This is a genomic window from Sutterella massiliensis (assembly GCF_016899755.1).
GTDB lineage: Bacteria > Pseudomonadota > Gammaproteobacteria > Burkholderiales > Burkholderiaceae_F > Sutterella > Sutterella massiliensis.
Genome location: NZ_JACJJC010000004.1, coordinates 57,672 through 173,014, shown reverse-complemented (window position 1 = coordinate 173,014; position 115,343 = coordinate 57,672). Strand labels below are relative to the sequence as shown.

Annotated in this window: 93 protein-coding genes (2 of these 93 cut by a window edge); 50 read left to right on the top strand and 43 right to left on the bottom strand. The window is 60.7% G+C overall.

The features are described 5' to 3' along the window. On the top strand, window positions 1-244 hold the end of the coding sequence (locus H6A60_RS04185) for a trimeric intracellular cation channel family protein (RefSeq protein ID WP_205102155.1). The gene continues 389 nt to the left of window position 1, outside the view; only the last 244 of its 633 coding nucleotides appear in the window; the start codon falls outside the window, past its left edge; its stop codon occupies window positions 242-244. A gap of 116 nt (window positions 245-360) precedes the next feature. Here the strand turns inward: H6A60_RS04185 and H6A60_RS04180 are convergent, their stop codons facing one another. Then, complete coding sequence (locus tag H6A60_RS04180) at window positions 361-816, bottom strand: hypothetical protein (protein WP_205102154.1); 456 nt, start codon at window positions 814-816, stop codon at window positions 361-363. 506 nt (window positions 817-1,322) lie between these two features. On the opposite strand from H6A60_RS04180, the gene H6A60_RS04175 reads away from it, so the two are divergent. Then, window positions 1,323-3,437 carry an acetate--CoA ligase family protein gene (locus H6A60_RS04175; protein ID WP_205102153.1) on the top strand — a complete coding sequence of 705 codons (2,115 nt, stop codon included), beginning with the start codon at window positions 1,323-1,325 and terminating at the stop codon, window positions 3,435-3,437. Between the two features lie 150 nt (window positions 3,438-3,587). Continuing rightward, window positions 3,588-4,214, top strand: coding sequence for a hypothetical protein (locus H6A60_RS04170; protein ID WP_205102152.1), 627 nt, complete (start codon window positions 3,588-3,590; stop codon window positions 4,212-4,214). 113 nt (window positions 4,215-4,327) lie between these two features. Here H6A60_RS04170 and H6A60_RS04165 read toward each other — a convergent pair whose 3' ends face one another. Continuing rightward, window positions 4,328-5,542 (bottom strand): amino acid aminotransferase, encoded by a 1,215-nt coding sequence (locus H6A60_RS04165; RefSeq protein ID WP_338054834.1) that lies wholly within the window; start codon window positions 5,540-5,542, stop codon window positions 4,328-4,330. Window positions 5,543-5,980: 438 nt separating this feature from the next. On the opposite strand from H6A60_RS04165, the gene H6A60_RS04160 reads away from it, so the two are divergent. From H6A60_RS04160 to H6A60_RS04140, 5 genes are all read left to right on the top strand, one after another. Then, window positions 5,981-8,152: a TonB-dependent siderophore receptor gene (locus H6A60_RS04160; protein ID WP_205102151.1), complete on the top strand. Its 2,172-nt coding sequence runs from the start codon at window positions 5,981-5,983 to the stop codon at window positions 8,150-8,152. Between the two features lie 157 nt (window positions 8,153-8,309). Then, the gene (locus H6A60_RS04155; RefSeq protein WP_205102150.1) at window positions 8,310-9,101 is read left to right on the top strand and encodes an ABC transporter ATP-binding protein; all 792 of its coding nucleotides are present in this window, start codon (window positions 8,310-8,312) and stop codon (window positions 9,099-9,101) included. Then, complete coding sequence (locus tag H6A60_RS04150) at window positions 9,098-10,123, top strand: iron-siderophore ABC transporter substrate-binding protein (protein ID WP_205102149.1); 1,026 nt, start codon at window positions 9,098-9,100, stop codon at window positions 10,121-10,123. The genes H6A60_RS04155 and H6A60_RS04150 overlap by 4 nt, the downstream gene beginning before the upstream one ends. Next, on the top strand, window positions 10,120-12,216 hold the full coding sequence (fhuB, locus tag H6A60_RS04145) for a Fe(3+)-hydroxamate ABC transporter permease FhuB (RefSeq protein ID WP_205102148.1): 2,097 nt from the start codon (window positions 10,120-10,122) through the stop codon (window positions 12,214-12,216). Before H6A60_RS04150 ends, fhuB begins: the two co-directional genes overlap by 4 nt. Then, on the top strand, window positions 12,213-13,589 hold the full coding sequence (locus tag H6A60_RS04140) for an MATE family efflux transporter (RefSeq protein WP_205102147.1): 1,377 nt from the start codon (window positions 12,213-12,215) through the stop codon (window positions 13,587-13,589). Before fhuB ends, H6A60_RS04140 begins: the two co-directional genes overlap by 4 nt. A 77-nt stretch (window positions 13,590-13,666) precedes the next feature. Here H6A60_RS04140 and H6A60_RS04135 read toward each other — a convergent pair whose 3' ends face one another. Then, entirely contained in the window at window positions 13,667-15,229 is a 1,563-nt protein-coding gene (locus H6A60_RS04135) for a glutathione ABC transporter substrate-binding protein (RefSeq protein WP_239477570.1), read from the bottom strand. Between the two features lie 988 nt (window positions 15,230-16,217). Here H6A60_RS04135 and H6A60_RS04130 point away from each other — a divergent pair. From H6A60_RS04130 to H6A60_RS04100, 7 genes are all read left to right on the top strand, one after another. Further along, entirely contained in the window at window positions 16,218-18,119 is a 1,902-nt protein-coding gene (locus tag H6A60_RS04130) for a sensor histidine kinase (RefSeq protein WP_205102145.1), read from the top strand. Between the two features lie 557 nt (window positions 18,120-18,676). Next, a complete protein-coding gene (locus H6A60_RS04125) occupies window positions 18,677-21,088 on the top strand; it encodes an AAA family ATPase (protein ID WP_205102144.1) in 2,412 nt (803 codons plus the stop codon). A 150-nt stretch (window positions 21,089-21,238) separates the two neighbouring features. Beyond that, on the top strand, window positions 21,239-22,084 hold the full coding sequence (locus H6A60_RS04120) for a response regulator transcription factor (RefSeq protein ID WP_239477569.1): 846 nt from the start codon (window positions 21,239-21,241) through the stop codon (window positions 22,082-22,084). Continuing rightward, the gene (locus H6A60_RS04115; protein ID WP_205102143.1) at window positions 22,081-23,700 is read left to right on the top strand and encodes an FAD-dependent oxidoreductase; all 1,620 of its coding nucleotides are present in this window, start codon (window positions 22,081-22,083) and stop codon (window positions 23,698-23,700) included. Before H6A60_RS04120 ends, H6A60_RS04115 begins: the two co-directional genes overlap by 4 nt. A gap of 171 nt (window positions 23,701-23,871) precedes the next feature. Further along, window positions 23,872-25,665, top strand: a complete 1,794-nt coding sequence (locus tag H6A60_RS04110; protein WP_205102142.1) for an FAD-dependent oxidoreductase — start codon at window positions 23,872-23,874, stop codon at window positions 25,663-25,665. Window positions 25,666-26,110: 445 nt separating this feature from the next. Beyond that, window positions 26,111-28,519, top strand: a complete 2,409-nt coding sequence (locus H6A60_RS04105) for a DMSO/selenate family reductase complex A subunit (RefSeq protein ID WP_205102141.1) — start codon at window positions 26,111-26,113, stop codon at window positions 28,517-28,519. A gap of 26 nt (window positions 28,520-28,545) precedes the next feature. Next, a complete protein-coding gene (locus H6A60_RS04100; protein WP_205102140.1) occupies window positions 28,546-29,118 on the top strand; it encodes a DMSO/selenate family reductase complex B subunit in 573 nt (190 codons plus the stop codon). Window positions 29,119-29,276: 158 nt separating this feature from the next. On the opposite strand, the gene H6A60_RS04095 is transcribed toward H6A60_RS04100, so the two are convergent. Further along, entirely contained in the window at window positions 29,277-30,485 is a 1,209-nt protein-coding gene (locus H6A60_RS04095; protein WP_205102139.1) for an MFS transporter, read from the bottom strand. A gap of 401 nt (window positions 30,486-30,886) precedes the next feature. Here H6A60_RS04095 and H6A60_RS04090 point away from each other — a divergent pair, with 401 nt between their 5' ends. Further along, window positions 30,887-31,780 carry a universal stress protein gene (locus tag H6A60_RS04090; protein WP_205102138.1) on the top strand — a complete coding sequence of 298 codons (894 nt, stop codon included), beginning with the start codon at window positions 30,887-30,889 and terminating at the stop codon, window positions 31,778-31,780. 105 nt (window positions 31,781-31,885) lie between these two features. Continuing rightward, a complete protein-coding gene (locus H6A60_RS04085; RefSeq protein WP_205102137.1) occupies window positions 31,886-32,782 on the top strand; it encodes a universal stress protein in 897 nt (298 codons plus the stop codon). 295 nt (window positions 32,783-33,077) lie between these two features. On the opposite strand, the gene H6A60_RS04080 is transcribed toward H6A60_RS04085, so the two are convergent. The 3 genes from H6A60_RS04080 to H6A60_RS04070 all read right to left on the bottom strand — a co-directional run bounded on the left by H6A60_RS04080 (window position 33,078) and on the right by H6A60_RS04070 (window position 35,488). Continuing rightward, window positions 33,078-33,974 (bottom strand): DMT family transporter, encoded by an 897-nt coding sequence (locus H6A60_RS04080; protein WP_205102136.1) that lies wholly within the window; start codon window positions 33,972-33,974, stop codon window positions 33,078-33,080. A gap of 376 nt (window positions 33,975-34,350) precedes the next feature. Continuing rightward, entirely contained in the window at window positions 34,351-34,821 is a 471-nt protein-coding gene (locus H6A60_RS04075) for a YjiG family protein (protein WP_205102135.1), read from the bottom strand. Beyond that, a complete protein-coding gene (locus tag H6A60_RS04070) occupies window positions 34,814-35,488 on the bottom strand; it encodes a nucleoside recognition domain-containing protein (protein ID WP_205102134.1) in 675 nt (224 codons plus the stop codon). The genes H6A60_RS04075 and H6A60_RS04070 overlap by 8 nt, the downstream gene beginning before the upstream one ends. 552 nt (window positions 35,489-36,040) lie before the next feature. Here H6A60_RS04070 and H6A60_RS04065 point away from each other — a divergent pair. Both H6A60_RS04065 and H6A60_RS04060 read left to right on the top strand, forming a co-directional pair. Then, window positions 36,041-38,296, top strand: a complete 2,256-nt coding sequence (locus H6A60_RS04065) for an inorganic phosphate transporter (RefSeq protein ID WP_205102133.1) — start codon at window positions 36,041-36,043, stop codon at window positions 38,294-38,296. Window positions 38,297-38,645: 349 nt separating this feature from the next. After that, window positions 38,646-40,217, top strand: a complete 1,572-nt coding sequence (locus H6A60_RS04060; RefSeq protein WP_205102132.1) for an FAD-dependent oxidoreductase — start codon at window positions 38,646-38,648, stop codon at window positions 40,215-40,217. Window positions 40,218-40,467: 250 nt separating this feature from the next. Here H6A60_RS04060 and H6A60_RS04055 read toward each other — a convergent pair whose 3' ends face one another. From H6A60_RS04055 to H6A60_RS04040, 4 genes are read right to left on the bottom strand one after another with little or no spacing between them, the layout of a single operon-like run. Continuing rightward, window positions 40,468-41,643: an ABC transporter substrate-binding protein gene (locus H6A60_RS04055; RefSeq protein WP_239477568.1), complete on the bottom strand. Its 1,176-nt coding sequence runs from the start codon at window positions 41,641-41,643 to the stop codon at window positions 40,468-40,470. Window positions 41,644-41,703: 60 nt separating this feature from the next. Then, window positions 41,704-43,020 (bottom strand): nitrogenase component 1, encoded by a 1,317-nt coding sequence (locus H6A60_RS04050; protein ID WP_205102131.1) that lies wholly within the window; start codon window positions 43,018-43,020, stop codon window positions 41,704-41,706. Between the two features lie 12 nt (window positions 43,021-43,032). Continuing rightward, a complete protein-coding gene (locus H6A60_RS04045) occupies window positions 43,033-44,466 on the bottom strand; it encodes a nitrogenase component 1 (RefSeq protein ID WP_205102130.1) in 1,434 nt (477 codons plus the stop codon). A 24-nt stretch (window positions 44,467-44,490) separates the two neighbouring features. Continuing rightward, window positions 44,491-45,399, bottom strand: coding sequence for a nucleotide-binding protein (locus H6A60_RS04040; RefSeq protein ID WP_205102129.1), 909 nt, complete (start codon window positions 45,397-45,399; stop codon window positions 44,491-44,493). Window positions 45,400-45,736: 337 nt separating this feature from the next. On the opposite strand from H6A60_RS04040, the gene H6A60_RS04035 reads away from it, so the two are divergent. From H6A60_RS04035 to H6A60_RS04025, 3 genes are all read left to right on the top strand, one after another. Then, window positions 45,737-46,003 (top strand): hypothetical protein, encoded by a 267-nt coding sequence (locus tag H6A60_RS04035; RefSeq protein ID WP_205102128.1) that lies wholly within the window; start codon window positions 45,737-45,739, stop codon window positions 46,001-46,003. Between the two features lie 214 nt (window positions 46,004-46,217). Further along, window positions 46,218-48,221, top strand: a complete 2,004-nt coding sequence (locus H6A60_RS04030) for a DUF2075 domain-containing protein (RefSeq protein WP_205102127.1) — start codon at window positions 46,218-46,220, stop codon at window positions 48,219-48,221. A 149-nt stretch (window positions 48,222-48,370) separates the two neighbouring features. Further along, entirely contained in the window at window positions 48,371-48,592 is a 222-nt protein-coding gene (locus H6A60_RS04025) for a KH domain-containing protein (RefSeq protein ID WP_205102126.1), read from the top strand. Here the strand turns inward: H6A60_RS04025 and H6A60_RS04020 are convergent. The 7 genes from H6A60_RS04020 to H6A60_RS03990 all read right to left on the bottom strand — a co-directional run bounded on the left by H6A60_RS04020 (window position 48,567) and on the right by H6A60_RS03990 (window position 59,334). Next, window positions 48,567-49,235 (bottom strand): hypothetical protein, encoded by a 669-nt coding sequence (locus tag H6A60_RS04020; RefSeq protein WP_205102125.1) that lies wholly within the window; start codon window positions 49,233-49,235, stop codon window positions 48,567-48,569. The two genes, H6A60_RS04025 and H6A60_RS04020, sit on opposite strands and share 26 nt — an antisense overlap. A gap of 21 nt (window positions 49,236-49,256) precedes the next feature. Beyond that, on the bottom strand, window positions 49,257-51,680 hold the full coding sequence (gene traD / locus H6A60_RS04015; RefSeq protein WP_205102124.1) for a conjugative transfer system coupling protein TraD: 2,424 nt from the start codon (window positions 51,678-51,680) through the stop codon (window positions 49,257-49,259). A gap of 41 nt (window positions 51,681-51,721) precedes the next feature. Beyond that, window positions 51,722-54,247, bottom strand: coding sequence for a TraI domain-containing protein (locus H6A60_RS04010; RefSeq protein WP_205102123.1), 2,526 nt, complete (start codon window positions 54,245-54,247; stop codon window positions 51,722-51,724). Window positions 54,248-54,486: 239 nt separating this feature from the next. Then, window positions 54,487-55,278 carry a hypothetical protein gene (locus tag H6A60_RS04005; protein ID WP_205102122.1) on the bottom strand — a complete coding sequence of 264 codons (792 nt, stop codon included), beginning with the start codon at window positions 55,276-55,278 and terminating at the stop codon, window positions 54,487-54,489. A gap of 1,142 nt (window positions 55,279-56,420) precedes the next feature. Beyond that, complete coding sequence (locus tag H6A60_RS04000) at window positions 56,421-56,816, bottom strand: YgjV family protein (protein WP_205102121.1); 396 nt, start codon at window positions 56,814-56,816, stop codon at window positions 56,421-56,423. A gap of 56 nt (window positions 56,817-56,872) precedes the next feature. Continuing rightward, window positions 56,873-57,412, bottom strand: coding sequence for an IclR family transcriptional regulator domain-containing protein (locus H6A60_RS03995; protein ID WP_439145076.1), 540 nt, complete (start codon window positions 57,410-57,412; stop codon window positions 56,873-56,875). Window positions 57,413-57,546: 134 nt separating this feature from the next. After that, window positions 57,547-59,334: a M28 family metallopeptidase gene (locus H6A60_RS03990; RefSeq protein WP_205102119.1), complete on the bottom strand. Its 1,788-nt coding sequence runs from the start codon at window positions 59,332-59,334 to the stop codon at window positions 57,547-57,549. A 406-nt stretch (window positions 59,335-59,740) separates the two neighbouring features. Between H6A60_RS03990 and H6A60_RS03985 the strand changes: the two genes are divergently transcribed. The 3 genes from H6A60_RS03985 to H6A60_RS03975 all read left to right on the top strand — a co-directional run bounded on the left by H6A60_RS03985 (window position 59,741) and on the right by H6A60_RS03975 (window position 62,393). After that, the gene (locus H6A60_RS03985) at window positions 59,741-60,010 is read left to right on the top strand and encodes a hypothetical protein (RefSeq protein WP_205102118.1); all 270 of its coding nucleotides are present in this window, start codon (window positions 59,741-59,743) and stop codon (window positions 60,008-60,010) included. After that, entirely contained in the window at window positions 60,007-61,509 is a 1,503-nt protein-coding gene (locus H6A60_RS03980; protein WP_205102117.1) for a sodium:solute symporter family protein, read from the top strand. The genes H6A60_RS03985 and H6A60_RS03980 overlap by 4 nt, the downstream gene beginning before the upstream one ends. Window positions 61,510-61,613: 104 nt before the next feature. Continuing rightward, window positions 61,614-62,393, top strand: a complete 780-nt coding sequence (locus tag H6A60_RS03975) for a creatininase family protein (RefSeq protein ID WP_205102116.1) — start codon at window positions 61,614-61,616, stop codon at window positions 62,391-62,393. Window positions 62,394-62,496: 103 nt separating this feature from the next. Here H6A60_RS03975 and H6A60_RS03970 read toward each other — a convergent pair whose 3' ends face one another. Beyond that, a complete protein-coding gene (locus H6A60_RS03970) occupies window positions 62,497-63,216 on the bottom strand; it encodes an NYN domain-containing protein (RefSeq protein ID WP_205102115.1) in 720 nt (239 codons plus the stop codon). A 265-nt stretch (window positions 63,217-63,481) separates the two neighbouring features. Between H6A60_RS03970 and H6A60_RS03965 the strand changes: the two genes are divergently transcribed. Then, window positions 63,482-64,924 (top strand): FAD-dependent oxidoreductase, encoded by a 1,443-nt coding sequence (locus H6A60_RS03965; protein ID WP_205102114.1) that lies wholly within the window; start codon window positions 63,482-63,484, stop codon window positions 64,922-64,924. Window positions 64,925-65,072: 148 nt separating this feature from the next. On the opposite strand, the gene H6A60_RS03960 is transcribed toward H6A60_RS03965, so the two are convergent. Further along, a complete protein-coding gene (locus H6A60_RS03960; protein ID WP_205102113.1) occupies window positions 65,073-66,050 on the bottom strand; it encodes a helix-turn-helix domain-containing protein in 978 nt (325 codons plus the stop codon). A gap of 470 nt (window positions 66,051-66,520) precedes the next feature. Here H6A60_RS03960 and H6A60_RS03955 point away from each other — a divergent pair, with 470 nt between their 5' ends. From H6A60_RS03955 to H6A60_RS03920, 8 genes are all read left to right on the top strand, one after another. After that, window positions 66,521-67,471: a DUF1177 domain-containing protein gene (locus H6A60_RS03955; RefSeq protein ID WP_205102112.1), complete on the top strand. Its 951-nt coding sequence runs from the start codon at window positions 66,521-66,523 to the stop codon at window positions 67,469-67,471. Window positions 67,472-67,524: 53 nt separating this feature from the next. After that, a complete protein-coding gene (locus tag H6A60_RS03950) occupies window positions 67,525-68,199 on the top strand; it encodes an aspartate/glutamate racemase family protein (RefSeq protein ID WP_205102111.1) in 675 nt (224 codons plus the stop codon). An 83-nt stretch (window positions 68,200-68,282) separates the two neighbouring features. Continuing rightward, window positions 68,283-69,221, top strand: coding sequence for a DUF1177 domain-containing protein (locus tag H6A60_RS03945; protein ID WP_205102110.1), 939 nt, complete (start codon window positions 68,283-68,285; stop codon window positions 69,219-69,221). A gap of 117 nt (window positions 69,222-69,338) precedes the next feature. After that, window positions 69,339-70,967, top strand: coding sequence for an OPT/YSL family transporter (locus H6A60_RS03940; RefSeq protein WP_205102109.1), 1,629 nt, complete (start codon window positions 69,339-69,341; stop codon window positions 70,965-70,967). A 121-nt stretch (window positions 70,968-71,088) separates the two neighbouring features. Then, on the top strand, window positions 71,089-71,775 hold the full coding sequence (locus H6A60_RS03935) for an AroM family protein (protein WP_205102108.1): 687 nt from the start codon (window positions 71,089-71,091) through the stop codon (window positions 71,773-71,775). Between the two features lie 733 nt (window positions 71,776-72,508). Continuing rightward, window positions 72,509-73,543 carry an ABC transporter substrate-binding protein gene (locus tag H6A60_RS03930; RefSeq protein WP_205102107.1) on the top strand — a complete coding sequence of 345 codons (1,035 nt, stop codon included), beginning with the start codon at window positions 72,509-72,511 and terminating at the stop codon, window positions 73,541-73,543. Window positions 73,544-73,625: 82 nt separating this feature from the next. Beyond that, window positions 73,626-74,453 carry an ABC transporter ATP-binding protein gene (locus H6A60_RS03925; protein ID WP_205102106.1) on the top strand — a complete coding sequence of 276 codons (828 nt, stop codon included), beginning with the start codon at window positions 73,626-73,628 and terminating at the stop codon, window positions 74,451-74,453. Window positions 74,454-74,511: 58 nt separating this feature from the next. Further along, on the top strand, window positions 74,512-75,420 hold the full coding sequence (locus H6A60_RS03920) for an ABC transporter permease (RefSeq protein ID WP_439145075.1): 909 nt from the start codon (window positions 74,512-74,514) through the stop codon (window positions 75,418-75,420). A gap of 93 nt (window positions 75,421-75,513) precedes the next feature. On the opposite strand, the gene H6A60_RS03915 is transcribed toward H6A60_RS03920, so the two are convergent. The 4 genes from H6A60_RS03915 to H6A60_RS03900 all read right to left on the bottom strand — a co-directional run bounded on the left by H6A60_RS03915 (window position 75,514) and on the right by H6A60_RS03900 (window position 79,741). Continuing rightward, on the bottom strand, window positions 75,514-76,332 hold the full coding sequence (locus H6A60_RS03915; protein ID WP_205102105.1) for a ZIP family metal transporter: 819 nt from the start codon (window positions 76,330-76,332) through the stop codon (window positions 75,514-75,516). 446 nt (window positions 76,333-76,778) lie between these two features. Continuing rightward, entirely contained in the window at window positions 76,779-78,278 is a 1,500-nt protein-coding gene (locus H6A60_RS03910) for an FAD-dependent oxidoreductase (protein ID WP_205102104.1), read from the bottom strand. Window positions 78,279-78,515: 237 nt separating this feature from the next. After that, complete coding sequence (locus H6A60_RS03905; RefSeq protein WP_205102103.1) at window positions 78,516-78,773, bottom strand: hypothetical protein; 258 nt, start codon at window positions 78,771-78,773, stop codon at window positions 78,516-78,518. A gap of 80 nt (window positions 78,774-78,853) precedes the next feature. Beyond that, window positions 78,854-79,741: a DUF3261 domain-containing protein gene (locus H6A60_RS03900; protein WP_205102102.1), complete on the bottom strand. Its 888-nt coding sequence runs from the start codon at window positions 79,739-79,741 to the stop codon at window positions 78,854-78,856. Window positions 79,742-79,765: 24 nt separating this feature from the next. On the opposite strand from H6A60_RS03900, the gene H6A60_RS03895 reads away from it, so the two are divergent. Beyond that, window positions 79,766-80,071: a hypothetical protein gene (locus H6A60_RS03895; RefSeq protein ID WP_205102101.1), complete on the top strand. Its 306-nt coding sequence runs from the start codon at window positions 79,766-79,768 to the stop codon at window positions 80,069-80,071. A gap of 244 nt (window positions 80,072-80,315) precedes the next feature. On the opposite strand, the gene H6A60_RS03890 is transcribed toward H6A60_RS03895, so the two are convergent. Continuing rightward, window positions 80,316-80,774 (bottom strand): hypothetical protein, encoded by a 459-nt coding sequence (locus H6A60_RS03890; RefSeq protein ID WP_205102100.1) that lies wholly within the window; start codon window positions 80,772-80,774, stop codon window positions 80,316-80,318. A 131-nt stretch (window positions 80,775-80,905) separates the two neighbouring features. Between H6A60_RS03890 and H6A60_RS03885 the strand changes: the two genes are divergently transcribed. Both H6A60_RS03885 and H6A60_RS03880 read left to right on the top strand, forming a co-directional pair. After that, window positions 80,906-83,152 carry a molybdopterin-containing oxidoreductase family protein gene (locus H6A60_RS03885; protein WP_205102099.1) on the top strand — a complete coding sequence of 749 codons (2,247 nt, stop codon included), beginning with the start codon at window positions 80,906-80,908 and terminating at the stop codon, window positions 83,150-83,152. 12 nt (window positions 83,153-83,164) lie between these two features. Then, window positions 83,165-83,806 carry a 4Fe-4S dicluster domain-containing protein gene (locus tag H6A60_RS03880; RefSeq protein WP_205102098.1) on the top strand — a complete coding sequence of 214 codons (642 nt, stop codon included), beginning with the start codon at window positions 83,165-83,167 and terminating at the stop codon, window positions 83,804-83,806. Between the two features lie 172 nt (window positions 83,807-83,978). On the opposite strand, the gene H6A60_RS03875 is transcribed toward H6A60_RS03880, so the two are convergent. Then, the gene (locus H6A60_RS03875; RefSeq protein WP_205102097.1) at window positions 83,979-84,692 is read right to left on the bottom strand and encodes a TorD/DmsD family molecular chaperone; all 714 of its coding nucleotides are present in this window, start codon (window positions 84,690-84,692) and stop codon (window positions 83,979-83,981) included. A 61-nt stretch (window positions 84,693-84,753) separates the two neighbouring features. Beyond that, on the bottom strand, window positions 84,754-85,173 hold the full coding sequence (locus H6A60_RS03870) for an META domain-containing protein (protein WP_205102096.1): 420 nt from the start codon (window positions 85,171-85,173) through the stop codon (window positions 84,754-84,756). Between the two features lie 681 nt (window positions 85,174-85,854). Between H6A60_RS03870 and H6A60_RS03865 the strand changes: the two genes are divergently transcribed. After that, a complete protein-coding gene (locus H6A60_RS03865) occupies window positions 85,855-86,520 on the top strand; it encodes a response regulator transcription factor (RefSeq protein ID WP_205102095.1) in 666 nt (221 codons plus the stop codon). A gap of 33 nt (window positions 86,521-86,553) precedes the next feature. Here H6A60_RS03865 and H6A60_RS03860 read toward each other — a convergent pair whose 3' ends face one another. The 7 genes from H6A60_RS03860 to H6A60_RS03830 form a co-directional block, all read right to left on the bottom strand. Continuing rightward, window positions 86,554-86,835, bottom strand: coding sequence for a rubredoxin (locus tag H6A60_RS03860; protein ID WP_205102094.1), 282 nt, complete (start codon window positions 86,833-86,835; stop codon window positions 86,554-86,556). Further along, a complete protein-coding gene (locus tag H6A60_RS03855; RefSeq protein WP_205102093.1) occupies window positions 86,832-87,737 on the bottom strand; it encodes a hydrogenase expression/formation C-terminal domain-containing protein in 906 nt (301 codons plus the stop codon). The genes H6A60_RS03860 and H6A60_RS03855 overlap by 4 nt, the downstream gene beginning before the upstream one ends. Window positions 87,738-87,805: 68 nt before the next feature. Then, window positions 87,806-88,261, bottom strand: coding sequence for a thioredoxin domain-containing protein (locus H6A60_RS03850; protein WP_205102092.1), 456 nt, complete (start codon window positions 88,259-88,261; stop codon window positions 87,806-87,808). A gap of 40 nt (window positions 88,262-88,301) precedes the next feature. Further along, complete coding sequence (locus tag H6A60_RS13860) at window positions 88,302-88,616, bottom strand: HypC/HybG/HupF family hydrogenase formation chaperone (RefSeq protein WP_205102091.1); 315 nt, start codon at window positions 88,614-88,616, stop codon at window positions 88,302-88,304. 119 nt (window positions 88,617-88,735) lie between these two features. After that, entirely contained in the window at window positions 88,736-89,434 is a 699-nt protein-coding gene (locus H6A60_RS03840) for a HyaD/HybD family hydrogenase maturation endopeptidase (protein ID WP_205102090.1), read from the bottom strand. Continuing rightward, the gene (locus H6A60_RS03835) at window positions 89,404-89,559 is read right to left on the bottom strand and encodes a hypothetical protein (RefSeq protein WP_205102089.1); all 156 of its coding nucleotides are present in this window, start codon (window positions 89,557-89,559) and stop codon (window positions 89,404-89,406) included. The genes H6A60_RS03840 and H6A60_RS03835 overlap by 31 nt, the downstream gene beginning before the upstream one ends. Before the next feature lie 246 nt (window positions 89,560-89,805). Beyond that, entirely contained in the window at window positions 89,806-91,008 is a 1,203-nt protein-coding gene (locus H6A60_RS03830; protein WP_205102088.1) for a M20 metallopeptidase family protein, read from the bottom strand. Between the two features lie 313 nt (window positions 91,009-91,321). Between H6A60_RS03830 and H6A60_RS03825 the strand changes: the two genes are divergently transcribed. The 4 genes from H6A60_RS03825 to H6A60_RS03810 all read left to right on the top strand — a co-directional run bounded on the left by H6A60_RS03825 (window position 91,322) and on the right by H6A60_RS03810 (window position 96,661). After that, entirely contained in the window at window positions 91,322-92,668 is a 1,347-nt protein-coding gene (locus H6A60_RS03825) for a ferredoxin reductase family protein (protein ID WP_205102087.1), read from the top strand. 205 nt (window positions 92,669-92,873) lie between these two features. Continuing rightward, window positions 92,874-93,779 (top strand): 1,4-dihydroxy-2-naphthoyl-CoA synthase, encoded by a 906-nt coding sequence (gene menB / locus H6A60_RS03820; protein ID WP_205102086.1) that lies wholly within the window; start codon window positions 92,874-92,876, stop codon window positions 93,777-93,779. A 111-nt stretch (window positions 93,780-93,890) separates the two neighbouring features. Then, window positions 93,891-95,054 (top strand): AMP-binding protein, encoded by a 1,164-nt coding sequence (locus H6A60_RS03815; RefSeq protein WP_205102085.1) that lies wholly within the window; start codon window positions 93,891-93,893, stop codon window positions 95,052-95,054. Between the two features lie 233 nt (window positions 95,055-95,287). Next, a complete protein-coding gene (locus tag H6A60_RS03810; protein ID WP_205102084.1) occupies window positions 95,288-96,661 on the top strand; it encodes a shikimate kinase in 1,374 nt (457 codons plus the stop codon). Window positions 96,662-96,745: 84 nt separating this feature from the next. Here H6A60_RS03810 and H6A60_RS03805 read toward each other — a convergent pair whose 3' ends face one another. Further along, window positions 96,746-97,714 (bottom strand): DMT family transporter, encoded by a 969-nt coding sequence (locus tag H6A60_RS03805; RefSeq protein WP_205102083.1) that lies wholly within the window; start codon window positions 97,712-97,714, stop codon window positions 96,746-96,748. Between the two features lie 353 nt (window positions 97,715-98,067). Between H6A60_RS03805 and H6A60_RS03800 the strand changes: the two genes are divergently transcribed. Together H6A60_RS03800 and H6A60_RS03795 are read left to right on the top strand one after the other, a co-directional pair. Further along, the gene (locus tag H6A60_RS03800; RefSeq protein ID WP_205102082.1) at window positions 98,068-98,664 is read left to right on the top strand and encodes a flavodoxin; all 597 of its coding nucleotides are present in this window, start codon (window positions 98,068-98,070) and stop codon (window positions 98,662-98,664) included. 54 nt (window positions 98,665-98,718) lie between these two features. Beyond that, window positions 98,719-99,507, top strand: coding sequence for a carboxymuconolactone decarboxylase family protein (locus H6A60_RS03795; RefSeq protein WP_205102081.1), 789 nt, complete (start codon window positions 98,719-98,721; stop codon window positions 99,505-99,507). Window positions 99,508-99,690: 183 nt separating this feature from the next. Here H6A60_RS03795 and rarD read toward each other — a convergent pair whose 3' ends face one another. Both rarD and H6A60_RS03785 read right to left on the bottom strand, forming a co-directional pair. Beyond that, on the bottom strand, window positions 99,691-100,665 hold the full coding sequence (gene rarD / locus H6A60_RS03790) for an EamA family transporter RarD (protein WP_205102080.1): 975 nt from the start codon (window positions 100,663-100,665) through the stop codon (window positions 99,691-99,693). Window positions 100,666-100,869: 204 nt separating this feature from the next. Continuing rightward, window positions 100,870-101,298 (bottom strand): cyclophilin-like fold protein, encoded by a 429-nt coding sequence (locus tag H6A60_RS03785; RefSeq protein ID WP_239477567.1) that lies wholly within the window; start codon window positions 101,296-101,298, stop codon window positions 100,870-100,872. A 192-nt stretch (window positions 101,299-101,490) separates the two neighbouring features. Between H6A60_RS03785 and H6A60_RS03780 the strand changes: the two genes are divergently transcribed. After that, window positions 101,491-102,375 (top strand): LysR family transcriptional regulator, encoded by an 885-nt coding sequence (locus H6A60_RS03780; protein ID WP_205102079.1) that lies wholly within the window; start codon window positions 101,491-101,493, stop codon window positions 102,373-102,375. 159 nt (window positions 102,376-102,534) lie between these two features. Here H6A60_RS03780 and H6A60_RS03775 read toward each other — a convergent pair whose 3' ends face one another. Beyond that, complete coding sequence (locus tag H6A60_RS03775; protein ID WP_205102078.1) at window positions 102,535-103,320, bottom strand: transporter substrate-binding domain-containing protein; 786 nt, start codon at window positions 103,318-103,320, stop codon at window positions 102,535-102,537. Window positions 103,321-103,529: 209 nt separating this feature from the next. Continuing rightward, complete coding sequence (locus H6A60_RS03770) at window positions 103,530-104,441, bottom strand: LexA family protein (RefSeq protein WP_205102077.1); 912 nt, start codon at window positions 104,439-104,441, stop codon at window positions 103,530-103,532. 274 nt (window positions 104,442-104,715) lie between these two features. On the opposite strand from H6A60_RS03770, the gene H6A60_RS03765 reads away from it, so the two are divergent. Then, window positions 104,716-106,080, top strand: coding sequence for a M20 metallopeptidase family protein (locus H6A60_RS03765; RefSeq protein ID WP_205102076.1), 1,365 nt, complete (start codon window positions 104,716-104,718; stop codon window positions 106,078-106,080). A gap of 245 nt (window positions 106,081-106,325) precedes the next feature. Then, window positions 106,326-107,546, top strand: a complete 1,221-nt coding sequence (tyrA, locus tag H6A60_RS03760) for a bifunctional chorismate mutase/prephenate dehydrogenase (protein ID WP_239477566.1) — start codon at window positions 106,326-106,328, stop codon at window positions 107,544-107,546. 155 nt (window positions 107,547-107,701) lie between these two features. Here tyrA and H6A60_RS03755 read toward each other — a convergent pair whose 3' ends face one another. Then, the gene (locus tag H6A60_RS03755; protein WP_205102075.1) at window positions 107,702-109,852 is read right to left on the bottom strand and encodes an autotransporter outer membrane beta-barrel domain-containing protein; all 2,151 of its coding nucleotides are present in this window, start codon (window positions 109,850-109,852) and stop codon (window positions 107,702-107,704) included. A gap of 263 nt (window positions 109,853-110,115) precedes the next feature. On the opposite strand from H6A60_RS03755, the gene H6A60_RS03750 reads away from it, so the two are divergent. Genes H6A60_RS03750 through H6A60_RS03740 form a run of 3 tightly spaced genes read left to right on the top strand, consistent with a single transcriptional unit; the run spans window position 110,116 to window position 112,491 of the window. Further along, window positions 110,116-110,967 (top strand): transporter substrate-binding domain-containing protein, encoded by an 852-nt coding sequence (locus tag H6A60_RS03750; RefSeq protein ID WP_239477565.1) that lies wholly within the window; start codon window positions 110,116-110,118, stop codon window positions 110,965-110,967. Between the two features lie 23 nt (window positions 110,968-110,990). Continuing rightward, complete coding sequence (locus H6A60_RS03745) at window positions 110,991-111,767, top strand: amino acid ABC transporter permease (RefSeq protein ID WP_239477564.1); 777 nt, start codon at window positions 110,991-110,993, stop codon at window positions 111,765-111,767. Beyond that, a complete protein-coding gene (locus H6A60_RS03740) occupies window positions 111,757-112,491 on the top strand; it encodes an amino acid ABC transporter ATP-binding protein (protein WP_205102073.1) in 735 nt (244 codons plus the stop codon). The genes H6A60_RS03745 and H6A60_RS03740 overlap by 11 nt, the downstream gene beginning before the upstream one ends. A gap of 401 nt (window positions 112,492-112,892) precedes the next feature. Here H6A60_RS03740 and H6A60_RS03735 read toward each other — a convergent pair whose 3' ends face one another. From H6A60_RS03735 to cysS, 3 genes are all read right to left on the bottom strand, one after another. Beyond that, window positions 112,893-113,333 (bottom strand): MarR family winged helix-turn-helix transcriptional regulator, encoded by a 441-nt coding sequence (locus H6A60_RS03735; protein WP_205102072.1) that lies wholly within the window; start codon window positions 113,331-113,333, stop codon window positions 112,893-112,895. A gap of 220 nt (window positions 113,334-113,553) precedes the next feature. Continuing rightward, window positions 113,554-114,579: an acetyl-CoA carboxylase carboxyltransferase subunit alpha gene (locus H6A60_RS03730; RefSeq protein WP_205102071.1), complete on the bottom strand. Its 1,026-nt coding sequence runs from the start codon at window positions 114,577-114,579 to the stop codon at window positions 113,554-113,556. A 60-nt stretch (window positions 114,580-114,639) separates the two neighbouring features. Continuing rightward, window positions 114,640-115,343, bottom strand: the 3' portion of a protein-coding gene (gene cysS / locus H6A60_RS03725) for a cysteine--tRNA ligase (protein ID WP_205102070.1). 703 nt of this gene lie beyond the right edge of the window; only the last 704 of its 1,407 coding nucleotides appear in the window; its start codon lies beyond the right edge, outside the window; it ends in the stop codon at window positions 114,640-114,642.

Sequence of the window (115,343 nt, the reverse complement as noted above, 5' to 3'; positions counted from 1 at the left end):
CGCGACGGGCGTCTTCGGCGGCATGGTCCGAGACGTCTTTACAGGCAAGGTCCCCGCCGTTGTTTCCGACACCAATCCTTACGCAAGTCTCGCCTTTGTCGGCTGCTGGGTGTTCTATTTCATGAGCTACAGCTTCGGCGTCGACCCCATGGTGAGCGGTCCGCTCTGCGTACTCGGCATCATTGCCGTTCGAATGGCGTGCTACCTCGGACTGCCCCTTCGCATCAAGTACTTTTCCGAGTAAACGGTCGTCCAACCTAACGCCAACAACAGACTCTCGGCCAATCAACAAAAGCCGCAGGCTCTTTTTGAGAATGCCTGCGGCTTTTCAGTCCGATCTCTACACCGAATCAACGAACATCAGTTGCGGCGATCATCCCGGCGATCGCGCCGATCATCGCGCCTGTCGTCCCGGCGATCGCGTCTTTCGTCACGTTTGTCGTCGCGCCGATCGTCCCGTCTGTTGTCACGGCGGTCATCACGCCTATCGTCTCGGCGATCGTTGCGCCGATCGTTGTTCCGCGGTTTGCGGCCGCGCTGCTTGCGCCAATCGCGTCCGGCCTTCTCTTCGTTGTAGCGCCAGCGAAGCTCCTTTTGCCACTCGTCGCGCGTGTAGCGCTTGCCGTCTTCACGGTCGTAGTAGTACTTCCCGTCCCAACGGCCTTCGTCCCGGTTCTTCTCGAACCACTCGCGCTCCTTTCTGTCGCGAATGCCCTGGAGGATCCCGCTGAAAATATCGCCCTCGGCAGCATACGATGCGGCGGGAAGAACAGCGAGCGCGGCAGCGGCGACCAGGAACGTTCTGCGGTTGGTCATGGTTATCCTCCTTTTCTTCGCAGATGGCGAAGAAGTTTCTCTCATTGCGGCAACCTCTCCGAGGCAACCGTCCTCAATAGGAACGGCACCTCAAGATCACCTTCATCAAGACCCATATTAGGCGCTCAAAAACGCTTAAGCGATCATCAAAACGGATCTTTTCTCAACTTTGCCTTTCTTTTCGATTCCGTTCGGACGATTTGCTTTTCTTACTTCCTTCCCTCCGACACGCGAAGCACGCCAATTCGTCCGGTTCAAGGCGTTCCTTTGTCCAGCAGAGCAGGATTGCCGCCGCAGCGAGCATCGGCACCCGGCTCCAATACGCACAAATCCTGCCGTGCGCCACCCCCAAAATGCCTTCGCCTGTGCTAGCTTTCTTCGAATCCGTCTTGAACCCGCATTGAAGCCGCTGCCGCATTGAAGTGCTCGCGAATTCTCACAGCAAGATCCCTCGAGCTTTCAATTGGCCGGCGCTCGGCCCCAACCCATTCAAAGGAGTTTTTCCGATGTCCTTTGCGAGCATCATGAAGCCCAAATCCGTCGCCGTGATCGGCGCCTCCACCCGCGCGCATACGATCGGCTCGGACCTGATGAAGCGTCTCGTCGAGTACGGCTTCAAAGGCAGCATCTACCCCGTCAACCCCAAGGGCGGCGAAATGCTCGGCCTCAAGGTGATCCCGACCGTTGACGAACTGCCCGACGGCGTGGACCTCGCCGTCGTGATCGTCAACGCCCAGCGCGTGCTCGACACGGTCGACGCCTGTGCGCGCCGCGGCATCAAGGGGCTCGTCGTGATCTCCGCGGGCTTCAAGGAAACGGGAGCGGAAGGCCGCGCGCTTGAAGAAGCGCTCCTAGAGCGCGTTCGCAGCCACGGCATGCGCATGGTGGGCCCGAACTGCCTCGGCGTCGTCAACACGCACCCCGACGTGCGTCTCGATGCGTGCTTTGCGGAAAGCCTCCCCGAGCGCGGCGACATCGGCTTCGTCTCGCAGTCGGGCGCCCTCGGCGGCGGCATTCTCAATATTCTGAAGGACCTCAACCTCGGCTTCGCGCAGTTCGTCTCGATCGGCAACCAGGCCGACATCAATGCGGAAACGGCACTCGAAAACTGGGAAAACGACGACGATGTGAAGCAGATCCTGCTTTACATGGAATCGATCGCCAATCCGGCGAACTTCCGCAAGCTCGCCGAACGCATCTCGAAGAAAAAGCCGATTCTTGCTTTGAAGGCGGGCCGCAGCGCCGCCGGCGCGAGCGCGGCGAGTTCGCACACGGGTTCGCTTGCCGGCGCCGACCGCGCCGCCGACGCGCTTTTGAAGCAGTCGGGCGTCATTCGCGAGCTCGGTCTTCGCGAACTTTTCTCGACCGCCAAGGTCTTCTCGAACTGCCCGATTCCGAAAGGCAACCGCGTCGCGATCGTAACGAACTCGGGCGGCCCCGGCATCATGGCAACCGACGCCGTCGTCTCGCACGGCATGGAAATCGCGCAGCTCACGGACGAAACGAAGGCAAAGCTCAAGAGCTTCCTCCCTGCCGCCGCTTCGGTGAAGAACCCCGTCGACATGATCGCTTCGGCGCCGATCGAGCACTACCGCCAGACGGTTGAAACGGTGCTCGCCGACCCGAGCGTCGACATGGTCATGGTGATCTACCTGCCCTTCCTCGGGCTCGCCGACACGGATGTGGCCGACGCGCTCATGGAAATCAAGGCCGCGCACCCCGAGAAGCCCATCGTCGGCGTCTTTATGACGACGAGCCGCTTTTTTGTGGAACTCGCCGACCGTCACGTTTCGGTGCCCTTCTACATGTATGCCGAAGAAGCGGTCGACGCGCTTGCGCGTCTTGACATGCAGCGCCGCTGGATCGAGCGCCCCGTGGGGCAGATTCCCGAACTCGCCGTTGACGCCGAACGCGCCCGCACGATCTTCAAGGCCGCCGCAGCCGAAGACCGCAAGGAACTCACGACGCGCGAATCGCTCGAAGTGCTCGACGCCTACGGCGTTCGCATCTGCCGCAGCGGCATGGCGAAGACCGTCGACGAAGCCGTCGAAATAGCCGAACGCATCGGCTTCCCCGTTGTCATGAAGATGACCTCAAAGACCACCTCCCACAAGACGGACGTGGGCGGCGTTCGTGTCGGAATCCGCTCGGCCGAAGCGCTTCGACGCGAATATGCCGACCTCGTTGAAAAGCTTGAAGCAAAGGGGCTTCTTGACGGTCTTGAAGGCGTCCTCATCCAGGAAATGGTCGAAGGCAAGCGCGAAATGGTCTGCGGCATCGCTTCGGATCCCCAGTACGGTCCCATGGTGATGTTCGGCCTCGGCGGTGTCTTCGTCGAAGTGCTGAAGGATGTCGTCTTCCGCCTTGCGCCTTTGACTGACGTCGACGCGGCCGAAATGGTGCGCAGCGTCAAGGCTTTCAAACTCCTTCAGGGTGCTCGCGGCACAACGCCCGCGCAGATCGACCGCGTGGAAGAGACGCTCTTGCGCATCTCTCGGCTTGTCAGCGATTTCCCGGCCGTGAAGGAACTCGACATCAATCCGCTCATGATTTCGGAAAAGTCGGGTGAACCGATCGCGGTCGACGGCCGTATCGAAATCGACGCCGCCAAGCTCTCGTAAGCCTTGGCCCGGACCTGTTCCGGATCGACGGCTCACATCAGCCGCGATCCGGCGCAGAGCCCGCACTGCCCGCCGTCAGAAGCCGTCGGCGGGCATTTTCATGAGCGCAAAGCGCGCCACTATCTGCCGACTCTCTCAAGGTTTCCCGTCATGTTTGATCCCGAACGCTTCCAGCTCTACGACGCCGAGCGCAGGCTCATGCTTGCCGTTATGCCGCTTACGCGCGAAGAGGCGCTTGCCCAGATACCGGGCGAGTTTGTCGTAGGCGATCGACTCCTCGCCAAGCGTCTCGGCGTCGAAGCCGTGCCGGAAGACGTCATGAACGCGCGGTTCAGCGAATTCGCGGCCGAGCCCGAAGAAAAAATTCTTCGCCTCTGGATGAATGCTTCGGAAAATGCCGACAGCTGCGACATTTTTGTGTCGCCCTTTGACGCGCTCCCAGATGCGGGCGGTGCACCCGACTGGAGCCTCAAAAGCTGCGGTTTTTTCTTGGGCGACATCGCCGTGTTCTCAGAATGGATCGCCACGATTTACGGCGTAGAAACACCCGAAGAGCTTCGCCGCGTCACTTCGCGTTTTCTCTCGCGCGACCTCGAGCGCATGGTGCGTGCCGTGAAGCTCTTTGATCTCGCTGAAAACAAAGAAATTGCCTGCTGGCCGATCCTGCATGACAACCCGCTTCGCGCTTTCAGCGCCGCGAGCGAAAGCTACCCCGAGATTCGTTACGACGATGACGATTTCGACATACACCTGAAGCCCGAAGCGCTCGGCAGCTGACATCGGCGTATAAAAATCCCGCTTCCTTCGGACGATGTCCTCGAAAAGCGGGATTTTTTTTCTCCGAACGGCCGGCCGTTACGACACGTTCGAAAGCACGCCTTTTGTTGAGATTAACCGCGCGCCTTCAAGACAGTAGCCATCGCCTTAGCGACGTAGCCCACGTTGCGATGATTGAGGCCTGCGACGCAGATGCGGCCGTTGCGAACGCCGTAGACGGCAAACTCTTCGCGCAGACGGTCCATCTCTTCGGGCGTGAGACCCGTGAAGGAGAACATGCCCTTCTGCTTGGTCGCAAACGACAGATCCGCGCCTTCGGCTTCACCGGCTTCGGCAAGCGCACGGCGCATTTCGCAGATGCGGTCGTGCATTTCGACAACGTCCTTGAACCAGCGCTTCTTGAGTTCGGGGTCGCCGAGCACTTCGGCAACAACGTTTGCGCCGTGAGCGGGCGGGTTCGAGTACTCGGCGCGCACGAGCGCCTTCAGAATCGAAGTCGCCACCTCGGCTTCGCGCTTGTCGCCGCAGACGACATGGAGCGCACCGACGCGTTCGCCGTAGAGCGCGAAATTCTTCGAGCAGGACGTGGCCGCCATGAAACGGATGCCGCTCTCGGCAAAGAGGCGCATCGCAAAGGCATCTTCCTCAAGGCCGTCGCCAAAGCCCTGATAAGCCATATCAAGCAGCGGCAACAGATCGCGCGCCTTCACGACTTCGAGAACCTTGCGCCACTCTTCGTGCGAAAGGTCGACGCCCGTCGGATTGTGGCAGCAGGCGTGGAAAAGAACAAGTGAACCCTCTTCGACTTCGTTGAGTGCAGCGATCATCGCTTCAAAGTCAACGCCGTCCTTTGCGGCATTGAGGTACGGATACTTGGAGACCGTGAGTCCGTCGCCCTTGAAGATCGCGATGTGGTTGCCCCAGGTCGGATCGGAGACGACGGCCTTGGCAACGCCGAGGTACTGATGCGCAAACGCGGCGCCGAGCTGCAGCGCCCCCGTGCCGCCGAGTGTTTGGATCGTCGTGATGCGGCCTTCAACGACGGCGGGCGAGGCTTCTCCGAAAACGAGGTGCTTGACGGCCTCGCAGAACTTCGGAATGCCCGACATCGGCATGTAGCCGTGAGGAAGCTTCTTTTCCGAGAGCCGCGTTTCGGCTTCCTCCACAACATCAAGAAGCGGCAGATTGCCCGCTTCGGTCAGGTAGCAGCCGACGCCGAGATTCACCTTTTCCGGACGCTCGTCGGTCTTGAAAAGTTCGTTGAGGCCGAGAATCGGGTCGTCCGGCATGGGGTCAAGGTGTTGAAAAACCTGTTCGAGTAGGGACACGATGATTTCTCCTTTTCTTGATCAATTCGGTAGTGCGGTCGGAGGCTGCTGAGCAAAGCTCTGCCGCTGCGGGCGGAAACAACGCAACGAACACTCCTGGCCGAGGGGATTGGAAAACTATAACCCGATGCGGACCGACCAAAGCTGCCTATCGTGACGGAGTACATGCACAGAGCGGCGCATTTGCAAAGGATTCTTGACGTTTTACGCGCAGAATCAGGCTTTTTAACTAGCTTTCGGACAACACGTCCGCACTCGTTCGCACCGACACAACACGCCGCGCCGCAGTTCCCGAACAAAGCGAACGCCCGCATATAAAGGGTTTTCACTTATTTCTTTTGACTGATATTCGATCATCGCCTTGCTTTTCCAAGCTTTCATACGTATTATCCGCCTACCTTAATACGAATCGTTCTCGTTTTTATTATCAAATAAATCATGACCGTCTCTCACCGACTTCGCCGCCCGACACCGATCATGCTCTCGCTGCTTTCTGCCGTCGCAGCGCTCGGCGCGGCTTCCGCTCACGCTGCGGATGCCGCACCGACTGCAACCGATGCCGGCGAAGCAGTTATTTCGCTCGACGCCGTCAACGTCACGGCGGAGGTTCTCAAAATCAACGTGCTTCCGGAAGAAACGCCGCAGTCCGTTGCAATCATTGAAAAGCAGGAGCTCGAAGAGAAAGTCCTTCGCAAGGTCGACGACGCGCTTCGCTACACGCCGGGCTTTGTCAATCCTTACGGCGCCGACTACGACACCAACTGGATGCGCATGCGCGGCTTCCAGGTAACAACGCTCGTTGACGGCCAGACGCAATACCAGGAAGGGTACTTCGACACGACGATCGAGCCCTTCGGGCTTGAGGCGATCGAAGTGATCTCGGGGCCCGCCTCGGCACTTTACGGCGATTCGCAGCCGGGCGGCGTCGTCAATCTTGTTACGAAAAAGCCCACAAAAACCCCTCAAAAGACCGTCACGCTTACGGGCGGCTCCCAGAGCTTCGTTCAAGGGGGCTTCGATATTTCAGACTTTGTCACCGAAGACGGCTCGCAGCGCTACCGTCTCGTTGCCATGGCCAACCGTGAGGATTCGTTCGTCAACGGCGTCAACGGCTGGCGCGCCTACGTCGCACCGAGCTGGACGATCGACATTTCCGAAAAAACGTCGCTTACGCTCATGGCGAGCTACCTCAAGGACAAAAAGACTCCGAGCGCAGCCTTCATGCCCGCCTGGGGAACGGTTGTCGATCGCAATGGCAGCAAAATCCCCTACGGCACGAATTACGGCGATCCGGAGCACGACGTCTACGACAAGGATCAGGCGAGCTTCGGCTGGGAGTTCCGCCATGCCTTCAACGATCGTCTCGAATACAAGCAGAGCTTTACCGTCAAGCACACGGACCTCTACTTCCGAACGACGGCCGCTTACGGGTCCCTTGACACCGCCGCCGGCCCCTCGGCGAACGGTCTTTACCGCGCCACGCTTTTGAACGACGGCACGCAGACGAGCTTCACCTTCGACAACAACCTGACGGGCACGTGGAAGACCGACGACATCGACACCGTGCTGCAGCTCGGCTTCGACTACCAGCACCATCGCAACAAGTGGGACGGCAACGGTCTCGGCGTTGCCATCGAGAATGCCGATCCCTTCAACCCGTCGCACAGCGGCATGCCTTCGGACAGCGAACTCAAGCTCTGGGGCAACGAGATCAAAAAGCGCCAGCTTGGTCTTTACACGCAGGCGCAGACCGTCTGGAACGATACGATTCTTCTTAAGGGCGGCATGCGCTACGACTTCGTCAAAATCGACGCGACGAACGAAAATCCCGATTCGATCAACGCCTCCGACAAGCTTGACGAAGGGCAGCTCTCCTGGAACGCAGGCGTCATGTATTTCGGTCCCTTCGGCATTTCTCCCTACCTCAACTACTCGGAGGCCTTCTTCACGAATGCTTCGATGGCACAGGTCGGGGGCTACCTGCCCGGAACCTACGGCTACTACATTTACGAGCCCGTAGAAACCGAACAGCTCGAGGCAGGCGTGAAATTCACGCCCGACTGGCTCGACGGCTACGTCAACATCGCGTGGTTCCGCTTGAAGCAGAAAAATGCGCTCGCGCAGTCAGTGATCGGCGGCATTCTTGCGCAGTCGCAGGTCGCGCAGAAAGAGTCGACGGGCATCGAATTCTCGGTGAATGCAGCACTCACGGACAACCTGCGTCTTAACGCCGCCTACACGTACCAAGAAGTCACAAAGCCCAAGTACCAGGACGCCTTCGGCAAGTGGCACGACGAGGCCGAACTCTCGCCCAAGCATGTCGCCTCTGCGTGGCTCTCCTACAACTTTGCCGATTTCGGGCTCCCGAATCTTACGATCGGCAACGGGATCCGCTTCCTCGGCTCGACCCGCGACACGTACTATCGACACAAGGTTGATTCCGCAACGCTTTGGGACGCCAACGCTGTCTACACGTACGACCGTCACTGGAAGTTTGTCGCCTCCGCGTCGAACATTACCGACCACCGCTACGTGGCAGGCTGCGACTGGAACACGGCCTACTACGGCGAAGGCCGTGTCGTTCGCGGCACGGTGAGCTACAGCTGGTAGCCATCTGTCGGGAACCGGGGCCGATCTTCTCCGCTTTCGGCCTTTTGATCAGGACGCTGCGGCACGTTCACAAACAGGCCGCAGCGTCACCACTATTTTCTAATTCGCTTCGCCGGGGCGAGCTCACAAAGCGCAAAAATGCTGCGGCAACCATTTCATGCTTGAGATTGAAGACCTTCGAGTCGTTCGAGACGGTCGAACGATTCTCGACATCGATCATTTGTCGATTCCGACCGACAAACTCACGGTCGTGCTCGGCCACAACGGCAGCGGAAAATCAACGCTTGCAAACGTCATCGCCGGCCTGACAAAGCCCGAAAGCGGCACAGTCATGCTCGAAGGCGTCGACATTTTTTCGCTTTCCGAAAAAGAACGGGCTGGCGCAATCGCCTTTTTGCCGCAGAAGCTTCCCGCCTCCGCGGGCCTTACCTGCCGCGAGCTCGTGCGGCTCGGCCGCTACCCCTACCGAGGTCTTTTCGGCCGCTGGCGCAAGGACGACGAAAGAGCGGTGGACGAAGCGCTTGCCGCCACGGATACCTCGCGCTTTGCCTTCGCCTGTGCAGACGAACTCTCCGGGGGGGAACGTCAGCGCGTTTGGATCGGCATGCTGCTCGCGCAAGCCTCGCCGCTCATGATTCTCGACGAACCGACTTCCGCGCTCGACGTCAAGCACCAGTACGGCGTTCTCGGTCTTTTGGAAAAACTCAACCGCACTGCCTCGCGCGGCGTCATCACGATCATTCACGACATCAACCTTGCGCTTCGATACGCGACGCACGTCGTGGCGCTCAAGGGCGGCAGGTTGCTCTTTGAGGGCGGCCGTGACGTGCTCGCCGACGAGGCAAACCTCCGTTCGCTCTTTGAGACGGATCTGCGTCTCTTTGACCATCCGCATCCGCCCGCAGAACACTGTTCGACGAACCTCAAAGTGGCGGTTGTATGCGAATGAACAATCTTTTTTCCTTCAGGCGCTCTTCGTCAAACGCCGTGAAAGCGCCCGGGCGGCGAAAGTTCCTCGCCGCGGCGCTTCTCTGCGCCTTCCTTTCCACGAAAGCGGAAGCGATTGGACCGAGCGAAGCCGGCTGCCCGGCCCGTCGCATCCGCGACAGCCGCGGCGAGCACGTCTTTCCCGCGACGCCTTCGCGCGTCGTGGCGCTGCAGTGGGATCTCCTTGAAAACCTGATTGCGCTCGGCATCCGTCCCGTCGGTGCCGCCGACACCGCACCCTGGCGTCAGTGGGTGCGCACGCCCGCGCTCCCCGAGGGCATCGCAGACGTGGGCACGCGTGCCGAACCCAATATCGAGCGCATTGCGTCACTCAAGCCCGACCTCATACTGATCGGTCCCACACAGCTCGACCGGCTGCAGATCCTTGGAAAGATCGCACCCGTTCTCTGTTTTGAGAACGCTAAAAAAGAGGCGCCTCTCGGGCAGGCCGAAGGAACCATTGCGAATCTGCTCGCGCTTGGCAGACTCTTCGAGCGAGAAGCGAGGGCGCAAGCGCTCGTTATGCGAATTGATGAAACGCTTGCGCGCTTGGGCGAAGAGATCCGTCATGCGTTCGGCGGTGCGCCTGCCGTTCAGGTGATCCGATTTTCCGGTCCGACAACGCTTTTCGTTTACACATCCAATTCCATTGCGCACTACGCGCTCGAAAAAATGGGCATCCGCCAGCCGCTCGATCTGCCGGCAGCCGATTACGGGCTCACTCAACTTCGAATCCGCGACTTGAAGAACCTCGAAGAGGCTTACATCATCTATGTGCGTCCCTTTGCCATGGAAAAGAAAGTTCTCAATTCGATTCTCTGGCGCGCGACGCCCTTTGCAAGAAAGGGACGCGTCGCCGCCGCCGAACCCTATTGGAGCCACGGCGGCGCGCTGTCGATTCTTGCGACGGCCGAATCGATCTGCCATGCGCTTTTGACGCTCGCGCCGGATAGCGGCGGCATCCACCGAAAGGAGGCGGCATGACTGCGGCAAAGATCGCCCGAAATTCAAGTTCTCGCTCACGGCCCTTTGTCCGTCACGCGCGAGCGTTCCCGTGGCTCGTTCTCGCGCTCTTAGGCACCGGTCTTTCAATTCGGGTAGAGAACCCCCTCGGCGCAAAAGAACTCATCGAGCTTCTCATGGATCCGAGCCGCGCGGAGAGCTTCGACGCCTTCTACTACGCTTACGGAACGCTGCCGCGTCTGGCTGCCGCACTGCTCGGCGGCGCCATTTTGGGATTGACCGGAGCGCTTTTGCAGCAGCTGACGAATAATCCGATGACCTCGCCCATGACGCTCGGCACATCTGCAGGCGCCTGGCTTGCAATCGTTCTTGCTTCTGCGTTTGCGCCCGCACTCACGGGGGACGGTCTTGCATTTGCTGCTTTCGCAGGAGGACTCACGGGATTCGGACTCATTGCCGCCATTGCCGGACCGCGCGGCATGACGGGTTCTGCGCTCGTTATTGCCGGCATGGTCGTCAATTTGCTTTTCGGCGCCGTCGCCGCAGCAGTGCTCCTTCTGAAGAGCGATTTTGTTTCCAACATCTTTCTTTGGGGTGCAGGCGACCTCGCGCAAAACGGCCGGGATGGCGTCAGCTGGCTGGCTTGGCGAACGATCCCCGTGATGGCGGCCCTTATCGCCTTTGCGCCGCGTCTTCTCGCACTTCTTTCGCTCGGCGAAGAGGGCGCACGCGCACGCGGCCTCGCCGTGCAGCCGGTATTTGTTGCGCTCGCTTTTCTGGGCGTCTGGCTCGCCTGCTCGTTTGTGACGCTCGCAGGCGTCATCAACTTCACGGGACTCATTGCCCCCAATATCGCGAGGTCCCTGGGCTGGCGCTCGCCTCGCTCGCAGCTCGTCGCGAGCGCGCTTATCGGCAGCGTCCTCTTGTGTGCAACGGACGGAATCGCGGTGCTTCTCGGCGCTCTTACCGAGTCGATCGTTCCGACGGGCGTCATCGCGGCGCTTTTGGGAACCCCCGTCTTCATCGCTTATCTTCTTCGCACTCAAACCGGGCTCAGAGAGAATCCGCAGGAGTGCATCGGCATCGAGCGAACAGTGCATAAGAGCGCAATGCGCGCGTCAGCGAAGGGCTTCGACGCGTTTTCGGGCTTGGTCCGTGTGCTTTGGCCGATCGCAGCAGTGCTTGCGCTCGTCGCCGGGCTCACCCTCTTTTTGAACGCTTCGACCGAAGGCTGGCGCTGGGGAGCCGCGAGCGAGCAAGCGCTCGCGCTGCGGCTGCCTAGACTTGCAACCGCTCTTTTCGCCGGCGCTTCGCTCGCCGCGGCAGGCGTGATCTTGCGGCGCCTCGTCGGCAACCCTTTGGCCAGTCCCGACATCCTCGGCGTCACCTCGGGCGCCACTTTTGCCGTCGTTGCGGCGGCGACCTTCTGCGGCGCGGGCGTAGGTTCCGATGCGGAATCGTCAGTGCTGTGGGCGCTCGCTGGAAGCCTGGCCGTGTTGGGCGCCATTCTCATGCTCGCCAAGCGCACGCATTTTTCGCCCGTGCTCGTCATTGTTCTCGGGATTGCGGTTTCCGCCCTTTTTGACGCCTTTACGGCCCTGATGCTTTCGCGCGGCACAATGGACAACTATTTCATTCTTCAGTGGCTTTCGGGGTCGACCTACAAAGCAACGAGCGAAAGCGCCGAGCGCCTCGCCCTCGCCTTCGCCATACTTGCCGCCCTTGCATTTGCACTTTCAAGAAGCCTCACGCTTCTTTCGATCGGACGGGACTTTGCCGCTTCGCGCGGTCTCTCCGTCAAAGGCATGACGGCCATCCTGCTCCTTCTATGCGCCCTGCTCTGCGCTTCAGCGACAGCCACTATGGGCCCTGTCGCCTTTGTCGGACTCGTTGCGCCCCATCTCGCCGTGCTCCTCGGTGCAAGGACCTGTACCGAAGAGCTCGTTACAGCCGCATTAGCGGGCGCCGCACTCACGGCTTCTGCCGACTGGCTCGGCCAAATGTTGATTGCGCCCGCACAGATCCCAGCGGGCACGCTTGCCGCGATCGTCGGCGCGCTTTATTTCCTCGCGCTCCTTCTCAAAGCGCGTCTCTGCCGCGGAGCAACTCGATGACGTTTGAGCGGGACTTTTCCTCATTTGAGCTTCTTCGGCATGCTGCGCCTCGCATGCTGATGTCGCTTGTCGTCATGTCCTATCTCGTTGTTGACGGACTACTCGTCAGCCGGTATCTGGGAACAACCGCACTTGCCTCGATCAGTCTGAGCTATCCGATCATTTCTTTTCTGATGGCATTCGGCGTTATGACTGCGAGCGGCTCCGGCACCTGTGCGGCGCGTTCGCTTGGCTCGGGCAAACCCAATGAGGCGCGAACGTTGCTCGCGACCGCTCTATGTACGAACGGCTCTTTCGGTCTTCTTTTGGGCGGCATATCGTTCGCCTTCCTGCCCGTCATTTTCGAAAGAATCGGCATGCCGGCCGAAGCGAGAGATCTTGCAGCGACGTACATGCGCATTCTTCTCGCAGCAGCGCCGCTCTTTTTGCTGAGTTTTGTCGTTCAGACTTTTCTCACGGTTTGCGCCCGTCCCAAAGACGCGCTTCTCGTTGCCGTCGTATCGGGCGTCGTGAATGCTGCAGCCGACTGGTTCGCGCTAAGTATTCTCGGCACAGGCATCGAGGGCGCGGCCTGCGCCACCGTCCTTTCGTGGTTGACTGCGGTGCTCTTTGGGCTAGTCCTCCTCGCGCGCCCGCAGTGCGCCGCGTCGCTTCGCTTCGTTAGGCCTTCTCTCGGAAAGCTCCCGGCAATTTTCCTAACGGGCGGCTTCGAATTTACCTCGAATCTCTGCGGCGTCTTTACGCTCTGGTTTTTCAACCGCGCCTTCTTGGCCGAGCTCGGCGTTGACGGCGTAGCCGCCCTCTCGGTCGCAACGTTTACGGTTTTCGTCTTCAACGCCGCCTATCACGGGTACTGCGAAGCCGTTGCGCCGATTGTTGCCTACAAATCGGGCGCGAACGACCGCCGCGGTGTCCTTCAAACGCTGCGCAGAGCACTTTTTGCCGCGCTCTGCCTTTCGCTGTCGGCTTACATGTGTTCAAGTGTCGCAGGCAGCGCGGTCTTCGGCTATTTCGCCGCAGAGAACACGACTGTCATCGCTCTTCTGAAAATCGCCTATCCGATTCAGGCTCTCTCACTTCTCTTTTTAGGTCTCAATCTCTTTCTTACGTACGCGCTCGCCGCGCTCGCTTTCGGCGGATGCGCCTCGGCCGTTTCGCTTTTGAGAACGTTTATATTGCCGTGCACGGCGATTGCGGTTCTGCCTGCTGCTGCAGAAGCGATCGAGTCCTCGGGGCTTGCGCAGCTCGTCGACCTGAGCGCGTCTCCGCTTTGGTTTGCCGTACCGTTCGCCGAACTCGTGACGCTTTTCGCAGCAGGCGCGCTTCTGTTTGCAAAAGCAAAGCTGCCTCAACCGACAGGCTTTGGTGCCTGAAAACTGCATTTTGCTTGCATAGGAACTGCGGCCGCTCAAGCGTTCGGGCCGCAGTCCCTGCTCTCAATTGCGTGCGATCACTCCTGCCAGTACGCTTCGTAAAACTCGAAAGTCGAATCAAGCATCGGACGGAAATTTTTGAGATGCCTGTTCACCGCGGCAAGGTTGTTCTCGTAAGTAAGAAAAACCGCCGGTACGTCGTTCCAAATCATCTTCTGCGCTTCGCCGTACGCAGCAAGCCGCTTTTCAAGATCCGTTTCGGCCATACCGCGGTCGAGCGCCGCATCCATCGCCGGATTGCTGTAGTAGCTCGTGTTGCCGAGCTTCGGGGGTGCTTCACGCGAGTCGAAAAGCGGACGAATGCCCCAGTCGGGTTCGGCGGTGGAATTCGACCAGCCGATGAGATAAAGGCGCACAGGCGCCGTCTTCGGATCCGGGTGGCTGTCGACCAACGAAACGCGCTGCCCGGACTCCAATACGCGGGTTTCGGCCTGAATGCCGACCTGTCGAAGCTGCTGCTGCAGGAACTGGACCGCCTTGGCGTTCGTCGACGTATTGAAGGCAGCCCAAATTTGCGTGCGGAAACCGTTCGGATAACCCGCTTCCTTCAAAAGTTCTCGTGCCTTTTTCGGGTCATACGGCCAGGGCCCGAGCTTGAGGCCGCCAGGCACTTCCGGCGGCTGCACGCCCGTCGCAGGGCGCGAAAAGCCGCCGTACACAACCTTGCAGAAAGCATCCTTGTTGATCGCATAAGCGATCGCCTGACGAACGCGAAGGTCGTTCAAAGGTTCGGCAAGCGTATTGATTGCGAGATAACGCTGCTGAATCGACGGCTTCACGATCGCAACCGCCTGATCGCTTTCGTTCACGCGTCCCATGAGTTCGGGCGGCATGGCGTGAACGTAGTCGGCCTCGCCCGTCAAAACCATCTGTGCGCGGGTGCTGTTTTCGGGCACCGGCAGCCACCGGATGCCATCGAGCTTCGGAAGTCCAGCGATGCGGTAGTTCGGATTCTTCTCTACGACGAGACGCTCGCTCGGATTGAATTCTTTGAGCACGTAGGGGCCCGTACCGCAGGCGTTGTGAGCGAGCCCGTCGCTGCCGAACTTTTTAATGGCGCTCGGGCAGATCATTTGTCCCGTGCCATTTGCAAGACGCGAAATAAAGGCCGACATCGGCGTTTTGAGGATGAACTTAACGCGGTACTTGTCGAGCACTTCGACGCGGTCGATGAAGCCGAAGAATGTCCTGCGCGAAAGCGCGTTCTTCGGATCGAGCACGCGATCGAAGTTGACCTTGACGGCCTGAGCGTCAAATTCCGTGCCGTCGTGAAATTTCACGCCCTCACGAAGCTTAAACACATACTCGAGTCCGTTCTCGCTCACCTCGTAAGACTCGGCGAGCTGCGGCTGCGGCTCGAGCTTGTCGTTAAAGGCGTAAAGACCTTCGTAGAAAGACTTTGCGACGTTTCGAGAAAGCGCATCGCCCGCGTCGTAGGGATCGAGCGTCGTAAAACCCGTCGCCACCGCTACCGTAATCGTTCTCGCTGCCGCGGTGCCGCAAGCCAGAAGTGCGGTCAAGGCCATGCCAGCAGCTATGCCCGCAGCCACACGCCCGAACGGCGGGCAGCGGCGTGGCAATTGTTGATCGCTTTGGACGATTGGGCGCGCAACGTTCCTTGCGCTTTTGTTGCGAACGGTTTTCATAGATATTCCTCTTGCCTTGATTGATCGGAAAGGCTTTGCGTGCGTTTCGTTTTTTGTATGCGGGTGTTTGAGCCGAGTTGCAGGAGCACCCGATTTCGAGCGTAGCGGAGCGGCTCACGGCGGTAAACACCGCTACGATGTTGCTCCTAAGAAGCACGCCCGAGTGCGACTGGTCGGACGCAATGAAACACGTAATTCCGTCAAAACAGTTGTCAAATCGCAGTTTTTCACGGCCATTTAACGCTAAAAGCGCCACAAAGAGAACGTCTTGCATCAAAGCTTCGTATGTTCTCGAGTTGTGCTGCGGCGCGTTCGCTCGGTTCCGGCAAAACGAATTAAGCTCGCGGCCACTCTTGCACGATCTGCTCGCTCGGTCTTCTTTTGGAGAGCAAATCTCTTGCCTGTCTTTTTCGAACGAATCGACGTGGCCGCGGAAGCGAAGTCCCGCTGTGCCATGTATGCGCCTGTTCCCCGCAGCAGCATCGCTCTTGAAGCTGTATTTTTGCTGTCCAGACTTTTCTCGCGGTTTGCGTGCGACCTAAAGAACCGGCAAAGATGCAGACATATCGCATCTACGGCTATAGTCCCGGAAGGATAGGCGCTAAATTGGTCCCGTTTGACAATCCACTCATAGTGAGTGAACGACGCCTCATTATTTTTTGACCGTTTCCTTCGCTCGTAATCGTCGTCCCTGATCATGCTGCTCCCCTCGACTGCGCACCAGAAGCCGACAATGCCGTCGCGCGGCGCCCCGAACGGTTGTAGGCGCGTTTTCGGAGCTTTGATACGTGTTCTCCAAGTCCGGCTGAGACAGACGGCGCTCCTTGTCTGCCTCCTTTTGTTTGCGCCCGCTTCAGCGCCAGCGAATGCGCAGGCCGCGGCAACGCTGAACAGCCTTTCCGTGCTCGCCTCGCCTGAGGAAATGCCTGCAGAGATCAGAGTGGGTTTGCAGTCGACGCTCGACCCGGAATTTCTGGTCGAGTCCTTTGCAACGACGATGCGCCGCCTCCGATCGCTCTACCCGAAAACCGTCTTCCGAACGACACTCTATTCGGCAGCGGAACTTGCCGACGTTGTCGAGAACCGCAAAGTCGACATCTTCTTTGCTGACGGGGCACTCTTCAGCCTGCTTTCGCTCGAGCACGGAGCGCAGCAGCTTGCCTCGCGCGTCTCGCCCTATGCCGAAGATCCGACCAAGGCAGCAAGCTTCACGATTGTGGTGCCGATGGAAAGCACCATACGCACGCTCGCCGACCTCAGGGGAAAACGAATTGCTGCCGAAGACCGCAGCGACTTTTCCACGTGGCAACTCTTCGAAGGTCTCATGACCAAGGAAAAGCTCGCCGACGAGGACTGGGACCGCAACGCCGTCTTTACGAAATTCGCCTTCCCCGACCCAATTCTCCTTGCGCAGGAAGGTCGAGCGGACGCGGCGGTCATCAAGGCGTGCACCTATGAAAAGATGATCGGCACGCGCGCGATCGAACCGGGCGCTTTTCGCGTTGTGAACCTTCAGCCCGCCGTTGCGGGATTTCCCTGCCGGCGCTCGGCCCCCCTCTTTCCGGACGTTGTGATGGGCATTGCCAAAGGCGTGGACGCGAAAACAACGAGCGCACTCGCCGTGGCGGTTCTCACCGCACCGAAGTCCCGCGGCGGCTACTACTGGCGCATAGCAAGCGACTTCTCTTCCGTGCGCGACCTCTACCGAACCCTCGGCATCGGTCCCTACCGCTACCTCAAAACCACGACCTTCGAGGCGCTCTGGAACACCTACAAAACACCGATTCTCGCCGTGCTCGCGACGATTCTGCTTCTCGCGCTCCATTCGCTCGTCTCAAACATTCAAGTGGAGCGGCGCACGCGGGCGCTGCGGCTTGCGCTTGCCGAAAAGGACAAAGCTGCACGTGAAGCACGCCTTGCGCGCGAGCGTCTGGCCGAGATGGAACGCGCGGGCGTCGTGGCGGGCTTGTCGAGCATGTTCGCGCACGAGGTACGTCAGCCTTTGGCAACGCTTTGCGCTTACGCCGACGGTCTGCGGCTCGGCTTTTCGTCGCTTCTCTCGCGCCTGACCCAAACGCCGAATCCGCAAGCTGGCGCAAGTGCCCGGCGCAGCCGGCCGGCGGGCACACGGATCTCCGAAGCCGATCTCAAGCACTCGCTTGAAGCCATGGCAGCTGCCGCAGATCACCTCTCCGACTCGGCCGAACGCGTCTCTGCGATTGTCGAGCGCGTACGCGGCTACGCAAAGTCGCGCGCACACCCGCATGTACCTATGCCCGCAGCCGACATCGTCGACAAAGCGCTTGCAACGTTTTCGCAGAGCTCGCTCAGCGAAGGCATCCAAATCGTTCGGACGAGCGAAAGGAACGCCGCAGACACAATCGTTGCGGTTGAGCCCTTAGAAATGGAACTCGCGGTCGTCAATCTTTTGCGAAACGCCGCTGCGGCCATGCGCGAGGCGCAGTCAACCGAGCGCAAGATAGACATTTCGATTCGCCGGAGTGCGCCCCCTGCAAATACCCCGTCCGTGACGAACGAATCGGTCGAAATCGTCGTTCGGGATACGGGCGACGGCATCCATCCCGTTGACGAAGCGGTTTTCATGCGGCTCGCCCAACCCATGAAAAGTTCAAAAGCCGAAGGCCTCGGTCTCGGCCTTTCAATAGTGAAGCGAATCATGGAAGCTCACGGCGGAAGCCTTCGCTTTGAAAGAAGCGATCGTCCGGGCCTCACGGCAGTTCTGAAGCTTCCTGCGGCAGGCTTCTCTTCCGATGCGAGGAGCGGCGAACTGCAAAACGACTCCAAATCCCAAACTCATGGCTGAAAACGTTGGCATATCTTTCGCCAATACCTGCAACAACAGCGTATACAGAGACACACCGCCGTAAAAATCCCGTGTGGCGTACGCGCATCGAATCGCGCCCGCCGGTGTGCACATGCATAGAATTTCTTCCGTGATTGATCACGCGGATCGCCCTCGAGCTCAGAGGGCCCTTCTCTTTTCAGCTGTTCGCTCTTTTCTTTCCGATCTTTTCCTTTTTTGTTCGCGAGCGCCTTTGACACTCTCGGCAGTGCGCCCGCGTTTTTCATCCGAGCGTCGAACGGCGAACGCGCCTCACCGCTTCTGCCGTCGGACTTTCGAAAACGAACCGCCCCGCAGGACTTTTACACGGGCGGAACGCGTGCTTGCAGCACACGCAGCAGGCACCGAACCGATCGACCCATATCCACGCACCGAGGTCAATACGAAACATTGATCGCCTGCCGGGCGTTTCATTGCGTCGGTTAATGACGTGAATGACAAAATAATGCGTCTTTTATTGACGCTAAAAAAGATAAATTTTCCTTGAGAAAACAAGAAAAAGAAACTGAGGATTCCCCATGCGCAAATTGTTTGGCAAAGAATCGCCCTCTCAGCGCCTCACGGACCTTTGGGCATTGCGCCTCATAGAAAAAGCCGATCTTTGGGAAGAGGTTGCGACGAGCGACTGCTTCGATTCGGACGACATAATGGCGCACGGCGTCTTTCGTCGTCTGCGCGATGAAATCAATCTCGCTACCCTCATCTATCGCAACGCTGCCTTTCTTAAAACGGGCGACTTGTCGCTCGGGCGCTTTTCACTGCGGAACACTGCAGAAAATCCGGACGAAGGAACAGAAGCGCTCATCGAGTCGGGCAAAGCACTCGAAGACTTCAAGATCCGGGCAACTTCAGGCCCGCAGAACGCATCGCTTGTCTTGGTGCCCGAAAACAAGCGCTTCCCGCTTCTCGTCGAAAAGACGACCGACGCTATCGAGAACCTCGGCTGCATGCTCGACACGAACGAAGACAGCAACAAAACGCCGTCGCGCCTCGGCGACCTTTGGAAGCAGATTTCCCGAGGCGGAACCGTCGAGAAATGGCTCGGCAGGACAAAGCCCGAAACCTTCTCCGTCGCGCTCGCCAAACTCGAAGCCGAACTTAAAGCAGGCAAGCCGGCGCTTGCCGAGTACTTCGCCTGCAACCTTGACGAAATCGCCGCCACATTCGGACTTTCGACGCTCGAGAAGAACATCCTCTGTTTTTTCGTTACCGCTTTCGACACGAATCTTTTCGGTTCTGTTCTCAATTTTTTTGACTTCACCGAAAATACGAACGAACTTATCGTCGACGTTATTGCGGCAGCACTCGACGTCCGTACCGAAGAAATAAAAGCAGCCCTTCGCGCCGACTCGACGCTGATGCGATCGGGACTCGTCGCCATTAAGGAAACGGATCGGAAATGGCTCACGAGCCGCTTGAGCTTCCTCGACAACGACCGCTTCAAAAGCCTTCGCTCCAAGCGCATTCCCGTCGAAGCGCTCATTTCGGCGAGCATCGTGCCCGCACCTGCGGCAGAACTATCGCTTGCGAATTATGCGCACGTGCCGTGTGTTTCTCGAGTCATGATTCCATACCTTCGACGTGCGGTCGCCGAAAAACGCCGGGGAGCCAATGTTCTCGTCTACGGACTCCCCGGTACGGGCAAAACCCAGCTCGCGCGCGCCGCAGCAGATGCGCTCGGCCTAAAGCTCTATGAGGTTTCGACCGACAAGACGGAAAACGACACGCCTCGGCTGCAGCGCTGGAAATCCGCATCCGTCTTTTTGAACTCGTCGAGAAACGCGCTCCTTGCGATTGACGAAGCCGAAGACGTATTCAACGAGGAACTCGAGACGATCACGGACTCGGGTGTTTTTCGCTCGAACAAAGGAGAGTTCAACAAACTCCTTGAAACCAATGCCGTCCCGACCTTTTGGATCACCAACTCGATCGAGTACATCGATCCTGCGATGATCCGGCGCTTTGACTTGGTTATCGAAGTACCGACGCCCGATGCAGAATGCCGACGACGCATGGTCGAAAAAGTCTTCGGCGGAAATCTCTCGACAGAGGCCGTCAATCGACTGGCCGAGACCGAGCGCCTCGCGCCCGCCGTATTGAGCCGCGCTGCAGCGGTCGCATCCCTCGCGGGTTTAAGAGATGGCGACTTGAACGAAAACGACGTCGTCGACATGATCGGCGAAACACTTCGTGCACAAGGATTCGGGCGCATCAACGAAAAAAGCGCGGCACTGCCCGGCTTCTACGACCCGGCTTTCGTGAACGCCGATCTCGATCTGGCCGAGCTGGCAGAAGGCCTCAAGTCGGCCGGCCGCGGTCGACTCTGCCTTTACGGGCCGCCCGGAACAGGCAAATCGGCGTACGCCGCCTGGGTTGCAAAAGTGCTCAACCGCCCCTTGGTTCGCAAAACGGTTGCCGACCTTACGAGCTGCTACGTCGGCGAAACGGAGAAGCTCATTGCCGAAGCGTTCCGCGAAGCCGAGCGTGCCAAAGCGGTGCTTTTGATCGACGAAGCGGATTCCTTCCTTTTGGATCGCCGGTACTCTCAGCGCTCTTGGGAAACGACGCAGGTAAATGAAATGCTCGCGCAGCTCGAGCGCTACGACGGCTACTTCATTGCGACGACAAATCTGATCGACACGCTCGACCCGGCATCACTCCGACGGTTCGACCTCAAGGCGAAGTTCGATTTTCTGAAGGAAACGCAGTGCGAAGCATTGGCGCAAAAAGTGCTCGAAGGCTTCGGCTTTTCGCTTGCTCCCGAAGACGCCGCAGCGCTTAAAGGTCGACGCAACCTCACGCCCGGCGACTTCGCAGCGGTACGCCGTCAGGCAGCCTTCCGCAGGCTTCGCGGCAGCGGCGACTTCGTCAAGCGCCTTGTTGAAGAATCGAAGTTGAAGGGCGGCGCGGCAGTGAAAATCGGCTTTTGAACGCAGAGCTCCGCCCGAGGCGACACGAAGGAGAAGATAGCAATTTCGTAATACAGTGCAATTCCTTTTCTGGAAGGGCATTTGTTTTTTCTTTCTGTGCTCTCCCGATCAACGGACTTCGGCATCCGGGCCGCCGAAAAAGTGCGCTCTATGAAAGCCCCGAGCCGAACGATTGCGGCCGGCGTTCATGGCCGACATTGGCCGAGAACGCAGACCTCGTGCGAAAATGGTTGCTTGCGTGAAGGTGCGCAGCCGCGCGCCCACACGGTCCACCGCTTCGTTTCCTCTCTTTACGTGCCGATGCCCTTCCAACCGCTCATACGACTTGTTGACGACGACGCAGACCTGCGCGGCGCTCTCCTTTTTGCGCTTCGCATGGCCGGTTTTGACGCTGCGGGCTACGAGAGTGCTGAGGATTTCCTCTCGCACGACGATTGCCGGCGCCCCGGGTGCGTTGTGATGGACATTCGCATGGGCGGCATGACCGGACTTGAGTGCCAAGCGAAGATGCCCGATGCAGGATTCGACCAGCCGATCATTTTCCTTTCGGGACACGGTGACGTCGAAATGGCGCTTCTCGCCGTCAAACGGGGCGCCGCAGACTTTCTGACAAAACCCGTGCGCGTTGAAAAGCTTGCCGAAAGCTGCCGGCGGCTCTGCGCCTGGCACGAGTCCGAACGCAAGGCGGCTGCCGAGAAACGCCTCGCCCGCGAGCGCGTCGAGTCGCTCACGCCCCGCGAGCTCGATGTCGCCCGCGAAGCGGCCAAAGGCCTTCCCAACAAAGCGATCGCCAACGCACTCGGCGTTTCGGAGCAGGCCGTAAAGATCCACCGCTCGAGCATCTACAAGAAGCTCGACGCTAAAAGCGCGGTCGACATCAAGGCGTGCCTTGATGAAGCCGGCATAGAAAACGCCGCAGCGAAAGCGGCGGCCGATGACGCGCCCCTCATTCGCGCGGCGCTCCTGCCGCCCGATCCGGACGAGGCAGGCCGATGACGCCCCTGGAGGTTCAATGTCTTTCGCAGGACTTCGGCCGACTGAGCCGCCGCACGGTTCTCGAGAAAGCAGCGCGCCCTTTGGCCGCAGGGCTTCTCTTAAGCGGCCCCCTCGGGCTTATCGCAGGCTGTCATCGCGCGGACGACACCGAAACCGAAAAGACGGCGGCCGACGATGCGTTCCCGCCAAGCGGCGTCATTGACGACGAAATGCTTGCCGAGCGCATCGCCGAGCAGGCCGTGAAAAACGACCGACTTCGCACCGCAGACCTCGTCATCGCGGGCGGGGGCGGCGCGGGACTTGCCGCCGCGGCGCGCGCGGGCGAACTCGGCATGACGGTCATTCTGCTCGAGAAGATGCCCGAGTTGGGCGGCAATACGCGAATCGCGAGCGGCTACTATGCGGCGGTCGACCCGCTGCGTCAAGGGGCAGCCGGCATCACGGATTCCCCGGAAGAGTTTCTCGCGCTCCTTGCCGAAAACGCCTCCCCCGGGCTCGACCCTGTCCGCTGGGCGCGGCTGCGGCGGCTCGCGAACGACGCGCTGCCCGTCATGCGCTGGCTCGAGGGCTTGGGCGTGCGGTTTTCCAACGACGTTCTCGAGATTTCGGGGTCGCTCTTTCCCCGTACCTATAAGCCGCTGCAGCCCAACGGCGAGGGCTACATCCGACAGCTCGCCGCAGCGGCCCTGAGAACGGGCGCCGTCATCCGCACGCACACGGCCGCCGAGTCGCTCGTCACGTCGCCCAAGGGGCGCGTGCTCGGCGTACGCGCCCGCACACGGGACGGCCGCACGATCGAAATTCACGCCAATCGCGGCGTACTCGTCGCATCGGGCGGCTTTGCTGCGAGCCGCGACATGATTGCGCGCTTTGCGCCCCGCTACGCCGATCTCACGCACGACAACGCGCCGGGCATCACGGGCGAGATGCTCCTTGCGGCCGCCCGCGCGGGAGCGCAGCTCGTCGACATGGACGAAGTGCAGTGCCAGCCGGGGTGTCCTCCGGGCGGCACGCGGCGCGTTCGCTTTCATAACGACGTCAACCGCTTCATCTTTCTCGACCGCTGCGGCCGGCGCTTCGCCGCCGAAGACGGTCGGCGCGATATGCTGCGCGACAAGATTCTGGCGCTCCCAGACGCCATGGCCTATGCGCTCGTCGACGACGACGGCTTCAGAAGCTACAACCGTCTCATTCAGCGCGAGGCGGTTTTGGGCGTCGAAAGCGGCGACGCGTGGGTAGCCGAAACCCTTTCTGAGCTCGCGGGCGCCGTGGGGTTCGAGCCCGACATACTTGAAGAAACCGTGCAACGCTACAACCGCGGGATTGCCGACGGGCGCGACGCTTTCGGCAAACACGTCGCGCAGGCGCGCCCGATCGTGCGTTCACCCTATTGGCTCGCACCCGCCGCCATGAGCGTGCACGCGACCTCCGGCGGCATTTTCACCGATGAAAACGCCTGCGCGCTCGACAAGGACGGCCGCCCGATCCCGGGCCTCTGGGCCGCGGGCGAAGCCGCCGGCGGCCTACACGGCCCCAACCAATTGGGCGGGTGCGGACTCGCGGACGCTTTCGTCTTCGGCCGGGCCGCCGCGGACTCGATTTTGCGTGCTGGCTAACATTATTTCATTGTTTTCTATAAGAAAAGTCGTTATTCCTTTTCCTACATAACCGTCGGTATAAGGCGGCGCGTCGCCCAAAAAATCACAATCTCCACCGTGCGCGAGGTCCCGCGCGCCCTTCGGGGCGCTGCGTCGAACCCCGCTCATACCACACAAAGGAGATTTTTCATGAAGGCTTTCACGCTTCGCGCCGCAGCGCTTTCCGTTGCCGCGCTTTTCAGCTCTGTCTCTCTCGCCGCCGCAGACGGCGTGCTCACGGGTGAAGCCCAGGGCCGCAACGGCCCCGTCAAGGTCGAAGTCACGATGAAGGACGGCAAGATTGCCGACCTCAAGGTTGTCCAGCACAAGGAATCGACCGGCATCGCCGACCCTGCGCTCGAACGCATCCCCGCTGCTGCCGTTGCCGAGCAGTCGCTTGCCGTTGACGTTGTGGGCGGCGCAACGCTCACCTCCGAAGCGATCCTCGCTGCGGCCGTCGCCGCGCTCAAGGCGGGCGGCATCGATCCGGCGCCCTACATGAAGAAACCCGACGCTTCGAGCGCCGCCAACGCCCCGGTTGAAAAGGTTGCGGCCGACATCCTCGTGATCGGCGCCGGCAACGGCGGCATCACGGCTGCCGTGAAGGCCGCGATGGCAGGCCAGAAGGTCGTCCTCATCGAAAAGCGTCCGGCTGCGGGCGGCGTCTCGGCCCTGAACCACGGCGGTCTCGCCGCGACGGGCACCCGCTACCAGCGCGAAGAAATGAAGGAAACGAAGGATTCGCCCGAGCTCCTTTATAAGGACATGCTGCGCGTAGGCAAGAACGCCAACGACCCGGTCCTCGCCAAGATGGTGAGTGAACGCACGGGCGAAGTCGGCGACTGGCTCATCGACGACCTCAAGGTCGCCTACGGCGCCGCCTGGGTGCAGTTCCCGGACCACAGTGCGCACCGTCAGATCTCCGCCAAGGGCAACTCCGTCGGCTGGCAGAAGACGATGCTCGAAATCTTCGAAAAGCACGGCGGCGTTCTCATGACCGACATGCGCGCGAGCGAATTCATCACGGACGCTTCGGGTGCCGTCACGGGCGTGAAGGCCACGGGCCTCAAGGGCAAGCCCTATGAATTCGACGCCAAGTCCTTCGTTCTCGCCGCGGGCGGCTACGGCGCCGACAAAACGATGCTGCCGGCGCGCATGAAGGACGTGCTCTTTTACGGCATCCCGACCGAAACGGGTGACGGCTTCAAGATGGCCACCGCGATCGGCGCCGACACGATCAACCTCGACTACGTGAAGACCTACCCGAACGGCGTTGAAGTCCAGCCGGGCCGCTCCATGGATACGACGGGCTCCTCGACCTTTGCCGTTCGCGGCAGCGCCATTTTCGTCAATACCGACGGCAAGCGCTGCGTGAACGAAAATCTGTCGCTCGGCGAACTCACCGAGGCAACGCTCGCGCAGAAGAACCACATCATGTACCTCGTCATGGACGACAAGGCCTGGAAGGCTTATGTCAAGAAGGCCATCGACGACCACACCGTGCCCGACGCCTCGACCTTTGAAAACTGGAAGTCGCTGCGCAACAACGGCCGTCCGGTGATCTGCGAAGGCGAACTTGATGTCTGCGCCAAGGAAATGGGCATCGACCCGAAGGGGCTCGTTCAGACCGTCGCCGACTGGAACAAGGCCGTCGCTGCGGGTGAAGACAAGGCGTTCGGCCGTAAGGCCCTCGTTGCTTTGGGCGAAGGCCCCTATCACATCGTCGAACAGAAGGCCCGTTACCAGACGACCTTGGGCGGCCTCAAGGCCGACGCCACGATGGCGATCCTCAATAAGGAAGGCAAGCCCATCGGCAATCTCTACGGCGCTGGCTGCGTCGTGGGCGGCGCCAACGGTGCCGACTCGATGACGACGCTCATGAACACCTGGGCGATCGTTTCGGGCTACGTCGCGGGCGAAAGCGCCGTGAAGAACGCGAAGTAATGCCGCCCGAAGACCGTCGGCAGCGAATCCCTTTCGGTAGTCGACGGCCGAGCGAAAACTTCGCCGTCTTCTTTTGAAGCTTTCTCAGGAACCCCGGCGCGAGCGGCACTGCCTGCGCCGGGCGCGAACCCTTCACACCATCTCGAGACCATTCGAGAAGAAGAGAAGCCCGCGCTTCTTTCCGAGGCGCCTTTCGCGCCGACAGCCTCTCCTTTGTCCCCGAAGAAACCCGAGAGAAACGCAACCAAACAACTGCAGTGTTCCCATTCGCTTCTCTTCTTCCCGAATGCTCTCGGGGCCGTCCCCGGAGCGCCGTGCCGGTCGCACTCGATCGAGAGACCCCCTCGGTCCGCTGAGCGACGCGGCAGTGATCCATCCGTTCGATCCGTTTCGACTTGTGATCCTTCGGTCCCAACAACAATCATCAACATTGCGAGACCCCCATATGCCTCAACATGTTTTCGAACCGCTCGCGCGCACCGCGTGCACGAGCCGCCGGTCCCTCCTTCTCGGCGCCGCGAACCTTGCTGTGCTCGGCTTTGCGCCGCTGCCGATTTCGCGTGCCGTTGCCGCTGCCGTTGAAGACTACGGCGACTACACGTGGGGCGCATGCGTCATCAACTGCGGCAACCGCTGCCCGCTTCGCGTCTATTCGAAGAACGGCCGCGTGATCCGCATCGAAACGGACAACACCATCAAGGACGGCTGCAAGCCGCGCCAGATCCGCGCCTGTCTGAAGGGCCGCTCGATGCGCGAGCGCCTCTACTCGCCCGACCGTCTCAAATACCCGATGAAGCGCGTGGGCGAACGCGGCGAAGCCAAATTCGAACGCATCACTTGGGAAGAAGCTTACGAAACAATCGCCACGCGCTGGAAGGCGATCCTTGAAAAGTACGGCCCCGACGCCGTCTACTGGCAGTACTGCTCGGGCCAGCAGTCGCTCGTCAACTCCCGCCGCGCCTGGCAGCGCCTCATGAACATCATGGGCGGCTACTTGAAGTACTACGGCTCGTACTCGTCGGCGCAGATTTCGGCCGCTTTCCCCTATACCTACGGCAAGAAGGTCGCTTCGGGTGTCGAGCAGATCGCCAACGCCAAGCTCTACGTCGCCTTCGGCAACAACCCGTCGGTCACCCGCGGCTCGGGGGGCTCCAAGGGCTACCAGTTCCGCTGCGCGCTTGAGAAGGGCCACCCGAAGACCATCGTCATCGACCCGATCTACACCGACACGGTGGCGGGCAAGGTCGACCAGTGGATCCCGATCCGCCCGGGCACGGACGCCGCACTCGTCGAAGGCATCGCTTACGAACTGATCCGCAACGGCTGGGTCGACGAAGCGTTCCTCGCGAAGTACTGCATCGGCTACGACGAAAAGACGCTCCCGAAGGGCGCGCCCGAAAAGAGCGACTACAAGTCCTATATCTTGGGCGAAGCCGACGGTACGCCCAAGACCCCCGAATACGCCTCGCGCATCACGGGGATCCCCGTTGAAACGATCGTTGCGCTCGCGCGCGAAATCGGCACGACGAAGCCCTGCTTCATCGCGCAGGGTCTCGGGCCGCAGCGCCAGGCCAACGGCGAACAGACCGCCCGCGCCATCGCGATGCTTGCGATTCTCACGGGTCAGGTGGGGCTCCCCGGCACGTCGACCGGCATGGAAGAAGACGGCACGAACTGGGAGCCGGTGTATCTTCCTGTCGGCGAAAACAAGGTGAAGGCCACGATCCCGGTCTTCCTCTGGACGGACGCGATCACGCGCGGCCCCGAAATGGATGCCACGCACGACGGCATCCGCGGTGTCGAAAAGCTCTCGAACCACATCCGCATGATCGTGAATTCGGGCGGCAACACGCTCATCAACCAGCACTCCGACACGTTCAAGACCGACAAGATTCTGCGCGACACGACGAAGTGCGAATTCATCGTTGTCTGCGACAACATGATGACGCCCTCGGCCCGCTACGCCGACATTCTGCTGCCGGACACGCTTGGACCCGAAACCTTCGACATCTGCGGCAACGGCGACAGCATGGGCGACCTCGCCTGCATCTACCCGATGCATAAGGCGGTCGAACCGCAGTGGGAACAGAAGCCCTCGTGGGAAATCTGCCTCGGCATCGCCCGCGCGCTCGGCGTCGAAGAAGCCTACACGGAAGGCCGCGACCAGATGGGCTGGATTCGCTGGTGCTATGAAGAAACGCGCAAGGCCAATCCCGAACTCCCGAGCTTCGAAGCCTTCTGGAACAAGGGCCCGCGCCAGCTCTTCGACGTGAAGTGGCAGCCCATCATGTTTGAAGACTTCCGCAAGGACCCTGAGAAGCACCCGCTCTCGACCCCGTCGGGGAAGATCGAAATCTATTCGGAACGCTTGGCCGAGCTCGCCCGCACCTGGGTGCTCCCGAAGGGCGACGTGATCAGCGCGATCCCGAAGTTCGTCCGCACGGCCGAAATGCCCGAAACGGAACTCGCGAAGAAGTATCCGCTGCAGTGCTTCGGCTACCACGGCCACGGCCGCACGCATTCGACCTTCCACAATCTGCCCAAGCTGCGCGAAGTGCATCCGGACCGTCTGCTGCTCAATGAACTCGACGCGAAGGCCCGCGGTCTTGCCGACGGCGACATGGTCGAAGTCTTCAACGACCGCGGCGCGATCCGCCTGCCCGTACACGTCACGAAGCGCATCATGCCGGGCGTGTGCGCCCTGCCGCAGGGTGCCTGGTTCAAGCCCGAAACGAAGGACGGCCGCACGGTTGACGCGGGCGCGTGCATCAACACGCTCACCTCGCAGCATCCGAGCCCGCTTGCCAAGGGCAACCCCCAGCACTCGAACCTCGTTGACATTCGCCGCGCGTAATCGGCCCGAACTTGAAGGAGAACACCATGAAGCAACTCGGCTTCTTCATTGATCTCACGAAATGCACGGGCTGCGCCACGTGCACGATTGCCTGCAAGGATGCGCACGACCTCGAAGTCGGCCGCAACTTCCGCAAGGTCCTCGAAGCCCAGTCGGGCAGCTGGCGTCAGGACCGCGCAACGGGTGCCTGGCACCAGGACGTGCGTGCCTACTACATTTCGATGGCTTGCAACCACTGCGCGGACCCCGCCTGCGTGAAGGTGTGCCCGACGAAGGCCCACTACAAGCGCAGCGAAGACGGCCTCGTCGTCATCGATCCGTTGAAGTGCATCGGCTGCGGCATGTGCGCGGCGGCGTGCCCGTACGAAGCCCCGCAGCTCGACAAGAAGGCGCGCAAGATGACGAAGTGCAACGGCTGTCTCGAACGCCTAGAAAAGGGCCTGCAGCCGATCTGCGTCGAATCCTGCCCGCAGCGCGCGCTCGAATTCGGCCCGATCGACGAGCTTCGCAAGAAGCACGGCGACCTCGCCCAGATCGCGCCGCTTCCGGCGGCCGATCAGACGAAGCCCTCGCTCGTCATTCGCCCGCCGAAGAACTGATCGGCGCCTTTAAACACCCGCTGTCCATGGGAAAGCATGGGCGGCGAGCGTTTGAGAAACGGGGCTTTCGTCGAGAGGCTCGACGAAACGCCCTGAAGCACGCTGCAGCAACCTGCAGCGTGCTTTTTTCACGTCTCGAGCATCGAAAGGATCGGCTTTTACGACTTTCTGAAAACGCTCGTTAAAGCAGCAGCGGCCGCAACCGCCGCAAGAAGCACCGCCTCGCTGAGAAACGCGGTCGAGAGCGACGTCGCTTCAGCGAGCACCCCGATCGCAGCGGGCCCCGTGAGGAGCCCAGCGTAGCCCAAAGTCGTCGCCGCGCTCATCGCGAGGCTCATCGGCATCTCTTTTTGTTCGCCCGTTGCTGCGAATGCGATCGGCACGATGTTGGCCGTGCCGAGCCCCACGAGGAAGAATGCGGCGGCAGCCGTCCAGGCGTTGGGCGAAAGCACGGCAAGAACAAAAGCGAAAGCTGCTGCGGCTGCACCGAAAACCACCGTGCGCTTCGGACCGATCGACATGATGACGCGGTCGCCGACAAAACGCATCACCGTCATCGCAACGGAAAAGATCGCAAAGCCCATGCCCGCGTGTTCAAGCGCCGCCCCCTTTTCATCCATGAGAAAGAGCGCACCCCAGTCAAGAATCGAGCCTTCGACAAGGAACAGAATGAAGCAGACGGCGCCCAAAAAGAGGACCACGCCCTTCGGAAACACGAACTTGGGACCGCCGTGACCGTCACTCTCGGCGTTGCGTCCGGCGTCGGGCAGCATCGCGCGCCCGGCAAAAAGCCAGACGACGGCCGACAGCATGCTGAGCGCACAGGCCGAGCCCACGCCCGGCAGTCCCGCCGTCTGCAGCAGCGTCATGAGGCCAGCGCCGGCAACGCCTCCGATCGAATAGAGCGCGTGAAAGCCCGAGAGCAGTTTGCGGCCGCTTCTCGCCTCTACAACGACCGAATGAATGTTCATGCCGACGTCGATCGCGCCGAAAAAGGCGCCGAAGCAAAAGAGAATGACGACAACGGCAGCGGTGCTCGGCAGCGCAGCAGGCACGAGCGCCGCGGCGACAAGAAGCGAGGACGCGACGGGCACGGCAAACGCGAGTACTTTTTTCGCACCCGAGCGGCCGATGAGAATACCCGAGAGCGGCATCGTCACAAGCGCACCGAACCCGATCGACAGAAGCACAGCGCCGAAGGCACCTTCATCCAGACCCAACGCGCTTTTAACAAATGGCACGAGCGACGCCCAGAGCGCCATCAGAAAGCCGGCGAGAAAAAACGAAACGCGCGTTGCGATGTGCGACGGTGGAATTTCGCGAAGTACATCCTGCCAATTGAAGCGGTCGAATGATCGGCGGTGCATGATCGATCCGGAAAAACTGTTGACAACGGAAATGCCGCACATTCTACCGAGGCGGCAACCGGATCGAATGGGCGCAGTTAGGCTCCTTGGTCTAAATGAAAATCACTATCTCGCACGCGCCGAGACAAATTCAAGTCGAATGCAATCCTCCGTCAAGCCTTCACCCGAATCGCTCTGCAATAATGGATTTAGGAAGCTCGCGGCGCGAGCGCCCCCGACGCCGGAAGCGCTTCATTCTTGAAACGCCGATGCCTGAGGGGCGCGTGCTTCGAGCTCAAGAAGAAAAAAGCCGGACCGAACGGCAGACCGCACATTCGGGCGCCATTCGACAAAATGAAAAGACGCCGCGTGCTTGAAGCCTCGGGTTCGCTCCGGCCGCGTCTATTGAGAAGGAGGATCTCATGCGCATTCTCGTACCGGTCGACGGCAGCGCTTCCAGCAAGCGCATCATCGAATTTTTGGGCTCCCGCCAGTCGCTTCTGGGTGACAAGGCCGACATTGAGCTTTTGAACGTGCAGTATTCGATCCCTGAGGGGATTGTGCAGCGCTTCGGGCTCGAAGCCGTGAAGGAAGTCTACGAAGCCGAAGGTCAGGCCATTTTCGAAAAGCTCGCGCCCGAACTCGAGGCGGCAGGGCTCGACTGCAAGAAAAAGGTGCTCTACGGCGACTTCGGCCGCGCGATTGCGCGCGAAGCCGAAGCGTTCGACGCGGACCTCGTTGTCATGGGCACGCGCGGGCTCTCCCCGATCAAGAGCTTCTTCCTCGGTTCCGTCTCCAATTCGGCGCTTCAGTACACGATGCGCCCGATGCTCCTCATTCGCGACGTCGTTCCGGTGCTCAAGGCCAACCTGCGCGTAGCGATTGCTTCGGACGGGTCCGAATACGCGCTTCGCGGTGCGAAATTCATCGCCGAGCATCATGCGATTTTCGGCTCCAACCCGAAGGTTTCGGTCGTCAACGTTGCGCCCGACTTCCGCACGATTGTCGTCGGGAGCGAAATGGACTTCGCCAACCCCGTCGACAGCCCCGAAATCTTCGCCAAGGAGCAGGAAAAGCTCTTTAAGGAAGCAACCGAACCCGTCGTTGCCGCTTTGAAGGCCGAAGGGATCGCCGCCGACGCCGTACGCCTTGAAGGCGACGCGGGCGAAGCACTCACCGACTGGGCCAAGGAAAACGCAGACCTTCTTATCATGGGCTCGCACGGTTACGGCAATTTCACGGCCGCCGTTCTCGGTTCGACCGCAATGAAGATCGCTTCGGCCTGCGACCTGCCGATTCTGATCGTGCGCAAGTAAAGCGACTCGGAAGACGCCCGGGGGACGTCTCCGGGCTTAACACCCCGAAAAGATCTGCTTACTAAACTCGCGCCATTGACCAACCGCTTTATTAGGAAATTGACCATGCGCATTCTCGTCCCCGTCGACAACAGCAGCCACAGCCGCCACGTCGTCAACTTCCTCTCGCACCGCGAAACGCTTTTGGGCGACAACCCCGAAATCGAGCTCGTGAACGTGCAGTATTCGGTGCCCGAGAAGGTGATTGAGCTCTTCAACATGACGTCGGTGAAGACTTACTACATGGAAGAAGGCCGCAAAGTTTTCGAGGCGCTTCGCGAAGATGTCGACCTCGACAAGCTTCACGCCGTCGAAAAGGTGCTCTACGGTGAAACGGGCCGCACGATTGCCGCCGAAGCCAATGAAACCGAAGCCGACCTCATCGTGATGGGCCAGCGCGGCCTCAATCCGATGAAGAGCCTCTTCCTCGGCTCCGTTTCGAATTCAGTCCTCGCCAACACCAAGGTGCCGATGCTCCTTCTGCGCGACAAGACGCCGCCCTTGACCGACAAGCTGCGCGTGGGGATCTGCGTCGACGGCTCCGAATACGGTGAAGCTGCCGCGAACTTCGTGCTCGAGCACCTTTCGCTCTTCGGCCGCGAAGCGACGTTCGAAGTCATTCACGCCGCCGAACCTCTGCCCGATCCTATCGCGCCCAATCCCATGAGCCCGATGACCCCGGTCGTCACGCGCGAAGAGCTCGACGCGCGTCAGCGCAAGGCCTTTGAAGAAGCGGTCGCCCCGGTCGTCGAATGCTTCAAGAAGGCGGGCGTCAAGATCGGCACAAAGCTTCTCTACGGCGAAGCCGGCGAAGTCATCCCCGAATACGCCAATGAAGCGCTCGACCTTGTCGTGATGGGCTCGCACGGCTACGGCAACTTCACTGCGGCCGTCATGGGCTCGACCGCCATGCACCTTGCAGCGCGCTCTGAAAAGCCGATCCTAGTGATTCGCAAGCCCTGATGGTTACGTTTGCGTGCTGAAAACGCCTTCGGGCGTTCAGCGCAAATGATGGACGACTTTGAGCCGCATCGTCAGTCCCGATGATGCGGCTTTGTCGTGTATCGACACTACCTCTTTATCGCGACCTACTTTTCTTTAATAAAACGCCGCCTTATTAAAGATTTTCAGTGTTTACTTTAATAAGAACGCTCTCAGACGCCTCGTTATTAAAGTTTTTTGAGTGCGATTACCTCGCCCGTAAAGAATCAGCAGCGCAAGTCGCGAGTCAAGCGCCTGGTCACGAAACCGGTTTGGATCACCCGCGCCGACCGTAGCAGGTGAGCATCACCGTCATCGCAAAGATCACCGCAATCCCGAAGAGCTCGACGGCATTGAGCGTGAGCCCCATGAGAAGCACGCCGAGAATCACGGCCGAGAGCGGCTCGATGCACGCCAAAAGCGATGCAACTGGTGCCGGAATGAAGGCGAGGCTTCGCAGGTAGCAGCAGAAAGCCGCCACGGTGCCGAAAGCCGCAATATAGAAATAGACGGCCGCCGTATCGAGCCGCCATTGCATGCGCACGAAGTCGGGCGGCGACGCAACGATCAGCAGGAGACCGCCCGCGAGCATGCCTGCGCCCACGAGGACGCCGACGGGAATTTCCTTGAGGACGCGCTTGGGCTGAATCGTGCCGAACGCAACAAAGCCCGCCGACACAATCCCCCAGATGACGCCTGCCGTCGAAAAGTCCACGGTATCCAAGCGCCCCTTTGTCACGATGCAGCCGACGCCGATTGCCGCCATCGCAAGCGACAGCCATTCGCGGCGCGTGATCGCACGCTTTTCGGCGTACGCGGTCCACGCAGTCACAAAGAGCGGCACCGTCGTCACCATGAGAGAAGCGGTCGCGGCGTTCGACTTCTCGATCGAGAGGAAGAAAGTCGCTTGCGCGGCGACGAGTCCGAGGCCGTAAATCAGAATGTCGATGGCGTTGCGCTTCTTTAAGACGGCCTTAAGATCGAAGCGCTTCGAAACGAGCGTTTCGTAAAGAAGAAGCAAAAGCCCCGCGCCCAAGAGTCGAATGGAGACGAGGTCGAACACTTCAAAGGACGCGCGCTGCAGCAGGTACTGCGCCGCCACGCCCATCGAGCCCCAGAAAAAGCCCGCCGCACAAGCGAGCAGGATGCCTTGCAGATAGTTGCGCGAAGCCATGAAAAGAATACCGACATCAGCCGCGCCGCGGCGTTGAAATTCCCGTGCGGCGCTCGATAACGGATCTTAGCCGAGAGCCGAGTTATTCGGCATTTTCTTCAGGTGTCGTCCCAATTTGCCGCTTCACGTGCATTGCCGTTCGATACGACGGTTTCGGTCGAAAGAAAGCGTATTATTCCTCCCAAAAAAAAGCAGCCCGCAGTCGCCAAGCAAGGCGGCGACGGGCCGCAAAAGAGAGGGCGGTGCATCGCATCGGAACTCGTTGTGACGCGATGCACCGTCGCCCATCTCAAAAAAGCGTCGGCAGCAGGGCGCTTGCCAAACTCACCCTTAGACAAGCTGGGCCCTCAAGCCGAAAGCAATCTGATTACAGTCTTCAGATGAAAAAGCGCATGACAAGCATGCCGATGCATCCCATGAGGACGCTGTTGAGCATCAGTACGGGCCAGTAGCGCTTGGGGACGTTTGCCACGCCGAGCAGACGACCCATGTACTGAATCTGAGAGGCCATCAGGATCAACGCAGGTGACAGAATCGTGAGTTCCGTGGGTCCCAAAATGTTTCCAGAAGCCAGGCTAGCCGCAACACCGACGCCGGCACCGCACGACAGCCAGGTGGCGAGAAGCACCGTGATGGCCTCCCCGGGAAGCCCGAATACCCCCATAACGCCTCCGCAGGTGGCTCCCAAAAAGTCGAGCACACCGAAGAGCTTGAGAATATAGGTGAGCACGAAGGCCATCAAAACGTTCGGCAGCAGACTGTATAGACCGATGTTGAGTCCTTTTTTCAAGCCGACGATGAAGATATCGAACGGGTTGTTCGAGTGAGAGACGGCGGTTTCAGGCATTTTCGAAATCCTTTTTGTAAAGCGTGTTGAGAACGAATCGAATCAGTGCGCCGCCCGCAAACTTAAGAACAAGTATCACGATGACAGGCAGCCACACAGGACACAGGAAAAAGGCGAACAGTGCCGAAACCGTCGAGTAGTAATTGCTTACACACCCTGCGCCCGCGTACTGCCAAGCCGCGATCGTGACGAGATTCTTCGTCGTGATGCGACCTTCATCGTAAAGGGCTCGGGTAAGCGCGGCGCCGCCGTCCGTACTCTGAAGGTCCGTAATGAGTGCAAGTCCGCAGTACCCCGGTACGCCGAGAAGGGGCTTCAAGAGGGGCGTAAGCAGCACCTGTGCTGCACGAAGCGCCCCGTAATGAGCGAGGACTTCAATCAATCCCATGGCGAGCATGACGCCCGGGATCAGATTGAGCGAAAAAAGAAAACCCGCTCGCGCACTTATGCCGCCCGAGCCCGTAAAGTTGTTTTTTGAATCGGCGATGGTGCCGAACGAGCCGATAAGCGTCGTAAAGTCCAGAGCGCCGAGCCACTTCTGACCTTCGGGCATTTTGTAGAAAACGCCCGAGAAGAGAATGACCGCAAAAATGAGTGCGACGTAGGCCCCGATGCCGACTTTTTCGGTCTTTTCCGAGGCGGACGACGACACAATGTTGTCTGCCATAGTGTTTCTCCGTTGAGAGTGAGAGGGATGGGAAAAAATCCGAATTCACTATGCAGCACATGAGGCGGCTCAAAAAACGCGAGACCCTTTCAATCGACGCAATGTTGCGTCTTTCGGCAAAAACTAAGGGATAAACCTTAACGGGTTCTACATTGTTTACCGTATACAAAACTAGACTAAATACCCAATTTATCGACAAATAGCCGACAAATCAGCTTCTGCATGTTGATTTTGATTGCGACGGGCAATTGGAGGTTGACGGTACTGTGGCCGTGCTTGCCCGTATACAAGGCCCTTTTCCGAGGCGATGCACACACGGCGTTCATATTGACCTTCGGTAGCTATCGTTCGACTATCCGCGGATTACAGAAGACATCCGCATTTATCTTTCAGGAAAACGCTCTTCCCGAAAACATCTATTCCGTTTTATTTTCAAAGTTTGTCATCGAATTGTCATAAAGCCGTAACTCGTCTGTTACTTTTCGAAAATAGTATGCGCCAATCCTCCACGACAGTGCGGTGCACCCTCGGCCGTACGAAGTTGAAGTCAATATGGATCCGCTAATCATCACCTGCCTGGGTCTGCTCGGCCTCCTTGCCGTGTTCGACCTTTATGTTGGCGTCAGCAACGACGCCGTCAATTTCGTCAACTCCGCGGTGGGTTCCCGTACCGCACCTTTCTACGTCATCATGGCTGTTGCGAGCGCGGGCGTGCTCGCGGGCGCCACCTTCTCTTCGGGGATGATGGAAATCGCCAAGTCGGGCGTTCTCGTTCCCTCACAGTTCACCTTCACCGAAGTACTCATCATTTTCTCGGCCGTGATGGTGACAGACGTTCTGCTTTTGAACGTCTTCAATTCACTCGGTCTGCCCACCTCCACCACCGTTTCGATCGTTTTTGAACTCTTGGGCGGCACGATGGCGCTTGCCTGCCTCAAAGTGTGGACGAACGAACTGCCGATTACGGATCTCGCCCTCTACGTGAATTCGGCCAAGGCCCTTTCGATGATCATGGCGATTCTCGTCTCGGTCGTTGTCGCATTCGTCGCAGGTCTTGTCGTGCAGTTCGTGATGCGTCTTCTCTTCACGTTCAACTACGCACGCGCCTACCGCATTCTCGGCGGCCTTTTCGGTGCACTCTGCATGACGGCGATCGTCTACTTCCTCGTGATGAAGGGCGCCAAGGGGGCTTCCTTCATGACGCCCGAAATGCTTGAGTGGCTGAAAACGAACAATGACCCGATTCTGCTCGCGGTCTTCGGCATTTCGTTCCTGCTCATGCAGGGAGCGATTCTTCTCAAGAACGCAAACATCTTCCCCTTTGTCATTCTTGCAGGCACCTTCTCGCTCGCATTCGCCTTCGCAGGCAACGACCTTGTCAATTTCGTGGGCGTGCCGCTTGCTGCGCTTGACGCCTGGCACATCTTCAGTGCCGCCGAAGGTGCCGACCCGTCAAGCTTCATGATGGGCCAGCTCGCCGAACCGACCACGGCGAGTTCCATGTGGCTTCTGCTCTCGGGCGTCGTCATGGTCGGAACGCTCTGGATCTCGAAGAAGGCGCGCCGCGTGATCATCACGTCTGTCAAGCTGTCGTCGTCTTCCCGCGGCGGCAAAGAACAGTTCGGCTCGTCGCTGCCGGCCCGTGTTCTTGTGAGAACGACGCTTCACGCGAGCAACATGATTCAGCAGTTCCTGCCCGCCTCGCTCCTGCGCGGGCTCGGCAGCCGCTACGTGCCTCGCCAGTACAAGCCCGGAGAAATTGAGCTTCCCTTCGACGAAATTCGCGCAACCGTGAACCTCGTTCTCGCCGCCGCCCTCATCGCATCGGCAACGAGCTTGAAGCTCCCGCTCTCGACCACGTACGTGACCTTCATGGTCGCCATGGGTTCTTCTCTGGCCGACGGTGCGTGGGATCGTGAGAGTGCCGTCTACCGTGTTTCCGGCGTGCTTACTGTCATCTCGGGCTGGTTCCTCACGGCCTTCTCCGCTGCGACGGCTTGCGGCATCGTCACGATTCTCTTCCTCTGGGGCGGCACGTGGCTCATGATTGCCGGCATGGTAGTGGCCTGTGCACTTCTCGTGAAGTCCAACTTCTTCACGAAGGAAGAAGGGCTTGATCTGGACGATGGGCGCGAAATTTCCGAAGGCAACCGCGACGCCATCTTCACGAAGCTTGAAGCCGCAGTTCGAGACAACGTTCGCGAAACTCTCAACATCGCTTCTGGCGGCATTGAGGGGCTTCTCAATCAGGATGTTCACTCGCTTCGCCGCTTGAAGAGCGACGCAGTCAAACTCTTTGACAAGGCAACAGAGCAGCGCGGCGAGTACTACACCATGTCGACGAACGCCAACGCGCCCAAGGCCGATCGCGACGCGCGCAACTTCTACTATCGTGCCTGCACGAACATGAAGGAAGTCGCGCACGAGCTACGCGACCAGATCGGCGTCTCGGAAAACTATGTTGCCAACAGCCATTCGGCAATGACGGGCAGCATGGCCGCGAACCTCGGCAAGCTCGCTCACCTCCTGCGTACGATGGATCCGACAATGAAGCCCGACGAATGCCGTCGCGTGCACGAGCTCATCGACGAAGCACAGAACGAATACCTTGCGCAGTTCTCGCAGGAAAAGATCTCGCTTCGCAAATCCGAGCTTTTCTTGGGCAAGCTCATCTTCACGCGTGAAATGCTCAACCGCTTCTCGATGGTGAAGTTCCTCTTGGCCGGCCTTGAAGAGCAGCGCGAAGAAGGCCTCTACCAGGCAGATGCGGACCGCGCTAAGAAGCAGGCGGGCGCCGCTTCGAGCTGATGAAGCTGATCGAGGCTTTCGAAGCGCAATCTCGCAAGCCTTGACGAATCAAGCATTGGAGCCAATCGGCGTCGGATCAATACCGGCGCCGATTGGCTTTTCGTTTGCCATCCTATCGTCCAACACCATACTGGCCAACGCCTTTTGCAACTGAAAACAGGTTGAATTTCCAGTCGAGAAAAACACCGATCGGCGAACCGTAAGACACATGCGACAGATCAAAGCGCCTAAGAAGCGCTTGAAGACACAATAGTTGTGCGGTGTGCCGCAGCGGGTTTACGCAAAGGCCTCCTCTTATCGACCGCGTCCCGCAGCTGCCTCGCAAGGACTATCGAAAGGAGACAAAACCATGAAACTCAATCGCCGTCAGCTTCTCGGTTCCGCCGCAGCCGTCGCCACCGCCGCTGCCGCACCGGCCGTCATGGCCGCCGTGAAGGAAGAAAAGACCGATCTCGTGATCGTGGGCGGCGGCCTCGCCGGTCTCTGCGCCGCTTACGCGGCCGTTCGCAAGGGCGTGAAGCCCATCGTTCTGGAAAAACTCCAGTTCCTGGGCGGCGCGGGCCTCTTCCCCGAAGGGTCGCTCGGCGTCAACACGCGCTACACGAAGGAGCACGGCATCAAGACGACCGTGCAGGAAGTGCTCGACGCGGCGCTTCAGTATCACCACTTCCGTGCCGACCCGGCGATTCTGCGCGTTCTCATTGAAGAATCGAGCCGCACCATTGACGACGTGCTCGACCTCGGCATCGAACTGCGCGGTATTCGCACGGTTTATCCGAAGGAAGAGTCGCTCCAGACTTGGCACCTTTTTAAGGGCGGGTGCGCCGCGGTCATTCAGAAGTTTGTCGAACAGGTGAAAGCCAAGGGCGGCGTGATTCATACGGAAACGAGCGCCCAGAAACTCATCATGGAAGCCGGTCGCGTTGCGGGTGTTGAGGCGACCGCGAAGAACGGCGACAAGTTCATCATCCACGCCAAGAAGGTGATCATCGCCACGGGCGGCTTTGCGGCGAACAAGGAAATGCTCGCGCAGTACGTCTTCGACTCGTCCGACCTCGGCATGATCGAACCGATATGGCTGCGCGGTCCGGTCGTCGACGGGCGCACGGGCGACGGCATCAACATGGCGCGCCTTGTCGGTGCCGGCGTCACGGGCATGCACACAGTCGCGGGCAACGCCCCGTATCTCCCCGACGTGCCGCCGATCAATCAGTTCTCCGGTCCCGATGAATTGAAGCAGGGCCGCTGCGCCCTCGCGCAGCCCTGGCTCTGGGTCGACCACACCGGCAAGCGCTTCTTCAACGAATCGCGTGGGTCGGTCTTCGTTGACGTCTACAACGCCATGACGACCGCGGGCGGCGTTTCCTACACGATCTTCGACCAGCACATGATGGACAAGATGGTGAACGAAGGCGCGGTGCTGCCCTTCAACGCCATCGTGCTCGCGGGCGTGCCCCTCAAGGCGCTCCCGAAGACCTGGGAAATCGGCATGCAGCGCGGCTGGGCCTTCAAGGCCGACACGGTCGAAGAGCTCGCGCAGCAGCTCGGCATGCCGCCCGAAAATCTCGTCGACACGATGAAGCGCGTCAACAAGTACGCCGAAGACAAGCACGATCCGGAATTCGGGCGCCTGCCCGAGCACCTCGTGAAGTTCGACTTGCAGAAGGGCCCGTACTACGCGCTCAAGGCCATTCGCTGCTTCTTCCTCACGCTGGGCGGCGTCAAGGTGACGCCCAACTTCGAAGCGCGTACGCCGCAGGGCGACGTCATTCCGGGGCTCTATGTCGTCGGTCAGGACATCGGCGGTCTCTTCGACTCGACCTATGACTTGCGCTGCGAAGGCTCGGCCTCGTCGTTCGCGATGACCTCGGGCCGTGTGGCGGCCGAACACGCCATCAAGATGCTCGAAGCCGGGAAGTAATCGTCGGCACTTGTACGACCGACTGCCAATTGAACGCCAAGAAATACGAAGCGCTCCCTCGCGGTCGGTCGGCACACCACCACGTTCTTTCTATCATTCTTTCTGTCAAATTCGATCAAATCGCCTGATAGCATCAATCGAATGATAGAAAGCCGATTTTTGCAGCAAAAACTCTGCTGCTCTTTGGCGAAGAAGTCCGCACTCTCTTCCGAAAGCTGCGGACTTCTTTTTTCACACGGAAAGCGCGGGCTTATTGATTCATTCGCGTCTTCCCCGTCGCACCGCGGCTTGCGGCCGCATCGGGCGCAAACATGTGCTCGACTTGGCGACTCGTAAGCTCAACGCCGAAGACCGTTCGGTAGTAGTCCTTCACGTACGCTTCAAGATCGATGTCCTTGAAGCGCTCGGGATAGACGCGCTTGGCCATCCAAAGAAGCGTGAGCGGCGTATCGGCCGAAGGCGTGTAGCTGCGGTAGATCCCGAGCGGCATCTTGAAGACGCGCTTTTCGCGAACGGCCTTCACGGGCGACCAGTCGTCGCCGCCCACTTTGTTCTTGTAGATATCTTCTGGAACAGCCGCCGTGAAATTCGTGATGAAAATCACGTCGGGGTCGTACCCGTAAACCTCTTCCATGCCGATCACGGCGTTGGCGTTGTCGGCGGTGATCCCTTCGGCAACATTGATGCCGCCCACGGCATCGCACCAATACTGGCCGAAAAAGTTCTTGCCCGAGGTGACGAGCGACTTCGCGTCGTAGCGGAAGACAAAGAGGATGCGGGCGCGCTCTTCGCGCTTCAGGTCCTTCGTGCGGTCGGCCACGAGCTTCGCGATTTCAAGCGACTTTGCTTCAATCGCTTCGCCCTTGCCCTTGACTTCGGGGAAGAGTTCGGCAAGCGAGCGCATCCACTGATTGTGCGTTTCGATGACGTCGTAGTGCCACTTCGAAGGACTGATCCCGAATGCGGTCAGACCCGCACCGCGAATCATGTCGATCATGCGGCGGTCAGGCGCGTTCACAAGCACTACGTCGGGCTTCAACGCCATAAGCGCCTCGATATTGAGGTTCGCGCCCTGGATAAAGCCCGTATCGGCCTTGAGAACTTCCGGATAGAGTTCGCCCAAAAGGCCGTTTTTCGCAGCGGAATAACTCGCCGGATGCATGCCGACGATCTTCGAGCCGTCATTCAGATAAACAGCTACGGCCGAAGCAAGCGGCAGAATGTTCGTGACGACAATGCGCTCGATTTTCTCGGGCACTTCCACCTTGTCGCCGTTGTCGTCAACGACGATGCGCGTGGCCGCCTTGACGTCCGTTGCCGTGGCGTAAGCCGCCTGCGAAAAAAGCGGCGAAACGCCAATGGCGCCCGCGGCGCCGAAGAGACCGAGCACTGCCCGGCGGCCCATTGAATTCATGCTGTTCGACATCGGAATGTCCTTTTGCCTATGCGTTGGTTTTGATGTTCCCGTATTTCAGTTGACCGGCACTTAGACCTCGGCGCGCGCCCGCACGATCGCCTCGCACACGCTGCGCCATCCGTCGGGCTCGAAGATATCGGGCGTTTCCTGCCGCCAGATGCGCCCGGAGGCGGCTTCGTGCGGTAGAGGCACCGTGCGCGCGAGTCCGGCGCGCTTCGCCCCCGCAAAAAAGAGCGGATCGGCCAAAAGCACCGTCCGTCTGCCGCTTGCCGCAGCCGAACGGAAAATGGCGTCGAAGTCCGATTCGGCGAGCTCTGGGAGCACGCGAACACCGCGACGGCCGTCGCCGACGCCGAGCGCCGGCAGCGCACTCGCGGCAAGCGCCTTGAGGCCCAAATCGCGTTCGATCGCGAGCGCAATCTCCGCCGCGCGCAGCGGCTCGTGCACGACGATGACGTCGGCTTCAAGCGCGAGCGCGGGGTCGATCGCTTCGGGCGCCCGTCCGACGATACCCGCGAGATCGAGGATGCCCTCGGGGCGGTCCTTCTGTTCGTTCTCGCTTTCGGTCGAACCCGCGAGTGCGTCGAGCTCTGCGAGAACGCGCTTTACCCACGCTTGGGCACCCGCTTCTCCCACGGGCAGACCGCCAAAGAACGGCATCCCGAAATGCCGCGCAAAGACCTGCGCAAGCGGCAGTCCGGCCGAGGAGACAACAAGATTCAACGCCGCTTCGCGCGTACGCGAGAGTTCGGCCAAATTCGAGCCCATCGCCCAGCAGGCGTTGATGTGGATGCCTGCTGCCGCGAGCAGCGAGCGAATACGTTCGATTTCGCCGCAGATCGAAAAGTCGAGGGGCGTCGCCCCAAGGATGTTGACTGCAAGCGGATCCACCGCTCGAGCGGGCTTCACGAAGCGGCGCGCGAGTTCGATCCAGCCCTGCGCCGCGCCGATCGAATACGCGCGCATGCCGTTCGTCGAGAGCGCGAAGAAAGGCACCCCCGTACGATCTTCGACCTCGCTCGCAATTCCTTTTAAGTCCGACCCCGTCATCATCGGAATAATCGTGCCCGCAAGCACGCCGAAGGCGGGCTGCAGCCGCTCGGCCGCGTCGACGAGGTTCTCGGCCAAAATCGATTCGTTGCCGAGCACCGCATCCATTTCGTTCAAAGCCGACACGTAGACCGCCGAATTCATCGTTTCCCAGCGCGGCTCGTCGTGCGTCGAATAGGTCGAATTGCACCCCGAGGCGTCGTGAATGACGGTCATGCCGCCCAATTCGTAGAGCGCGCTCGCCACACCCGAAACGTCGGACGTGTAGGTCGTCATCGTGACCTGCGTGTAATCGAGGGGCAGACGCCCTGCCGATTCTTGTCTCTCTTCCTTCACCGTCGCCCCCCTTCAGATCCAGCCGGCCTCGGATTCGCACGTGCCGCCGAGGCACCCGTAGCCCTTGATGCGGATGACCGCAGCGACGTCGGCCTCATGTTCAGCCGCTCGGACGAGGCGCGTCGCAAGCGCTGCGACGCCCGAATGTCCCCAAAGCGGACCGCCTTCGATCAGATTCACCATGTGTTTCGCGCCCGTGAACCACGCCGCTTTCTGCCCGATCGCAACAAGTCCTTCACGCTCGGGGCGCATCTGCGCGTCGCGCGGCGCAAAGCGCATTTCAGGGGTCGTGATCGGGTGAACGGCGAGCGCCGGGTGCGAGGCCTTGAGCGCATAGAAGTCCGCACGGTCGGCGGGAAGGAACCCGTCGGCAAAGATGTCCGTCACGCGAATGCCCGCGTCGAGAAGGCGGCGCGCAAGCCCCAAGGGGCGCGTCGTCGCGCTCTGGCAGATCGCAACGGGACGCTCGCCCAAAACCCGAGCGGCTTCGGCGAGCGCTTCGCGCGCCGCGCGCTTCTCAACCTCGGCGGCTGAGAGATAGTCCGCGTCCGTCGGATCGAGCCCGAGCGCAACGGCCAATCGTGCGTTTTCGCGGTCGATTTCGGCTTCGTCGTAGCTGAGAACCAACCGAAGGTGCTGCATCCCGCAGCGCTCTTCAAGGAGTTCGCCCGCCTGTTTCGCAGCCGGGTTGATCGTGACCGCTACGCGCGCATTCGCCATCGCGAGGTAATCGTCCCAACGTTCGAGTCCGGCCAATTCGTAAAAAGGCACGCCCGCCCGCGCTGCGATTTTCGAGAAGAAACTTTCGGCGCCGAAAGGCTCGAGTGCGCCCGCGAGCAGAAGCCCGCCTTTGGGCGCATCGAGCTTGCGCAACCCTGCGTAGAGCTGCATGCGCATTTTGTTGTCGGGCGGCATTTCGCTCTTGCGGAAGGTGGGCGTCATGTAGGCGTCGATGAAGGTCACTTCGGGGAAGCGATCCGCAAGCACCTTCATCGCCCATTCGACGTCCGCCCCCGTAAAGTGGTGCACGCAGCTCGTATAGAGCAGCACGGCCTTGGGGAGTTTCGGGAGCGTCTTCAGAATCTCGGTCGCCCCCTCGATCATCGTCTCTTCAAGACGTCCGTCGCGGAAGTGTTCTTCGGTGACCGTGATCGTCGAAAAACGGTCCTGCACATTCATTTCCGCGGCCGAAAGCACGACGCCGCGCAGGCACGCCTGCGCGCAGACGAAAATTTCGTGCATCTCGGGCATCAGCATTCCGACGTGCACGATCGTCCAGGGACCGCGCGCCGGGGGCGAATACTCGATCCCGAGCGAAAAAGGCTTGGGCCAGGCGGCTTCGCCCATCGTCACCGTCGTGAGCGGCAGCGCCGGGTTGTAGGCGGCGTCGGCATCCGTGCGGCGAATGGACGGATGGAGCGGGCGCAAAACGCTTTGAACGGACATCGATTCGGTCTCCCTATTGAGGCGTCAAATGAAGTCGCTTTCCGTCTCGGGAATGATCCCGAAAGCCTTGCGTCCCTCACCCACGAGCCCTGCGCGTGCGTTTTCACGGCAGATCGCAAGAATCGACTGCGCGAGCTTGCGGTAGCTCTCGGCCATGTCGCTTTCAGGAGCCGTGACGAGCACGGCTTCACCGCGCACGTCGGCCGCCTGAACAAGTTCGGAACGCGGCAGGTCGCCGACGATGCGGGTCTTGAGGCGCGCGGCAACGGCTTCGACCTGTTCGCGTTCTTCAGGCACGTCTCGACGGTTCAGAACGAGGCCGCCCAATTTGGCGTAGCCGCGCTCGGCAAACGTGTCGACAGCTTCGGCGATGTTGGAGGCTGCGTAGAGCGCCATGCTTTCACCCGAGGTGACAATAAAGACGTTCTTGGCCCACCCCTCGCGAATCGGCATCGCGAAGCCCCCGCACACGACGTCGCCCAAGACGTCGAAGATCACGACGTCGGGCCGGTAGATTTCAAACGCCCGGCGCGCCTTCAGGGCTTCGAAAGCCGCAATGATGCCGCGGCCCGCACAGCCGACACCGGGGCGAGGACCGCCCGCTTCTACGAGAAGAACGCCGCCCGTGCCTTCCGTCACCATGCGCTCCAAGGGGAGCGCCGAGCGATGATGCGAGCGCAAAAGATCGAGCACGGTTTCAACAGTCTTGCCGCTGCGAAGGAGCTTCGTCGAATCCGCCTTCGGGTCGCAGCCCACAAGCATCACCTTGAGGCCGCTCTCGGCGAGCGCGAGCGCCACATTGGCCGAGGTCGTCGATTTACCAATGCCGCCCTTGCCGTAAAGCGCAAAACAAAGCATCTGATGCGCATCGTCCGCCGGACGATCGAATTCGAAATACGCGGCCTCGAAAGCCGTCGGTTGCGTGCGTGACATGTCTGACTGTTTTTCCTGTTTTTGGAGAGACGTGAAGTGTTGAGTGTAGATCCAAAAGCCTCGTCTCACCCACCACCTCTTCGCGCACTGGTGCCAGCAAACTTAACGGAGAGGCTTTTTCGCGGCTTGATGAGCCTAAGACAACTACAGGTGCAGCCGAAACGTCGATTTCGCCAGGCAACCTGCCGCGGTTTCCTGCATCTTCTCATGATCGGCGCGGATACGGTGCCAAGCGTTGAGTTTCATACGGCACTCGGACGAAGTTGTTCGTCAGACATAGGAGCGCAGATACGGTGAAACGGTTCCCGGCGCGTCTTGTCAAACGCTCTTGCGCTCTGTGCTCGTATTTTCTGCCGAATCACGGCGCTTCCGTGCGCTCGACTCGCGCATGAAGATGCTCTCGACTGCCGTTCGCAATGAAAAAACGAATACCGTTCAGGATTTCGCGAGTCTTGAGAGTCGGAAGGCGCGCGGCGTCGTGCACCTCCCCGAAGTCGGCATTCGCGGCAACTCCCACTTCCCGTTTGCCGAAAAGAACAATCTGGAAGTAGCCGGCGCATTGGAAGCCTGGCTCAAGGAAAAAGGTCTTGACGCTCGGAAGTAAGCAATCCTTCTGAAAAGAGCCTCCTCTAAGCCGCTCGTCGCACATCTTGTGCCCGAGCGGCTTTTTTCACCTGCGCGCGAGAAAAAATATCCGCTGAGCAACTGCTGCCGCTGGATCTCGCGCAACTTCGCTTGAGAAAGCACCGCTGCTCGTCGTACGATCGGCAAATGCAGAGAGCGCTCGATACGCCGTCGAGCACACGGAACATCATGCAATGATCATCTACCGCAGCGACAAAAAAGGCTTCATTGAGGATACGCGCAGCTGCGCGATCGTCGAAAAGCTCATGACGAATTTCCGAGCGGCCGAAGGCCGCCACGCTTCACCCGGCGAAGAACGGGCGTGGCAGTCGTCGCTGCAGTACGTCGCGAACGCCGTCGACTGCGAGTCGGTGCCTTCGGACGCGGGCGTCGCGATCGAATACCAGATTCCGTCCTGCGCTAAGCGCGTCGACGTGCTTCTCTCGGGCTTTGACGCCGAGAACCGCCCGAACCTTGTCGTCATTGAGTTGAAGCAGTGGTCGGAGACGGCCGCCACCGACGAAGACGGCATTCTCGCTGCGCCTCGCTACGGCGCGGCGCTCGCGCGTGGTCCGCACCCGAGTTATCAAGCGTGGTCGTACGCCGAGCTGCTGCGCGGCTTCAACACGGCGTGCGCCGTCGAACCCGCCGAAACGCACGCGGCTTCGAGAGCGCCGCAGCACGCCGGGATCGCGATTGCGCCGTGCGCCTATTTGCACAACCACTCGGCCAAGGGCGCCGAGCAAACGGTGCGCGATCCGCGCTACGAGACCTATCTCAAGGCCGCACCCGTTTTTCTCGCCGGTCCCAAGGAACAAAAGAAGCTGCGCGAATTCCTGTCGCGCTTCATCACGACGGGCGACGCCGGTCAAATCATCGAGCGCGTCGAAATGGGCGAAATTCGACCGTCGAAGGCGCTCGCCGACGCTGTCTCGAGCATGTTGCGCGGCAACCGCGAATTTGTGCTCGTCGACGAGCAGAAAACCGTCTACGAACACGTACTCTCGCTCGTGAAGCACAAAGCGAAGCCCAAAAACGCCGACTTAGAGGTGCGTGAAGCGGCGGCCGGTATCGACCGCCAGGTCGTCATCGTGCGCGGCGGTCCCGGCACGGGAAAATCGGTTGTCGCCGTCAATCTGCTTGCCGCACTTACCGAGAAGCGCATTCTCACGTGCTACGTCTCGAAGAACGCCGCGCCGCGCACGGTTTATGCCGCGAAGCTCGCGGGAACGAAGACGCTCAAAAAGACCGTCATCTCGAACCTCTTCAAAGGCTCGGACTGGGCTTGGGACGTGCCGCCCGAAGCCTACGGCGCCTTCGGCTGCCTTCTCGTCGACGAAGCGCACCGTCTGCGCGAGAAGAGCGGCATTTTCGGCAATAAAGGCGAGAACCAGATTCGCGAGCTCATCCGTGCGGCGCGCGTCTCGGTCTTCTTCATTGATGACGAGCAGCGCATTCACGTCAAAGATTTCGGTTCCGTCGCCGCCATTCGCGAAGCCGCGGCGCTCGAAGGGGCGGCCGTCGAAGAATTCGAACTCCCGAGCCAATTCCGCTGCTCTGGATCCGACGGCTACCTCGCGTGGCTTGACCGCGTGCTCGGGATCCGCGAGACCGCGAACCGCACGCTCGAAGGCGTGCATTACGACTTTCGCGTCTACGACTCGGCCGCGTCGCTCTATGTCGCGCTTCAAACGGAAAACGCACGCGGCGCGGGCCACGAGGCGCGGCTTCTTGCGGGCTACTGCTGGCCTTGGATTTCGAAAAATGCGGACGACCCCGCGTCGATCCCCGACATCGTGCTCGACGGCGGGTCCTTCGCCATTCCTTGGAACTTCAATAAATCGAGCAGCCTCTGGCTTTTGAACGACACGACGCTCTCGCAGGCAGGCTGCATTCACACTTCGCAGGGACTCGAAGTCGCCTATGTGGGCGTCATCATCGGACCCGATTTCCTCGTTCGCAACGGCGAAATCGTGACGGACTTCCGCAAGCGCGCCAAGGACGACAAGAGCATTTGGGGCCTCAAGGGGGAAGCGAAAAAGGACCCTGCTGCCGCCAAAGCCACGGGCGACCGCATCATTCGCGACACCTACCGCGTTCTCATGACGCGCGGACTCAAAGGCTGCTTCATCTATTCCGAGGACGAAGAAACGCGCGACTGGTTCCGCTCGCAGATGGGGCGTCGGCAGAACACCTGACGGCGGGCGAAAGACACGCAGTAAAGAGCAGCCGGAACAGCTTCGACGCCCTTGAGTGCGCCTTCGGGAAACAATGTTTAACGCTTCTCGCACAGACAATTCGGAAAAGTCCTCTGTCGGAAAAGCCGCCCAGGATCGACACCGAATTCGTGTATTGGGCAAACGCCCAAAAAGGAGCCGTCATTCGCGAGGCGCCCGACAAGAGCCGCGTTCTCGGTGTTGAAGTCGAAACGAAGAACGGCAAGGAATACTGGGCCGAGAAGAAGGGCGTCGTTGCGGCAACGGGCGTTTTTACGCCGACAGTGTCGGTGTTTCAGAGCAGCGGCGCGAGAAGCCGCTGTCGCCTCAATCAAAGCGCGACGTGTGAATGAGCCACGTGCGCACGAGAAGTGCAGCGAGCGCGACAACCGCCACACTCGCCCACGCGGACCACGCCGCAGGAACCATCATGGCAAAGAGCGCCAGGACAAGGAGCTCCGCCCCCGCCTTCACGATCGTGAGTCGAATCCGTCCGGGCGGCGAATTTTCCGCACGTCTGACGCGACCGCAGTACCAGCCGTCGACGAGTACGGCGCCCCAGAACCAAACGAGCACCCAAGCGGTCGCGAAAATTGACGCCAAGCGCTTCACGAAAAGTCGTCCGAGGTCGCCGAGCCGCCGAAAGGACTCGGACTGTTCGAGCCGCACCAGGACGCGTTCAAAGGGATCGCGGCCAACAGCACCGTTCGCGAACGCGCCCTGCCCGTCGGCCAAGGGCGAACTTTCCGAGCGAAAGCCGATTTTGCCCCCGGCACGACGCTCAGGGTAACGGACGTCTTGCGCGGCATCGCCACAAAGGTCTTCGAGCGCACGCGCCGTGCCGGCGAAGACCGGTCCCAAGCGCACGAACTCGGCGTCGTGCACTTGGGCGGCGCGCCGGAAGTCGTCTTCCGTGAAGTACACGGTCGAGCAGGCGGCGGTGAGAATCGCGAGCGCCGTATAGAGACCGACGCGCGTATAGACATGGTTTTGCATGTGTTCGTGGATCCTGCGTACTCAATCGTGTTTGAGACCTGTTGGACGACGGTTGGAGCGCTGTTGAAAGCCCGCCGCCGCGCCCTGCCAAAAGGTCGAGAAACGCTTGCGAATGTTCGAGAAAGCCGCCCGGACGCGCGCCGCGGCGTAGTCCGAAGCGTCTTCGGACGCCGCCAGTTCGCCCAAGGCGTTGAAGAGCCGCCGCGTCGGGCACTCGGGGTCGAGAAAGAGCGAACGACCTTTGTAGAGTCGGCCGCCAACGGACGCAAAGAATTCGAGGTTGGGCAGCTCGCGAAGCCGATCACCGTCGATTAGAGGCGCACTTGCAAGCGTCGCGCTTTCCGAGGCATTCAAACGAACGTCGCCAAGGAGCGCCTCTTCGCGCATGAGCGCCTTGGAACGCCCCGTTTCTTCGCGCAGACTTCGACCGAGAAGCGCCTCGACAAAGCGCTGCGTGTCTGCGTCGATCGTTCGCAGCGCAATCACGTTGTTGAGGTTCCCGAGCGCTTGCAGCGCTTTGGCGCGGCTGCCGAGCATTGCTTCCAGGTCGGCCGTCGTCTGCATGGCGCACGTCGTCTGAATGCCTGCTTCGCGGCCTTTGTTGAGCAACTCCAAGAGCGGTTGGTTGATCACGTTCGAGGTCTCGTCGACAAAGAGCGAAATCTTCCGTGCCGATTGTCCCGACTCGCCGCGGTTATAGAGTTCCCCCGCGAGCGACGTGAGGTCCGAAAGAAGCAGCATCCCGAGCGCCTCGGCCACAGCCGCGTCGGTGAGCGAGTCAAGTCCGACATAAAGCATGTCGCCGCCGCGAACCACCTTGGCGAGCGTCGTCACGGGCCGCGTGTCGGCGGGGTCCGCGGGATCGGGCGAGAGCAAGGGTCCGAGCGCGTCGCCCGAGAGCTTCGCGAGAGCCGTTCGCAGCGACCCCGTCACTTTTGCGGTCTGCTCTTTCGTGCGAGGCTCGCACGCGGCGATCACCGTCCGAACGCGGTCGATGGCGTTAGCCCCCAAGGCACGCTTTACCTTCGCGCGAAAGCGCGGCTCGGCGACGGACCGCTCCCAAACGAAATTGAGTGCGCAAAGCCGCGCCTCGCGCCCGTGCCCGTGCGTCTGTTGCAATTCTTCAAGAAGCGCGTCGGCTTCCTTTCGCCAGTCGTATCCGCCTTCACCGCTCCCCTTGTGTTCCAATTTTTGCAACGGTCCTGCAACGGCGTCACTCTCGCCGTCGAGCCCTTCCGTCGCGCGCCAGCCCGCGTCAAGCGCACGCACGAACATCTTTTCGAGCACGTCTTCGAGCCCGATCGACACGTACTTTTCGATCGCCGCGAGCGTGGGCCGCTCTTCAATAAACAAAAGCGCCTCCACAACCCGATTCGCGGCGGCCCAGCTCAAATCGGCAAATTCCTTGGCGTGCGGCCCAATGACGTCGCGCAAGCGGCTAGCGATTTCGCTCGGCCGCTGAAAGTTCGCGAGCGGGTCGAGCCGCACGCTCGCCTCGGGCTTCGAGGGGTGCAGGAGGAAGGGGGCCCGCCGGCCCGCCGCTTCTGCAGACTTGCAGACGGCCCGATAAAGCTGCTCGGAAAACTTCGGATCGATCACGACGACCACGTCGCCGCGCAAAACGGCCTGCGAGATGAGGTTGGCGAGAAGGACGCCCTTGCCCGCACCCGTCGTACCGACGATGAGCGTGCCAGCTCCCATTTCGTCGAACGAGATGTCGAGCGGGCGCTCTTCGGGGCCGATGCCGTGCAGCACGGGCGAGCCGATTCGCCGTCCGAGCCCTTTCTTGCCGTTTCTGAGGAAGGGAACGAGCGCCTCGGGCGCGCGGCAGCGCACCCAATCCCGGCTCGGGAGCATCGAAGCGAGTTGCGCTTCGGCCGATCCCCATTCGAAGCCGAGACCGAGCCAGAGTCCGTTCACGGGCGGCAGCAGCGCGGCATCAAAACGAATGCCGCACGCACCTTCGCGTACTTGCGACGCGCGTTCGGTACGTTCGAGCGCCTTCGTGCGGCGCCAAGGCGAGTAAGCGAGCCGCGTCAACCGAGCACCCGTCCGGCCGTGCACCGAAACGTCTGCCTGCGCGAGCCGCCGCATGTGTACAACGAGGTCCGCGAGCGTAAAGCGCGCGGGCGCTTCACCCCAGAGGCGCGCCCGTACGGTGAGAATGCGCTTTGCGGCGTTCATGCGAGACGCTGCCGCGAATCCCAAAAGTCCCGCCGCGGGAAGCATCAGTGCGGCGTGGCCCGCGCCCGCTGCGCCGAGCGCCAGCGCCACGGCGGCACCCGCACCGAAAGCGAGCGCACTTCTTATCTCAAAGGCGGGACGCCAGTGGGCGGCCGCCCAAAGACGCGCTTCTTGCGCCGTTACCGGCCGCTCGCCGCGCTGCCAGGCTTTTCGTCGGACCGCCAGGCGCTTCACTGCGTGCCGGCCCGCTTGATGGATCATGTTTTTCAATGCCATTCCCTCATGAAGAACCACCCGGCGAATCACGACGAAAACCCTGCGGCACGTCTCAGTACCGCAGCGGCCATCCGCGCGTACGGTCCTTCATCGGGACCAGTGAGACCGACCAGACAAAGCGATGCCGCGCCCGCTTCAATTTCGCGCGGCGCAGGTACGGCTTGACCCTCGACCGTGCGCGTCATCAGTTGGAGATGCCGACGCGAAACAAGAACACCCCAGGTACCTTCGTCCGCCTGTCGACCGGCATCGACCGAAAGATGCTGTGCCGGCGCGAGCAACGTGCGCGCCGACGCGCGCGGCGCCGCTCGGACAACGGGGCGCACGAGCGCGTCGGGCAAAGTGCGAAAAGCACAGAACGAGTCGCCCGCCGAGTCAGCCGCTTCGCAGAGATGCTTCAAAACGGCATTGAGGTCCGCGAGTACGCCTGCCGCCAGCAAAAGCTCGATCGTACGATCGATTTCTCCCGCAGCGCACGAAAGGGCTTGAAGCGGCACGAAGACGGCGCCGCCGATCTTGCCGCCAATGGCAAAGCGTTCGGGCGCAGCAGAACAGTTAAGCCGCGCCACCGCTTCGCCAAGCCTCGACCGAATCGTCGGGTGGACCGCGCTCGCCGCGCGCGTCAATGTCCAGAAAAATGGCGACGCCGCTTTTTGCGTCGACGCTTCTTTTGCGCTGCCAGCGTACCCGTGCGTCGACTCGGCCGTTTGGGTCGCCTCGATGCTCACGAACGCCGATTCGGCTTCCGTCTGCAGCGCCGCAAGCGCTTTTAAATAACCCGCCGTAGCGAAAGCTGGCGCAGGACGCACGTTTGAACGCCTATTTTGAAGACCGGCAGCCGCTGCGGCATCTGCGGGAAGGACCTTGTCGACCCGATCGAAATCGACCGAGAGGGCAAGACACCCTTTCTTCGGCACCGGAAGAAACGGATCGCGCGCGAGGAACGATCGTACGCGTGCGTGCTCGTGAGCGTACGCAGGACCTTCGTCCGGCGCGTCGTCGCGACTCGGACCGCTGCGCCCTCGTTTTGCATGCGCGGCGAGTGCCAAAAGGACGGCCGGATCCGCAATGCGCAGCGCACCGGCAGTCGCTTCATTCCGCCGATCGGTCGACTGCTCGTCGGTCGGTCGCGTTCGAATCCGAAAAACGGGACTGCCGCTTGGGGTGCGCTCGACAAAACCGACTTCGGCCAGGACGGCCGCGACAATCGCGGGCTCGGCCAGTGCGCGGCACTCCGTATCTTCGAGCCGCTCTTCAAGCGAACTTTCGAGCACCTCGAACAAATCCCCAAAGCCCTCGGGCCACGGCAGATAAAGTCCGTCCTCGGCATAGTGCAGCGTGAGGCCGCCCGAGCGCGACGCCTGGCTGAAGGTGCCCGCCGGCGCTTGCGCGGCCTCTTCGCCCGACATCAAGTCGACAGCAACCCTGCGCACTGCTTCGTTGACGCGCCAGCGACCCGTTTCCACAAGGCGCTCGGCTGCGCGCACGAGAAGCGGCCCCCAGGCACGCAGACTCGCGCGCGTGCCGTCGCGGGCTGCCGTCTCAGCAGCGCGCTCTCGGAGCGCCGCCGAGATCCCCGCATCGGCCGTGTCACGAAGCGCGTCGATGAGGTGAGACGATGCACCGCACCCGCGCACGCAGGCAAAAAGCGCCTCACGCATGCTGGGCATGCTTGACGAGCCTACCTCGCGCTCACCGGCTGACGAGCCGAGTCGTTCGAGTGTTTCCCTGCGGACAACGCGCAGGAAAACGCTCGAGCGCACCAACTCGCGCGCGCCGCTCGAGCGGCTGTCGCCCGCACGGAGGCCGCCCGCACGGAGGCCGCCCTGGCGCCAACGCAAACGAAGCACGGCTTCGCCGCGCAGGCGCCCGAACGAACGGAGCGAAAAATCGTACAGGGTCTCGGCCGTCGGATCGAACCGAAAAAGAGGCTCGAAGCGCCGCTCGTCGCGCGAAGTTCGACCGACCTCCGCGCAGAGCACCGAGAGAACGTCCGCCGAGCCGATGAGCGCAAGCAGAGCAGCCGCGAGCGTGAAGTTTTCAATGAAGGTCTTTCTCGCCGTCGGCGTGAGGTTCCGCCCGGGAAGCACGCGCCCGGCCGCCGCAACGGCGTTGGCCGCACTGCGAACGCCGAGCTCGAAAAGTCCGTCGGCTTCGGCAAAAGGGCCCGATGCGCCCGCCGGCAGTCCCTGCACAAGCGCGCCCCAGGCAAGCACCGCAGGCAGAAGACAGGATTCAAATATGTTTTTGTCTCCCACGGATGCACGCAAAGCTTCAAGCGACCCCGCGTGACGAACCGCGAGGACACCGGGATCGACGGGCGCGACGACGCCGGGCGATCGGAATGAGGAAGCGCATGACAAGGGCACGAAACCCTCGAACGCATCGACCGCACCGAGCATCACCCCGGGCAGTCGCCCCGAAAAGGCGTCGTCGGGCGAACGGCACATGTCGAGCGGCTGTGAGCGCCGTGCTCCCGATGGAACAGCACGGAGCGAAGCCGCCCTCTCGGGAGCGGCAAGTGAAACGGAATAAGGATAGGCGTCGTACATAACGAAAACTTGAAAGCCCGCTGCGGTTGCGAAAAACGCGCGAACCGAACCAAGACTCAAACGGAAACGGCAAGCGCCCGACGCACGAAAACGTTCGCGGTCGGGCCGGAAAAGCTTTTTCAATGAATCGAACGCGATGCGGCAAATCTGCGGCAATCTGCGACAGTCTTCGGATCCGAAGGCGCTTCGGCAGTGAACCGAACTGCCGAGTCGGCTCTATTCGGGAACTGCGCTCGACCTCAATCGAATGAATCGATTTGGCGCGTCGTCGGGGATGCGCCGCGCTTGAGCACAATGGCCGCCGCGGCGTCAGCCCCCGACACCGCAAAGTCCGGCGCGCCTGCCGAACGCTCGAAATCGAGCGCTTGCACGGCGGCAACGAGCGCTTCAACCGCCGATTCGCCGATATCGGCCTCGGCAGCCGCCCGTGCGCGATTCTTCGAAGTGAGCGGAAACTTCATGAAGAACCCTGCCTCATAGGCTTCTATAAGGAGAAGCCGGGTAATGTTCTCTATCGAGCCCGCGAAGCACGGCGCGGCCCTGCCCTCCCCGTCACGTCGGAGACGCATACTCGATGCACGGCCGACGGCAAAGAGACCCGCGCCGTGAAAGGCGCGCCGCTGCAGGTCCGCCGCACGCATGCGGTGGTAGTCGGGAAACGATGCGAGTCCCATCCGATCGACGCGAACATCTTCGAAAACATTCGCGAGCCGCACTCGATAGGGATCCAATTGCCGAAAGCGTTCGAAGTCGGAATACCGAACATGAAAGACTTCGTGCAGCGCCTGCGACCAAAAATTCGAGCCCGCCCGACCGTATGCGGAATCCAGACCGGGGAGCCGTATCGTAAAGCCGCCCGCGTCCGATACCGTTTCTGCGACCGCCTCACCCGCTCTGGCACGCTCGATGCGAATCCGCCGACGCGGTCCCGATTCGGGCTGCGCGGCGCGCAGCAGCCGCTCGACAAAGGCGGGCGGCAATCCGTTCGCCTCGAGCGCAATGCCATTCGAACTGGAGGGCGTTGGACGCATAAGAATCCTTTGAAAAAAGAGACGAAGCAGACGAAAAAGACGCAAAGACCGTTTCGGCCGCATGGGCCGCAACAGATACGCAGACGCGACGCGCGTAAAGCGCGCACGCTCAACGCTAGCACGGCACGCCAAAGCGGCCGCCGTTTGAAAAAACCAAAAGAAAAACGCAATCGCTTCCAACGAGCGCCCAAGCGCTCGCGGAAGGATTGCGTCGAAAAAAATGCCGGGACCAGCGTGATCGTCCGTCAACCTGTTTCTCTTCTCGGAAGCCTTTGCGAACGAAACACTCGACATCGCCCGGCGGATGCCCGCCATGCCGGTCGGGCGGTGTCCGCTGCCGCCGCAAAACGAACGGCACAATTCTTTGGTTTTCAAACGAAAGCCCGGACACTGCGACCGCAGTCGACGCACCGGCGCGCCGGAACGCGCTTCGTCGCAATCACGGATTGCGGCCGAGTGCCCGTCGCTCTTTTATGAAGCGACAGACAGGCGGTCGACTGCAAGGCAAACGATTCGCGAGCCGTTTGGGCGCCGCTCTCGGCCGAACGCCGACGCAATTCGGTCGGCAGGCGCGAAGTGCCGGTTGAGAAACCGACTTGAGGCGCAAAGAAAAAACGCAGAAGCTCGCTGCGGCAGTTCCGAGCCAATCTCTTCTCGATTCGATCGGCCGAAGGACTTCGAATGGATCAACTCTCGTCAACGCACGCTTCATTCGTGCGCCTCGCACTGCCGTCGGGACGCGGCCGAAACCCGTGGTTCGACCCGCGTCCGCGGGAACGTTTCGATGTGCACTCTTGCACTCAGCGGACTAAGCCGCTACGGAAGAAGCACAGCCGGCGCCGGCGCAGCGCGAAAAAGACCGGTTCGCGCAGTGACGGCACCGTAGACGGAATTCGAGCCTCGGCTCCAAGGGCCGCGTCCCTTCGCTTGGATGAAGCAGAGACGCAATTTGCGCTGCGAGCACGGGAAAAGTCAAGAGCGAACGGGTTCAATCGCGGTTTTCAGGCGCTTTTTGCGGCTTCCGAAGAGTCGGTGTCTTGACAGCCTTGCGCGATTGGAACCAGCCGTAGAGATTGGCGAGCGAGAGTCCGATCTCGAGCGCACAGCCCGCCCCAGCTACCTGCAAAAGCGTTGTGTACGAATCAGAGCAGCGAACCCAAAAAGATGCCGAACCGAAAAGCGCCGCCCTCGAAGCGAAAGAGCGTTACGGTGAGGACGACGCTCGCGACGAGCGGGAGTATTTCTTGCGGCGCCAGCCCGTCGAGCTTCGGGAGCACGCGCGCGGCGACCGAAAGAACCGAGAGAACGATCACCCAAAACCAGGAACGGCTTTTGATCGAAATACCGATGCGCAGACAAGCGATGATGTTGGCGAGCACCGCGAGCGGCAGTCCCAGAAGCCAGAAGTGCAGGCCGTAAAAGACCGTGTGAACGAAAAGCCAGCATTTGATCGAGCGCTCCGTCTGCCGCGTCCTCGCCCAGAAGGCGAGGAGTGCCGCCAGCCAACCGACGCCTTGCGCCCACATCGAACCGTCCACAACGTCTCTCCGCGTTTACCGGCCCGACCCGTTCAAGCCGCTCCGCTCAAAGATACTCAGTCTTCCGAGAGGAGCGCCTCGGTTTTCTCCCGTAGGGCCGAAAGCCGCGCGAAGACGTTTTCTCGAGAAAACCGCTCGAAAAAGCGCGTCTTCGAAGCAATCACGCCCAGAGCCAGTATCGGCGTCGTGCGGTTTAAAAAGACCGGGAGCGCCATCGTGAAGACGCCCTTGTTCCACTCCTCGTCGTGCACGCCGAAGCCGCGCTCGCGGGCTTCCTTCAAGTCCGCCCGAATCTCTTCCGGATCGACGTGCGTGTTGTCCTGGAACTTCACGTGCGGGCGCAGGAGTTCTGCATCGATCTTGTCGGCGGGCTGATGCGACCAGAGGATTTTGCCAGCGGCCGACGCATGAATCGGAAAGGCGTTTCCAGGGTGAAGTCCCTCCGCTTCCAAGGGCTTTGCGTAGCCCGCGAGACTGATGATGCGTCCGCGCATTCTGACGAGATAGATCGTCTCGCCGAACTCGTCGGCCAAGGCCGAAAACGCCCGTTCAACCTTCCCGAAGAGCGAGCGGTTGCGATCGGCCGCCGTCCCGATTTCCGCGAAGCGCTTCGTGAGGCGATGCCGGCCGCGGCCCCGAATAAACGCTCAAACATCAGCCGCCGCTGCCGCTCGTTTTTCGGCCGCGGCGGCTTTCCATGTAAAAAACGCTCGTCTCGAGAGCCGAAGCTTTAGAGCGCACGCTCGAGCGCGCGCAGAAGAAGTCCCGCCGAACGGTGAAGCGCCTGTGCCGCCGTGAGTAGACGCATACCCTGTGCGGCAGGTGGTTTCTGGGTAGAGCAGGCGCTCACTTCGCCAAGCACCCGCCGGAACGCCACGTTCGCCGCCGCAAGCCGATTGCGGGTCGGCGACCCCGCGCGCCCGAAGCCGAGTTCGTCCTCGGCGTAGCCCGCGTTCACGAGTGCGTGAAGCCGCGCCATACGCGTTTCCTCGTCGCCCGAATCCATCCTGCGTGCGTCGCGAAGCGTTTGAATCGCACGTTCGATCCCTACGAAAACGGGACTCGCGGCAAACCCGGCGAGGCACGCGGCTGTCTCGTCAAGACCGGCCGCTTCGGCCCAAGCTTTGGCATCGTTAAGCTGCGCGCGGACTTCGCTCAAGGCTTTGTCTGCTTCGTCGGCGCAGTCTTCGGCTTCCGCCGCAATCGAAAGCGCAGCCGCGCCTTCGCCTGCCGCGGCGAGCGACGCCTTGAGGATAATCGTCCCGTCGCGAAGGAGCGCTTCGGGGGCGATGGCATCCAAATCGTCGGCGCGCGTATGCCAGTGCGGCCCGTAAACGCCGCCCAAACCCGCCACGGCGAGCGAAACACCGCTCATCTCGGCAGGCACCTCGGCGACGTTTGAAAAGACGGTCGGCACGCCCGCAGCGTAGAACGACTGGTCGCAGCTGCGCGAAAAACGCATCGGCTGAAGCGGCGCATCGATCCCCGCCGCCCGAAGCGAACGGCGTGCGAGAAGCGCCGCACAGGCCGAAAGCGGCATTTTGCCGTTCACGACGCTCTCGCGCATGCCGAGGCAGTCGACGTTGATATTGAGAAAGACCGAACGCGAGAGCGCCGCCCCGTGCCGCTCGCTCCAGGCAGCACTCCCGGCGTAGCGGCCGTGACTGTGGCCGCTCCAGGCAACGGCCATGGCGCCCGCACGCAAAGCGTCTTTCCTCGCGGCAAGTGCTTCAAGTACGCCCGCCGTCACGGCCAGACCGCTCGCGTTGTCCACGGCGCCCGCACCCCAGCTGTCCATGTGTCCCGTAAGGAGAAAGCGGGGCTTGCCGTCGGCCGTCGCCTCATCGATCAAAGGACTGCAGCCGACGGCGCCCGTCAGAACGGTACTCATGCGCCAGCCCGAGTGCACCCGGTTTTCGAGTTCGACCGCTTCGCCCGTCTGCGCAGCGGCGAGAAGGCGCTTAGCGGCGGCATCCGTCACGGCCGCGTTCGGTATGCGAACGTAGCGTGCGATGTCCTCGTCGCCTGCCGGACTTCCCCAGAGGTCGCTCACGATCATGCGCCGCACGCGCTCGCCCGTATTGAAAAGCAGCGCGGCGGCACCGGCGGCTTGCGCCGCGCGCAGCAGACCGAGCGACGGCAACCCTTCGACAAGGAGCACCGCACCGTCGACGGCCGCCTCCCCCCGCGCGAGCGCCTCGCGCGCTTGACGGTCGAGCGCGAGGAGCGGGCCCTTCGCCGAAATCGTGAAGTCGCCCGGCGCCCCGTCTTCGAGCGGATGCGTCATGGCGTTGCCTTCGATTTCAGGACTCTCGATTGCAGCTGCCCCGGCGCGAATCGAAGCGTCGGCCGTCGAAACGAAAATCGGGATGCGTTCGCGATGCGTCTGTGCGCCCGCACGCCTGTAGGCGGCTTCGAGCACGTCAAAAGCGCGCTCTTCGGCCTCGTTGGAAAGTCGCTCGCCGCATGCGACGAGCGCGCGCAAAACGTCGTACACCGTTTTTTCGAATCGTTCCATTGCGTTCACCTGCTTTCGCCCGAAGAAGCTCGAGCGCCGTGCCGCGTTCTGAAGCACGAAAGAGAAGTAAAAAAGGCGCGGCCGAACGAGAATACCCGCAGCCGCACAACTCGTTCTTCGACTTTACCGCGGCCGTTCGTTTTTGGCATCTTTCGAATCGTTTGTCGCCAATGGCAGCCGATCGGGCAAAAACGGCCAAATTTGCGAAATTGCGGATTTGTCCTTTGCGGCGAACGAATCGGCCTCAGTATGTTTGCTCATTTCGGCCCTCTCAATCGCGTTCTACTATGGAGAAGGTAGCCTGGACGGCGAGTCGTCTCCCTCGGTCTCAAGTGGCACCGACCGCGCTCCGGCGCTTTCTCCCATCAAAATAAGCTCCGCGCAAAAACCTATAAGGAGGAAAACCATGCATGCCTTCACCAACGCTTTCGAGCGGCGGTGGTTCTGGATCTTCATGGCGATCTGGGCCTTCATCTGTCTGCCGCTGCCGATTTTCTACGACACGGAATACAACCCGAGCTTCTTCGGCGTACCGCTCTTTATCTACGGCTGGCTCGTTTACGGGCTCTTCACAATCATCATGATCGGCGTCTGGGCCGCTAGCTGCTTGAAGCGCCCCGAATACCACGAATTCGATGAAGACGACCCCGAATCCACCGAAGGGAGCAGCAAATGAACCATGTCATTGATACCGCGACGATGACGGTACCGTTCCTTTGCGTCATCATCCTCTACTGTCTCATTCTCACCGGCCTCGGCTGGTACGGCTCCCAGAAAAACAAGGGCCTCTCCGACTACTTCACGATGTCGGGCAAGGCGGGCGCCATTCTCACGGGCATCGCCTACTTCTCCACGCAGTACTCCATGTCGACCTTTATGGGCGTGCCCGGGTCGATTTACCACGTCGGCTACGCGGGGATGTCCGTCTCGGTGCCTGGCATCGCGTTTTCGATGCTCATTCCGGCACTTCTCGTCGGCCGTCGACTCATCACGCTCGGTCACCGCTACAACATGCTCACGATGGCCGACTACCTGGCCGACCGTTATGAGTCCACGGGCGTTCGCGGTCTGCTTGCCGTCCTCATGCTCATCTTCCTCGTCTCGATGATGGGCGCGCAGACGATCGGCGGCGGTGTGATCTTCACGACCTATACGGGCGCGCCCGAATGGGTCGGCATCGTCGTGATGGGCGTCACCGTTATGCTCTACTGCATGGCGGGCGGCATCCGATCGATCATGCTTACCGACCTCATTCAGGGCATCCTGATGGTCGTGACTGCAGTCGTCACGTTCTTCGTGTCGCTCAAGCTCGGCGGCGGTCTGGAAGTCATCAACGAAAAGCTCGCGGCAATGGACACCAACTACGTGAGCTTCCCCGGCCACAACAATTCCTATCCGTGGCAGGGCTACGTTTCGATGATCGTGATGTGGAGCTTCTTTGCGATCGGCCAGCCCCATCTCTTCACGAAGTTCTTCACGATGAAGGACCACAAGACGATGTTCAAGGCCGTCATTCTCGGCACGCTCGGCATGTGGTTCTCCGCCTCCTTCATCGAATGGTGCGGCGTCACGGGCATCATCTCGTTCCCGGGCCTCGAAGGCAAGCAGTCCGACTTCGTCGTGCCGCTCATTCTGCAGGGCGGCCTCTCGCCGATTCTCTCCTCGCTCATGATTGCGGGCATTTTCTCGGCCGGCATGTCGACGATTTCTTCGCTCCTTCTGACGGCTACGTCCGCGGCTTCGCGCGACCTCTATCAGAAGATCCTGAAGCGCAATGCAACCGACGAAGAAACGCTGCGCCTCTCGAAGGTGATCACGGTCTGCCTCGGCATCATCGCGATCGGCATCGGCATCTATAAGCCGGGCTCGATCTTCCAGATCGTTCTCTTCGCGTACGGCGGTCTCGGCATCTGGGCCGCGCCGATTCTGCTCGGCATGTACTGGCGCCGCACCACGACGGCCGCGGTTTACGTGGGCGTCATTTCGGCCGAAATCCTTTACGTCCTCATGGTTGTGAAGTTCACGTCCTGGAGCTTCGGCTTCAATCCGCTCATCGTCGCCTGGGCCTTTGCCATGGTCGTGATGATTGTCGTGAGCCTCCTCACGAAGCCCGCGAGCGAAGCGACGATTCGCCGCCACTTCGACGACCTTGATCGACGTGCAGATGCAGCCTGATCCTGCATCGCATTGAATGACAGCGCTTTTCTAAAAGCGCAGACACACTCGGGCGGCCTCGCGCCGCCCGAACTGCGTTGCCGAACACCACTCGAGAAAACACCATGAAGCTCGCACACCTTTCCTGGCGCAAAGCCGAACCCGTTCTTAACAATCCCGACACCGTCGTCGTCATTCCGATCGGCAGCACCGAGCAGCACGGCCCGGTCGGGCCGCTCGGCACAGACTGGCTGATTCCGGAATGGATCACGAACGAAATGGAAAAGCGCACGGACATTCTCGTGACGCCCGTGATTCCCTTCGGCGTCGCCACGCACCACACGTCCTTCCCCGGCACGATCGACATGGGGCTCGAAACCCTCATCGCCGTCATGCGCGGCGTCTTCACGAATCTTGCCAAGCACGGCGCACGCCGCTTCGTTGTCGTGAACGGTCACGGCGGCAATGACCCCGCGATTGAAAAGGCCGGGCTTGAAATCGCGCGCGAAACCGGCGCGCTCGTCGCGCTTCTCAACTGGTGGAGCATTGCGCCGCAGCTCAACAAGGCCTGGACCACTGGTCACGGCGACGCGCAGGAAGTCGCCGCCATGATGCACGTGCACCCCGAGCTCGTCGACCTCGCCGACTGCCCGAAGACCGTTGTGAACGAACTCTCCGAAGACTTTGCCTTCACGCACCTCTCCGCGATCCGCTACAAGGGCGCCGTCGTGAAGCTCGTGCGCGACTTGAAGCGCGGCATTCCGCAGGGCGGCTTCGGCGGGCTCGCGAGCGAAAATGCGACCGCCCAATGGGGCGCCGACATGATGACGGCGATCGTCGACTACTTCTCGGCCTTTGTCGAAGATTTCCGCAAGGTGCCGCTCGACAGGATCGAAGACCGATAAGCCTCTTACTCAAACTCTTGACGCAAAGGCCTCGCGATCCGTTCGCGAGGCCTTTGCTTTTCTCCGCTTTATTGGGGCGCACATTCCGTGCGCGCCGACAGCATCAGTAGACGCGGTAGTAAAGAATGTCGGGCCCGTTCGGGCGCGACGCGCGGTGCACTTCGTAGTACTGCGGGAAGGCTTCGATCAGGTTCGAGAGCTTGTCAAAGCCGAAATTGCGGCAGTCGAAATCGGGCTTGGCGCGGCGCAGATAGTTCCCGGCCGTCGCCATATTGGTCCAGCCCGACTCGTCGGAGAAGTTTTCGCAAGCGCGTACGAGAAGTTCGTGCACGACCTGCATTTCGTTTTCGTCAGCAGCTGCGGCCTCGGCCGGCGACAGGTTGTCGCCGAGGTTTTCCAAAAAGAGAAAAACGTCGCAGGCGTTGCGGAACGAGGGCGAGGTCTGACGCGTCCCGACGCCGATTACTTCAACGCCCGACTCGCGAAGCTTCACGGCGAGCGGCGTAAAGTCGCTGTCGCTCGAAACGAGCACAAACGTGTCGTAGAGGCGGCGCGCGAGCAGATCCATCGCGTCGATCGTGAGCGCGATGTCGGTCGCGTTTTTCCCCGAAACATAGTCGAACTGCTGCTCGGCCTTGATCGCGAGTTCGTTCAGGACCTTATCCCAGTTGCCGAGCGTGGGTTTGGTCCAGTTGCCGTAGGCGCGCTTCACCACAATGCGCCCGCGCGTCGAAATCTCGCGCAGCACGAATTCGAGCTTCGAGAGCTGCGTGTTGTCCGCGTCGATCAGAACAGCAATCTCATTGGTGTCTTGGTATCTCAAAATCGAACCTCCTTGGCTTGCAGCCATTATGCAGCCGTTCGTCGATTTTTTCCTTATCGGTTCCCTGTATACAGATTCAACATTAGCACTCGACGCAGTCGGGAAAAATACTGACAAACGATGCACGCTCAGGCAAATCGCCGTGCACGGTGAAGCAAATACGTAAACACCGTTGATCTACCGTTTGAGATGACCGTTCATCGGTGAGGCGCGCCGCTCTTTCCGGCAGCTCTGAACCGAAAACCGCTTTTGAAAGGAGAGAACCATGACGAACATCACACGCCGTTCCATGCTCGCCGCCATCTCGCTCGGCGGCCTCGCCGGCCTCGTTCCCGCCGCGCAAGCCAAGCCGCAGGCGGCTGCCGCGACCGAACTCAAAGGTGCCGAATACTTCGACGTCGTCGTCGCGGGCGGCGGCGCCGCGGGCTGTATGGCCGCACGCACCGCTTCGCGCGCCGGCAAGAAAGTACTTCTCGTTCAGGCCGTACCGGTACTCGGCGGCTCCTCGGCGATCTCGTCGGGCTGGATTCGCGCCTGCGGCACCGAATGGCACAAGGCGCGCGGCATCAAGGATACGACCGAAGCCTACAAGGCCGACATCATTGCTTACGGGCGCGGCAGCCGCAACGAAAAGAAGGCCGACATGATCTCGAAGACGGCCGGCCGCTTCGTCAACGACCTCTTCTCGATCGGCGTCGAATTCACCGATGAAGAAGACCGCGTCAACGGCGGCGAAACGCTTCGCGTCGTCAAAGCCAAGGGGGCGGGCGCCGCCATCATGCGAAAGCTCGCCCAATCCGTGAGCGAAGACGCCAACATCACGGTCCGCACGCAGACGAGCCTCACGGACGTGATCCTTGACGACGAAAAGAAAGTGGTCGGCGTTCGCATCGTACGCCGCAAGAAGGCGACGCCCGTGCGCACGAAGGCGGTCGTCATCGCCACGGGCGGCTTCGGGCGCAATCAGGACATGATCGACGTCTTCACCGCCGCCTGGTCGAAGACAGGCCGCATCATGGACATCGGCTGCAAGGGCGACGGCCTTCGCATCGCGACCGAGCTCGGCGCGGGCGCGCTCAACCTCAACATCGCCATGGTCTGCCCGACCTTAGAAGTGACGCAGAACATCTTCTACAGTTCCGCGCCGCTTTTGAACGGTGGCATCATCGTGAACGAAAAGGGACGCCGCTTCACGAACGAATACGTGATCTACACGCAGACCAACATCGATATGCTCAAGCAAAAGACCTGCTGGGAAATCGTCTCGCGCGATCTGCACCCGACGGTCGAATCGATGATCGAAAAAGGCGTTGCCAAGGAATGCAAGACCGTTGAAGACCTCGCGAAGCTGATCGGCTGCGAACCCGAAGGGCTGCGCGCCGACATTGAAGCGCACAATGCGACGACGCGTCTTCCGGCTGCCGAACGCAAGGACCCGTTCGGACGCACCGCCTACGGCAAGGAACTGAAGGCGCCCTACTACGCGCTTCAGATCAAGCCCGTGATGCTCGAAACGGTTGGCGGCTTCATGATCGACGAGAAGTGCCGCATCACGACGCTTTTGGGTACCCCGATCGCCAAGGGCCTCTTCGGTGCTGGCGCTGCCGCTTTCGGCGAACACTTCGGCGTCGGCTACCGCTCGGGCGAAGCGTACGCCTACGCGGGTTCGACCGGCATCACGGCTGGCGAAGAAGCCGCGAAGTGCTGATGAAGCTTCTCGCTGACGATTCGAACAACTGACGGGACGGCGCCGACCGCCCGTTAAGTCGACCGTCCATCCGGTCATGCAACCCGAGCCTCGCGCGCAAACAGCGCCGAGGCTCTTCTTTTGGCCGAAAAAAGGACGAATCGTTCGATCAAGCCGTCGCTTCGCGCACGCGCTGCGATCGGTAAGCGGCGGGCGAAATACCGTAAGCCCGGCGGAAACGACTCCCAAAGTGCGCCTGCGTTTTGAATCCGCAGGCAAACCCGATCTCCGCCGCACTCATCGCCTTGCACCACGGGCTCAGCAGCATCGCGCGCGCACTCTCCAACCGAATGCGCCAGAGCGCTTCCATTACGCCGCCTTCGCTCTCGAAAAGCTGATAGAGCTTTCGCACCGAAATGCCGCACTGCGCGGCAACGGCCTGCGCAGTGAGCGACGCGTCGCCCATCGACTTTGTCATGACACGCTCGGCCGCGAGCTTCAACGCCGCCTGCGAGGGCGAATCCGAGAGTCGCGTGCGAAAGATTTCCGAGAGTCCCATTGCGGCAAGCGAGACAAACGTGTCGCGAAGACTCTCGAGCGCCGGTATCGACGCCGCTTCGAGCGCGTTGTCGGCCGCCGTAGCGCGGACAAGATTTCTGAGGAGCAGAAAATTGCCGGCGCATGTCATGGCGGTAGCCGTCGTACGCTCGAGCGAGGGAAAGAGCGCCTCAAGCGCCGACTTGGGCACGTGAAGAACATGCTGACGAAATGGCGTAAAGAAATGGAAGTCCGCAGCGCGGGCCGTATTGAAAAAGAAGAGTCTCCCGGGCTTCAAGACCGTAAAGCGGCCGTCCTGACCGATCGCCGTGGCCCCGGCCTCGAGAAAGACGAAGCTCATCGTCTCGCTCGGGCGCGCGTTGACGTCCATTTTGGCTGAGTAGTCTTCGCTCGCGAGGAACCCGACCGAAGCGCCTTCGAAGCGATGAATGCGCAGTTCGGCCGAAAACTTCCGCTTTTCCTTGAGCCGCTCGCGCTGACAGGCGAGCGGCAGCCCGAACGCCTCTTTGATGGCGGCGGTGTGGTAGTCGAACGCGTCCTCATGCGACATGCCGTCAAGTGCTTCGTCGCTCAGCTTTTCGAAGTACATGGCTCGAAGTTCGTCTCAAAAGAAGCTGCAGGAATCTCTGTGTACGCGGATATTACTCAAGGTCTTCCGAGTCGAACACGGTGTTTTTGCTCGTATTGAATCGAGGGGCGCGAAAGCGTTCAAGCCGCAGCCCTGCCGCGCCGTTTGCCGCCCGGCGCGGTTCTGCGGCAAAAAGCCGCCGCATTCGTCTGCTTAACTTGTTAAGAGAGCGTGCAGTTCTTTGATTTCGGTCAGCGTTTTCAATGGTCTCTGCGGTTCACACACTCTTCACAAATAGGCACGCCGACTCGTAATATTTTGATATCGAATTATTCGACTTCGAGAATTACGACGCCGAAATGTTCGAGCAAGCGCGTCCCCTCCTGCCGGGACGATCGAGACCGGATCGACGCCGGGGAACACCGGGCAGATGCTTCGACGCGCCGCGAACCGAAGTCGAAACCGCAAAAAGCCCCAAAAGGAGAATTTCCATGACCTTCAAAACCGTGGTCGATCTCTTCGACCTTTTGGACGACGGGCGCTGCGAAGGCAAAGCCGTTGTCGACTTCCTTCGCGCCATCGACCCCGACGCCGAGATCGAAGAATGCCGCATGGCGGGCGAACCCGAAGGGAGCTTCACGGACTTTATCCGCGTAACGATCCCGGGGCGCAACGGCAAACTAGCGGGCGGCAGCGCGCGCACGATCGGCCTCATCGGGCGCTTGGGCGGCATCGGCGCACGGCCGGCCCGCCAAGGTTTTGTGTCCGACGGCGACGGTGCGCTTGCGGCACTCGGCTGCGCGGCAAAGCTCCTCAAAATGCGCCATCGACTCGATGTGCTCGAGGGCGACGTCATCGTTTCGACGCAAATCTGCGCGCATGCGCCGACGCGCCCTCACGACCCGGTGCCTTTCATGAGTTCCTGCGTCGACCAGTACGCCAAGAACGACTTCGAAGTCGTTCCCGACATGGACGCGATTCTCTCGGTCGATACGACAAAGGGCAACCGCATCATCAATAAGCGCGGCTTTGCCGTTTCGCCGACCGTCAAAGACGGCTACATCCTGCGCGTGAGCGAGGACCTGCTCACCGTCATGGCCCGCACAACGGGGCGCCCGAGCGCTGCCTTTCCCATCACGCAGCAGGACATCACGCCCTACGGCAACGGCCTCTACCACATGAATTCCATCCTGCAGCCCGCTTTCGGCACGACCGCGCCGGTCGTGGGCGTCGCCATCACGGCCGAGACGCAGGTGCCGGGCTGCGCCACGGGTGCCACGCACATTGAAGACGTCGAAGAGGCCGTGCGCTTCATGGTCGAAGTGGCCAAGGAATACACGGCGGGCACGCTCGACTTCTACGACGAAGCCGAATTCGCGCTTCTACAAAAGCGCTACGGCAGCCTTTCGCACTTTAGAACGGCAGGCAAGAACGTCGCCTGAAGACGGCGCACGCGACTTTGAAAGCAGCAAGGGAAAAGACAACGGGAGGTCTCATGAACAACGCCAAAACACTTGCGGTCATTCGCGTCTTCACGTCCGACGATCCCGCCGTGCTCGAAAAGCACGGCAAGATCATCGAGCGTCTCTACGGCATTCCGACGAGAACCTACTGCATTCCCGATCAGCCCGAAGGCATCCCCGACGAAGCAACGGCCGCGAAGTGCGTCGATCGAATTGTCGCCAAGTGCCTTGAAGCCGAACGCGACGGCGCCGACGCCGTGCTCGTGAGCTGCGCGATCGATCCGGGCGTAGCCGAGGCGCGCAAATTCTGCCGGATTCCCGTTTTCGGCGCGGGAAGCTGCGCGGCCGCCATGGCGCTCACGATGGGCCGGCGTGTCGGCGTGCTCTCGCTGATCGCGGGTGACGTGCCGAGCGAACCCAAGCGGATTCTCGGCGACCGACTCGTTGCCGCCGTCGGGATCGAGGGCGTGCGCGACACGCGCGACCTTCTCACCGACTGGGGCAAAGCGGGCGCGAAAAAGTGCGTCGAAGCCCTCGCGAAAGACTGCGACGTCATCATGTTTTCCTGCACGGGCTTCTCCACCATGGGTATTGCGCACTGGTTCGACGATCTGCCCGTTCCCATCGTCGACGCCATCGAGGCGGGCGGCGCCGCAGCAGCGCGCTACTTCGCCGTTTCATCGGTCAAAGGTCCGCTTAAATTTTGATTCCCGCCGCACTTTCACACGACAAACGAATTCACACCATTCAACCGCAACCAACACCATTTCGAACATAAAGGGAGGACCCCATGTCGTTCAAACAAATCATCGAACTCGCCGAACTCCTTGACGACGGCCGCGTTACGGGCGAAGACGTCGTTCGCTACATTAAAAGCCAGGGCGACGTTGAAGCCTCGTGCGTAACGGTTCAAGGCGACCGCGGCACGACCGACTTCGTGAAGTTTCTGATTCCGGGCAAGAACGGCAAGTCCAAGGGCGGCTCTGCGCCGACACTCGGCATCGTCGGCCGTTTGGGCGGCCTCGGCGCCCGGCCCGAGCGCATCGGCTTCACCTCCGACGGCGACGGTGCGCTTGCTGCGGCCGGCTGCGCCGCACAGCTCGCGCGCCAGCTTATCCGCGGCGACCAGCTCGAGGGCGACGTGATCGTCGGCACGCATATCTGCCCGAACGCCCCGACGCTGCCGCATAAGCCGGTGCCCTTCATGGACTCACCCTGCACGATGGACGTGTTGAACGCGCACGAAATCGATCCCCAGATGGACGCCATCCTCTCGATCGACACGACGAAGGGCAACCAAATCATCTGCAAGAGCGGCATCGCCATTTCGCCGACCGTTCTGAAGGGCTACATCCTCCGTGTCTCGGAAGACCTCCTCTACATCATGGGCGTGACGACGGGCAAGCTCCCCGCCACCTTCCCCATCACGCAGCAGGACATCACGCCTTACGGCAACGGCCTCTACCACATGAATTCGATTCTCCAGCCCGCCGTTGCGGCCGACGTACCCGTGGTCGGCATTGCGATCACGACCGAATCCGTTGTTCCGGGCTGTGCCACGGGCGCGACGCATCTCACCGACGTTGACGACGCGGTCCGCTACGCCGTTGAGGTCGCCAAGAGCTTCACCGCCGGCCAGTGCGCTTTCTACGACGCCGAAGAATTCGGCCGAATCGAATCGCTTTACGGCTCGATGAAGCATTTCCAGACGTTCGGCAAGAACGACTGATCCATCTCTGCTCGCGTGGCGACCGGCCCCAACGGCGCCGCGTTTCTCTTGCGATGCGACGAGCGGAGCTTCTCGGACACGCGCAGCGCCGCATCGCAGTTTTCTTCAAGAACTACGATGACAAACCAACAAGTGCACGAGCACCCGAAGGTCTTTGAACCTGCAACCTTCTGCCTGCTCGTCGTTCTCGCCATTTTCGGCGCCATCATCGGCGTGCAGCTCCTCGTGAGCCTCGGCGTGACGCCCAATACAGCCATCATCGGCGCCATGGCAGCGATGATCGTCGCGCGCGTGCCGCTCAAATTCTTCGGCCACTACCGCTCGATTCACGTGCAGAACCTCGCGCAGAGCACGACGTCGGCAGCAACCTTCGGCGCGGCAAACTCGCTTTTGCTGCCGATCGCCATCCCGTACCTCTTCGGACGCCCGGACATGGTGCTGCCGATGTTCGCGGGCGTCTCGCTCGCAATGCTCCTTGACGGCTTCCTGCTATACAAACTTTTCAACACGCGCCTCTTCCCGGCAACAGGTGCATGGCCGCACGGCGTCGCCGCAGCCGAATCCATCAAGGCGGGCGACAAAGGCGGCAAGCAGGCTGTTCTCCTCGGTATCGGCATTGTTTTGGGTGCGATCGGCTCCTTCTTCAAGTTCCCGACGGCCGCACTCGGCACGGCCTTTATCGGCAACGTCTGGGCGCTCTTCATGCTCGGCATCGGCTTCCTCCTTCGCGGCTACAGCGAACCGGTCTTCGGCGTCGACATCAATGCGCTTTACATTCCGCACGGCATCATGGCGGGTGCAGGCGTCGTTGCTCTCATCCAGATCATCTTCCTCATGCGCGGCGGCAAGAAACAGGAAGACCATTCCGAACGCGAAGAGAAGGAGCGCGCGCACGCGCAGAAGCACGGCGTCGAAATGCCCGAACACAAGTCCGAAACCATCGGCAAAACGATCGGCATCGGCATGCTCGGTTTCGGCGCAATCTCGGTGATGATTGCGCTCGCGAGCGGCCTCTACTACCACCTTTCCTTCGGCTGGCTCATCGCCTTCATGGTCTATGCAGCCTTTGCCGCCTTCGTGCATGAAATGATCGTCGGTCTCGCCGCCATGCACTCGGGATGGTTTCCGGCCTTTGCCGTTGCGCTTATCACGCTCATCGTCGGTATCCTGATCGGCTTTCCGCCGGAAGCGCTCGCGATGCTCTGCGGCTTTGCGGCCGCAACGGGCCCGGCTTTCGCCGACATGGGCTACGACCTCAAGGCCGGCTGGATCCTGCGCGGCAACGGCGCCGAACCCGCGTTTGAACTCGCCGGCCGTCACCAGCAGTTCCTCGCCGCATCCCTCGCCTTCCTCATCGCCATTCCGGTTGTCGGCATGGTGTACCAGGACTACTTTGCGCAGGGCCTTGTACCGCCGGTTGCGAAGGTCTACATCGCGGCCATCAACGCGGGCGTCTCGGCCGAAATTGCGAAGTCGCTTCTTCTCTGGGCGATTCCGGGCGCGATCATTCAGTTCGTGGGCGGCCCGGCCCGACAGCTCGGCGTGCTGCTCGCAACCGGCCTGCTGATCGCGAATCCCATGGCCGGCTGGGCGGTGCTCATCGGTCTCGCGATTCGACAGATCGTCCTCAAGGTTAAGGGCCCCGAAGCGCGCGGCCCGCTCGAAGTGCTCGCTGCCGGCCTGATCGCGGGCGACGCACTCTTGAGCTTCTTCTCCTCGGTCTTCTCGGGTCTTCGCAACAAATAAGGTCTGCTGCGGGGACCGCTATGAGGTCCCCGCATGCCGCCTCAAGCATCCATATGGCCGCAGCCGCTCGGTGAATTACAGACTCCTGCAGCGCCTCGGCCGCACGATTGGGAGCAGAACCATGACTGCCACTCGAACGAAAATCGGCACGATCACGATCGGCCAGGCGCCCCGCGCCGACATTGCACCTTTGATTAACGACGCGCTCCCGCCCGATGTCGAGTGCCTGCATGTCGGCGTCCTCGACGGCCTTGACGCAGCTCAAATCGCCGAACGATTTCCCGCATCACTGGGCGAAAGTCTTCTCACGTCGCGCCTTCTCGACGGCAGCGCCGTCGTGATGGGCAAACGAGCGGTTCGTGCGGGCTTGACAAAGAAAATCGCCTTCCTTGAAGAAGCTGGCGCGAGCCTCATCCTTTTGCTTTGTACGGGCGAATTCGACGGCCTTGCTGCGAAGAAGGCGCGCCTTATCGAGCCTGACCATGTCATCCCGCCTGTCGTCAAGGCGCTCGCAGGCAGCGTTACGCTCGGCGTCATGGTGCCACTCGCTGAACAGGCACAATCCGAAATCCGCAAATGGCAGGCAACGGGCATGAAACTTGTTTTCGCCTCGGCATCGCCTTACACGGCTTCTGCCGAAGACGTCCAAGCGGCGGCACGCTCGCTTCGCGACCAAGGCGCCGAATTCATCGTGCTCGACTGCATGGGCTATCGGCTCGAACACAAAGCTTGGTGCCGCGAGGTCGTCGACGTTCCCGTTGTCGCTTCAACCGACCTCATGGTGCACCTATTGCGAGCAATCGTCTGAAGCGCGCTCGCGCAAAGATGCCTTATTTGAAGCGCCGCTGTTCTCTCGTGAGAGCTGCGGCGCTTTCGCGTTCAATCGAAAGCAAAGAGAAGATTTTCTCTTTTACGGTCGAGCCTTAAAAATCGGAATTTCGCAGACTTCTTATGGTGCAGTTTTTAATTTTTTGAAAACGTTTCTATTTGTTTTTTATATGTTTTCAATTTCAGATCCAGGAATATAGATAATTTGACCTATTGCGAAAACAATCGTTTTGCAGGAACATTCATCCTGTCGCCGACGAAACCGCCCGCGCGGCACAACCCCGACGCATTTAAGGAGCCGTCATGAAGTCATACGCACGAAACGCCTTCGCAGCCCGCGGGCGCACGTGCGTCTTCCCGGGTGATGCGCCCGAGCGCTCCAAAGAGCGACTTAGCCGTCGACTTCGACTTCTGTCGGAGGGCGGCCGTGGCGTCCGCTGAAGGACGCAGCCTCCTGTGCGGGCCGCCCTTCCGAAAAGAGCTTCGAGAGCGACCGGCCTGCTCTGATGCTTCGGAGACCTTGTCTGCAGGCAAGCATTCGGCCTGAATGCAAATGCAGCAAAAGCGATCCGAAGACCCGAAAGAGCTTGAAAGCGCCTAAACAGCAGTCGTTGCGCACCGCCTCCCGAAGCCAAACGCACGGGAGGCGGCTTCACATGAGACCCAAAAAAGCAAGAACTTCCCGAAACAACCGCGAACCAGGACAAAGAACCATGCAGAACATCTCCTTCATCAAGAGCGCCATCTCCCGACGCGAATTCTTCTGCGCAAGCGCGCTCGCTGCGAGCGCCTTTGTCGCACCGCGCTTTGCTCTAGCTGCCGAACCGGAAAAGAAGAGCGTGACGATTGCTGTCGGCGGCAAGAATCTCTACTACTACCTGCCGATGGCATTCGCCGACTGGAACGGCTTCTTCAAGGAAGAAGGGCTTGACGTCAAGGTTGTCGACTTTCAAGGAGGCTCAAAGTCGCTGCAGGCCGTCGTGGGCGGCTCGGCCGATGTGGTTTCGGGCGCGTTCGAACACACGCTCTCGATGCAGACAAAGCGCCAGGCCATGCGCGCCTTCGTGCTTCAGGGCAGCGCCCCGCAGTGCGTTTTTGCCGTCAACAACCGCACGATGAAGGATTTCAAGTCGGTCGCAGACCTGCGCGGCAAGCGTATCGGCGTCACGGCGCCCGGCTCCTCCTCGCACGTAATCGCGAACTTCGTTTTCGCCCAAGCGGGCGTGAAGTCCAACGAATTCTCGGTGATCGGGATCGGTTCGGGAGCCGGTGCTGTTGCAGCCGTTCGTGCGGGCCAAGTGGACGCCTTTGTCGGACTCGACCCCGTCATCTCGCAGCTCGAAGGCGACGGCCTCATCCGCATTGTCACGGACACCCGAAACGTTGACGAGTCGAACGCGCTCTTCGGCGGCCCGATGGTAGCGGGCTGTCTCTACGCGCCGCAGCGCTTTCTCGACGAAAACCCGGAAACCTGTCGTCGTCTGGCACGGGCAGTCGTTCGCTCGCTCAAATTCATCGCCGAATGCTCGCCCGACGACCTGATGAAGATCGTTCCGAAGTCGGCCTTCCTCGGCAATCCCGAGCTCTACAAAACGGGCTTCATCAAGAACCGCCCGGCGCTCTCCAAGGACGGCCGCTTCCCCGACGGGTGCGCACAGATTTCGGCCAAAGCGCTCGCAAGCGTCAACCCGAAGCTTGCCGACTTCCCCTTCGACTATGCGGCGGCCTTCACGAACGAATTTGTCTGAGGCGGGGCGTCAACTCTCGAACCATCCGACCGGCGGCCTTGCGCATCAAGCGCTGCCGGCCGCTCCCAAAAGTCACACGATCATGCAAAACGTCAACCGAACCGCACCGGCCATTGAATTTCGCAACGTCGCCTGCCGATTTGAAACGCCGACGGGCTTTTACACCGCGACCGCACACACGTCCTTTTGCGTTGCCGACGGCGAATTCGTGAGCGTCGTGGGCCCGACGGGCTGCGGCAAGTCCACGATCCTCAATATGGCCGCGGGCCTTCTCGCGCCCGCCGAAGGCGAAGTGCGCATTTTCGGCACGCCGCTCAAGGGGCTCAACCGACGCGCGGGCTACATGTTCCAGGCCGAAAGCCTCATGCCGTGGGCGACGGCGCTCGAAAACGTCGCGATCGGGCTGCGTTACCGCGGCGTCGCGAAAGACGAAGCCAACGAGCGCGCCATGGCGTGGCTTGCGCGCGTCGGCCTCGAAAAGTTCCCGGACCGCTACCCGCACGAACTTTCGGGCGGCATGCGCAAGCGCGTTGCGATGGCGCAGACGCTCGTCACCGACCCGGACATCATTTTGATGGACGAATCGTTTTCGGCGCTTGACGTCCAAACGCGCGAACTCATGGAAGACGAACTCCTTGCCATCTGGCAGGCATCGAAAAAAGCTGTTCTCTTTATCACGCACGACCTTGACGAAGCCGTTTCGATGTCCGACCGCGTGGTCGTAATGTCCGCGGGGCCGGCTTCTCGCCCGATCGGCGACTTCGGAATCGACCTGCCGCGCCCGCGCAACGTCGCCGAAATACGAATGGATCAGAGCTTCCTCGAACGACGTGCCGCCATCTGGTCGGTACTGCGCGAAGAAGTGCTCAAGTCCTATCGGGAGCACCGCACGGAATTAGCCGCCTCGTAGCGATTTTCGCGGGTACGACCGCAAGAAAGATCCGAAGACAACCGCAACGGAAAGAATCATGTCGGGAATCACAGCCATGACGCAGGAAATGAAGGCCGCAGGCGCGGCCGCAAACGCAGCGCAGCACGAAACGAGCGCAAGCGACGCGATTCAAAACCACGACAAACGCATTCGCGCCCGACGCCTGCGCATCGCCCTTTGGCAGTGGGCGCTCCTTGTCTTTGTCTTTTTCTTCTGGTGGGCGATGACAAAGCCGGGGCTCCTGCCGAATTTCTTCTTTGACAACGACGCGCAGGCTGCTTTCTTTTTCGGGGAACCCGCCGAAATCTTCGCACGCATTCGCGACTGGTTCGTGGGCGGCGAAATTTACCGGCATCTCGGCGTGACGCTCTACGAAACGGTCCTCGCCTTCGTGATCGGCACGGCGGCGGGCCTCGCCGTCGGCCTCTGGCTTGCGCTCTCGCCCTTTGCGGCAGCCGTCGCCGATCCCTTCATCAAGGGGCTCAATTCGATGCCCCGCGTCATTCTCGCGCCGATCTTCGCCGTCTGGTTCGGCCTCGGACCCGCCTCGAAGATTGCGCTCGGCGTCACGCTCGTCTTCTTTATCATCTTCTTCAACGTCTATCAGGGCGTGCGCGAAGTGAATCCGACTGTGCTCGCCAACGCGCGCATGCTCGGCGCAAGCCGCAAGGATCTCCTGCGCACGGTCTACATGCCCTCGGCGATGAGCTGGGTCTTTTCGAGTCTTCACACCTCGGTAGGCATGGCGTTTGTTGCCGCCGTGATCGGCGAGTACCTCGGCTCCGCCGAAGGCGTCGGCTACCTGATTCTGCAGGCAGAAACGACTTTCGACATGAATACGGTCATGGCGGGCATTCTTGTTCTGACGGCCTGTGCGCTCTTGATCGACCGCCTCGTCACCTTTGCCGAGGTGCGCCTGATGAAGTGGGTGCCGCCGCAGAAGTGATCGGCCGAAACGTACTTCTCGACAACAAACGATTCTTGTCGGGCGTCCGCACGCAAATCGGACGCCCGTTTCCTTCACTGAATTACGATCGGATCAGCCGAGCCCGACGTCGAGCGCCATCATCACGACAAAGCCGGCAACCACGGAGAGCGTCCCCGCATCCGAATGCTCCGTGAGGTGCGCCGACGGAATCAGTTCCTCAACGACGACATAGATCATCGCACCCGCAGCGAAAGCGAGGAACCAGGGCAGCAGCACGCCTGTCGTGCCGACCAGAAGAACGGCCAAGACGCCGAAGACCAGTTCGGCAAGTCCCGAGAAAGCCCCCGCAAGAAACGCCTTCCCGCGGGACATCCCGTCCTGCAGCAGCGGGAGCGCAACAGCCGCGCCTTCCGGAATGTTCTGAATGCCCATGCCGAGCGCGAGCGCGAGTGCGCCCGCCAAAAGCGTCGGATCGTCAGCCGCCATCCCGATCGAGAGCCCGACCGACATACCTTCCGGAATGTTGTGCAGGGTCACCGCGAGAAAGAGAAGCGTCGAGCGGGCGAGCTTCGTCTTCGGCCCCTCGGATTCGCTCGACATCGGATGCATGTGCGGCATGAAGCGGTCGAGCAGAAAGATGAAGGCAACGCCGAGCAGAAAGCCGCCCACGGCAGGCAGCAGCGGCGACTCGCCGCGCGCCTCCACCATGGCCATCGCGGGAAGAAGGAGCGACCAGACGGAAGCCGCCACCATGACGCCCGCCGCAAAGCCGAGCGAAATCGTCTGCATGAAGGCGTTGTGGATGCGCCCGGGCAGGAGCACGATCGCCGCGCCCACGGCCGTCATGAAAAACGTAAAGCCCGTTGCACTCGCGGCAGCTGTGACGGGTGAAGCACCGTCCAAAAGGGAAGGAAAAAGTTGTTCGAGCATGCGATGCCTTTCAAAAGATCGTCGCAGTCGCCCGTACTTAAACGAAGCACAGGTGCATCCGTTCTCGGATGATCGGCGACGTGACGGCTGTCGCGCTACTGACGGCGGGAAGTCGAAGAAAGTTTTCTAGCGGGCGCGGACAACAAATAAGCGAGCGCCGCGCGGGAACGTCACCGATGTCGAGAAAAGCGAACCATCGATCCCTAAGAAAACCCGATACGACAACTGTAACCCAGAAATCTCAGCGGGATGCGTTTTTACGCATGCTTGCCGCAGCCATTTCCGCATGAGTTTTGACGTAAGCCGAACCGCACCTGTCGCAAGCGCCGATGGCGGCAGGCGGGCTCGAAGTTCAACCCAGCAATAAAGCGCCCGAAGCGCGAAAGGAGGAGCGCGCTTCGGGCCAAGGAAAATGAAGACTCTTACTGAAGAAAGGCAGCCCGCACTCAGGCCTTGACGACCTCCTTGGCGGCATTTTCACCGGCGATCTGACCGAAGACAAAGCAGTCGAGCACGGCGTTGCCGCCCACGCGATTCGTGCCGTGGATGCCGCCCGTGATTTCGCCTGCTGCGTAGATGCGCGGAATCACGTTGCCCTGCCAGTCAAGGAGCTGCGCCTTCGTGTTGGTATTGAGACCGCCCATCGTGTGGTGCACGGTCATACCCGTGTAGCAGGCCCAGAAAGGTCCTTTTTCAATGCGCTTCGTGAGATTGACGGCGGTCTTGCCGAAGTCTTCGTCTTTGCCGTTCTTCACGAAAACATTGTTGTAGCGGTCGATCGTCTTTTCGAGCCCGTCGGGGTCAACGCCCATCTTCTCGGCGAGTTCGCGAATCGTGGGCGCCGTCCACGCTTCCTTGATTTCAATGCCCTTCATGATGGCGGCGCGATTGACTTCGTCGTAAGACATGAAGTTTTCATTGTCGCAGACCGTGTAGGCATAGCGTTCAGGCGTACCGAGCACGGCGTCGCGGATGACGTCGCGGCGTTCGCCTTCGTTGACGATTCGGTTGCCGCGCTTGTCGACGTAGATCGAGCCGTTCACGTTGAAGTTGAGAAGAAGCTTCATCTTCTTGCCGGCGGGCGCACCCGGAGTCGACTGAATGAAGTCCATGCCGACCAGATAGCCGCCGACACGCACGGCCGCCATCGCCACTTCGCCCGTCGAACCCGGCAGATTGTCGGTGCCCAGACCCGCAACGCGCGGATCGTGCAGTTCACGCAGGTACTTGTTGGCGCTGAAGCCGCCCGCAGCGAGGACGACGCCGCGCGTCGCTCGAATGCGGCGAAGCTCGCCCTTGCCGGTCTTCACGACGACGCCGAGCACGTCGCCCGAAGTCGGCGTTTCGCGGATGATTTCTTCAACGGCCATCCCCGTACGCACTTCAACGCCGAGATCCTTTGCGGCCTTCGTGAGAACCGTACCGTAACCTTGTCCCTTGGGCAGCGCAGGCACGTGCGAGCGCGGATAGAGCGCACCGAAGATCTGGATGACGTTGTCCTTAAACTTCATGCCGAGGCTTTCGAGCCATTCGATCGTCGGATAGGCATTCTTGCAGAGCACCTCGACGCGGTCCTTCTGACCGCGGAAGTCGCCCGCAGCGAGCGACTGCTCGGCATGGTGCTGCCAGGAATCCTTGATGCCCTGACGCGGCTGTCGAACGGGGTCGGCGGCATTGATGAAGCCCTGGGAAATCAGCGTATTGCCGCCCGTAAAGGCGAGTTTTTCGAGAACAACGACTTTCTTGGCGCCCGTCTGAGCAGCCTTCACGGCGGCAGCCATGCCGGCGCCGCCCGAACCGACGACAACCACTTCGAAGGTTTCGTCCCAATTCGCACCCGCGCTTTTCGCTTGCGCGAGACCGGCCGCACCAACTGCGGCGCTTGCTGCAACGCCGGCACCCGCAAATTTGAGAATGCTGCGGCGCGAAAGTGTCTTTTCGTTCATTTGTGCTCTCCCAAAGATTCTGACGGTTCGAAAATGAAGGATGAACGAGGCGAAGTTCGCGTGAGGTGTGCCCTCTGCGCTCGCGCGAGCTGCGCTTCGTCCTTGGAAAGGCATTTTTGCGCGAATCCTTACGCGCGTAATCTGACTTTCGTCAGGCTTGAGAAACTGCAGACCAGCAGATGCGAAAAAGGCCGCCCCAAGGCGGCCACGATGCGTCGTGCCAATGTGCGCGGACGCTTATTTCTTTTCGCCGAAGAGCTTGTCGCGCAGCGCGTCAGCACCCTTTTCGAGCGCACCGCGGGCATTGTCGTAGCCCTTGGCGAGGCAGTCGTTCGTAAGCGCCTTGGCCTTGTCGAGCCCTTCCTTGTCGGCCACTTCCTTGATATAGCTCGCCTTGCAGTGTTCGTCGCTCGGCGAAAACTTGTCCGAGCAGCCCACAAGCATCGTTGCACAGGCGCCGCAAAGAAGAGCGGCAGCGATGGGTTTGAAGTTCATGCGGTTTCCTTTTCGCGGTTGGCGGTTGCGATCGTTTTCTGACGATCAAAGAATTTTTTGTTCCGTCGCCGCTGCCACGACTAGTCGACCGACTCGATCGAGAGCGTGTAGCCCTCGAGGTCGTTCACAACCGTCGTGCGGGAGCGTTCTCCGATTTTAGTCGTGACGACGCGAAGAACGGTCTTGCCGTTGACTTCAATCGTTCGACGGCGCGAATCAGCGCTCGTTTCTTCCGCCAGCACCGCGTCGGCGGGAAGCACCGCACGAACGCTCTCGGCCGGCCAGAGAACGTACATGAAGTCGCGAAGCATGCGCGACGCATCGACTTTCTCGTCGAGTTTCGGGTGACGCGACTCACGCAGCCCCGCCTGCGTATAGTCAATGCGCCAGACGACGACCCCCAGGCCCGTAAAAACGGCGCTGATACGCTTCGGGTCGACGAGCACCATTGCGCGCAAGGGCGGCACATTGGCGGGCGCGCCCGCTTCCAGCGCTTTGGCGTGAAAGCGAACGCGAATCGACTGATCAAGTACGCGGGTCGGCGCGTCCTTCATATCGGGCAAAACGAGCGGCGCACGCAAGCGAGCGGCGTCAAAAGCGCCGAATTCGCTTCGCGCATCGGCACCGAGCCCGATCACGCCGCTCGGAGCACGGTGGCGGGCTTCTTCATTCTCCTTATCGGAAAGCGCGTCATGGACAGACGCCTCTTCGAGCCGAGCCTTCTCTGCCGCGCCCCCCTGCGTGGCTGCACGGTCCTGCGCCGGATCGTTCGCGGGCTTGGAGGCAGCCTTTTGAGAAGAGCTCGCCGTCGCCTCGATCGGCGGGGCCTCGTTGCTCGCCCACTGCAGCCACGCGCAGCCCGAAAGCGTACTCATGGAAAGGGCTGCCGGAAGGAGCGCTGCAGCGGCAAGCGCCGCCTGAACGGGACGACGCTTGTCGCGGGAAGCCTCGCTGCACTTGGTCAGCACTGCTCTTCCGTACGCCCAGCCTCTTTGAACCATTTCTTCCATCCGCTCGGTTGCCGCCCTGATGTTCTTATTGTCGTCGCTCTTTTTGTGCGTGCGCATATTTTTGTTCTTCTATCTTTTTTTTCTATTGTTTTGCGGGTTTCCTTCGCGCGCAACCTCGAAAAAGCGAAAAAAGGGGCGTCCGCCGTCACCGAGTGCTTGCGGTTCGTGCCGCCCCAAAATGCAGTCCGAAGCGCACTCGTTCTTGAAGGAAGCGATAAATCGGGAAAAAGTCAAAACGCCGAAACCGGACCCGCAAAGGAAAACTTGACATTGTGCCACACAGCGTGAATCCGTGGTTCTACCAGTCAGTAAAAGGTTGAAGAAGCCCTTCCGAGTCAAACGTCACAAAGCGAAACAGCAGAAGGCGTGTTGTGTTTTATACGAACTGCTCCGAAAAAGTTACTCGAAATTACTCGAAGTCCGTCAAGGATCCGCTCTTCGCCTATTCGACTCGTTTCGCGAGCTCACGGGCGGCATCACGAAGGACCGCAGAATCAAGCCGCTAAATCGAAGCCGCGAGCGGCTTCAAAAGTCACGACTTCATGGTCTTCAAGACCGGCATGAAAATATTGATCTGCATTCCCAGGACTTCGGTCGACGCGGAAGACCTGCAGAAAAAGATGCCATCCGCAAACACCTCAGCCGCTGCAACGAGAACGTCGAAATCCGCTACGTGACTTGACCGTCCCGTGAAGACATGCTCATGCGCGCGGCCTCGATCTTTGCGCCGCCCGCAAACGCCGCCTGAGACCGAGCGCACAGTTGACGAATTCGTTATTCCATTATGGAACGACGAAAGAGGCCGGCAAGTTTGTGATTTTCTGGAAAGGCCGCCAGACCATTCGTCCGCCGCCTTCGCCGACCGCTTGTCGCACTCGTCAAGATCGGTGGACTTCTTGGGGATTTTCCGTTGGCTAATCACGTGAAAATGCGTGAAAAATAACTTTGAAGGCGGCACGCATCTGCGCTTCGCGAACGTTTCTCCCAGCATGCCCTCTGCTTCGTTCGAACCCTGCGAAGTGCGCTTGAAGCAAGCCCGACCAATGCGCGCGACGCGCCCGGCGCCGTGCGCATGTCGGGCTGTGCGCGTTTTTCAACGTGCCGCCCCAAGGAGACTGAAAAATGGAACAACGCAAAGGCTTTGCTTTTTCACGCCGCTCGCTCCTTCAGGGCTCGGGCGCCGTCATGGCCGCATCACTTTTTTCGCCGGCAACCAAGGCTGCCGGTGAAGCAGCGGGCGAAAAGACTTGGACCGGCTACTCGATCTGCGACTCCTGCAACCATATGCCGTGGTGCGGGATCGAATTCGAGGCGCGCGGCAATACGGTGATCCGCATCCGCAACTGGAAGGAACATCCGAATCATTTTCTCTGCTCGAAAGGGCTCTCGACGCTGCAGCGTCTCTACAACCCCAATCGTCTGCTCTATCCCATGAAGCGCACGAACCCGAAGGGTTCGGCCGATCCGGGCTGGGTGCGCATCAGCTGGGACGAAGCGATCAAGACGATCTGCGAGCACCTCACCCGAATCAAGGAAAAATACGGTCCGGACAAAGTGATGTTCTACTGCGGCGACCCGAAGGAGCCGCGTCCGCCCGTCATGCGACTTGCGCGCTGGTTCGGCTCGCCGAATTACTGCTGCGAGAGTTCCGCTGCGTGCAACCTTGCCTATGTACACGCCGAAGAGCTCTCCTACGGTCAGGAGATCGCGGGCGGCCCGAGTCCCAAGGCAAAGGTGCTGATGATCGTCGGCAAGAACGGCGCCTGGGCGTCGCCTCACGGCTTCTTCAAAGGCCTTCTTGCCGCCAAGGCGCGCGGCATGAAACTCATTGTCGTTGACGTGCGCCGCACGAAAGTGGCCGAACTCGCCGACATCCATCTGCAGTTGAAGCCCGGTACCGACGGCGCGCTCGCCTGGGGCATGATCCGCGTCCTCGTCAAGGAAGGCCTCGTCGACCGCAAGTTCGTCGACGAGTGGTGCACGGGCTACGAAGAGCTCGTGAAGTACTGCGAAGCCTTTACGCCGGAATTCGTCGAGAAGGAAACGGGCGTGCCCGCCGAGCAGATGATCGAGGCCGCGCGCCTTTTCGCGCAGGGTCCGTCCTCGATGCAGCTCCCGGGACAATCGGTGCCGCACCAAGGCAACGGCTGCAACAACGTGCGCGCCATGTCGCTTTTGATGGCGCTCACGGGCAACGTCGACAAGCCGGGCGCCTCCATGATCGCCAACTGGCCCAAGGACTACATCCGCTGGGACGAAGGCTACACGCGCAGCTTCATCGATCAGCCCTGGTTTGAAGAGGAAGCGCAGAAGAAAATCCGCATCGACCGTGAGTTCGCGCCCGTCTGGAACGACATGCAGGTGCTCTGCTCGCCGAACCTTCTGCCGGAAATGGTGGACGCAGGCCGCATCCGCGCCTTCTGCGGCTGGGGCGCAAACCTCCTCATCTGGCCTTCGCCCGACGAGTACAAGGCCGCGGTGCGCAAGATGGATTTCGCGTTCTCGTGCGACTACTTCTATCGCGACGACACGCACCACGACATGGACCTCGTGCTCCCTGCGGCCATGAACTACGAACGCTACGCACCCTTCGGCGTCCACGGGCGCAAGCTCTCGGCGCGCCGCCCGGTGAAACCCCTGGGCGAAGCCTGGGAAGACTGGAAGATTTCGCTCACGATCGGCGCCGCGCTCTTCGGGCGCGAAGCCTTCTTTGACGGCGACCCCGTGAAGGCCTGCAATTCGATGCTAAACGCCTGGGGCACAAGTTACGAAGAGCGTGCGGCAATGCTTCCGAAAATGGAAGTCTGCGAGTGGTTCCCGCCGCAGGAGCCCGAAAAGTACAAGAAAGGGCTTCTTCGCTTTGACGGCAAGCCCGGCTTCCGCACCCCTTCGGGCAAAATCGAGTTCGTCTCGAGCGTTCAGGCGCGCCACGGCTTCCCCGGACTGCCCGTTTATGTCGCGCCGCCCAAGCCCGATGAGAAGTGGCCGTTGAAACTCATCAACGGCACGCGCCGCCCGTACATCACGCACTCGAAGACCCGCGGCGACCAGCCCTATCTTCTTGAACTCGAACCCGAGTCGACCGTGAACATTCATCCGGCTGACGCTGAGGTGCGCGGCATCAAGGAAGGCGATCGAATCTGGATCACGTCTCCTTACTACAAGGGCAAAGTCCGCGCGCGTGCACGCGTCACGATTCTCGCCGGCCGCGGCATGATCGACGCGCAGTACGGCTGGCGGGGCGACCAGGAAACGCAGGTTTTGATTCCGAGAAAGGGTTGGGACCCGATTTCCGGCTACCCGTGCTTCAACGACATCTGCGTGCAGGTCGAAAAGGCTGAAGAAACCGAGAAAAACGCCAAGGCTTAAGGGAGAACCCACATGTCGAAATTCGGAATCATCGTCAATGTCGACAAGTGCGTCGGCTGCCACGCCTGTGCGATTGCGTGCAAGGAAGAAAACCGCGTCGCGCCCGGCATTTTCTACGAACGCGTTCACCGCAGCGAGAGTATCGAGAAGAACGTCATCAGCTACTTCCGCGTCTCCTGCATGCATTGCGAGGATCCCGCCTGCATGAAGGTTTGCCCTGCGAAAGCCATTTCGCACGGCCCCGCGGGTGAAGTGCTCGTCGATCACAAAAAGTGCATCGGCTGCCGCATGTGCGCGGCCGCGTGCCCCTACGGCGCCCCGATGTTCAACGCGGACGGGCTCGGCGAAAAGGACTGGTTCGGCGGCAAGATGCCGCTCGCTCCCGCCCCCGAGCGCGAATGGGTTGTTCGCACGCCGGGCAAGGCTGAGCACTGCACGCTCTGCACGCACAGAACCTCGAAGGGCGAAAAGCCTGCCTGCGTTGAAGCCTGCGGCATCGGCGCACTCCTTTTCGTCGACTGGGACAAACTCGAAGGCGAAGCCAAGGAACTCGCGCCGCGCGCCAAAGCGATGAACGCTGCGGCGGGCACGAATCCGAAAATCCGCTACGTCTCCTCCATTCTCGATATTGAGAAAATGAAGGAAAAAGTCTGACCATCGTCCGCCATGCGAAGACCTTCCGACAGCGTGAAGGCCTTCCTGGCGACGCAAGGATCAGCGCAAAGCCAAACGGCCTGCGATTCGAGCTTTCGAACGCAGGCCGTTTGCTTGATTCGGCTTTCGCTTCGGACACCCTGAAGAGCAGCCCCGAACGCGCTTCAACCGCTTAACCGAAGAGTCCTTCTTCCGAGAGGATCGTAAAGAGCGTGCCGACGGCGGCGTAAAAAGGCGCGTCCTTTCTCGCGCTTATGCGCTTCAAAATCCTGCTGAAAGCGGGGGCGATCACGGCACCGAAAAACTTCTCGGGTTCAACCGTTTCTGCGGTATCAATCGCGTCACCCTTCGCAGCGGCTTCGCGCGCGGCACCCGCACGAATTTCGAGGAGCGACAAAAACGCGAACGCCGTCCCGATGTGATCAGGGTCGTAGGGCGCCGATTCGTCGAGCGCAACACCCGCCTGTGCGTAGAGCTTGCTGCAGGTTTCTGCCGCGTCCTGGCGTAGGAGCCCCTTTTCACTCGTCCAAACGGAAATCGAGAGTGGAATCGTTTCTTCGCCGACGCCGAGAAAGAGCTTCGCGTGCTCGCGCCGCACGTCGAGCGCCGAAGTGCCGAGTCCGGCAAAGCCGCCTGCCGCTTCGCTCGCGAGGAGGCGCTGAAAGAGCGCGCCCTCACGCACGTCAGTGTCCGACGCGAGCACTTCCTTCAAATGCGGCACGATGGATCCCGCCCGTACCTCGAGTTCGGGCATCTCGGGTGCGAGGAACACCATGGCGGCAAAATCCGCCGCGGCGAGCGCCGCCTCATGCACGGCCTCGGAGCGGCCGGCGCTGCTGCATTGCGTTTTGCAGCCAGCAGCTGCAGTTTCTTTCTCAGTCGTCATGCGAAAAAAAACGTTCTCTATCGTTGGCAAAGTCCGTCTCAAATCGAAAGGCGGACCTTGATTACTTCGCCACGAGCGTCGCGAGCGATTCGCCCTTTTCGTTCCAGAGGATCAGCCCCTTTTCGGTTTCCGTCGCAAAACGCGCGTTCGCGAGCACGCCCATGAACGCCGTTTCCGCCTTCATCGAATCCGGATCGCACATCATGCGCGTCATGCCGAGCTTCGAGAGGTCGATGCGCTTGCCTTCGAGCGTAAAGCCGCCCACCAGGCGATTGCAACCACTCGTACCGGAAACGCGACCGTCTGCCGCAAATGCAATCGTCGGCATCGTCTGCGACTTCGGCGCATCCTGCCAGACAAACGTGCGGCCCGCAAGTTCGGGAGCATTGCCCGCGGGCGCGCCGTCGGCGGCCGCATTCGTCTGAGCGCAGCCCGTCATGAGAGCGGCGGAAATGGCTGCGGCAGCGATGATCTTCTTCATGGGAACCTCCTTTTGTTGTTGGATTTCCCGCTCAAGCTCATATTTGAAGTGGGATAAGCGGGATTTCGTTTCTTCGTGCGACCTCAATGCTACCGATCGAACCGGCTCCGAATTCCAATCGGACGCAGCCGCTTTGCAAATACTTGTAAGTGCCTTTCGAGAGGAAGAATGCTTCTTTTCTTCTCTGCCTCAAGCATTTACAGGCGAAGCGCTTGTTTAAGCGCCGTTGCTCCGTCTTTACGCAACCTCGCGAGAGTCGACTGAGAACGAACGGACGAATTTGCAGAAACACCGGCGAAGCTTAGTAGGCCCGTCTGGAACGAAACCGCACGCACCCGTGCGCGTAACGGTCGACATCGTCGCGTCTTGGTCGGAAGCGGCGAAAAAGCGTGCGGAAATTCGGGTTGAAAACGACGGCGACGTCATCTCGCCCGAAGCACTGGCGGCCTCGACGAGCCGCTTGCTACGAACAAAAAGGAAGGGCTCGGCCTCGGGCTCCTCATCTGCAAATCGATTGCGGAAGCACACCGCGCGAAGCTTCTTTTTGAAGCGCGGCCGCTTGCCGCCGGCGGCGGCCTCCTCGTTCGCTTCCGCGCAAAACTGCATGATCCGACGCCGAAGCCTGCCGGCGTCCTAAAGCAGGTCACCCCCTAATTTTTATCAAGGAGAAACCGCTCCGCCATGAATGCGCCCGTATACGACGCAGCACAACAGGTCGCAGCAGAAGAAAAGAAGAACTCGCTCATTCGAATCGTTGACGATGAAGACGATGTCCGAGAGGCACTCGCCCTGATGCTTCGCATTGAAGGCTGGGATGCAAAAGTTTATCCGAGCGCGCGAGACTTCCTGGTGGAAGACGACGCTGCTCGGCCGGGCTGCCTTCTCCTTGACGTGCGAATGCCGGTCATGACCGGTCTTGAGCTGCAGCGCGAAATGATTGAGCGCGGTAATCCACTCCCGATCATTTTCCTCACGGGCTTTGCCGATATCGATGTAGCCGTCTCGAGCCTCAAGGAAGGCGCGATCGACTTCCTGATCAAGCCCGCCGACGACGAAAAGCTCCTCGCGAGCATTGCGGCAGCCGTCCACAAGGACCATCGTCGACGCGTCGGCATTTCGGACGGCACGCACGTACGCGAAGCACTGCGCGCCCTCTCCGAAAGAGAGCGCGACATTCTCGAACTTTTCATGGCCGGCACAACGGATGCACAGGTCGCTGAGCGCCTCTCCATTTCGGAAAGAACGGTGCAGGGGCACCTGGCAAAAATCTATCGAAAGTTTTCGATCCACACCGCCAAAGAACCCCTAGCACTTATGCCGGACATCCGTGATGTACTGGGGCATTGAAGCGAGGCGAAGTCGAACATTCGTGCACCGGCATCAATCTTCTGCCGGCAAAAACGCCGACTTCGGCTGCCCGCAATCCGGGCACGTGAATTCCTCGGGAAGCGCCGAAAAAGGCGTTCCGGGTTCGATGTCCCAAGCCGGACAGCCTTCTTCAGGATCGTAGATATACCAGCAGACGCGGCACTGCATGCGTGCGGCGCCCGCCGCACGCTCGTTGGCCGCTTCGTCGAGGAGCCGCAGAATGTCGCGCCCCTGCGCGAGGTTCGGTGCGTTGCACTTCTCGGCCTGCCCGCTCTTTTCGTTTGCGTCCGTCATGCTTGAGCCGCCTCCCGGGGCAACTTTTCTTTCTCGTTCGCCTTGCCGCCAACCGCTTCGCCGATCGCGCCGCGCTCGATGTCGGCTTCGAGCCACTCAACGAGCTCGCGGCAGCGCGCCGCACCGTCGGCAAACTCTTCAACCGCAACCGGGAGTTCGGGCGGCAGTTTGGCCACCACATAGGCTTCAAGGAGATTTTTGCCCGCATTGTTGACGATGCGGCTGTGCCAGACGTTGCGCACGGTCGTCGACGTGATCGTCGAACGGGCAAAACCGAGAAGCGCCGCTTCCACTTCGCCCGTCCCGAGCGTCGAATAGAGCGCCGTCAAATCGCTCGGTGTGAGCGGCTGACGCGACAACTCCACCATTGGGGCGGTCGACGCAGGAATCGTTGTGAGGTCGGTCGATTCGAGCAATTCGTTGAGTTCAGCCAAAATAGCCGTCGCCGCAAAGACGTCGCGGTCCGGATTGACAAGCCTCGGCACCCGTTCGAGCCCTTGCTCGGCAAAATGCTCGACCGCCCGCGGAATGCGCGCAAGAACAAACGAATTGCTCTCGCCGTCGCGCCCCGTCTGCACGCGCCAGAGCCCGGGCACAACCGTATCGGCCGTCTTGGCTTCGCCGCGGCAGAGCGTGATGCGCACTTCGCCCTCGCCCAAAAGCGCAATCAGAAAATCGATCGTTTCTGGCGCAAAAGCGGAGAAGTCCCAGACGGCGTGAAGCTCGGAGCCGTCCGCCGGGGCGCGTCCGGCCGCAATATCGGCAAGCGCCCCTTCGAGGCGCTCTGCGACGTCGCGCAGAAACGCGATCGCGCCGAGCGCAGCGCGCTTCTCCACTTCGGGCGCCATCTTCGGCATGGCGACCCACCGTCGGGCGTGGTCCAGCGTCAGCGTGTCGGTCATCGGAACTCTCCTCCTCAATGCGGTGTTGTTTCTTGGCGTTCGGTTCGCTTCGTGCGCTTTTAGGCGCCTTAAGCTTCGGACTGCGGCGTCAGAATGGAAATCGTTCGCTGCGGCGGCTCCGTGCGGCGCGCAATCGCGCCGAGTTTTGTGAGATAGCCCTCCCACGTGTCGAGCCCTTCGGCGGCGCCGAGGAAGCAGTCGTCGCGGAAAAGCGCAAGCGCCGGAAGCTTGCGAACGCCCCAGCGGGCAGCCATCGCGCGCCCCTTCATGACGTCCGCAAGCCACGCCCCCGAAAGAGCGCTGCCGAAACACTTCCGGATTTCCGGGCCGATCACGAGAATGTCGAGCGTTTCCTTTCGCACGTTCGGATCGTCGGCAAAGACGACGAACTTGAGTCCCGACAGTTCAAGAAAGTCGTCGATACCTTCTTCGTCGAGATCGACAAACCCCATCTCGTTGCGAATGCGCTCAAAGAGCGGATGCGTCGCGGGGTCGATCGCCGTTATGCGCGTAAATCGGGACATGCTTGGACTCTCCTTCTTCTAACGAAACGACCGTCGTGCGTCAGGGCTCGGCGGGTTTCTCTCGGTCGGCGGCCTGTGCGTCGACAAGTTTTTTCAGGTGTTCGGGCAAGGGCGGTTCGCGGTCGACCAGGTCGGCAAAGCCCGCACGAATGTTTTCGTCCGAAAGGTCGCCAGCCATGACGGCCGCGGTTGCTTCAAGTGCCGCCGCGACCTCACGCGCCTCTTCTTCCGTCACGCGCCGAATCGCTTCGTCGCGGAAAACGAGGAGCCAGTCGCCCGGGTGTACGGCGCCCGGCTCGTCGAGCATCGCAAGCGTCACGTTGACGCACGACGAGACGCCTTCTTGAGCGGACACGTTCCAATCAAACGCCGGCGTACACGGACCGCACAAGCCGCCTGCGGCGGCCGCACTACGCTCGCAGCGCGCTTCAAACCCATCGACCGAACGCACCCGCATCGGAATCGCCACGCACATCATCGGCCTCCGTCTTTGTGGTCCGCCTCGCCGAGCGGATCCATGGCTGCACCCGCTGCGAGCCGCATGAAGCGCTCGTCGCCCAAGCGGCAGGCATCGGCGTCGCTCGGCCGATCGGCTTCGTAGGCGTTCATCGTGAGAACGGCTTCGGCAAGCGGCGCGACCGTTTCACCGTCGGCGCGCCGCTCGAGCGCAAAACCCCATTCCTTCAGAATGGCCGCCGCCTCTTCGAGCGCCTCGGAAATGCGGGCCTTCACGCGCGGCGTGAGGCTGCCGCCGTAATCGTTGAGTTCTTCGGGCTGCACGCCGACAACGGCCACTTCCTGCGGACTCGCGTCGAGCATCGCGGCGGTGGCCAAGAGATCGTTGAAGCCCGTCTGGTGCGGCGAAATTTTGGTGGAAGACCACACACCGACCTCGTCGCCGCGCAACACGCCGAGGTAGCCCGGCGCCAGATGAAAGTCGCAGCAGTCGAAAACGAGAATGCGGCGCGAGGACGTGATTTCGTTGATGAGGAAGCCTCCGAGCGTGCCGCCGTCCATGACGTCGACGCCCTCAACCGGGCGAAACGCCTGATGAAAGGCCTCCGCCGCACGCGGACCGAACCCTTCGTCGGCCCAAAGGATATTGCCGATGCCGAGAACGAGCACTTCGCGCGCGAACGTCCTCAGCCCGGCTTCGCTGCCGGTCGTCTGCACTTTCCACCTCCGTTTTCGGGCGCCCCCTGCGCGAGCGGACGTCGGTCGAGTGCCGAACGCGCACGCCGCCCCATGGTCTTGCCCGATGCTTCTTCAACTATAGTCGTCGCACGCGCGTTCGCCATCCGTCGTTCGGAGGGGCTGCGTCGACCGCTCAGCAGACGAAAGGGCATCCCAAAGAGGTAGTCTCAACGGCGATTCACCTCGCCATTGCCGCATCTAGAAGCGCAAAGCGCGCACGGCTGCGAGCCGCACGCGCTTTGCGCAATGGAGTCGCTTTCACGGGCGATCGGCACGAAGCACTCTTCCGCATGCAAAGAAGCCATGCACCCGATTGCTTCGTGCTATCTGTCCCGTTTATCCCAACGGCCTTAGGCGAGCGCCGCAAGACGCTCAAGCGCAATGCCCGAGAGCAGCGTCGCGCCGACGGCGATCACTTCGTCGTTGAAGTCGAAGGTCGGGTTGTGAATCGAGACCTGGTGCGTTTCGTCGCGAACACCCAAGCGAATCACCGACCCCGGAATCTTGCGCTGATATTCGGCAAAGTCTTCGCCGCCCATCGACATCGGGAAACCTTCGACGGCATAAGCTTCGCCGAACTGACGCTTCACGAAGTCGCACATCGCCGCCGTCGTCTTCGGGTCGTTATAAACGGAAGAAACGAGGCGGTCGTAGCGGAAGTCGACCGTGCAGCCGTTGGCTTCGGCTACGCCCTTGACCATGCGGTTCATTTCCTTTTCGATGAGGTCACGCACATCTTCGTTGAAAGTGCGCACCGTACCCGAAAGCGTCACTTCGGCGGGAATCACATTCGGCGCGTTAAAGCGCCCAGCGTTGATCGAGCAGACGGAGAGCACCGCTTTTTCGATCGGGTTGACCTTGCGCGAAATGATGGTCTGCAGCGACGTCACGAGTTCGGACGCGACAGGCACGGGGTCGACGCCCAAGTGCGGACGCGCGCCGTGGGTGCCCGCGCCCTTCACGGTCACGTAAAAGAAGTCTGTCGAAGCCTGCGCGGGCCCGACGCAAAAGCCGCAGACACCCTTGTCGAGCGTCGCTTCGTCGTGCGCGGCGTAGATCTCGGCGATTTCGTACTTCTCGAGAATCCCTGCATCAAGGACGGCGAGGGCACCGCGGCCGATTTCTTCGGCCGGCTGGAAGATGCCGACAACGCGACCGGGAAAATCGCGCTTCGCGTTCAAGTAGCGAAGCGCGCCCATGAGCCACGTCGTGTGCCCGTCGTGACCGCAGGCGTGCGAGCGCCCGTCGATCGTGCTCTTCCAGGGGTTCGTCGCGCAGTCCGTCATCGGAAGCGCATCGCAGTCCGCGCGAAGCCCGACGGTGCGCCCGGGACGGTTGCCTTCCACGACGACAATCACGCCGCCCTTGACGGCAGATTCGTCCACCTGCTCGAGCCCCCAGCCGCGCAGCGTCTCGGCGATTTTCTTGCAAGTACGTTCGGTCTCAAAGCCGAGTTCCGGATGCGCATGGATGTCGCGGCGGAACGCTTCGAGTTCGGCCTGCCAGCCGACGATTTCCGGAAAGCACTTCTCCTTCAGAACGATTTCGGTCATTGCTCACTCTCCTCAATGGAATGCGTTGGTCCTAAAAAGGCGATCCCCAAAAGATACCTGTACCGTCCGCGTGCCGCCTTGCCGAAATGTCTTATCCGCAGGCGGGCGCGCGCATCTTTCGCACACGTTCGCTTCGCGTGCCGCGCTTGCAGCCCATCCTTAGCGTTTCCTAAAAAACGCAAAGAATCGTGAAGAAGCCTTTCAGCCTGTTTCAAGCCTTAGCGTTCTGTGAGTGCGTCTTTACAAAAGCGAAAACGCGTTTTCGCGCCTCTTTTACATTGATTCGCACCGAGACCCAACAAACGGAGGCAACATGAAACGCATCGTCTACGGTTTTGCAGCATTAACGACCGCCGCCTGGCTCTTCGGCCTGTGGGTGGACCCGCCCGCGATGAACGGCCGCGGCCTCTCGCACGAAGTTTTCTACTGGAACGGGATTCTCGCCTGGGGCTATATGGCGATGGCGATCGTCATCGCCGCGCGCCCGGCCTGGCTCGAGCGCGCGACGAAGACGCCGCTCGACGAGCTCTATCGCTGGCACCGTACAATCGGCTTCTGGGCGCTCGGCCTCTCGGTCTTTCATTGGCTGACCAAAACCATCATGGCGCCCGTCTTCTCGCTCATGACGCTCGAACCCGTACCCAAGATCGTCCGCGGCGAATTGACCGGTTTCGATCTCTTCTGGTCGCAGATGCGCGGCTTTGCCGTGGACTCTTCGATTTGGGCGACCGTGATCGCACTCGTGCTCGGCGCACTCGTGTTCGTCAAGGCGCTTCGGTACACGAAGTGGCTGCAGCTTCATAAGCTCTTTTCCGCCCTCTTCATCGTGCTTTCGATCCACGCGATTCGACTCGCCGATCCGGCAGACTTCACGCTGCCTCTGGGCATCATCAATCTCGCCGTAACGGCCGTCGGACTTTGGTATTCGGTTCTGCTGCTCGTTCGCGGTGCGGGTCGAGAAAAAGAAGTGCCCGCCCGCGTCACCGACGTTGAAGTGCACGAGAGCATCACGCTCCTCACGGTCAAGCCTGAAAAGCCGCTTCACGTTCGTGCCGGCGAATTCGCCTTCCTCGCGACCCAAAACGAAGAAAAGCACCCGTTCTCGGTTGCGGAAATTTTGCCCGACGGCTCGCTGCGCTTTGCCGTCAAGGCGCTCGGCGACTACACGACAAACGACGTACCGCGCATTGCGCCGGGCGACGAGGTGCGGCTTGAAGGACCGTGGGGCGCCTTTACGCTCGAACGCTTCGAAACCGACGCCGCAACGCGACGCAAAGAGCTCTGGGTCGCGGGCGGCATCGGGATCGCGCCCTTCTGCGCGTGGCTGCAGGACGCGGCCGAGCGCAAAGCCAAGGTCGCGGACGACGAAGCGTTCGCCAAGTCGCACCCGATCGCGAAGCTTCTCTGGTGCGTGCGCGATTGCGCAGATGAACCGATGCTCCCGAAGATCGAAGCACTTGCACGGCGCGCAGGCATTGAATTCCATATCGTTGAATCGAAGAAAAGCCGGCTCAAGCCCGAAGCGCTCTTCACGGCGGGCGTCCCCGACCGTCTCGCACTCTGCGCGGGGGCGGGACTCTCGAACGCGGTCGCCGAAGCTTTCGTTGCGGCGGGCGGCTCGAAAACCGCCATTCGGCGCGAGCACTTCGACTGGCGATAAAGCACATTCGCTGCGATTGACGTCGAAACGAATCTCCGCGCAACAGGACGCGGTGTCGGAAATAGGCTGAACTGAGTGCGCGGGCGTCTGTGGCCCGCGCACTACTTTGTATACGCGTTTATTCGTACGAAATTCGCTCGCTTTGCCGCCATGGGCTATCATCGCGGCTTCAATGTCAAACTTACCCTTAAGGGAGATCAGAAAGATGACGAACGAGCCGACCTCGCCCGAAGCGATCGAAGCCGCCAAGGAAGCGGCCGCCCGCAACCAGCCGTCGCCCTCGACCTCGGGGCGCAACTGGACGCCCATTCGCGAGTACGAAGAAATCCGCTTCGAATTCTGGGAAGGCATCGCCAAGATTACGATCGACCGTCCGCGCTGGCGCAACGCCTTTACGCCGACGACCGTCAAGGAGCTCTCCGAGGCCTTTGCGATCGCGCGCGAGCGCGCCGACATCCGCGTGATCTTCCTCACGGGTGCAGGCAATATGGCTTTCTGCTCGGGCGGCGACATGCACGTGAAGGGGCTCGGCGGCTACATCGACGCGGGCGGCGTGCCGCGCCTCAACATTCTTGACGTCCAAAAGCAGATCCGTTCGATTCCGAAGCCCGTCATCGCGCTCGTGAACGGCTACGCGATCGGCGGCGGTCACGTGCTGCAGGTCGTCTGCGACCTCTCGATTGCGTCTGAAAACGCCGTCTTCGGCCAGACCGGCCCGCGCGTGGGCTCCTTTGATGCGGGCTTCGGCGCGAGCTACCTCGCGCGCGTCGTGGGTCAGAAGAAGGCGCGCGAAATCTGGTTCCTCTGCCGCCAGTACAAGGCCGACGAAGCGCTCGAGATGGGACTCGTCAACAAGGTGGTGCCTTTCGAGTCGCTCGAAGACGAAGGGGTTGCCTGGGCGCAGGAAATCATGCGCCTTTCCGCACTCGCAATCCGCATGATCAAGGCCGGCCTCAACGCCGAACTCGACGGTCAAGCGGGCATTCAGGAACTCGCGGGCGACGCCACGATGCTCTACTACATGACCGAAGAAGCCCAGGAAGGCGGCCGCGCGTTCCTTGAGAAGCGCGCCCCCGACTTCAACTACAACAAGCGCCCGTCGAATCCCTGATTCTTCGCGCGAGCACGCCGTGCGCACGATGTCAGCTCGCTCCCCGTGAACGGGACCGCACTTCGGGCGCACGACGCGAAAAGCTTTTCAAACTCGCATCCTTTTTCTCTCATGTCGAACGGCATCTTCGAGCGCGCGCTCGCCGAGCGCCCGGGTCTCCTGATTGACGGCAAGCTTCACGTGTGGACGGATTTTCTGCGTCCCGGCCCCGATGCGCCGAGTCCCTTTGCGCGCGAATGCGTCGAGCGCTTCGGCGCCGAGAGCTTTTACGCCGCGCTCTCGCGCTTTCTCGAGACGCTTCTGGACGACACGGCCGCCCTGCGCGTGCAGACCTCGGGCTCGACCGGGCGCCCGAAGCCTTTTTGGGCCGAAAAGCGCCGCATGGCAGCGAGCGCCCGCATGACCTGCAGCTTTCTCGGTCTTGAGCCCGGCGAAAAGAACCTCCTCGCGATGCCGCTCGACTACATTGCCGGGAAGATGGTCGTCGTGCGCAGCGTCGTCTGCGGGCTCGACCTCGTCGTTCGAACGCCCAAGTCCGACCCGTTCGATGGCCTTGACGCAGCACAGCAACCGCTCGGTCTTTGCGCCGTCACGCCCATGCAGGCCGTAACGATTCTGAAGCACCCGCAGAGCGCACGCGCGTTCCTCGAAAGCCGCAACATTCTGATCGGCGGCGGCGCCGTCGACGAAGAGCTCTTTGAAGCGCTTCAGGCGGCAAAAGGTGCCGTCTACTCCACCTACGGCATGACGGAAACGCTTTCGCACGTAGCGCTCAGACGCCTCAAGGGACCTGCGGGCACCCGAAGCGAAACCCATTACAAGCCGCTGCCCGGCGTCAAGGTGTCGCTCTCGGCGAAAGGCACGCTTGTCATTGCGGCGCCCGCCGTTGCGGGCGAGCCCCTCACGACGAACGACATTGCCGAAATCGCGCCCGACGGTGCCTTTCGCATATTGGGGCGCCTTGACAACGTGATCAACACGGGCGGCATCAAGGTACAAATCGAAACCGTTGAAGCCAAGCTCGCGCGCGTCATTCCCTGCCCCTTTGCCATCACGGCCCGCACGAGCCACACGTTCGGCCACGAAGTGGTCCTTTTGGTTGAAGGCGACCCGGCGGCGATCGACTTTGACGCCGTGTGCGCCGCACTCGGGCGCTACGAAAAGCCCCATGCCGTCTTCGGCGTCGAACGGCTGCCGAGAACGGAAACCGGGAAAACCGCGCGGCGCGCCACGCGAGAACTTGCCGAACGGCTTTCGCGCGGCGAAGCGGCGTGACGCTTCGAAGCACGCCGTGCAATCGAGGCGGTCGATGGCGGCCGCCTCTTTTTCTTTGAATCCGCTAGCGCGCTTCGGTGATGCGCTGGGAGCGCATCCGATCGGCCGCGCCGCCGCTGCTGTATATTTGGAGCTTTCGCTTTGCGTAAAACGCGCATCTTTTCCGATTGCCGCCTCTTCGCCACGAAAGCTTTTTCGGCTTCCAAGCACTCGGGCGGCACCCGACAGGACCTATGGCCGAGCTTCTCGACAACGACGATCCCCGCTTTGCATTCGCCGCACTCAAAGAGTACGCTGCGAATTCTGGGGCGTTGCTGCGCTCGCACATTGAGGCTTTCGGCTTTTCGGGACTTGAAACTGTCGAACTCGACGTCAATGCGGCGAAAGGCCTCGGGACGCTCCTCGCTTCGAAGCGATACGCGGGGCTTGTGCTCGACCGCTACTATGCGCATGCGGCGGCCAAATGGCTCGCGGCGCACCCGACGCTTGGGCGTCTCACTGAGCGTGCGGCCCGCTCGGGCGCTGTCGACCTTCTTCTTCGCGAGGGCGACGGTACGCTCACGGGTGACGATCTCGCGCAGGAAATTCTCGAAGACGTGCTGCGCACGCACGCACCGAACTTGACGTGCCGCACGGCGCTCATTCTGGTCGATCCGCCTGCAAGCGACGCCGCAGCTGCGCAGCGCGAACGCGCGCGTTCGCTTCGCGCTTCGCTCCGGGCGCTCGGCATTGAAACGGCGCTTCGGGTCGTCGATGCCAATCGCCCCGGCATCTCTTTGCCGGAAGCCCCGGCGGCCGAACCCGACCTCCTCCTTAATGCAAGCGTTTTCGGCACGGACGCCGTCTTTTCCGACGAGCCCCTCTTTTGCGAGCGCTGCGAAGCGGCCATCCCGAGCGAAAATGTGGAGCCCAAAAGCGCCGGCGGACAACGACTTCCCGAGCCGCGTCTTCTCGTCGAAACCGCCGCTCGCCCGCTGCGCTCGCACCTTCTCATTGAAGCAAGACGCCGCGGCATCCCTGCGGTCTCCGGATTCGAACTCGAAGTGGCCCGCGCTCGCGCCGTGATCGAAGCTTTTCTCGGGCGGCCGCTCAGAAATTGTGTTTCCGCAACGATCGAGCGCGACATCCGGCTCGAAGCCGAAAACATCGTTTTGATCGGGATGCCGGGCTGCGGCAAAACGACGATCGGCAAAATTCTCGCGCAGCGCCTCATGCGCCGCTTCGTTGATGTGGACGAACTCGTCGCGCAGCACGTCGGCAAATTCAAGGCGCGCATCTACCGCGAAGAAGGCGAAGCGTTCTTCCGCGAGAAGGAAACCGAAGCGATCCGCACCCTCGCGCTCAAGACGGGGCTCATCATTTCGACGGGCGGCGGCTCGTGCCTGCGCCCCGTCAACCGCGCGCTCCTCGGACTCAACGGCCGCTTCATCTGGCTCAAGCGTCCGCTCGCCAAACTCGCCACGCGCGACCGCCCGATCGCGATTGCCCGCGGCGTCGCCGCGCTCTACGAAGAACGCGCGCCGATCTATTCGTCGCTTGCCGACCGCACGATCGAAGTGTCTTCGATCGACGAAACGGTGCGCGCGATTTTGGGCGAACACGCCTAAAAAAGGAAGCGGCCGATCCCGAGACCGGCCGCCTGTCATAGTCTTTGTTCACGAAGTGCTTCGGGGCGGCGAGCCCCGTCAACATCACCGGCGCTTGCGTCCGAAAAGCCGCTTCAAACCGTCGGCGCCCTGCACGAGCAAAAGTCCCCCAAGCACGCAGAGCGACCCCGCCACGAAGGTCGAGCCAACCGTCTCGCCCAAAAGCAGAATCGAGAGCACGACGCCGAAGATGGGCGTGACGAAAATGAGGACGCCCAGGCGCGCCGCGAGGTATCGCTTCAAAAGTCCGCACCAAACGAGGTAGCTCGCAAACGACACGATCACCGACTGAAAGATGAGGCTCGACCAGCCGAGAACGGTCGATTCGAAGACGTTCTGTCCCGTGAGAAGCGCAAACGGGAAAAGGATCGCAAAACCCGTAGCGAGCTGCGCGAAGAGCATCTGCGTGGGCTTGGCGTCGTTCATCGTGGTCGTGCGCAGGAACACAATCGTGAGCCCCCAGGAGAGACCGGCGCAAAGCCCGAGGAAGTCCCCGAAAAGCCAGAGCGACGAGTCGCCTGCGGCCGACTCGGGCGCGAGGAGCGCGGGCACGAGGAAGGCGAGCGCGATGCCGAAGAAAGCGAGAACGAGCCCGAGCCACTGCAGGAGCGACAAGCGCTCTTCGGGCAGCCGAATCGAGAGACCGATTGCCGCAAAGAGAGGCGCCGTATAAAGAAGCACCGACATATGCGACGCGCTCGTAAACCGAAGGCCCTCCGCGACGAAGAGGAATTCGCCCGTGAAGCCGAGCCCCACCAAAAGCGCGTCGCGAAAGCGCACGTTCATGTTCCACTCTTCGTGGAGCACGAAGCGGTTCCAGAGATACAGGAGCACCGCCGAGACGCCCGAGCGCAGCCCCACCTGCAGCATCGGCGAGACATCGTCGGCCGCCGCCTTGATCGCCACCTGCTGCAGGCCCCAGATGAAGCAGAGCACCATGCAGATGAGAAAAGCGGTGAGATCGATCGGCTTTCTCGTCTCGGGCGAGCGCACGGCGCTTTTTGTGTTTTGCATTTCTTTGTCCGTTTGTTTTTCTTTTGCGTGTTCGTCTTGCGGTTCGCCGGCTAACGGTGAGGCGCAATCAACCGCAAGCGAGACCGTCAATCTTGCCACGAACACGGCTTGCCCGAAGAAGAACACGCTTCTTTTGGCGACGCAAGTCCGTCCCGAAGTGTCAGCGGGCCGCAGCCCGCTCGCTTTCTTGCCTGTTCGAGTCATTCGTTTGCCGCATTAAACCGCATTCAAATTAAGTATTTGAATCGATTCGACCGCAATCCTATAGTCGAACTTGAAAACAATCCGAACGGCGCGTGTGTCCGTTCGTGAAGTCAAGATCCCAAAGCATCATCCAGAAAGGACGCCTCGATATGAAAACCGTCAATCGCCGCAGCTGCCTCAAGCTCGCCGCCTGCGCAACCTTCGCAGGAAGCACCGCCGGTCTCTTTTCCGGGCGCGCGCTCGCCGCACCGGCATCCGAAGGCAAAGGCAAAGGCAAAGCCATCGTCATCTACTACTCGCGCACGGGCTCGACCGAAGCGCTCGCCAAAATGATTGCCGAGCATACGGGCGCCGCGCTTCTCAAGATCGACGTCAAGGAAAAGTACGCCCCCGACTACGGCGACATGACCTACATCGCCCGCGACGAAGTGCGTGCGAACGCCCGTCGCGAGCTCGAAACCGTCATTCCCGACCTCTCGGGCTACGACACGGTCTTCCTCGGGACCCCGTACTGGTGGGGCAGCGTTTCGGTGCCGATCAATACGTTCCTCATGGATCACAACCTCGCAAACAAGACCGTCGCGCCCTTCATCACGTCGGGCAGCTCCTCGCCTTCGGGCGCCCTCTCTCGCATGAAGACGCTTTGCCCGCAAGCGAAATTCGTCGAACACTTCTATGTGCCGGGTAGCGACGCTCAAGACGCGAAGGCCGACGTGGATGCATGGTTGAAGAAGCTCGGCTTCTAAAGAAACGCGCACACGAGAGAATCCCGAACGAAACGGCAACCGGAGACCGAACACATGAAGCGCAGAACCGTACTTCAGAGCGCCGCAGGCGCAGCGATGATCAATCTTTTTTTGGAAAGCAATGCCATGGCTCAGGAAACCACTTTGAATGAAACCGTCATGACGGATGCCGACGCGATTCTCGAGCGTCTGATGACGAAGGACGTCCCTGCGGCCGTCAAGTTTGACGAACGCATGCGCACGCTCATTGCCGTCGCGTCGCTCACGGCCCAGGACGAAGACGAAGTCCTCGCGCGCGTCGTGCTCGACGCCCTGAAGAAGGGGGCGAGTCCGCTCGAACTGCGCGAAGCTGCCGTGCAGGCGATGGCGTACTCGGGACTGCCGACCACGATCCGCGCGATCAACGTCATCGCCCGGGCTTGTGCCGCCGCAGGGAAGACCTTCCCGACCGAAACGAGCGCCACGGTGACCGATGCCGACCGCTTTGAAAAAGGCCTCGCCGTTCAGAAGAGCATCTTCGGTGCCGGCATCGACGCCATGCACAAAAACGCCAAGGCCGACGAACGCGCCCTCATGGTGGACCTCCTCTCGGGCTACTGCTTCGGCGACACCTACACCCGTACGGGGTTGCCGCTCAAGGAACGCGAACTGCTCACCTTCGTCGTCATCGCCTCGATGGGCGGGTGCGAGCCGCAGGTAAAGGCCCATGCGCTCGGCAACCTCGCGCTCGGCACGACGCGCAGCGAACTGATCGACGCCATTGTCGTGATGGTGCCCTTGATCGGCTTCCCGAAGGCCCTGAACGCGCTCGCCATGGTGAATGAAGCCGCGCCCGCGAAGTAAGGCGGGCATCGGCCGGCTGCTTCCTCGAGCCGCCGGCCGAATCGTCTCAAGCGGACTGCCTAGCCGCCTGAGGCGCAATCCTTACGCCGCCCGATTGTTTTACCTCCTCCTTTCCGGTCGGGCGGCCTTTTCCTGTCCTTCCGCTTTGATCCTTCAGCGGACACTTCTCACTCGCCATACGGCTTACTTTTCCTCGCCGTCCGCAGCACGCTTGCGCTCTTCGTGCCCGCCCGCCACAAAAAGCACGGCAGCGACGACAACACAGGCAATGGCTGCGGCCTGGGCCGTGCCGAGCGGTTCGGCAAAGACGAAGACGCCCAAAAGGAGCGTAAGCACGGGACTCAGGAACTGAATGATGCCGAGCACCGTGAAGGGCAGGCGCTGCGCGGCCAGCGAAAAGAGAATCATCGGGATCGACGTCACGACGCCCGTCCCCATGAGTACCCAGCTGATCCCGTCAAAACCCTCGAAGAACCGAAGGGCGGCACTCCCGCCGTTACCGAGGAGGAGCCAAGCAAGCGCAAAGGGCAGCATGAGCGCATGCTCGAGCATGACACTCTCAAGGGGCGCGAGCGTCACCTTCTTTTTGAGTGCACCGTAGATTGCCCAGGTCGCCGAGACCGAGAGCGCAATGGTTGGGAATCGATCGAGTCCGACGACGAGCGCAGCAACGCCCAATGCCGCGACGCCGAGCGCGGCGGCGCGCAGTTTCGAGATGCGCTCGCGAAAGACGCAGATGCCGATCGCCGCTGTCGCGAGCGGCGTCAGAAACGTGCCGATCCCGAGTTCAACGACGCGCCCCGTATTGACGCCGAGAATGTTGATGAGCCAGTTGGCACTTGCAAAAGCAGAAGCGGCAATGATGACGCGCGCCATCGGCGCATGGGTTTTCGTGAAGACCGCCCGAATGTGCCGCAGCGCTTCGCCGGTTCGCCCCGTTGCAACGAGCACAGCACCGATGAAGACGAAGGACCAGACGATTCGGTGCGCAAGCACTTCGACCGAGTCGACGGCAGCCATCAAATGCCAGTAGAGCGGCATCAGTCCCCAAAAGACATAGGCAATGACGGCACCCGCCAAACCGAAACCCGCGCCCGTAGGCACCGCACGCCCGCGCCGCCCGCCTTCGTCTTTCGTGCTCTCGAGTCGGTCTGTCATCGTCTTCCTTTCCATGCCGATCGCAACGGCCGCGCTGCCCGCCGATCTGCCTGGGTCGGCTGGCGCAGCACGCACACCCGATCGAGTCTACCGCCGAGCACGCGTTTTCGACAGAGCAGAAAAAACGCGCGCCGGTACGGCTCCTCTCGAGTCGCAGCGGTGCGCGTTTTTCTTCCCAACGGACGAAGAACCGGCTCGCAGCCCTTACTCTTTGCGGCGCAGCGTCACGTCGGCCGAGCCGCTGTCGCGCAGCGCCCGGATCGCTTCCGTACTCATGCGGCCGAGCGGCACGAGACTCTCGGACGAACGGAAATTCCCCGTGAAGGCCGCGAGATTTCCCCATGGCATGTAGTACGTAAGGTCGCCCGTCTTCGGCGTCGTGCGCGTCGGCGCATTGCCGACGTCCAGTTTCGGATTGAGGTACGCGATGCGCTCGACCGCACCGAAGTCTTCAAACTGCAGCTTGATCGGCAGCCGGGCCGCGAGCGCCTTTGCCGCATCGTTCTCTTCGAGCGTGATCGTATAGACCTTGCCGCCGATCGCCATTTCAATATCCTGAGCCATTGCAACGCCTCCGAGCGCAAGCGCCGCGCAAGCCGCCAAATGCGTGAGCACCAACTTTTGCAGCTTCATCCCGCTACTCCGTTTGTTGTGTATGCCGACACGCAGCGTGCCGGTCCGAGAGTCGAGAATCTCGGTGAAAAGCTTCCAACGCATGCATGCTTTTCAAGGATTCTCGGGCTATGCGGTCATTATCCTTTCTGTCACAATCCGATTCAAATACTTCATTCTTATCTGTTTCGATTCGATTTCTTCATAAATACGATGGACCTCAAATCGCTTCGCTACTTCGTAGCCATTGCACGGGAGAAGAGCTTTACGGCCGCGGCCGAAAAGCTCTTCGTCACGCAGCCGACGCTCTCGCGCCAGATTGCGGACCTTGAAGAAGAGCTCGGACACAAACTCTTCGACCGCACCACGCGCCGCATCGAACTCACCGAAAAGGGCGTTTACCTATTCGGCCGGGCACAGTCGATTCTCTCGCTTGTCGAAAAGACCAAGCTCGAAGCGATGTCGACGCAGGACCTTGCGGGCGACCTCACGATTTCGGCAGGTGAAACGCCCGCAATGGCGGTCGTTGCCGAAACGCTCGAACTTTTTCAGCGCACGCACCCCAACGTACGCGGGCACCTTCTCTCGGCAAGCGCACAGGATGCGGCCCTGAACGTCAGGATGGGCACGTCGAACTTCGGCGTCTTTAATATGCCCGCCGAAATCGACGGCTTCGACTACGTGAAGCTGCCGCAGCAGAACCGCTGGGGTCTGCTCGCTCGCCGCGACGGGCCGCTCGCGGGCAAAACGAGTGTCTCGCCCCAAGATCTCGAGGGACTTACCATCTACGCGCCGAAGCAGGAAGCGATTCGAAGCCGCATCGCGGGCTGGCTCGGGCAGCCCTTCGAGCGACTCAAGGTGGTCGGCACCTACAACCTCCTCTACAACGCTTCCCTCATCGTGCGCTCGGGCGGGCACGCGCTCTGCATCGACGGGATTACGCGCCCGGACGACGACATCGCGTTTCTGCCCTTTTCGCCGCCCCTCAGAACGGACGTCGTTTTCGCTTGGTCGATTGCTGCGCCGAAGCGGACGCTCACGGAAGCGTTCCTTTCGCTTTTGAAGGAGCGCATCGAAGCGCAGACAAACCGGGACTGATTTGCCGGCGGCGACACCGCTTCCCCCATTCGGCATCGACCACCGCTTGAATTGGCTTGAATTGAAAAGCCTGCGAAGCTTTCCGCCTCGCAGGCTTTTCTTTGTGTTCAATCGCCGCACTTTAGGCCGAAGGCCGTTTCAAAGCACGGACTCCGGGCATCAGTCGAGCCACTTGTCTTCAATGCGGTCGAGTTCGCCGCGGATATCCATCAGGTGCCAAAGGAAACCCATGGAGCGCACGAAGTCCGCGTCGTCCGTCGGCATCATGAAGCCCATTTCGCTCACGGGCGTCAGGGGCTTATCGAGGAACGCCGCGTGAAGTTCGGGGTAGCGCTTCACATAAAGCTTCGCTTCGGCCGTTTCCGTTATCATCACGTCGCCCTGGTCCCTGGCGATCATGCCCGGAATTTCGTAGTTCTTTTCGTGCGTCGTCACCTGGGCCTTCTTGAGGTGCTCGAGCACGTATTGTTCGTTCGTGCCGCCCGGATTTTTAATGACGCGAACGCTCGGATCGTTGAGGCTCTCGGGCGTCGTGAAGCGATCCTTATTCTTCTTGTTGACGAGCGCCACTTTGCCGAACGGCGCATAACCCGGCAGGAACGCGGCGTAGCCCGCACGCGCGAGCGTCTGCGTGATGCCGCCCACGGCCACGTCGAACTTGTTGCCCTTGATGCCCGCTTCGAGGTCCTTCCAGGGCGTGATCACGTATTCGACCTTCCAGCCGGCGGTTTTGGCCATCGCTTCGACGAGCTCGATGTCGTGACCGACAAGCTTGCCCTCTTCCTTCATCGCAAAGGGTCGATAGTCCGCGGGCGTACCCACACGAAGCACCTTGGTTTCGGTCACGCGGTCGAGCCGTTCGCCCGCCTGTGCGGAAAGCGAAAGGACAACGGCGCCGAGCGCGGCGGCAGCGGCAACGAGTGTACGGACATGCTTGCGATTCATAGCGACTCCTTTGAGGAAACAAACGAACGACCTCGGGCAGAGCGCCTGCCTTGGCCGTCTTTAGGAAGAGTTTCGTCAAAAAAGCGCAGTCGCCGCAATGCGGTTCCTCCGCGCCGACAGCGTTCTCGAAATGAAAACAACCGCTCTTTCGCGTTCGCCAAATCCCTTCGGGTGAACGTCTGATCGGGAAAGCGCTAAGTTTCGCGTGCTCAGTCCGAGCGCCGCAGGAGGCCCGTCACCGCCGAAACGACGGTGCCCTCGATTTCAAACCGCTGCCAGGGTTCCGGACGCATTTCGGCATAGGGCGCCGCGCTGTTTTCCGTCACGAAACGCACACCCGGCGCTTCCAAGGGATCGTCCTGGGCGCCGACAGCCGCTTCGTCGAAAAAAATTCGACGGATAGCACGCGCGCCGTTCACGCGCATGCAGACGATTTCGCCGCTCTTGGGGCGACGCGCTGCGTCAACGACAACGATGTCGCCCGCGCCGATCCCGGCGTCGATCATCGCGTCGCCCGCGGCGCGCAACACGAAGAGACGCCGTTCGCTGCGGCGCTCTCCGGGGAGCGTCTTTCGGCCGAAGAGCACCTCTGCCGCATCGTATTGTCGCAGCCCGCTCGGGCGAAGATCGCCGTCAGAGGAGCGCTCGCCCGCTTCTTCAACGTCGCCCGCTTCGCGAACGCGCGCTAGAAGCAACGCTTCGAGCGTCTGGGGCAGCACGCCGAGCACTTCGGGCGACTCGAGGTCGGCAGGCGGCTCGCTTTCGCGATCGAGCAGCGTCTTGATGCGCGCGAGGGCGCCGCGCAACCACTTCACGCCGCCGAGCTGCGAAAAGAGATCGCGCTGCTCGACTTCAAGGCGAATGTGCACCTTGGCATCGAGGGGCGCGGCACCGGTCAGCTTGCGTCCGGCGCCGGGCCGCGCGCCGCCGCGGCGAAGTCCGCGAAGGCGCCCCGGCGCCTTGCCCGCGACCGCAACCTCCGAACCTTGCTGTTGACCGTTTTTGACGCCTTCGGGCGCCCGCTTGCCGTTCTCCATACCGTCCAAAGCATGTTGAAGTGAATCCGCCGGACGACAAAGAAACGGATTGATTTTGTCGCCCGCTTTTGAAGCAACCTGCATTTTGGGCAAAATCGCTCGGCAGGAAGCATAGCGGAAAAGCCGGGCTTTGGCGAACGCTTTCGATGCCGAGCGGGTGAATTGATTGCGTCTCCTCGAAACTCGATTGTTCTCAAAATAGCAACGCGTCGAATAAGATTCACCGAAGAAGCAACACATTCGCATCTCCCCGGCGCGGCTCGACTGCCCGCAGCTCCTACAATGAAAACGTCGGTTGCCCGCACGTGCGCGAGCATCCGAAGCATTCGCAAAAAAAACAACACAAGGAATCGAATCCATGACGCAAAACCATCTCGAAGAAGCTGCGTCGCGCTCGGGCGCGACGCTTCTCCCCCGGCTTGCCGCAGCGCTCCTTTCGAGCTTAGCCGCGGGCGCACTCTTTGCTGCGGAAGCCGCGTCGCCCGCCTGGCTCGACGCTGCGGTGAAAGCCGCCGAACCCGCACTCACCGAACTGCGCCACGACCTGCACCAGCACCCCGAGCTCGGCAACCAGGAATTCAAGACCCAGGCTCGCATCGTTGAAGCGCTCAAGGCCGCCGGCATCGAGACCGTCACAGGCTGGAAGAACGCGCCGACAGCCGTGATCGGCATCCTCAACCCCGAAAAGGGCGACACGGTGGCGCTGCGCGCCGACATCGACGCGCTCCCGATTCGCGAGAACACGGGACTTCCCTATGCGAGCAAGGCCAAGGGTACCTATTGGGGCAACGAAGTGGATGTCTCGCACATGTGCGGTCACGACGCACACATTGCGATGCTCTTGACCGCCGCAAAGATCTTGGCCGAACACCGCAATGAAATCGATCGTCGCGTACTCTTCGTCTTCCAGCCTGCCGAAGAAGGCGACTCGATCGAAAATCCCTTTGTCGTCGAAACCCCGCGCGTCTCGGGCGCAAAAGCGCTCGTACTCGACGGTCTCACGGAAAAGTACGATGTAAAGCACTATTTCGGCATTCACGTCATGGCGCGTCTTGAGAGCGGCAAGATGCTTGTGCGCCAGGGAGCAGCCTTGAACAGTGCCGACGCCTTCGACATCCGGATCAACGGCAAGCAGGCCCACGGCGCCATGCCCTGGACGGGCGTCGACGCAACGCTTACAGCCGCCCAAACGGTCGTGAACCTTCAGCAAATCGTCGCACGCAACATCGACCTCACGAAGGGCATGGGCGTTATTACCGTCGGCAAACTCACCGCGGGCGAAACCGGCAATGTCATGGCAGGCAACGCCGCCATGCTTGGCACTGTTCGCTCGAATCATCCGGAAATCCGGGCCAAACTCCTTGAGCGCATCCCGCAGGTGGCCGAAGGAACTGCGGCCGCGAACGGCGCGACAGCCGACGTGAAGCTCATCGAAATTTATCCTGTCACATGGAACGACCCGACGGTGGCGGGCTCACTCGTCGAACAGCTGCAGGCTTTCGGAATCGATGCATCACTCTCGGATTGGAACCCGGGTGCGAGCGAAGACTTCTCGTTCTTCGCGCAGACGGCACCTTCGGTCTTCATGTTCTTGGGGGTTGACAAGCCGGGGACTGAAAACGCCCCCAACAACCATTCCGACCGCTTCACGATCGACGATGCGGCGTTGCCCGCGGGGGTTCGCGCGCACATTGCCGCAGCGATGAGCGATTTCACAAATTAACCGCACCAGCGCGTCTGTCGAACGCAGGCACGGCCTTGAGCACGCGAGTCGCTCAAGGCCGTCGTTTTATTGACCGCGCGCAAAGCGGCTCGGCGCTCGAACGCAAGCGTTGGAATTTCCTGCGCTTGCAAGCGCGTAACCTAGAAAATCAGTCGCAGTGACGAGTCCTTCGTGCGCTGCCAACAAACATTCAACGCCGCGGTTTCGAGCCGTGGCGGGTCATTCTGATTGATTGGGACTGCACCATGACGCAAGAAAGCGATGCAGCCGAAGCTGCCTTCGGCGTAAAACCGCAGCCGAACACCGGCACTGCGCTTGAAGAAAGCATTCGGCGCAACGCGGCCGAGCTTATGGACGGCGCGCTCGAAGCGCGAATTGCCGCAGCAGACGCACAGATCGCGAAGCTTCTTGCCGAACGCATCGCCCTCATGCGCTCGCTTGCCAACAAGCGTGTGGCGCGCGCCCGTCCTGTGCGTTCGGACGACGAAGACAAGCGCCGCAGCGTTCGACGTAAAGCTGCCGCAGAAAGCGCCGCCATCTCTCCGGTACTTCTTGAAGAAATCCTCGGGCAGCTCGACCGCGAAGCGCTCAGGAACGTACGTGCCCTGCGCTTTCCCTCGTCAATCCCCAATCCGAAACCCGTCGTCATCGTCGGCGGGCGCGGCGGCATGGGGAGGCTCCTCGACGACCACTTCCGCCGCTCGGGCTGGCCCGTGCGCATTCTCGAGCGCAACGACTGGGACCAAGCCGAAAGCATCTTTGCGGGTGCGGGCACCGTCATCGTGAGCGTGCCGATCGAAGCAACCGAAGCCGTGATCAAAGCGGCAGCAGCCAAGATGCCTGCCGACGCACTTCTTTGTGACGTCACGTCCGTCAAAACCGGTCCCGTCAAAGCGATGCTGGCAGCACACAAAGGACCGGTCGCCGGGCTGCACCCGATGTTCGGGCCGGACGTCACCGACTTTCGTGCACAGGTCTTCGTGCATTCGCCCGGGCGCTTCGAGAGCGCCGCCGAACCGCTTCTCGAGCAGATTCGCCTCTGGGGAGGGAAGGTTGTGCGCTGTTCGGCCGAAGATCATGATCGTGCCATGAGCATCATTCAGGCACTCAGGCACTTCACGACCTACGCCTACGGCGTCTTTCTCTCAGAAATTAAGCCGGACCTTCACCGCATTCTCTCGCTCTCTTCGCCCATCTACCGACTTGAGCTCCTGATGGTCGGACGCCTTTTTGCGCAAGATCCGCATCTCTACTGCGACATCATCATGAGCGACAAAGAAAAGAGCGAACTGATCGGTGCCTACGTCGAGAGCCTGCGGCCTCAGCTCGACATCGTGCGAACGCTCGACCGCGAAGCATTCGTCAAGCGCTTCCTCCAGGCGCGCGCTTACTTCGGCGAACTTGCGCCGCAGTTCATGAAGGAGTCCGGAACGATCCTTGCAAAGATCCAAGCAGACCGTTCCTGAAGATTCGTCTGCAGCGTTCCGTTGCCGGACAACAAACGGCCCGTCCGCAGAACCGGTCTGCGAACGGGCCGTTTCATCGACTTGCTTCTCTCGGCTCGTTCGGGCATATGCCCTCACGCCCCTCAGAAAAACAGCCGAGGCTTAAGCGCCGGGCGTTACCAAACGTAGCGCGCCCCGACGTTCCAGCGGTACGGCGTCTTCACGATGCCGCTCGCCGTACGCTCGAAGTCAGCGTAAAAGCGCAGCGACTCGGTCGCAAAAATGTTCGCGCCAACGCCGTACTCATACCAAGTACCGCCGAAGTCCTGACGGAAGTCGTTTTCGCGCACGCCGTTGCGCATGAACACCGTCTGCGTTTCTCCGTCAAAGTCGTGCAGCAGGGAAGCGCGCACATAGACGTTGCCCTTGTCGTTGGGCAGCTTCAGGCCGGCCATGGCACCTGCGCGGCCGATCAGCATGTCGACGTCCTTCTGATTGATCTTCGTACCATGGCCCGCACCGTACGTGTCGCCTTCAACACGCGAATACATGATTTCGAGCTGCGGTTCGACGAAGAAGCCGTTCTTCGCCGTGAAGCGGTGACCGGTTTCAAGCGTCGCCGACCAGGCATTCGTCTTGAAGTCCCCTTCAAGACGCTGCGCTTCCCAGAAGGCGATGTCGAACTTATTCTGCAAGCGGCCGTACTTGATCGAGGCATCGACGAAGCTGCCATTCTCAAAGAGAGTGCTCGCGTATGCAGTGATCGCGTAGGTGTTCGTTTCACCTGATCCACGCGAGAAATCGCTGTCGCCGTTCGTGTAGGAGAACGCGGCACCCGTCCAGACCTTCGTGCTCCCCGTGTCAATCAGACGGTCTGCACCGACCTGGATCGCCTGGAATTCGGTTTCGGTCTTCTGAGAACCATACTCGCTGCGGCCGAAATAGGTACGCGCCCATGCGCCTGCCGTACCCTCGAGGCCGCGCAGTTCACCCATGCGCTTGTTCATGTCGTTCATTTCCGTGCGCCACTGCATGAGAGAAACGCCGGTCGTTTCGGCAATGGTTGCCGCATTGCCGTTGACGGTTTCCACTCCCGGATCCACAGTTACGGCACCCGAGCCATCGCGAACGGCCGTGCCCGTGAGGCCGTTCGAAAAGACGCCCTCGCCAATCTCGTACTCCGCCTTCTCAAGCGCCTTTTCGCCCACCGTCACGCTCGACATCATCTGATCGACGATTGCCGTCACGCTCTTCGTGCCGTCGTTGAGCTTGCCCGAAGCAATCACCGAGGTTGAGGCTTCTTGATCTACTTCACCGAGCGAAACCTGAACGTCCTTGAGGCTGTTGAATTCAAAAGCGTGACTCTTGGCTGAGGACGTCCCGATCGAGAGCGAAGCACCTTCGTCAAGCGAGAATTTCGAGCCTGTATCGGCCGCTTCAAGCGTTTTGATCCGCAGGAAGGCCGTCTGCGCCCCTTGTTCATCAGCCGTCAAATTCGTGCGAACAGCAGGTTCAGGTCGCAGATGAACGATGGAGTCCTTCTCGAGCTTGAGCGACGTGATGCCGCTTTCGCCGTTGACATTCCAAGTCGAGTTGGCAAGCGTCACGGACGTGCCGTGCTCGAGCGGATCGGTCTTGACAACGAAGGGCTTCGAATCCGTAGAAGAGTACTCCGTGCGTTCACCGCGAACAGCGCCCGACCAGCTGCTGCTTTCGAGCGTGAGCGTGAGGTTGTTGGGGCCGGCATGCGCGAACGTCTCGCTGCTTAAGTGTGCGCTGTTGGTCGAGTGGATAATGTCGCCGTCAAAGGTCGATCCCACAAAGCTGATCTCCTGCTTGTGTCCGTCCGCAGCAATCGGTGAATCCGGAAACTTTTTCTTATTCTGGATGAGCTGCTCGACCTTGATGTTCCAGCCCGAGATCTCGCTGTTCTCGAAGGCAAGCGTTTGCGAGCGAATCGGCGACTTGTCGTCGGCGCTTGCCGAGAGGAGAATGCTGCGCGCTTTGGCATCATGGTGAACAAGCTTGACATCTTTGGCGTGAACGTTGAGCACGCCGCCCTCAGAGGTGCTCTCCTTGTCGCTCGGCCTCTTCTGCGTTGACAGCACAACGGTTCTTATATTGTCCGACGTGCCGACGGCGTTGAGGTCAGTCGAGCCGTCGTAGGCTTTCTCTGCCGAGCCGAGGTTGAAAAAGCTCAGCGTAGATTTCTGAACGACGGCCTGACTATTCTCAGGCAATTTAAATTCATTCCCCGAAGCGTAAGCACTTGCCGCAGCGCCCAAAACAGCCGCAGCAATGCCGGAGATCACAAACTTCTGATTCATCGGTTTTCCTTGAAAATCGTGGAAGAGGAGTATTTTTCTTAAGCAGTATCGCGTAAGAATTTCATTATTCACGATTTCCAGATGGATGTGTAGGAATAACCCTCAATTTATTTTATTTTTTAAAATCTACTATTCCGTATTTCATTTTTTGTGCTTATGCATTTTGTTGGCGGTTTTTTGTTCGTGTACGAATGATAAGTTCGCTACAATCGTCGCATCGAACGCGCGTACAGGCGCTCCTTCACGTTTTTAAAGTGCAAAAAATGAACAGAAGAACTCTCATTGCGCTGGCTGTCGCCGGTGCGCTTGTGCTCGGCGGATGCTCGGAAAGCACGCAGCCCCAAAAGAACACCGCACAGTCGAGCGGCCAGAACCTCGACACAATGGAGAAGACGACGCTTACCGTCGGCATGGAGCTCGCTTATCCGCCCTTTGAAGGCAAAGATTCCTCAGGCAATCCGGCAGGCGTGAGCGTCGACTTCATGCGGGACTTCGGAAAATCGATCGGTAAAGAAATTCGAATCGAAAACATTGCTTTTGACGGTCTCATCCCCGCGCTGGTGACGGGCAAGGTTGACATGGTGATGTCTTCTATGACGGTCACCGACGCTCGCCGCGAAACGGTCGACTTTTCTAAGCCCTACGCCAACGCGATGCTTGCGCTTTTGACGAAGAAGGACGATGCACTCAAGTCGGTCGACGACCTTAATGCCGAAGGCAGAACGATCGCCGCGAAAATCGGCTCAACCGGCCACCTTTTCGCCCAAAAACACCTGACCAAAGCAAAGGTGCGTGCGCTTGCTGACGAGAGTGCCTGCGTGATGGAAGTTGCAAGCGGAAAGGCCGACGCCTTCATATACGATCAGCTCACGATCTACCGCAACTGGCAGCGCAATCCGGACACGACGAACGCACTTTTCATCGCGTTTCAGGACGTCGAGCCCTGGGGCGTGGCAGTGCGAAAGGGCGACACGAAGCTGCGGGAAGCGCTCGACAAGTTTATTGCCGACTACCGCGCCGATGGCGGCTTCGAGCGCCTGACCGAGAAGCACCTCGCCAAGGAAAAAGCCGCTTTCGAGAAGCTCGGTTTCAAATGGTTCTTTGACGTTCAGTGATGCCTGAGCGGCCCCGTTTTCCCATGAATCTCTTTCGAGTCCGAGCGGGAGAAAAGCCTTCTGCACTACAGGCTGCGGTTGGAATCGTGCTTGCGGGCGCAGCCGTGATCGGCTTCTTCTGGGCTTCGATCTCGCAAATCGCCTATCGGCCCGACTTCGGCTTTCTCGCCGACTTTAACATCCGCATTGTTGACGGCTTTGCGATGACCTTGGGGGTGAGCGCGGCCAGTCTCGTACTGAGCCTGGCGGTCGGCGTCCTTGCGGCAGCAGGCGAAAACGCTCGGACGCTCGTGCTGCGCTACCTCTCGCGCGGCTACGTCGTCTTCATTCGAGGGACGCCCCTCATCATGCAGATATACCTTTTCTTTTACCTCGTCGGCACGGCATGGGGAGTGGAAAATCGGTTTTGGGCGGGCGTCATTATTCTTTCGATATTCGAAGGTGCCTACATCGCTGAAATCATTCGCGGCAGCTACGCTTCACTCGAGCGTACGCAGCTCGAAGCCGCCCAAGCGGTGGGATTTTCTCCGCTCCAAACGCTGCGCTATGTGGTTGTGCCGCAGATGACGGCAAGAACCCTTCCGGCACTCGCAGGACAGTTCGCCTCAATCATCAAGGACTCGTCATTGCTCTCGATGATTTCTGTCGTCGAGCTCACGCAAACGATGCGCGAGATTTCTGCAGTCAACCTGAAGCTTCTGGAAAGCTACCTATTTCTCGGCGTTCTTTATCTCGCCCTCACGATCCCGGTAGCAATCGCGAGCAAACTGCTCGAACGGAGGTTCAGCTATGAAGCTTGAGTTCGATGCGCTCACGATGCGTTTCGACGACACAACGGTCATTGACCGCCTGACTTTTTCGGCCGAGATGAACACGCTCGCCATCATCGGCCCGTCAGGCGGCGGCAAATCAACGCTCCTACGACTTATCGGCGGACTTCTCGCGCCGAGCTCGGGGGAAATTCGCTTGAACGGCATGCCGATACCGAAGTCGCCCGCCGACCTTCTCGCCTACAAACGCGGCATCGGCTTTGTCTTCCAGCAGAAGGGCCTTTTCTCGCACCTCACGGCGCGCGAAAACATTGCGCTCCCGCTCACCGTCGTTCACGGCTGGACGCAGAAAGAAGCCATCCGTCGAGCTGACGAACTGCTCGAGCGCTTCGGACTTTCCGAGCACGCAGATAAACGCCCGTCGGCGCTCTCGGGCGGACAGCAGCAGCGCGCCGCCATTGCACGTGCAGCCGCTCCGAGGCCGAAACTCCTCCTTCTCGACGAACCCACGAGTGCACTCGACCCCGAATACACGGTCGAAGTGCTTGATGTCGTGAATGAGCTCAAAGAATCCGGCATCGACTTCATCATCGTCACGCACGAAATGGGGTTTGCACGTCACGCGTGCGAAAAGACAGCCTTCTTTGCAAACGCCGCTCTTGAAGCGATCGGGCCGAGCGAAACGCTCTTCACTTCGCCGCCAACGCCCGGCTTGAAGCGTTTTCTCGGGCGACTCCTCGAGTGGCAGGTGTGAACAAATTTTCTTGCCCCGGAGTCCCGTCGTTCGGCTTGAGATTGCACGGGACTCAGCAGCTCGGGCGACTACCATTCGGCGAAAACTTCGGCGAGCGTCGACATGAAAACCTGCACGAGAGGCGAACACTTCTCCTTGAGGCAAAAGGCGCAAAACTTTTCTTTCACGAGGCGCCCCGACTTGAAAACCGGCACATAGGCGGACAGGCCGTCCGCACCCGTCGCGTCGCCCGGCGCCCATCGTCCCTGGGCAAGCAAAAAGCGCCGCCCGCCCGCGGTCATGAGTCGTGCGGCATCAAGCGTTTCGGCAAAAAGAAAATGATCTTTTAGCCCGAGAAGACCCGCGTAATAAACTTGTTCGGAAGCTTGAAAGCCTGGCGGCGCATTATCCGATAACGTTGCTCAGGTTTCGATCGGATACTTGAAATTCGCAGCGGCTTTCGCGAGAAGCCGCTCGAGCGTTCGCGCCTCCTCGTCCGAAAAGCCTTCAACGATTCGCTCGTTGAGCGCGCCGGCTACCGCATCAAGCTTCGGCTTGAGCGCACGACCTTTTTCGGTCAGATCGAGCACGAGCACGCGGCCGTCGGACTCAAGACGACGGCGTTCGACGTACCCGAGCCGCTCCAAGCGGTCCACCATGACGGACGTGGTCGACTTCGTGCGCCGAATACGTTCGGCAAGCGTCTTGAGCGGAATCTTGGGCGTAAGGAAAAGCACGTGAAAGACATCGCCGCAGGCTGTCGTGATGTCTTCGAGTCCGGCGCGCGTAAGTTCGTCGATGAGGTAGCGATTTGCGCCCTCGCGCAGGCGAGAGCTCAGGTGCAGGATTTGATATTCCTTCATGGCGGAAACTGAAAGCGGAAAGAAAGTCCGCACGCCGAACGGAAGATGTCGAAACGGGAGCGGCACGCTATCGTTCGATAGCGAATCAATTGTAGCAACCGATCGAACGCGCGCACAAAACGGCTCTCCCTCGTTCGCAGCACGGCCAGAAAACAAACACAAACGGGACCGTCCGTTAGGAACGATCCCGCTCGATACGCGCTTGACGCGAAGTCGATCGTTACTTCGTTTCAACGGCAGCTTCTGCCGTCGTGCCACCCGCTTCGGATAGGCTCGCGTCGAGGTCAAAGAACCCGTAGCCACGCAGTTTTTCGGCTCGACGCTCGAGGAGTGCTTCGCGCGGCATTCTGAGAAGCGCACGAAGTTCGTCGACGATCGCCTGCTTCAGAGTGGTCGCCATCAGCTTCGGATCGCGGTGCGCACCGCCGAGAGGTTCGGAAATCACGCGGTCGACCAGGCCGAGCGCGGAGAGCTTGTCGGCCGTAAGTGAAAGCGCATCGGCAGCCTGCGGGGCCTTCGCAGAATCCTTCCAGAGGATCGAAGCACAGCCTTCGGGCGAAATCACCGAGTAAATCGAATACTGAAGCATCATCACGACGTCGGCGACGGCGATCGCGAGCGCGCCGCCCGAGCCGCCTTCACCGATCACGCAGGAGACGATAGGCACGCGCAGCGTCGACATTTCGTAGAGGTTGCGCCCGATCGCCTCGGACTGACCGCGCTCCTCGGCGTCGATCCCGGGATAGGCACCCGGCGTGTCGACAAACGTAATCACCGGCAGATCGAACTTTTCGGCAAGCCGCATCAGACGTAGCGCCTTGCGGTACCCCTCGGGACGGGCCATACCGAAATTGCGCTCGGTGCGTTCGCGCAGCGTGCGGCCCTTCTGGTTGCCGATCACAACGCAGTTGATGTCGGCAATGCGCGCGAGCCCGCCCACGATCGCCTTGTCTTCGGCAAATGCGCGATCGCCGTGCAGTTCATGGAAGTCCGTAAACATCGCGTCGATGTAGTCGAGCGTGTACGGACGGTTGGGGTGGCGCGCCACGAGCGACATCTGCCAAGGCGTGAGCGACGCGAACGTCTTCTTGACGAGTTCGGCTTCTTTAGCTTCGAGCGAAGCGATCTCAGCGGCCACGCTTACGCCACGCCCGCTTTCCTGCTCTTCGAGTTCGCGAAGTTCGTCGATCTTCTTTTCAAGCGCTTCGATATCGCGTTCGAATTCGAGAAATACCTTCTTGGCCATCTTGGTTTTGTTGTGAGTTGCTGTGTTTTGTTTGTTTAGCGTTCGTCCGGCGGCTGGCCCTTAGAGGCGGCGCCAAGTCGTGCCCTGCGGGCCGTCAAGGAGCTCGATCCCTTCGGCGAGGAGATCGGCGCGGATCTTGTCGGCTTTGGCAAAGTCGCGCGCTTTCTTCGCGGCGGTACGCTCGGCAACGAGCGACGCAATGCGTTCTTCGTCGTCGGCCTTTACGGCGCCGCGCAGAAACGCGGCCGGCTCGCGGCCGAGGATGTTGAGAATGCGGCCGAGCCCGAGGAGCTGGCGAACGAGTGCGGACGAGCCCGTGCGATTGATTTCGCCCGCAAGCTCAAAGAGCACCGAAACGGCAAGCGCCGTGTTGAAGTCGTCGTCCATCGCCGCCTTGAAGCGAGCGGCAAAGGGTTCCGTCCAATCGAGCGCTTCGCCGTCGCCCGTGCGCCCTTCGAGCGCCGTGTAGAGGCGCTTGAGGGCCTTGTGGGCTTCCTCAATGAGGCCGCTCGAGAAGGAGATCGGGCTGCGGTAGTGGCTGCGCAGGAGGAAGAAGCGAAGCACTTCGGCGCCGTTCCCTTCGCCGTAGGCAGCTTCCGTATCCTTCAGCGCATCGCGAATCGTCCAGAAGTTGCCGAGCGACTTGCTCATCTTCTCTTCGACGCCGTCGGCGCGGCGCACGCGCAGCGGGCCCGAGTGCATCCAGTAGTTCGCAAAGGTCTTGCCCGTTGCGGCTTCGCTCTGCGCAATTTCGTTTTCATGGT

Bases quoted from the DNA above. Each gene is read 5' to 3' on its own strand.
- H6A60_RS03910 (WP_205102104.1), bottom strand. From the start codon at position 78,278: ATGAACGAAAAGACACTTTCGCGCCGCAGCATTCTCAAATTTGCGGGT.
- H6A60_RS04180 (WP_205102154.1), bottom strand. From the start codon at position 816: ATGACCAACCGCAGAACGTTCCTGGTCGCCGCTGCCGCGCTCGCTGTT.
- H6A60_RS03765 (WP_205102076.1), top strand. From the start codon at position 104,716: ATGACGCAAAACCATCTCGAAGAAGCTGCGTCGCGCTCGGGCGCGACG.
- H6A60_RS03810 (WP_205102084.1), top strand. From the start codon at position 95,288: ATGGCCGAGCTTCTCGACAACGACGATCCCCGCTTTGCATTCGCCGCA.
- H6A60_RS03940 (WP_205102109.1), top strand. From the start codon at position 69,339: ATGACAAACCAACAAGTGCACGAGCACCCGAAGGTCTTTGAACCTGCA.
- H6A60_RS04150 (WP_205102149.1), top strand. From the start codon at position 9,098: ATGAACAATCTTTTTTCCTTCAGGCGCTCTTCGTCAAACGCCGTGAAA.
- H6A60_RS03870 (WP_205102096.1), bottom strand. From the start codon at position 85,173: ATGAAGAAGATCATCGCTGCCGCAGCCATTTCCGCCGCTCTCATGACG.
- H6A60_RS03860 (WP_205102094.1), bottom strand. From the start codon at position 86,835: ATGACGGACGCAAACGAAAAGAGCGGGCAGGCCGAGAAGTGCAACGCA.
- H6A60_RS03865 (WP_205102095.1), top strand. From the start codon at position 85,855: ATGAATGCGCCCGTATACGACGCAGCACAACAGGTCGCAGCAGAAGAA.
- H6A60_RS04020 (WP_205102125.1), bottom strand. From the start codon at position 49,235: ATGCAAAACCATGTCTATACGCGCGTCGGTCTCTATACGGCGCTCGCG.
- H6A60_RS03880 (WP_205102098.1), top strand. From the start codon at position 83,165: ATGTCGAAATTCGGAATCATCGTCAATGTCGACAAGTGCGTCGGCTGC.
- H6A60_RS03975 (WP_205102116.1), top strand. From the start codon at position 61,614: ATGAAGCTCGCACACCTTTCCTGGCGCAAAGCCGAACCCGTTCTTAAC.
- H6A60_RS04100 (WP_205102140.1), top strand. From the start codon at position 28,546: ATGAAGCAACTCGGCTTCTTCATTGATCTCACGAAATGCACGGGCTGC.
- H6A60_RS03785 (WP_239477567.1), bottom strand. From the start codon at position 101,298: ATGAAGCTGCAAAAGTTGGTGCTCACGCATTTGGCGGCTTGCGCGGCG.
- H6A60_RS03830 (WP_205102088.1), bottom strand. From the start codon at position 91,008: ATGACCGAAATCGTTCTGAAGGAGAAGTGCTTTCCGGAAATCGTCGGC.
- H6A60_RS03755 (WP_205102075.1), bottom strand. From the start codon at position 109,852: ATGAATCAGAAGTTTGTGATCTCCGGCATTGCTGCGGCTGTTTTGGGC.
- H6A60_RS03855 (WP_205102093.1), bottom strand. From the start codon at position 87,737: ATGACCGACACGCTGACGCTGGACCACGCCCGACGGTGGGTCGCCATG.
- H6A60_RS03985 (WP_205102118.1), top strand. From the start codon at position 59,741: ATGCATGCCTTCACCAACGCTTTCGAGCGGCGGTGGTTCTGGATCTTC.
- traD (WP_205102124.1), bottom strand. From the start codon at position 51,680: ATGATCCATCAAGCGGGCCGGCACGCAGTGAAGCGCCTGGCGGTCCGA.
- H6A60_RS03835 (WP_205102089.1), bottom strand. From the start codon at position 89,559: ATGGCGAACGCGCGTGCGACGACTATAGTTGAAGAAGCATCGGGCAAG.
- H6A60_RS04030 (WP_205102127.1), top strand. From the start codon at position 46,218: ATGATCATCTACCGCAGCGACAAAAAAGGCTTCATTGAGGATACGCGC.
- menB (WP_205102086.1), top strand. From the start codon at position 92,874: ATGACGAACGAGCCGACCTCGCCCGAAGCGATCGAAGCCGCCAAGGAA.
- H6A60_RS04085 (WP_205102137.1), top strand. From the start codon at position 31,886: ATGCGCATTCTCGTCCCCGTCGACAACAGCAGCCACAGCCGCCACGTC.
- H6A60_RS03825 (WP_205102087.1), top strand. From the start codon at position 91,322: ATGAAACGCATCGTCTACGGTTTTGCAGCATTAACGACCGCCGCCTGG.
- H6A60_RS04070 (WP_205102134.1), bottom strand. From the start codon at position 35,488: ATGGCAGACAACATTGTGTCGTCGTCCGCCTCGGAAAAGACCGAAAAA.
- H6A60_RS04115 (WP_205102143.1), top strand. From the start codon at position 22,081: ATGACGCCCCTGGAGGTTCAATGTCTTTCGCAGGACTTCGGCCGACTG.
- H6A60_RS03945 (WP_205102110.1), top strand. From the start codon at position 68,283: ATGTCGTTCAAACAAATCATCGAACTCGCCGAACTCCTTGACGACGGC.
- H6A60_RS04120 (WP_239477569.1), top strand. From the start codon at position 21,239: ATGAAAGCCCCGAGCCGAACGATTGCGGCCGGCGTTCATGGCCGACAT.
- H6A60_RS03775 (WP_205102078.1), bottom strand. From the start codon at position 103,320: ATGAATCGCAAGCATGTCCGTACACTCGTTGCCGCTGCCGCCGCGCTC.
- H6A60_RS04055 (WP_239477568.1), bottom strand. From the start codon at position 41,643: ATGTCGAACAGCATGAATTCAATGGGCCGCCGGGCAGTGCTCGGTCTC.
- H6A60_RS03930 (WP_205102107.1), top strand. From the start codon at position 72,509: ATGCAGAACATCTCCTTCATCAAGAGCGCCATCTCCCGACGCGAATTC.
- H6A60_RS04095 (WP_205102139.1), bottom strand. From the start codon at position 30,485: ATGCACCGCCGATCATTCGACCGCTTCAATTGGCAGGATGTACTTCGC.
- H6A60_RS03890 (WP_205102100.1), bottom strand. From the start codon at position 80,774: ATGCTGGGAGAAACGTTCGCGAAGCGCAGATGCGTGCCGCCTTCAAAG.
- tyrA (WP_239477566.1), top strand. From the start codon at position 106,326: ATGACGCAAGAAAGCGATGCAGCCGAAGCTGCCTTCGGCGTAAAACCG.
- H6A60_RS04105 (WP_205102141.1), top strand. From the start codon at position 26,111: ATGCCTCAACATGTTTTCGAACCGCTCGCGCGCACCGCGTGCACGAGC.
- H6A60_RS04175 (WP_205102153.1), top strand. From the start codon at position 1,323: ATGTCCTTTGCGAGCATCATGAAGCCCAAATCCGTCGCCGTGATCGGC.
- H6A60_RS03935 (WP_205102108.1), top strand. From the start codon at position 71,089: ATGACTGCCACTCGAACGAAAATCGGCACGATCACGATCGGCCAGGCG.
- H6A60_RS04075 (WP_205102135.1), bottom strand. From the start codon at position 34,821: ATGCCTGAAACCGCCGTCTCTCACTCGAACAACCCGTTCGATATCTTC.
- H6A60_RS03905 (WP_205102103.1), bottom strand. From the start codon at position 78,773: ATGAACTTCAAACCCATCGCTGCCGCTCTTCTTTGCGGCGCCTGTGCA.
- H6A60_RS03850 (WP_205102092.1), bottom strand. From the start codon at position 88,261: ATGTCCCGATTTACGCGCATAACGGCGATCGACCCCGCGACGCATCCG.
- H6A60_RS03980 (WP_205102117.1), top strand. From the start codon at position 60,007: ATGAACCATGTCATTGATACCGCGACGATGACGGTACCGTTCCTTTGC.
- H6A60_RS03740 (WP_205102073.1), top strand. From the start codon at position 111,757: ATGAAGCTTGAGTTCGATGCGCTCACGATGCGTTTCGACGACACAACG.
- H6A60_RS04140 (WP_205102147.1), top strand. From the start codon at position 12,213: ATGACGTTTGAGCGGGACTTTTCCTCATTTGAGCTTCTTCGGCATGCT.
- H6A60_RS03925 (WP_205102106.1), top strand. From the start codon at position 73,626: ATGCAAAACGTCAACCGAACCGCACCGGCCATTGAATTTCGCAACGTC.
- H6A60_RS03750 (WP_239477565.1), top strand. From the start codon at position 110,116: ATGAACAGAAGAACTCTCATTGCGCTGGCTGTCGCCGGTGCGCTTGTG.
- H6A60_RS03875 (WP_205102097.1), bottom strand. From the start codon at position 84,692: ATGACGACTGAGAAAGAAACTGCAGCTGCTGGCTGCAAAACGCAATGC.
- H6A60_RS03915 (WP_205102105.1), bottom strand. From the start codon at position 76,332: ATGCTCGAACAACTTTTTCCTTCCCTTTTGGACGGTGCTTCACCCGTC.
- H6A60_RS03955 (WP_205102112.1), top strand. From the start codon at position 66,521: ATGACCTTCAAAACCGTGGTCGATCTCTTCGACCTTTTGGACGACGGG.
- H6A60_RS03965 (WP_205102114.1), top strand. From the start codon at position 63,482: ATGACGAACATCACACGCCGTTCCATGCTCGCCGCCATCTCGCTCGGC.
- H6A60_RS04040 (WP_205102129.1), bottom strand. From the start codon at position 45,399: ATGTCACGCACGCAACCGACGGCTTTCGAGGCCGCGTATTTCGAATTC.
- H6A60_RS04090 (WP_205102138.1), top strand. From the start codon at position 30,887: ATGCGCATTCTCGTACCGGTCGACGGCAGCGCTTCCAGCAAGCGCATC.
- H6A60_RS04060 (WP_205102132.1), top strand. From the start codon at position 38,646: ATGAAACTCAATCGCCGTCAGCTTCTCGGTTCCGCCGCAGCCGTCGCC.
- H6A60_RS04065 (WP_205102133.1), top strand. From the start codon at position 36,041: ATGGATCCGCTAATCATCACCTGCCTGGGTCTGCTCGGCCTCCTTGCC.
- H6A60_RS03885 (WP_205102099.1), top strand. From the start codon at position 80,906: ATGGAACAACGCAAAGGCTTTGCTTTTTCACGCCGCTCGCTCCTTCAG.
- H6A60_RS03950 (WP_205102111.1), top strand. From the start codon at position 67,525: ATGAACAACGCCAAAACACTTGCGGTCATTCGCGTCTTCACGTCCGAC.
- H6A60_RS03770 (WP_205102077.1), bottom strand. From the start codon at position 104,441: ATGCAGGTTGCTTCAAAAGCGGGCGACAAAATCAATCCGTTTCTTTGT.
- H6A60_RS04045 (WP_205102130.1), bottom strand. From the start codon at position 44,466: ATGTCCGTTCAAAGCGTTTTGCGCCCGCTCCATCCGTCCATTCGCCGC.
- H6A60_RS03730 (WP_205102071.1), bottom strand. From the start codon at position 114,579: ATGGCCAAGAAGGTATTTCTCGAATTCGAACGCGATATCGAAGCGCTT.
- rarD (WP_205102080.1), bottom strand. From the start codon at position 100,665: ATGACAGACCGACTCGAGAGCACGAAAGACGAAGGCGGGCGGCGCGGG.
- H6A60_RS03745 (WP_239477564.1), top strand. From the start codon at position 110,991: ATGAATCTCTTTCGAGTCCGAGCGGGAGAAAAGCCTTCTGCACTACAG.
- H6A60_RS03990 (WP_205102119.1), bottom strand. From the start codon at position 59,334: ATGGAACGATTCGAAAAAACGGTGTACGACGTTTTGCGCGCGCTCGTC.
- H6A60_RS04005 (WP_205102122.1), bottom strand. From the start codon at position 55,278: ATGCGTCCAACGCCCTCCAGTTCGAATGGCATTGCGCTCGAGGCGAAC.
- H6A60_RS03805 (WP_205102083.1), bottom strand. From the start codon at position 97,714: ATGCAAAACACAAAAAGCGCCGTGCGCTCGCCCGAGACGAGAAAGCCG.
- H6A60_RS03780 (WP_205102079.1), top strand. From the start codon at position 101,491: ATGGACCTCAAATCGCTTCGCTACTTCGTAGCCATTGCACGGGAGAAG.
- H6A60_RS04080 (WP_205102136.1), bottom strand. From the start codon at position 33,974: ATGGCTTCGCGCAACTATCTGCAAGGCATCCTGCTCGCTTGTGCGGCG.
- H6A60_RS04010 (WP_205102123.1), bottom strand. From the start codon at position 54,247: ATGTACGACGCCTATCCTTATTCCGTTTCACTTGCCGCTCCCGAGAGG.
- H6A60_RS03800 (WP_205102082.1), top strand. From the start codon at position 98,068: ATGAAAACCGTCAATCGCCGCAGCTGCCTCAAGCTCGCCGCCTGCGCA.
- H6A60_RS03920 (WP_439145075.1), top strand. From the start codon at position 74,512: ATGTCGGGAATCACAGCCATGACGCAGGAAATGAAGGCCGCAGGCGCG.
- H6A60_RS03735 (WP_205102072.1), bottom strand. From the start codon at position 113,333: ATGAAGGAATATCAAATCCTGCACCTGAGCTCTCGCCTGCGCGAGGGC.
- H6A60_RS04130 (WP_205102145.1), top strand. From the start codon at position 16,218: ATGCCTGCAGAGATCAGAGTGGGTTTGCAGTCGACGCTCGACCCGGAA.
- H6A60_RS03815 (WP_205102085.1), top strand. From the start codon at position 93,891: ATGTCGAACGGCATCTTCGAGCGCGCGCTCGCCGAGCGCCCGGGTCTC.
- H6A60_RS04160 (WP_205102151.1), top strand. From the start codon at position 5,981: ATGACCGTCTCTCACCGACTTCGCCGCCCGACACCGATCATGCTCTCG.
- H6A60_RS04125 (WP_205102144.1), top strand. From the start codon at position 18,677: ATGCGCAAATTGTTTGGCAAAGAATCGCCCTCTCAGCGCCTCACGGAC.
- H6A60_RS04110 (WP_205102142.1), top strand. From the start codon at position 23,872: ATGAAGGCTTTCACGCTTCGCGCCGCAGCGCTTTCCGTTGCCGCGCTT.
- H6A60_RS03795 (WP_205102081.1), top strand. From the start codon at position 98,719: ATGAAGCGCAGAACCGTACTTCAGAGCGCCGCAGGCGCAGCGATGATC.
- H6A60_RS04170 (WP_205102152.1), top strand. From the start codon at position 3,588: ATGTTTGATCCCGAACGCTTCCAGCTCTACGACGCCGAGCGCAGGCTC.
- H6A60_RS04155 (WP_205102150.1), top strand. From the start codon at position 8,310: ATGCTTGAGATTGAAGACCTTCGAGTCGTTCGAGACGGTCGAACGATT.
- H6A60_RS03960 (WP_205102113.1), bottom strand. From the start codon at position 66,050: ATGTACTTCGAAAAGCTGAGCGACGAAGCACTTGACGGCATGTCGCAT.
- fhuB (WP_205102148.1), top strand. From the start codon at position 10,120: ATGACTGCGGCAAAGATCGCCCGAAATTCAAGTTCTCGCTCACGGCCC.